Consider the following 115,343-nt stretch of genomic DNA (forward strand, 5'->3'; position numbering starts at 1 on the left):
GCGACCCTGCGAGCGTGGGAGCCGTCCGAGAGGTTCGAAGAGATCAGTCAGGCCCACCTCCTCCTTGGACGACGACCGAGCGCCCGCGGCGGGCGGTGACCTTGACGAGGCTCAGCTGGGAAGGTCTGGCCGACCCCGGGCACCTCCCCCGTGGGCTGCGGGCGCTGGCGGTCGGCGGGGACCGGCTCGCGCCCGCGGAGGTGGCGGACCTGCTGGCCGCGTGGCCGTCCGCGGAGCTGTACCTGACCTACGGGCTCACCGAGGCCGGGCCCCGCGTGTCGACACCGGCCGCGCACGCCGAGCCCGCGCACCGGTACGGCTCGATCGGCCGCCCGCTGCCCGGGGTGCGCGCGTCGCTGCGCGAGGTACGGGACGAGGTGGGCGAGGTACGGGACGAGGTGGGCGAGCTGCTGGTCGAATCCGGCACCGTACTGCTGCGACGGGTCGGGCAGCACAGCGAGCGCGTCCTGCCGGGACCGCGGACCATCGCCACCGGGGACGCCTTCTCGATCGACGACGGCTATCTGACCTTCCACGGACGGCTGTCGGACCTCGTGGTGCTGCGCGGCGAGAAGGTCTCGCTGAACACCGTCCGGCAGGCCGCACACGCCATCCCGGGGGTGGTGCACTGCGTGCCCAAGGTGGTGGACGAGGGCGGCACCCAGGTCCTCGACGTCCATCTGTCGGTCACCGACTCCCTGCCCGGCGGGGAGAAAGCGGTACGCCGCCTCCTCAACTCCCAGCTGCTGCCCGCCGAACGCCCGCGCGCGGTCTTCATCTCCGCCGCCGACCCGGAGAGCTTCCGCAAATGACCCTCCGCCTCGGCTGGACCGTTCCGACGACCCTGACACCCGCCGGACTCCGCGAGTTCGCGGTCACCGCGGAGAACCTCGGGTACCACCACCTGTCCGTCCCGGAGCACCTGGTGTCCAGCGCCCCCGCCTACGAGAGCCTGACGCTGGTGGCGTTCCTGGCCGCGGTCACCACCCGCATCGAGCTGGCCACCGCGATGACGATCCTGCCGCACCGCCCGGTGGTGCTCGCCGCCAAGCAGGCAGCCCAACTGGCCCATCTCAGCGGCGACCGGCTGCGGCTGGGCGTCGCCGTCGGATCCGATCCCGCCGAGTCCACCGCCCTCGGCGTCGCCCCGGGCGCCCGCACGGCACTGTTCGAGGAACAGATCCACGCACTGCGCCTGCTGTGGACGCGGCCGCAAGCGGATTTCGCCGGCGCGCACCTCGCGTTCTCCGGCGTCACCCTCACCCCCCGGCCGCGCCCGATCCCCCTCTGGCTGGGCGGCGGCACCCCGCGCACCGGAGGCAGACCGCGCTCACTGCACCGGATCGCCACCCTCGCCGACGGCTTCACCATGTCCGGCCTGCTCGCCAACCGGGTCAACCGCGGCGGCGCACTCATCGCCGATCTGCACACGGCGGTAACCGAAGCCGGCCGCGACTGAACCACCTTCGGCATCGAAGCCCGCCTCCACCCCACCCCCGGCCAACCGGCCACCTGGCGCACCCTCGCCCACTCCTGGCACTCCGCCGGCACCACCCACCTCACCGTCACCACCGACGACATCGCCCTGCTGGCTCCGGTACATGCGGCGGTGAGGGGGTAGGGGGGCGTTGCTGGGGGCGGGAGGCCACGGCGATCGGAGCGCCGGCCAGGAACCCGGCGAATCCAGGAGGCGAGGGCCGCCACGGCGAAGCTGGAGGCGAGTCCCCTCCGCCGCAGAGCACGGAGCGGGCGAAGGCGGTGAAGGTTTCGCCGGGTGCCGCCTGCCGCGGCTCTGTGCGGTCTCCGTGATCCGACCCCTTGGACGGCTCACTCCGCGAAACGCGCACGAGCCCGCGCCGCCTCACTTCCCGTCAGGGGCAGGCGATGACCTGTGCCGCGTAGCTGAGGCCCGCACCGAAGCCCATCAGCAGGATCGCGTCCCCGGGCCGGACCTGGCCGAGGTCGATCAGCCGGGACAGCGCCAACGGCACGGAGGCCGCCGAGGTGTTGCCGGTCTCCACGATGTCCCGGGCCACGGCGGCGTTCGTGGCGCCGAGGCTCGTCGCCAGGCGTTCGATCATCCGCAGGTTCGCCTGGTGCGTCACGAAGCCCTTGAGGTCGGCCGGGGCGATCCCGGCGCGTGCGCAGGCCGCTGCCGCCACCGCGGCCAGCTCCGAGGTCACCCAGCGGTAGACGGCCTGGCCCTGCATGGTCACGCTGCCGTGCCGGTCGGGGATGGCGACCAGCCCGGCCTTGTCGCCGTCCCCGCCCCACTCCACCGGATGGATCCCCGCCCGCTCCGCGGCGACGACGACCGCGGCACCGGCCCCGTCGGCGAAGACGGTGGCGGTGTCCACGTCTCCCTGGTCCACCCAGTCGGTCATCCGCTCGGCCCCGATGACCAGGGCACGGCGGCTGGTGCGGGAGCGGATGAGGCCGTCGGCGACGCCGAGGGCGTAACAGAAGCCCGCGCAGGCCGCGTTGACGTCGAAGGCCGCGATGCGCGGGACACCGAGGAGCGCCGCGACGGACGCCGCGCCGCTCGGCATGGGCGACGGCATGGAGCAGGTGGCCAGGACCAGCAGATCGATGTCGGCGGGAGCGAGACCCGCCGTCGAGAGCGCTTTGGCCGCCGCGCCGGCCGCCATCCCCGTGACGGTCTCCTCCGCTCCGGCGAACCGCCGCTCGCGGACGCCCACCCGTCGCTCGATCCACTCGGCCGTGACGCCGAGGCCCCTGCCCAGCTCTTCGTTGCCGACGACCCGTTCGGGGCGGACGCCGGCGACGGCCGCGATCCGGGAACCAGCCGCGGCGCCGAAACCGGTCAGAGCGGATGAATTGGACGACATACGGTCACCTCTAGCTGTCTGCGACGGCGGATGGTCCGTCGGGCATCAAAAATTCGACCCTCCGGGACCCTGAATACGGGCGGCTTTTTGCACGGAGCCGTCAATTCCACTTGACGGAGAGATTCCCTTACCCGCATCCGACTCCGCACACGGCCGCGAACCAGAGGAGGGAGGACTGATTGAAGGGCCGGATTGCGGTGCGGATTGCCTTTCGCCACCCCTGCGGAGAATTCCGCACGAGGACCGAAAGGCGCGCGTCCGCCCCTCGGTGACCACCACCGCGGGGCCGGACCGAGCCACCCGCCACGGCGAACCCGCATGTCAGCAGTGGCAGTTGAGCGCTTGACCAATTATGATGGCGACCACCGAATTCATCGGAGAAGGCTTGAACGGAGCACCACCTCGCCTTACGCTCCCTGGACGCACCGACGCGCATGTGCGTGGAATCCAGTTCCGACTGGCGGCCCTCACCGTGGGGGTACAGTGGAGTGATGCACGTCACAACAGCGGCCGGCCGGTTCGGGTGCTGTCTTATTTCCTGTCGGGTCGAAGGGGGAATAGCGGTTGTGTGCAATAGATCGGTCCCGTTCCTCCCGCGGTGACGACTTCCTCAAGGAGTTGGAGAACGCATGCACGGGGAGAGGCTTCAGGTCGGCGGGGGCATCGGTAGGCGAATAGGGGGCGGTGGCGGCCGCCCGGCATCGGGGGAAGGGTCCGTCCTGCAGGTGCTGACGCCACGGGAACTCGAAGTGTTCAGCGTGCTGCCGGACGGTGAGGGGAACCGGGAGCTCGCCCGCCGGCTCGGCATCGCAGAGCGGACCGTCAAGGCCCATCTGACCAGCATCACGAGGAAGCTGGGGCTGCGGTCCCGGGTGGAGGCCGCACTCCTCTCCGCGGAGTGGTCGGACGACCTCCGGCCCGATCCGAAGGACCTCGACAGGCCGTAGTGGCACCTTCATGACTGAGTCCCTTCCGGCAGGGGCGGCAGGCGGGCCGCCCGGACCTCACGACACCGACACGGACGATCCGCTCGGCACGGCGGACAGGACCGACGCGGTCGACGTGTGGACGCTGTGGATTCCGGACCACGCCGCGGCAGCCGCCGCGCGCTCCGGGATCCTCGACACCGAAGAGGCGGAGCGTGCCGCCGGGTTCCAGGACCCAGCGGCGCGCAGGCGCTTCGTCACCTCCCACGTGGGGCTGCGCGTGCTGCTCGGCGTCCGTCTCGGCACCGCGCCACAGGACGTCACCCTCGTCCGCGAGCGGTGCGGGATGCCCGGCTGCGAGAAGCCGCACGGGCGTCCCGCCGTCGCCGGTCACTCCGGGGTGCACTTCTCGCTCTCGCACGCCGGGGACATCGCGCTCTACGCGCTGGCCGCCTCGCCGGTCGGGGCCGACATCGAGTCCCTGGAACTGGTCGGCGGCGGCCTCGAACGGATGGCCCGGCGCCTGCATCCCGACGAGCGGCGCGCCCTCGACACCCTGCATCCGACGGCGCGTCAGGAGGCGCTGCTGGGTTGCTGGGTGCGCAAGGAAGCCTTCCTCAAAGGGATGGGCACCGGACTGCCCGGCGGGGTCGGCGCCCACCACGTCGGCCTCGCCGCGGCACTGGCCCCACCCTGGGCACCGCCCGGGCCCGACGGTTGGGCCCTTCTCGACGTGCCCGCGCCCGACGGCTGTCACGCGGCCGTCGCCCTGCGTCTCCAGGGTCCCGCGGGACGGGGACGGATCCCCACCATACGTACCTCCCGACTGCTGATGGAATGACTGGGGCGAGGGGCACACGGCTCACGTCCGGACGACTGGCCGGCGTGGGAGACGTGGCCGCGGAGCCCGGCAGAGGTGGACGGGATGAACAGCGTGCCGGGCAGGACACCTTCGAGTCGGCCGCTCTACCGCTCCGCCGCCGACTTGACCACTTTGTTCAACCGGTGCATCCGGGTCGCCAGGCTCATCCGGCCCTCCAGGCGGAACGCCGGCGGCTGCCGTCCGTCCACGTCGGCAAAGCCGTACTCGACCGCCAGGTCACCGGTGCTGAGCACCTTGCCCGTGCGCTCCACCACCTCGGGGTCCGCAAGCAGGGCCGCGATCGCCCGCCCCACGTACTCCGGGGAGTGCACCACCGACGCGGGGCCGTCGCCCATCGCCTCCCAGGCCGCCTCCACCCGCTCCGTACGGACGAAGCCCGGGTGCAGGGAGAGCGCCGCGACGCCCTTCTTGCGCAGGTCGGCGGCGAAGCCCCGGCACAGGCGGTCGGACGCCGATTTGAAGACGTCGTAGCCGGCCTGGCCGAGGTAGATGTCGCCGTCGGAGAAGCTGATGCCGACGATCAGGCCGCTCCGCTGCGGCAGCATCAGCGGGACGAGCCTGCGAGTGACGTCGTACTGCGCGCGCAGCGACGTCTCGAAAAGTTCGTAGCGCCACATCGGCTGGTCCCAGAAGGGCGCGTCGAAGCGGACCTCGGAGGAACGTTCGTAGCCTCCCCAGGCGTTGTTGACCAGCAGGTCCAGCTTGCCGTGGTCGGCCTGGACACGGGCGGCGAGCGCCTCGTTGTCCGCGGCCGCTCCGTGATCGCAGCGCACAGCGATGCCCTTGCCGCCGCGCCCGGTGACCTCCTCGGCGGTGTCGTCCACCGTGCCGGGCAGTCCTTCGGTGCGCGCGCCGTCCCGAGTGCTGCAGCCCGTGACGTACACGGTGGCGCCCGCAGCGCCGAGCGCGAGCGCGATGCCGCGGCCCACGCCACGGCTGGCGCCGGTGACCACGGCCACCTTGCCGCGCAGGTCAGGCGAGTTCCAGTCCTCGTTCACAGCATGTCCTTCCGTTCGTCCGGCCGCTTGGACCGGCCGCTCACTCCGGCCGCGTGACCCGGCCGTCCGGTCTAGCCGAGGTGCTCCGCCGCGTACTCCAAGCTCTTCAAATAAGCCGCCCTGTCGTCGACTTGTGGAATGCCATAGCGCTCGCGCAGCTCGGGCATGGAGGTGGGCAGCACACCGCCGCTGCACCGGGTGACCTCGCTGACGTCGCGCAGGACGGACAGGTAGGAGCGGGTCCGCGGGGCGGTGTTCCCGATGGCGTCCGGGGCGAGCTCGTCGGCGTTCACCACCGGCGGCGGCAGCAGCGAACGCCCACGCCCGGCGGCGTGCTCGGCCAGCACCCGCAGGCAGGACTCCAGGTCCATGGCCTCCGGACCGTACGTCACCCAGAACTCGCCTGCGTCGTCGCTCAGTTCGATGGCGCGCAGGACCGCCTTGGACAGCAGGTCCTGCGGGACGAAGTCCATCCGGATGCCCGGGTGCACGGGGACGAAGGGCGCCCTGCCGCGGCCCAGCCAGTCCGACATCAGCTGCACGATCTGGCCCTGCGAGGTCCAGCCCGTGGTGGAGTCGCCGATGAGGTTGGTGGGACGGAAGACGGTGTGCCTCACCCCGCTGTCGCGCAGGACGCGCTCCGCCTCCCGCTTGGAGCTGATGTAGTTGCGGCAGACGTTGTCCGCGCCGAGCGGCACGGGCGCGGTGTCCGCGAGCGCGGCGACGAACGCCGTGCTGATGAAGTGGACGGTGGCGTCCGCCCGTTCGGCGAACTCCGCAACCCGTCGGGTGCCCTCGATGTTGATCGGGCGGTAGTCCTCGGCGGGCAGGCCCCACTCCGTCAGGCCCGCGGAGTGGATGACGACATCGACCTCGGCGACGAGGGCGGCGTAGCTGTCCTCGCAGAGGCCGAAGCGCTCCGCGGTCATGTCCAGGCGCACCGACCGCGCGTCCCCGGCCTCGGGCACCGGCGTGCTGTGGGTGGCGACGACGAACCGCGGGCCGTCCGGCTCCCGCAGGAGGGAGCGTCCGACGACCCCGGACGCGCCGGTCAGGAGGACGGTGGGGCGAGCTTCCGCGCCGCTCACGGTACGGCTCATGCGCGGGAGTCCTTCCAGTCCATCAGCCGTGCCACGGCACGGGCGCCGGCGAACAGGACCGGGTCGGGCGGGAAGGCGGCGGGCGGCTTACGCCGCTCGTCGTCCACGAAGAGCAGCCGCGAGAAGTCCGTGTCCTTGCCGAGCGTGAGGTCGCGAAGGACCTTGCCCCCGGTGTGGGTGGCCGCGATGCCGTTGCCGCAATAACCGTATCCGTACAGGATGTTGCCGCCGCCGAGCCTGCCGAAGTGCGGGGCGAAGTCGCGGACGACATCGGCGGTCCCGCCGTACGCGTAGCTGAACTCCACGTCGCCCCACATCGGGAAGAACCGCAAGAACTCCCGGTGGATCTCCCGGTAGACCTCGGGCCGGTTCATGTTCCGCTGCCGCTTGTCCCTGCCGTAGTAGTACGGGGTCGGGCCGCCGGCGAACATGATGCGGTTGCCGTGCGTGAAGCGGGCGCAGGTCAGCAGTGACTTGGCCTCGACCAGGCCCTCGCGCCCCTCCCAGTTCACGCGTCCCAGCTGCGCGTCGGAGAGCGGCTCGCTCACCATCGCGTACGTCCAGATCGGGATGACCTTCCTGCGGAACGGCGGGAAGGCGTCCATGTGGACGTTGGTGGCCAGGACGACCTTGTCGGCCTTGACCTGCCCGCCGGCGGTCACGACAGTCGGCCGCACTCCCGGTTCCACGCGCAGGCAGGGCGAGTTGTCGTAGATCGTCACGCCCTTCTCCCGCACCACGCGGGCGATGCCGCGGGAGAGTTTGAAGGGGTTCACGAGCGCGCCGCCGGTGCGCATGCTGCCGAGCACCGCGGGTGAGCCGATGACGGCCCGGGACTCCTCGCGCGGGAGGATCTCCGCCTGGGCGGCGCCCATCCGCTCGGCGAGAGCGCGGTCGTGTTCCAGCCGCTTGAGCTGGGCGGCGTCGGTGGCCACCATCAGGTAGTCGTTGGCCTCGTACTCCGCGTCGACGCGGTTCTTGCGGGCAAACCGGCCGATTTCCAGGATCGAGCGGCCGACCGCCTGTGATGCCTCAAGCGCGCGCTGGAGCCCGAATTCTTTCACCAAAGCTTGGATGTCTTTGCCGATGGTTGGCGTGACGAATCCGTCGGCGCGGCCCGAGGCGCCGTAGCCGGAGTGGTTCGCCTCGACGATGCGGATGTCGAGCGCGGGCTCGGCCTCTTTGAGGAAGTAGGCGGTCCAGAGTCCCGTGAAACCGCCGCCGACAATACAGACGTCGCAGTCGACGCGTTCCCGGAGAGGAGCCTCGATGGTGACTTTTTCGGTGTCGTGCCAATAGACGACGTGCTTGTACGCGTTCAAATGAGTGCTCCTCAAGAGGACCCGCCGGTGGAGCTGTCGGTCACACGGCTTCGAGGACGATCCTCGACAGGCCCAGATGACGGTTCCTGAAGTGGCCGACCGTGGAACTCAGATATCGCTCGTAGTTGGCGACGTTTTCCTCGCCGGCCACCTTCACGGCCTGATCGCGGTTGGCCCGCAACCGGTCGAACCATTCCTGGCAGGTGCGGCTGTAGTGATCCGGGTCGTTGCGCAGATGGACGACGTCAAAGCGCTTCTCGCTCGATTCGAGAACCTCGGAGAGCGCCGGAATCTCGGACTCCGGGAAAATGATGTCGACAATGAAAAGCAGGTCCCGCACGGTCTGCTTGTCCATCTGGACGTTGTTTCCCTTGATGTTCGTCTGCAGCGCGATCCTGCCGCCCTTGGGCAGCCAGGCGCGGCAGCGCTCGAAGAACTCGCGGTACGCGGCGACCCGTTCGGCACGGGACAGGCCGGTGCGCGCGAAGTGCTCGAAGGCGCCGATGGAGATGATCGCGTCGTACCGCTCGGCGGGCTCGTGGTCGAGCCAGTTCTCCACCCGCACCTCGGTGCGCTCAAGTGCCAGCTCACGCAGGCGTTCCGCCTGGCTGTCGCTGAGGGTGAGGCCGACGGCCTGCTGCACGCCGTGCGTGCGGACCAGCCGTTCGAGCAGGCTTCCCCAGCCGCAGCCGACGTCGAGGACGCGGCGCGCGCCGGCCGCCCGCGCACCGTCGATGAGGTAATCGAGCTTGCGCTTCTGGGCGCTTTCGAGCGTGTCGCCCTCGTCCCACAGCGCACATGTGTACGTGAGGTCCGTGTCCAGCCACAGCGCGAAGAAGTCGTTGGAGACGTCGTAATGATGCTTGATGGACTCCGCGGTGGCGCCCTGGTAATCGATGGCCGTCACGCGGCGGCGCTGCCCTGCTGGGTTTCCTCGGCGAGCTTCACCAGGTCCGCAACCGTCTTCACGCTCGCGGCCTTGCTCTCGTCGAATTCGATCTCCAGGTCGTCCTCGATGGTGTAGACGATGTCGGCGATCTGCAGGCTCGACAGGCCCACGGAGTCGAACGCGGTGTCCTCGTTGAGGGTGTACGAATTCGCCTTGCTGCCGAGCTTCTTGGCAATGCGGACGCACACTTCTTCAGCAGTGATCACGGAACAGCCTTTCCGGTGTACGGTGATGGGATGACCGGGGTTCTGTAAGCCCACGATCCGGCTGATGCGCCAGGAGTTCGAGGGCGAGATTCCGGAGTAATGACCTCTGAGGCGCGGGCTGAAGCCGCACGGCGTATCTCGTCCGTGCACTCGTCCTTCACCTTGCGGCGGACGGCTCCGGCACGGGAGTTGCCACAGTACCCAGACGTCCGCCGGCCGACTATTGCCCTTAAGGGCAATGATCGTTCTCAGCCTGGTTGTTGCTGGCGAAAATGAGTCCGAGATGTTTTGCTTGCCCCGGCTCACCTGTCCGGCGGCTGCCGCACCGCGCAACTGGGCATCGAGTGTTGCGTCCGGTGCGAGCATCCCTTCGCGACCTCCCGAACCCGTACAGCTCCGAGGAGATGTGAAATGGCTGAGGTAGACCTTTCGGCTGGCACGGTGGAGTATCAGGACACCGGCGGTGAGGGGCCGGTCGTGGTTCTGCTGCACGGTGTCGCGATGGACGGCTCTCTGTGGCGGAACGTGGTGGCGCCTCTGCGTTCCGACTTCCGGTGCGTGGTACCGACGTTGCCGCTGGGTGGTCACCGCCGGCCGATGAAGCCGGACGCGGACCTGTCGATCGCGGGCGTGGCCCGGCTGGTCGCGGAGTTCCTCGACCGGCTCGACCTGCGCGACGTCACGCTGGTGATGAGCGACTGGGGCGGTGCGCAGGCCCTGGTCTCCGAGGGCAGGGACGAGCGGATCGGGCGCCTCGTCATCACCTCGTGCGAGGCGTTCGACAACTTCCCGCCGGGCGTACCCGGAAGCAACCTCTTCACCTCGGCGAAGCTGCCGGGCGGCATAAACCTCGCCTTCAAGCTGCTGAAGTGGAAGCCGATGCGCCGGCTGCCCATGACCTGGGGCTGGATGAGCAAGCGGCCGGTCCCGCACGAAGTGATGAACGGCTGGTTCGAACCGCTGTGGACCTCCAAGGAGGTCCGCCGCGACCTGCGCAAGTACGTGCTCGGAGTGCCGTCGAAGAGTGAACTTCTCGGCTGGGCCGAAAAGTTGCGCGACTTCGACCGGCCCGCTCTCGTGGTCTGGGCCGCCGAGGACAAGGTGATGCCGCCCGAGCACGGACGCAAGCTCGCCGAGCTGCTGCCCAAGGGCCAGCTCGTCGAGATCGAAGACAGCTACACCCTCATTCCCGAGGACCAGCCGGAACAGCTCAGCGCGCACATCCGGTCCTTCCTGCTGACGGGCAAGGCCACCTCCTCGTAGGAGGCTCCCCGGAGGAGTGCCTCCCAGCGGGAGGACGGCCTCCCACCAGGGCGGACGACGGAACTCTGTGGCCGTATCCCGTATACGGGAGCGGCGGCGAGGCGCGGGGGCGCAGGGAGACGACGTGGAGGACGGCATGGCTGACCCGATGGACGAGCGGACCCGGCGATCAGAGCCGGACCAGGACGTGCGGGCCGGGGAGTCCGGGGCTGCCGAGGGGGTGGCGGGGCGCCTGGCCGGGCTGCCGGCCGACCGCCGCTCGGCGGCCCTGCTCGACCTGGTCCGCGAGGAGACCGCGGGCCTGGCGGGCACGGACCCGCTCGGCATCGACCCGGAGATGGCCTACCGCGACTACGGCTACAACTCCCTTGCGGCCGTGGAGCTGACCAGTCGGCTGAGCCAGGCCACCGGCCTGGAACTGCCGCTCACCCTGCTCTTCGACCACCCGACGGCGGCCGCCGTGGCGGAGCACCTGCTCGGCCTGCTCGGCTTCGCGCACCCCGAGGACGACGCCCCGGCGGCGGAAGCAGCGGACGCCGGCGCGGGCCCGGACCCCGACGATGACCCCATCGCCGTCGTGGGCATGGCCTGCCGGTATCCGGGCGGCGTGGCCTCCCCCGACGACCTGTGGGACCTGGTGGCCGCCGGCCGCGACGTCGTCACGGACTTCCCCCGCGACCGGGGCTGGGACCTCGACGGCCTCTTCTCCACCGACCCCGAGCAGCCCGGCACCAGTTACGCCCGCACCGGCGGATTCCTCGACCCGGTCGCCGACTTCGACGCGGAGTTCTTCGGCATCGCGCGCCGCGAGGCCCTGGCGATGGACCCCCAGCAGCGGCTGCTCCTGCAAACCGTCTGGGAGACCCTGGAGAACGCGGGCATCGCCCCCGGCGGCCTGAAGAAATCGCGGACCGGCGTGTACGTGGGCAGCAGCGGCCAGGACTACGAGAGCGTGGCGCGGTCCGGCCCCGGCGAGTTGGAGGGCTACTGGGGCATCGGCTCCGCGGGCAGCGTCCTGTCGGGCCGGGTCGCCTACGCTTTCGGCTTCGAGGGGCCGGCTCTCACTGTCGACACGGCCTGCTCGTCGTCACTGGTGAGCGTGCACCTCGCGGTACAGGCCCTGCGCCAGGGCGAATGCACACTCGCCCTGGCCGGCGGCGCCACCGTCATGGCCACACCAAAAGTCTTCACCGAATTCAGCAGACAACGCGCACTCTCACCGGACGGCAGATGCCGCTCCTACGCCGAAGCCGCCAACGGCACCGGCTGGGCCGAAGGCATCGGAATCATCCTGCTCGAACGCCTCAGCCAAGCCCACCGCAACAACCACCGCATCCTCGCCCTCATCCCAGGCACCGCAGTCAACCAGGACGGCGCCAGCAACGGCCTCACCGCCCCCAACGGCACCTCCCAACAACGCGTCATCACCCAGGCACTCACCACCGCACGACTCCACCCCCACGACATCGACGCCGTCGAAGGACACGGCACCGGCACCACCCTCGGCGACCCCATCGAAATCGACGCCCTCACAGCCGCCTACGGCCACAACCGCCCCACCGCACAACCCCTACGACTCGGCTCACTCAAATCCAACATCGGACACACCCAAGCCGCCGCAGGCATCGGCGGACTGATCAAAATGATCCAGGCACTCCGCCACGAAACACTGCCCAAAACCCTCCACGTCGACCGGCCCACACCCAAAGCCAACTGGCCCGACAACGGCATCTCCCTCCTCACCGAAACCACCCCCTGGCCACGCAGCCAACGCATCCGCCGAGCCGGAGTATCCGCCTTCGGTATGGGCGGGACCAACGCGCACGTCCTCGTGGAGGAGGCACCCGCCGTGCAGGCGGAGACGCCGGGGTCCGGACTTCCCTCCTCCCTTGCGACGCCTCCCGTGGTGCCGTGGGTGCTCTCCGCCAAGACGCCCACCGCCCTGCGCGCCCAGGCACGCCGCCTGCACACCCACCTCACCACCACACACCCCCACGCCACCCCCACCCAGATCGGCGCCGCCCTCGCCCACACCCGCACCCACTTCGACCACCGAGCCACCCTCACCGGCACCACCCGCACCGAACTCCTCGACGCGGTCGCTGCGGTCGCCCGGGGCGAGGAGGCGGATCAGGTGACCCGGGCCCGCGCCCGCGCCGGGAAGACCGTCTTCGTCTTCCCCGGCCAGGGCTCCCAGTGGATCGGCATGGGCCGTGAACTCGCCGCTGCGCACCCGGTGTTCGCCGAGGAGTTCAGCGCCTGCGCCGACGCACTCGCGCCCTACACCGACTTCTCACTCGACCAGGTCCTGAGCGGAGCGCCCGATGCTCCCCCGCTGGACCGGGTGGACGTCGTGCAGCCCGCGTTGTTCGCGGTGATGGCGGCGCTCGCCGCGCTCTGGCGCCACCATGGCGTGCACCCGGACGCCGTGGTCGGGCACTCGCAGGGCGAGATAGCCGCCGCGTACGTCGCCGGGGGCCTCTCGCTCCAGGACGCCGCCCGCGTCGTGGCGCTGCGCAGCAAGGCCATCGCGGAGATGGCGGGGCGGGGCGGCATGGCGTCGATGACGGCGTCGCCCGAGCGGCTGCTGCCGCTCCTGGCGGACTGGGACGGACTCATATCGGTCGCCGCCGTCAACGGCCCCTCGTCCATGACGGTTTCCGGGGACTCCGACGCCCTGGACGGGCTGCTCGCCCGCTGCGCCGCCGAGGACATCTGGGCCCGGCGGGTCCCCGTGGACTACGCCTCGCACTCCCCCCAGGTCGAGTCGCTCAAGGAGCGTCTGGCCGAGGTTCTGGCACCGATCGCGCCGCGCTCCGCAGAGGTGCTCTTCCACTCCACGGTCACCGCGGGCGCGTTCGACACCAGTGGCCTCGACGCCGACTACTGGTACCGGAACCTGCGCCGGACCGTGCGGTTCGAGGAGGTCGTCCGCACGCTGCTCGACCAGGGACACACCACGTTCATCGAGGTGAGTCCGCACCCGATCCTCACCTTCGCGATGGAGCAGACGGTGGAGCGGGCGGGGGGACGGGAAGGCGGGACCGGCCGGGCCGCCGCGGCCGTCCTCGGCTCGGCCCGGCGCGGGCGGGAACATGCACAGTTCACCGCCTCGCTGGCCGCCGTGCACGCCCATGGGGCGCCCGTGGACTGGGCCGCGGTGTTCGATCCGGCCGCCGCGCGCCACGTCGAACTCCCCACGTACGCCTTTGAGCCGACGCGCTACTGGGCGGCGCCCCGGCCCGCCGCGGGCGACATCGGAGAAGCGGGACTGCACTCCACCGGACACCGGCTCCTGACCGCCGGAGCCGAACTCGCCGACGGCAGCGGGTGGGTGTTCACCGGGCGCGTCTCGCGGGGCACGCACGGCTGGCTGGACGACCACTCGGTCTACGGCACCGTACTGCTGCCGGGCACCGCCTTCGTGGACATGGCCGTCCTCGCCGCCTCGCACGTCGGCTGCGACGTGGTCGAGGAGCTGACGCTGGAGGAGCCGCTGGTGCTCCCCGACGAGGGCGCCGCCGACCTCCAGGCATCGGTCGGCGCCCCGGACGCCCGGGGACGGCGGCCGGTGGCGGTCCACTCCCGGCCGGCCGACGCGGCGGGCGGCGGCGACTGGACGCGGCACGCCGGCGGCTTCCTCGCGCCCGCCCCGGCGCACCGCGACGACTCCCCCGGTCCCGCCTCCTGGCCCCCGTCGGGCGCCGAGCCGCTGGACGTCGACGGCCTCTACGACCGGCTCGCCGACCGGGGCTTCGGATACGGGCCCGTCTTCCGCGGGCTACGCGCGGCCTGGCGGCGCGACGGTGTGCTCCTCGCCGAGGTGGACACCGCGGCGGCCGGGGGCAGCGGGAACGCCGAGGGGTACGGGGTGCACCCGGCCCTGCTCGACGCCGCGTTCCACGCCCAGCTCACCGAACTGGCCGGTACCGACGGAGCGTCCGGGCAGGCATGGCTGCCGTTCACCTGGTCCGGTGTGCGCGTCGTCCGGGCGGGCGCCACGCACCTGCGGGTGTCCCTCACCACACTCGGCGAGGGCACCGTACAGATGTCCGCGGTCGACGCGGCAGGCGCCCCGGTGGTCACCGTCGACTCGGTCACGGCCCGCCCGGTGAACCCGGCCCGCCTGGCCGGCGCGCACGGGCCGGCCGATTCCCTCTTCCGCGTGGAGTGGCAGGCGGCACCGGCCCCGGACCCCGCCCCGGCCACCGTGTCCGGACGCTGGGCGGTCCTGGCCGAGGACGGGACGACCATGGCGTGCCCAGGTGCCGTGAGCGGCTCGGACGCCCCGCACCTCCCCACCTACACCGCCCTCCCCCACCTCGTCGCTGCGCTCGACGCGGGCAGACCCGTGCCGGACACCGTCATCGCGTTCGTGCCCGCGGCGTACGGCACGCCCACCGCGGAGGCGGCTCGCGCCCGCGCCCACCACACCCTCACGCTGCTGCGCGGCTGGCTGGCCGATGAGCGGTTCGCCGACGCGCGCCTGACGCTGGTCACCCGGAACGCCGTGGCCACCGCTCCCGGCGCGGCCGTCTCCCCCGACCTCGCGCCCCTGTGGGGGCTGGTACGCAGCGCGCAGTCCGAGCATCCCGGCCGCTTCGCACTCGTCGATCTGACCGGCGACGCCTCCGACGATCCCGCGCGCGTCCTGCCCGTCGCACTGGCCGCCGAGGAGCCTCAGGTCGCCGTACGCAACGGCGTGCTCCACGTCCCCCGTGCCGTCCGTGTCCGCGGCGCCTTCGGCGGGCCGCTCCCCTTCGACCCGGACGGCACGGTCCTGATCACCGGGGGCACCGGCGGACTCGGCGCCCAGCTGGCCCGGCATCTCGCCGCCGAACGGGGCGCGCGGCATCTGCTCCTGGTCAGCCGTCGCGGCCGGGACTCCGACGGCGTGCCGGAGCTGACGGCCGAACTGGCCGGCCTCGGCGCCCAGGTCACCGTCGCGGCGTGCGACGTCACGGACCGGTCGGCGACGGCGACGCTCCTCGCATCGGTCGACGCCACGCATCCGCTGACCGCCGTCGTCCACTCCGCGGGGGCGCTCGACGACGGCCTCCTGGAGACGCTGACGCCCGAGCGGCTGGACCGCGTTCTGCGGCCCAAGGTGGACGCGGCCCTGCACCTGCACGAGCTGACCGAGTCCGTGCCGCTCGCCGCGTTCGTCCTGTTCTCCTCGGTCGCGGGCACCATCGGCGGCCCGGGGCAGGGCAACTACGCGGCGGCCAACACGTTCCTCGACGCCTTCGCGCAGTGGCGGCGCGCCCAGGGGCTGCCCGCGCTCTCGCTGGCCTGGGGCCTGTGGGAGGAGGCGAGCGACATGACCCGGCACCTCGGGGACGCCGAGGTGGCCCAGCTGGGCAGGTCGGGGCTGGCGCCGCTCGCCACCGACGAGGGGCTGCGCCTGTTCGACGCGGTGCACGGCACGGAGGACGCCCTGCTGCTGCCTGCCCGGCTCGACCTGGCCGCCCTGCGTGCCCAGGCCCGCGAGGGCTCGCTACCCGCCGTGCTGCGGGCCCTGGTGCCGGCCGCGCAGGGGCCCGCGGGCCGGGAAGGCGCGGCGCTGCCCGTCCGCCTTGCGGCCGCTCCGCCCGAGGAGCGGGACGCGCTGGTGCTGGCGGCGGTCGCCGCGGAGGTCGCCGTGGTCCTCGGGTACGAGGACGCGGGCGCGGTCGACCCGGAGCGTCCCTTCAAGGAACTGGGCCTGGACTCGCTGGGCGCGGTGCGGCTGCGCAACCGGCTGAGTCAGGTGACCGGCCTCTCTCTGCCGTCCACCCTGGTGTTCGGCCACCCGACGGTTCCCGCGCTCGCCGCGCATCTGCGCACGCTGCTCGACGAGCACGCCGCCGGGGGCCAGAAGGCGGCGCCCGGTGTGCACACGGATCTGGACCGCCTCGCCGGGCTGCTTCCGTCGGTCGCCGAGTCCGACGTGGCGGCCGTCCGCACGCGGTTGCGGTCCCTGCTCGCGGCGCTCGACGACAGGGGCGGCGGCCTGCGCAGGGAGCGTATCGACGAAGCGTCCGCCGACGACCTGTTCGACCTGATCGACAACGACTTGGGGGTGGGCTGAACCATGCCGGACGACGACAAGACACTGCGGTACCTCAAGCGTGTCACCGCCGAACTGCAGGCCACCCGTGAGCAGTTGCGGCAGGCCGAGCAGCGCGCGTACGAGCCGGTCGCGGTCGTGGGCATGGCCTGCCGGTATCCGGGCGGCGTGGCCTCCCCCGACGACCTGTGGGACCTGGTGGCCGCCGGGCGCGACGTCGTCACGGACTTCCCCCGCGACCGGGGCTGGGACCTCGACGGCCTCTTCCACGACGACCCGGACCACCCCGGCACGACATACGCCAGGGCCGGCGGGTTCCTGGAGGGGGCGACGGAGTTCGACGCGGAGTTCTTCGGCATCGGCCGCACCGAGGCCCTGGCGATGGACCCCCAGCAGCGGCTGCTCCTCCAGGTCGTCTGGGAGTCCTTGGAGGACGCAGGCATCGCCCCTGGCAGCCTGCGCGGTTCGCAGACGGGTGTGTTCGTGGGGACGACGGGCCAGGACTACGCCCAGTTGGCGCAGTCGGGTCCGGACGAGTTGGAGGGTTACTGGGGCATCGGATCGGCGGGCAGCGTGCTCTCCGGTCGCGTCTCGTACGTGCTGGGCTTCGAGGGGCCGGCTCTCACTGTCGACACGGCCTGTTCGTCGTCACTGGTGAGCGTGCACCTCGCGGTACAGGCCCTGCGCCAGGGCGAGTGCACACTCGCCCTGGCCGGCGGCGCCACCGTCATGGCCACACCAAAAGTCTTCACCGAATTCAGCAGACAACGCGCACTCTCACCGGACGGCAAATGCCGCTCCTACGCCGAAGCCGCCAACGGCACCGGCTGGGCCGAAGGCATCGGAATCGTCCTGCTCGAACGCCTCAGCCAAGCCCACCGCAACAACCACCGCATCCTCGCCCTCATCCCAGGCTCCGCAGTCAACCAGGACGGCGCCAGCAACGGCCTGACCGCCCCCAACGGCACCTCCCAACAACGCGTCATCACCCAGGCACTCACCACCGCACGACTCCACCCCCACGACATCGACGCCGTCGAAGGACACGGCACCGGCACCACCCTCGGCGACCCCATCGAAATCGACGCCCTCACAGCCGCCTACGGCCACAACCGCCCCACCGCACAACCCCTACGACTCGGCTCACTCAAATCCAACATCGGACACACCCAAGCCGCCGCAGGCATCGGCGGACTGATCAAAATGATCCAGGCACTCCGCCACGAAACACTGCCCAAAACCCTCCACGTCGACCGGCCCACACCCAAAGCCAACTGGTCCGACAACAGCATCTCCCTCCTCACCGAAACCACCCCCTGGCCACGCAGCCAACGCATCCGCCGAGCCGCAGTATCCGCCTTCGGCATCAGCGGCAGCAACGCACACGTCGTGGTGGAGGAGGCACCGCTCGACGCGTCCTCCGACACCGGGGCGGGGCTGGATCCGGAGGCCCTGCCGGTGGTGCCGTGGGTGCTGTCCGCCAAGACACCCACCGCCCTGCGCGCCCAGGCACGCCGCCTGCACACCCACCTCACCACCACACACCCCCACGCCACCCCCACCCAGATCGGCGCCGCCCTCGCCCACACCCGCACCCACTTCGACCACCGAGCCACCCTCACCGGCACCACCCGCACCGAACTCCTCACAGGGCTGGCGGCGTTCGGCGCGGGAGAACTGCCGGGCAACGCCTTCCTGGGAGTGGCGGCGCGGGCGCGGAAGACCGCTTTCCTCTTCTCCGGGCAGGGGTCCCAGCAGGCCGGCATGGGCAGCGGACTCGCCGCCGCCCACCCGGTGTTCGCCGACGCCCTGGATGCGGCCTGCGCCGAACTCGACCGGCATCTGGAGCTGCCCCTGCGCCAGGTGATGGACGCTCCCGAAAGCACCCCGGACGCGGAGCTGCTGCATCGCACGGGCTGGACGCAGCCGGCGCTGTTCGCCCTTGAGGTGGCCCTCTACCGCCTCGTCGAGTCCTGGGGTCTCACGCCGGACTTCCTGATGGGCCACTCGATCGGCGAACTGTCCGCCGCGCATATCGCCGGGGTGCTGTCCCTGGCCGACGCGAGCGCCCTGGTCGCCGCGCGCGGCAGGCTCATGCAGGCCCTGCCGGAGGGCGGCGCGATGGTCGCCGTGGAGGCGACGGAGGAGGAGGTCCTGGAGCGTCTGGGCGGCGACGGCCGGCTGGCCGTCGCCGCCGTGAACGGGCCCCGCTCGGTCGTCGTGTCGGGCGCCGCCGACCCCCTCGCGGCCTGGCTGCGACCGTGGCAGGAAGAGGGCCGCCGCACCCGCCGGCTGCACGTCAGCCATGCCTTCCACTCGCCCCTGATGCGGCCCGTGCTCGGCGAACTCGCGGCCGTGGCGAGCGGCTTGAGCTACCACGCGCCGACCGTGCCGATCGTCTCGAACGTGACGGGGGCCTTCGCCGACGCGGCCACTCTGGCCACGCCCGATTACTGGGTCCGCCACGCCGAGCGCCCCGTCCGCTTCCACGACGGGGTACGCCGCCTGGAGGGCGCGGGGGCGACGGCGTTCCTGGAGCTCGGGCCGAGCGGTGTGCTGACCTCGATGACCCGGCACTGCCTGCGCGACCCGGGGTCCGCGGTGCTCGTTCCCGCCCTCGACGGGCGCGCGCCCGAGCCCGCCGCGCTCACGACCGCGCTCGCCGAGCTGCACACGCACGGCGCGTGCGGCGACCTGGCGGCCCTCCTGCCCCGGGACGCGGCGCGCCAGGTGCCCCTTCCCACGTACGCCTTCCAACCGCGCCGCCACTGGATCGACGTGCCGCAGACCGTACGGAGCACGGATCCCGGCCCGTCCGCGGACCAGGCGGCTGCGGCACCGGCCGCGCAGGAACAGCCGGACCGGGACGAGCCGGAGCGGGCGGACCAGGAGCAGGACGTACTCGGGCTGGTCCGCACCCAGGCGGCCTTCGTCCTCGGTTACGAGGACGGTGCGCGGATCGACCCGGACCTGACGCTGCTGGAGCTCGGCATCGACTCGCTCGGCGCCGTCCGCTTCCAGCGGCGCCTGGCCTCGGTCACCGGCCTCGACCTTCCTGCCACCCTCCTGGTCGACCACCCCACCCCGGCGGCCCTCGCGGAGCACCTGCGGCCGCTGCTCGCCCCGAGCACCCCGAGCGGCCCCGCCGACCTGCTCAGGGACCTGCACCGGCGAGGACAACTCGGTGACGCCGTACCGCTGCTGCGGGCGGCCGCCGCGGGCCGGCCCGCCTTCTCCACGGACGAACGGCCCGTGGGCCCGTCGGAGTCCGTGCTGGTCTCCGACGGGCCCGCCACGCCCGCCGTGGTCTGTGTGCCGTCCTTCCTGGCCGGGTCGGGCCCGCACCAGTTCGCGCGGTTCGCCGCCGGATTCACCCACCGGCCACGGATGTCCGCGCTCACCCTGCCCGGCCTCGGCACCTCGCCGCTGCTGCCCGGCTCGTGGCGGACGGCGGTCGACAGCCTGGCCGCCGCCGCGCTGCACACCGCGGGCGGTGCCCCGCTGGTCCTCGCGGGGCACTCCATCGGCGGCGCCCTCGCGCACGCCGCCGCCGCATCGCTGGAGCGCGCCGGGCACCGCGTCGAAGGGGTCGTGCTGATCGACACGTACGAGCCCGAACCCGCCCAGCAGCAAGCGGTGTTCGCCTGGGCGATGGGCCGCATCCTCGCCCGGGACGGCGCGCCCGCCGACGTCGACGACGACGGTGTACTGGCCATGGGCGGCTATCTGCGGCTCTTCGACGACTGGGCGGCCGACCCGCTGACGGCGCCCGCGCTGCTCCTGACCGCGAAGCAGGGGCCCGACGCGCCCGACGGCGCGGCCTGGCGGCTCTGGCAGGCCGCGGACACCGTCACGCCCGTCACCGGCGACCACTTCTCGCTCCTTGAGGAGCACGCCGCTCACACGGCACGCACCGTCGAGGACTGGCTTCGAAAGGAACTGTCATGCAGCCCGTCGGCATAGTCGACTTCGGGAGCTATCTGCCCGAGAACGTGGTGGGACCCGAGTTCTTCCTGGACGGGAGCGCCCCGGTGGACCCGCTCGCCAACACCCCGCTGTTCCGTGTGCCCCCGGCCCGGCACCACGTCGCCCCCGGCGAGCGGGCCGCCGACATGATCGCCAAGGCAGCCCGGCCGGTCTTCGAGCGCCTCGGCAAGGAGCCCGCGGGCCAGGTCGACGTGCTGCTGACGAACGTGCTGCTGCCGGACGAACCGTTCATGGGCGTCGGCGCCCAGGCCGCGCACGCCCTAGGCATCGATCCCGAATGGATCGTGGACCTGCACAACGGCGGCTGCGCCTCATTCCCGTACATGCTCTCGCTGGCCCGGAAGATCATGGCCGACGGAGCGGCGCGCACCGCGCTGATCGCCAACGTGCAGAACACCGCGGGCCAGATGTTCGCCCAGTCCGAGGTGCGCAAGCTGTCGCACGCGCCGATCCCCGGCGACGGCTGCGGTGTGGCCTACCTGGAGGCCGGCGCGGGCTCGCCGCTCCTCGGGGTACGGACCCGTAGCATCCCCGCGTACTCCGTGGACCTCGGTATCAAGACCCCGGACGGGCGCAGGTACTGGGAGCCGGGCGAAGGCCAGATGGACATCGGCTTCGACGCCGACAAGACGACGGAGATCCTCCAGCGCGGCAACACCCTCGTCCCCGAGCTCGTCGGGAAGCTCTGCTCCGACCTCGGGGAGCAGCCGTCCGACATCGACGTGCTCGTCACCAACCAGCCGAACCGGATCTTCCTGAAGAACTGGCGCCAGGCCCTGAAGCTGGACGAGGCACGGCACTTGGACACCTTCGACCGCTACGGAAACCTGTACGGCGCCGCCGTACCCGTCACTCTCGACCGGGCTGCCCGCGCCGGAGACCTGCGCGACGGCGACCTCGTGGTGATGTCGGGGTTCGCGCACGCCGGTGACTTCGCGGCCGCCGCGGCGGTGCGCTGGAACGGCGCCTCATGAGCCGGCCGTCCCGGCAAGCCGGGCAGTCCGGCGGGACCGAGCGGCCCGACGCGGCAGAGCGGTCCGGTACGGCGGAACACCCCGGCGGAAACGAGGAGTTCGACGTCATCGTCGTCGGCGCCCGCTGCGCCGGGGCCACGCTCGGCGCGCTCCTCGCCCGCCGCGGTCTGCGAGTCGCCGTGCTCGACCAGGCCACCGAGATCCGCTCGACCCTCTCCTCGAACATCCTCCAGGCCGACTCCCTGGCGTTTCTGAACCGCCTCGGCGTGATGGAGCAGCTGCGTGCGGCCGGGGCCACCACCATGAGCCATGTCGACATGCGCCTGGAGGAGTTCCGCTGCCGGGCCGCGTTCCCGCAGGAGGCCGGCGACGTGGGCGGCGCGGCGTGCATCCGCCGCGAGGTCCTCGACCCGGTCCTGGTGGACGCCGCCCGCACGTCCGGCGCCGAAGTGCGGCTGGGCACCCGGGTCGTCGGGATGATCCGTGAGAGCGGCCGCGTCACGGGGGTCCGGGCGGTGTCGGGCGGCGTCGAGACACAGCTGCGGGCCCGCCTGGTGGTCGGCGCGGACGGACGCAACTCGAAGGTCGCCGAGGCGTGCGGGTCCCGCATGTACCACGTGAGTTCCGGCGAACGCAGCTACTACTGGACGTACTTCGAGGGCGCGGACACCGGTCCGCGGCCGACCTTCGTCTTCCACCGCTGGGGCGACCGGCACATGCTGGGCGGCCCTGCCGACAACGGCCTCTACATCGTGGGCGTCTCCCCGCAGCGGCACGAGCGGGAGAGCTTCCGCGCCGACCTCGACGGCTCCGTGCGCGCCCACGCGATGCGCTGCGCGCCGATCGCCGAGGCCCTCTCGGGCGCCACCAGAGCGAGCCGGATCTACGGCATCCGGCGCTTCTTCGGCTACTTCCGCGAGGCGGCAGGCGCCGGCTGGGTGCTGCTCGGCGACGCCGGGCACTTCAAGGACCCGGCGGGCGGGCGCGGCATCGGCGACGCCTTCCACCAGGCGGAACGGCTCGCCGACGCGGTCGGCGACGCCATCGGGTCGGGCGTCCGGCTCGACCGCGCCGTCGCGGAGTTCGGCCGCTGGCGGGACCGCACGTACGCCGAGTACTACGGCCTGGCCGCAGACCTCGGTGTGGCCGGACCCATCGCGGGCGTCGTCCCGCGGGTCGTGCGCGGGCTGCACGCGCGCGGCAAGGTCGACGGCGTCCTGAACCTGCTGAGCCACCGGTCCTCCGTCCTGGAGGTCCTCACCCCGGCGCGGGTGCTCGGCGCCACGGGAGGGCACCTGCTGGGCGCCCCCGGCCAACGCCGCGCCACGCTCCGCGAGCTGGGGCGGCTCGCGGCCACCGAGATCCGGCGCAGGAACGCGATGCGCAAGCCCGTCTTCCAGAGCGGCCCGGCGCCGCGCCCCGTGCAGCAGGACACGCCCGAACCGGAGCTGAGCCGATGACCAGCACGATCCCGAGCACCGCCGCGCGCGGCCACCTTCCGCCTCCGGGCGTGGAGCTGGCCTTCGAGCAGACGGTGCCCCGCTCCCTCGCCCATCGCAGGCAGATCGGCGAGGTGTTCGTCACCGACTCCGCGCAGGGGTCCGACGACGACTTCCACCTCTCCTTCCAGATCCCCCGCGCCCACAGCCTGTGGTCGGACCAACGACCCGGATTCCACGATCCGTTCGCGTCCGCGGAGGCCGCGCGGCAGTCCATCTTCGTGCTGCTGCACCGCCATTTGGGGGTTCCCCTCGGGCTGCCCTTCAGCCTCCAGCGGATCACGCTGCGGGTGACGGACCCGCAGGCGTACGCCCACGACGGGACGTCGGCGCTCCAGGGTTACGTGCATTACCGGGTCGTCGAACGCCGGAGCAAGGGCTCCGACGTGGTGGGCATGGTCCTCGAAGGCGCCATGGAGATCGGCGGGCGCCCGGCCATGACCCTGAGTGCGGTGCTCGCCTTCATGTCGCAGGAGGACTACGACATCTTCCGGGCCTTCCAACGGGCACAGAAGCCGGTGGCCGACGCCCGCCTGACTCCGGCACGGCGGCTCGACGCCGGCCTGGTGGGGCGCGAGAACCCGCGGAACGTCGTCATCGGCCTGCCGGGACCGGAGGCGCGGACGGACGGCGGGCCCGGCGACGGCGCGTTCCGCTGCCTGCTGGCGGCTGATCCGCACCACCCCGCCTTCTTCGACCACGAGTACGACCATGTGCCGGGCCCGCTGATGGTCGAGGGCATGCGGCAGGCCGCCGTGGCCGCGGCCTGCCGGGCCGGGGCGATGGCCACCCCGCACGCCCTCACCGTCGGCTGCGAGGCAGCCTTCCTGGACTTCGCCGAGTTCGAGGCCGACCTGGTCCACGAGGCGGAGGCCGGCGCCCCCGGCGCGGACGGCCGCGTCCCGGTGGCCGTGGTCCTGCGGCAGTTCGGCAAACCGATCGTCGAGGGCCGCATCGACCTGCTTCCCGACGCGGCCCCGCTTCCCCCATCGACCGCGCGAGCGCACGGAGTCTGATCCATGGCAGTTGCACACACAGGTGACAGCGCACGAAACCGGCGGCGCGTGGCGGTCGTGGGGGCGGGCATCTCCGGCCTCACCGCGGCACTCCGCCTCGATCTCCTCGGGTACGAGGTCGAGCTCATCGAGGCGGCCGGGATCCTCGGCGGCCGCTTCGGCCTCGACAAGCTCGGCGACCGGCAGGTCATGACGGGCGGGAAGAACATCGGCCGCCGCTACCACACGTTCCGCTGGTTCACCTCGGAGCTCGGCGCGGACGCGTACGAGTCCTTCGGCTACAACGCGTCCCGCATCAAGGACGGCCAGATCCTCACCCTCGACAGCGAGCGGCGGAGCCAGACCCTGAAGAACATCCGGCGGATGGGCTCGGCCCGCGACTTCGCGCGGATGGCGGCGATGGCGGCGCGGATCCGCGCCGACGAGCGCAACCGCTTCCTGGGTTCGCGCTACTTCAGCGGCGTCTCGCGGCGCCACGACCACGCCCCGCTCAGCTCGTTCTTCGGACGCGAGATGACTGACATGCTGGTCAGGCCCATGGTCATCCGCAACAACGGGGCCGAGCCCGACGAGGTCTACCCCGGCACGTTCGGCACCAACCTGGCGATGCTGATGGACCATTACGATCAGCTGGCCGGTGGCATCCAGCCGGTCCTGGACGCGTTCGCCAAGCGGGTCCCGGTGCGGCTCGGCGCCACCGTGGAGGGCCTGGAGGTCCGCGACGGCAGGGTCACCGGACTGCGCGTCTCCGAGGACGGGGCGCCCGCGCGGACCAGCGACTACGACGGCGTGGTGCTGGCCACCCCGGCCTACGCGACAGCCGAGATCGTCCGCTCCGCGCGGCCCGCGCTCGCCCGGCGGCTGTCGGACGTGAACTACTTCCCGTCCACCGTGGTGCTCGTCGAGTACGACCGGCCCGTCTTCGGCCACGACGTGCGCGCGCTCGCCATGGACGACGGGCCGTGCAGCAACGCCGGTTCGTACGGCATGGAGGAGCGGCACATCGTCCGCTACACCTACAGCGGGCGCGAGGGGCGTCTGACCGACCTCAGCCCGGAGAACATCGGCCGGCTGACCGGTGAGGCCGAGGAGCGCCTGGTGAAGTACCTGGGGGCACCGCGTGCCGAGCGCGTCAACCTCCTGGTCAAGCACTGGAAAGCGGCCTACAGCGGCTACCTTCCGCACCATGCCGGCTTCCTCGCCGAGGTGCGGGAGAGCGTCGCGGGCGTGGCGGGCCTGGAGCTCGCGGGCGACTACATCCAGGGCGTGTCCATCGAGGCGTGCGCCCGGACGGGCCGTGCCGCGGCCGGCCGGCTCGCCGCACACCTCACGTCGCCCTCGGCGTCCGCGCGGGCGGCGGTGTGAGCGGCCCGGCCGACTGGGCGGTGGTCACCGGCGCCTCCTCCGGCATCGGCGAGCACCTCGCCCGGGGCCTGGCCGCGCGGGGGTACGGGCTGTGGCTCGTCGCCCGCTCCACCGACGCCCTCGAACTGCTCGCCAAGGAGTTGCGCGACCGGCACGGCGTGCCGGTGCGCGTGCGGAGCTGCGACCTCGCGGACCCGGCCGCGCGGCGGGCACTCGGAGAGGAGCTGGCCGGGCAGCCCGTCTCCGTGCTCTGCGCCAACGCGGGCTTTCCCGCCTGCGGGCCGTTCAGCGAGAACGATCCCGCCAAGGAGAGCGCCTCGGTCCAGGTCAACGTCGTCTCGCTGCACGCGCTGACGCAGGCGCTGCTGCCGGGCATGCTGGCCCGGCGGCGGGGCGGGATCCTGGTCACCGGTTCGACCGCGGGCTGCCAGCCCGTGCCGACCGCGGCCACCTACTCGGCCGGCAAGGCGTTCGCCAACACCTTCGCCGAGTCGCTGCACGCCGAACTGCGCGGCACCGGGGTGAGCTGCACCCTGCTCGCCCCCGGGCCGGTGCGCACCAACTTCTACGCGGTGGGCGGCATGTCACGGCTCCAGGAGCGGAAGTTCCTGGCCTGGCTGACGCCCGAGCGGGTCGCCGAGGCGGGCCTGCGCGGCCTGGCGCAGGGGCGCCGCGTGGTGGTCCCGGGGCCGGTCGCCAAGGCCCAGTACCTCGCGGGCCGCCACACGCCGCGTGCCCTGCTCTTTCCCGTGCTGCGCGCGGCGGTGCTGCCCGTCTTCCGCAATGCGCGGAGCGGCTCCCGCACCCGCCCGTCAGTCGGTATTCCCCACTTCCGCAAGTGAGAGGCACAGGTACATGGACGGCAGAAAGCACCGTTGGTTCATCCTCGGGGCGTCGCTGATACCGCTGATCGCGGTGTTCGGCGCCATGGCCCTGCTGTGGAACGAGATCTTCGGCTGGTCGGACGTGGTAGTCCTGGTCATCATGTACGCGGTCTCCGGTTTCGGTATCTCGGCCGGCTACCACCGGATGCTCACCCACCGCTCGTTCGAAACGCACAAGCCCATCCGCGTCGCCCTGGCCACCGCGGGGGTGATGGCCGGGCAGGGTCCGCCGCTGATCTGGGCGGCCCACCACCGCAAGCACCACCGCGTCGCCGACAAGCCCGGTGACCCGCACAGCCCCCACCTGGACTTCGAGCCGGGCTTCCAGGGCACGATGGCCGGTCTCTGGCACGCCCACCTGGGCTGGCTCTTCGACGTCAACCTCACCTCCGACCCGATGCGCTACTGCCCGGATCTGGTGCGCGAGAAGCCGCTGCGCTGGCTCAGCGAGAACCTCCTGCTGGTCACCGCCTCCAGCGTCGTGCTGCCCGGCCTCATCGCCTACGCCATCACCGGCGGCGACTGGCAGGCCGGCCTGACCGGCATGCTCTGGGGCGGACTGGTCCGCATCTTCCTGATCAATCACATGACCTACGCGGTCAACTCCGTCGGGCATGTCTTCGGCCGCCGCCGCTACGAGACCACCGACCAGTCGCGCAACGTCGCCTGGCTCTCCATCCCCTCCTTCGGCGAGGCATGGCACAACAACCACCACGCCTTCCCGCGCTCCGCCCGCCACGGCATGAAGTGGTACGAGATCGACCTCTCCGCGATCCTCATCTGGAGCCTGGAGAAGACCCACCTCGCCTGGAAGGTCGTGCGCATCGACCCCGAGCGCATGGAGATGCGCGAGGCGGGCGTCAGCCGCGTCAACGCGGCCTCCCTGGACAAGAGGGAACTCCTGGAGACCCAGCAGAACATCGCGCCCATGGCGGAGCGCCACCGCGAGGCCCGGGAGGCCGACGCCTCGCTGGTGGACGTGGAATAGCCCGGCCACCGGACGAGCGGACAAGTAGACGGGGATCACGTACATGGAGTTCTTCCACGCCCTGACCAACGGGGCTTCGCACGGCGTGCTGCACGAGTGGACGGGCGAGGGATTCGAGCACACCCCCTGGCGCGATGTCGTCAGGGACGCCCACGGCATGGCCGCCGAGCTCCGCGCCCTCGGCGTCGGGCCGGGCACCCGGGTCGCCGCCATTCTCACCAACACACCCGACACGGTCCGCGGCCTGCTGGCGGTCTGGCTGGCCGGCGGCGCGGTGGCCTCGCTGCCGCTGCCGACCCGCGGCCAGAGCCAGGAGGCGTACGGCGAGCAGCTGGTGGCGCTCTCGGCCCGGCTGGACCCGACGCTGCTCCTGGTCGACGACTGGCTGACCGCCATGGTCCCCGCGGAGCTCGGCAAGGAGCTGCCGGTCCACGGCTGGTCGGCGCTGCGCGGCGGGGGACGCATCGAGCCGAGCCCACCGGGCCGGGACGACCTGGCCTTCATCCAGTACTCGTCCGGTTCCACCAGTACCCCCAAGGGCTGCGCGCTGACCACCCGCGCCATCGAGCAGCAGTTGCAGATCATCCTGCATCTGACCGGCGGCCGCCCCGGCGCCGACACCGTCGCCTCCTGGCTGCCGCTCTCGCACGACATGGGCATGTTCGGCTGCCTGCTGTACTCGTGGGCATACGACTTCGACTTCGTGCTGTCGTCGCCCGACCGGTTCGGGATGGCGCCGCGTACGTGGTTCCGGGACATGTCGGAGTACGGGGCGACGATGACCGCGGGCACGAGCACCGCCGTGTACCTCGCGGCGCGGGCGCAGGGCCGGGGGGCACTGCCCAAGGAGCTGAAGCTGCGGGCGGCCGTGATCGGGGCGGAGCGCGTCGACTGGGACACGCTGGCGGCGGCGACGGAGAAGTTCCGGCCGTTCGGCCTGTCCGACACCGCGTTCCAGCCCGCGTACGGCATGGCCGAGGCGACGCTCGCCGTGACCGGGAAGCCGTGGGCCCAGGCACCCAGGGCCCTCGCCTTCGACGGTCCCGCGCTCGTCGAGGGCTCGGTGATCGAGGTGGCACCCGACCATCCGAAGGCGGCCCGGCTGGTCTCCAACGGAGTGACGCTGCCCGGGGTATCGGTCCGTGCGGGGAGCGGCGGCGGCATCTCCGAGATCCTGGTGTCGTCGCCGAGCCTGGCCGGCGGCTACTACGCGGACCCCGGGCGCACCGCCGCACGGTTCCAGGACGGCTGGCTGCGCACCGGCGACCTCGGCTTCGTACGCGACGACGAGCTGTATGTCCTCGGCCGGGCCGACGACATGCTCTCGGTGGGCGGCCGGAAGGTCTACGCCTCCGAGATCGAGTCGGCGGTCGACTCCCTGAAGAACGTCCGCAAGGGCTGCGCCGTCGTCGTCGACGCGGGCGACTCGGGCATGTCCCGTCTCGTGCTGATGGTGGAGCCCCAGGGCAACCCGAAGGACTTCCAACCGATCGCCGAGGAGGCCGCCTCGCTGGCCCTGGAGAAGGCCGGGGTCGCGCTCGCGGAGTGCCTGTTCCTGGCGCGTGGGGTGCTCCCGAAGACGCCCAGCGGGAAGATCCAGCGGTTCCGCTGCCGTGCACTGCTCGACGAGGGGCGGCTCGTGCCCGTGGCGCGGGTGACGTTCGCCTGACCGGCGGCGAGGGCCGGTCAGGGGCGTGGAGTTCCACCTCTTCGAACCCGGGAGCCGCAGGGTGACGTCCTGGCGGCCTGGCTGCTGCTGCGGCAGGCGGGAGTGACGGCCGGGCGCCTGGCAGACCCCGCAGCCGGGGCGCAGCGGGCCCCACGCTCCTTCTGCCGCGGGAAGGCGGCGACGGCGGCGTTCTTCGCCCGGGCGGTGCTCCAGCCGGTCGCGGCTCACCGGCCGCGAGGACGATGTCCTCACGACGCTGGACGAGGACGCCTGGCGAGCCGGTGCGACGGATCCGTCAGGCGGTCGCGCGCCGCCACCCGACGGCGGCCTCCTCGCGGATGACGTCGACGAGGGGCGCACGGTCCTCGCGGAAGGAGAAGTGCCCGCCGGGCAGGGCGAGCCGGCGGGTGCTGCGGTCCAGGTGTCGGGCCCAGCGTCACCGCGAAGAAGCACACCGATCGACCGACCCACCGCGGCACAAACGCGAAGCGGGCAGGACCCCGCCTCTTCGGCGTGGGTCCTGCCCGCTTCCCTGCCGGTCAGTGTTCGGCCTAGCTCAGGTCCTCCGGCAGGAGATGCCTCGCCACCTGAAGGAGCCGCTCCAACCGCGCCGGGTTCGTCTCCACTTCCTGGAGGAGCCAGTAGGCGAAGAGGGCGCTGCCCATTGCCCTGCCGGACAGCACCTCCTCGTACAGCAGCCACGTACCGGCCCGCACCACGTCCTTGCACTCCTCGGCGAGTTCGTCGACGTTCAGATTGACGAACGACCCGAGCAGGTCCAGGAACTGGTGTCGCGCCGCCACGGAGAGACTCCGCCCCGCCAGCCCGGCCATCAGAACCCGGGCGACCGGTACGACGGTCGCCCGCGCCCAGTATTCCTGGATGACGTGCCCCTCGATCCCCCGCGGCTCGGCCTCCTCCGGTGTCCGGGCATCAGCCAGCCGCAGCAGCGCCTCGGGGACATGCTCCGCCGACTTGCAGTTCAGGCACGGGAGCCGGGACCAGTCATAGAGACCGAGTTCCAATTCCATGGCGCCCACTGCCCGCACTTCCTTTTTCTCCATTTCCTCATTGCTTCCCCATCTCCTTGGTGAAACTGCTTCCACAGAGTCCGCCAGATGCCGCCCTCTTGCGGCTCGGCACCCGGTTCGAACTGGGACGGGAACGGAAGGCCCTCCTGGCACTGACGGCAGACCGCACGTTGACTCGGTTTTCGTACTCTCGGCGGGCTTTGCGCTGTGCCGGGACCGCCGGAACACCTTGAACGCCGTCGAGGGTTGGCACCGGGGGCGTTACCCCTTGATCGTGAACACCCTGATCATAAGATCGTGAAGATCCATAGGGCAGGAGTTCCCGTTGGGGACGTCGAAGTACTCGCCTGAGTGCCGGGCCGGTGCTGTCGCTCCGTACCACGCCGGCCCGGGTGGAACGTATGCGTCGGTGGCAAAGGAGGTGGGCGTCAACCACGAGACGCTGCGCACGTGAGCCCCGGGACGCCGAGCAGGCCGCCCGCCCCGAGACTGTGAGGGCCAGCACGATGGAAAAGAGAACCGGCAGTTGCGGGCGAGGGTGAAGGACGTCGAGCTCAAGCGGGAGATCCTGCGGAGGGCCGCGAAGTATTTTGCGGCCGAGACCAGCTGGTGGGCTGCCGCTTCCAGTTCGTCGCCGACAACCGGGGCGCCTTCGGCGTGAAGCGGCTGTGCCGGATGCTAAAGGTCTCCCGCTCCGGCTTCTATTGGCACTTGGCCGGCGCGGAGGCACGGGCCGACCGGGCTCGGGCCGATGCTGAGCTCACCGAGCGGATCACCGAGATCCACCAGAAATCGGACGGCACCTATGGGGCCCCGCGCGTCACCGCCGAACTCCGAGACGGCGGCGAGCGGGTCAATCACAAGCGGAGGGGGGCACGCGTCATGAGGAAGTTCAGCATCATCGGATTCCACCTGCGCAAGAAAAGGTCTGCACCACCATCCCCGAGCCCTCGGCGACGCCCGTCCCGGACCTCTTGCAGCGCGACTTCACTGCGCCCCAGCCGAACACCCGCTATATGAGTGACATGACCTACCTTCCGATGGGCAATGGACAATTCCTTTACCTGGCGACTGTGTTGCATCTGTGCTCGAAACAGCTGGCGGGCTGGTCGATCTCCCATCACATGCGGACCTCGCTGGTCACCGATGCATTAAAGGCCGCCACTGCGGCCCGGGGTACCGGCGGCCTGCGCGGGGCAATCTTCCACAGCGACAACGGCGCGCAATACGCGTCGAAGGGGCTCACTCAGGTCTGCGGGGACCTCGGTGTGATCAGATCGCGCGGCACGGTGGGCACCAGCGCCGACAACGCCGACTACGCCGCCGCGGAATCTCTGACCGTGACCATGAACGCGAGACACTCCAGGGCAGGAAACGGTGGAACGGGGCCCGTGAGGCCCGGCTCGCAGTCGTCCGATGGGCGACTCGCTACAACACCCGACGAAGACACTCCCGCCTCGGCCAGATCAGCCCGATCACTTACGAACAGTGATCAACTACCCCGGCCACCGCCGCATGGGCATGGAATAGCGCAAAGCCGCCGCCTATCGGAGCAACCACGAGACGTTCCTCCGATCGACACCTATCAAGGATTGATTCATGCCAGGCCGCAGCTCCCTGAACCATCCGGAGAAGAAGCTCTACATCGGTGGCGTCGCCCTGATGGTCCTCTTCGTCATCCTGGCATTCGGCTGGCTGTTCGCCGTGGTCACGGCCGCCCTTCTGGCTGCCGTGTTCCTCGTCGTGACCGCCGCCCGACGGGGCGCCTCCGCTCTGCGCGCGCGGCAGAGGCGCAGAGCGTGGTTGATGCTCGCCCTGGCGACCGTGCCGGTATCGCTCCTGGCTCTGCTCATCTCCTACTGCGTCGGTGTCTTCTCCGGCGCCTTGAGCGTGCAGAAGTCCTGCCGGGTCCAACAGGAGCACTACGACGCCGCCTACCGATCGCAGCACGCGGAGGAAATGGATCGCTGGTTCCCGCTGCACAACAAGTGCAACTCAGACTTCGATCTCGTTCCTGCCTGGGTGAACCCCGCCCTTGTAATCTTCGCCGTGCTCCTGGCAGCCGGCATCATCACGGTCGCCGTCGTCGCCGTGACACATTTCAGAACGACAAGAATGAGGAGAAACACATGACTCGCAGCGCCTTTTCATGACCGTCTCAGCCGGCGTCGCCGGCGCCGTCGCACTCGGGGTCGCCGGAGCAGCCCACCCAGGGGCAGCGGCTGAGCAGGCGGACTGGTTCGGCAAACAATCCGACAACGGCCGGCCCGTACTGGACACCGCGAAGTCCTTCGACATCGAGGGGAGTGACCAGAAGGTCCCGCTCACCGACGGAGACGTGTCAACTGCCCTGACATACGTGGCCCGTCGGTTCCACTACGAGATCGACTCGCTCCGAAACGGCGACGTCCACGGCTGGACGATGAGTTGTGGGCGCTGATCGAGACGCTGCTGCCGCCCTGGCCGGAGCGGTCGCCGGGGCCGAGACCGGTGCCGGACCGACTCTGCCTCCAGGGCATCCTGTACGCCCTCTACAACGACATAACCTGGCAACTCCTGCCGCTGGAGCTGAGGCTCGGGTCAGACGTGCTGGCGGCGTCTGGACCGACGGCAGCAGGCCGGCGTCTTCAACCAGTTCCACCGCATCCTGCTCGCGGAACTGAATGCGGCGGGCGAACTCGACTGGTCGCGAGCCTGCGTGGACGGCTCCCACGTGCGCGCAAAAAAAGGGATGCCGACACCGAGCAAGCCGAGGTGTACGGCATCCCCTGAGCTCCCCTGAGCCTCACCGGCCGGCAGGCTGATCAGAGTGCGCGCCACCGCTTTCGTCAGCCGCTTCGCGGCGGTCGCAGCCGGTACTGGTAGCAGGTGCGTTGTGCGTCGACCGTGATCTCACCCGGCTTGCGGTGCGCCGTAGGAGAACTTGTACCCAGCGAAGTCGGCGACATGGACGTACCCGATGCGCTGGTAGAGGGCATTGCTGGTGGGGTTGTCCGGGTCCGTGAACAGGACGACGTCCGTCGCGCCCGCGGCCAACGCGGTCCTGCTCACCTCGACCGTCACGGCCCCCGCGTAGCCGCAGCCCCGGAGGTGGGCCGGGGTGTAGACGGGGTCCACCCGGACCATGCCGCCGACGATCGAGGTCGCGGCCGCCATCGAGACGGGGGTGCCGTCCGAGGTCTCCCAGAACGTGAAGTGCCTGTCGCCGAAACGCGAGTCGTCCCAGGAACCGGCGTCAATCAAGTCGATGGAGGTCTGCTCCCCGACGTCGACACAGAACTCACGGCACCAGCGCACGACTTGCTCACGATCCTGCCCGCCCGTGATACGACCCCGGCCCTCCGGGCGCGGCTGCGGTGGGGTGAGTGTGCCGAGACGGTAGAGATGCGTCCGCCAGAAAAGTGCCGGTGCCGCGCTCGTATGCCGCTGCCATGACGCGGCGAAAGCGCCGGCAGTGTCGTGGTCCGCGATGACGTTGGCGGGTGAGTGGCCGAGGCCGACCAGGTGAGCGGCGAGGGCGTCGGTCTGCTCGACGGAGAGGGGGGTGAGGCCCAGACGGCCGCCCGGAGTGAGATAGAAGACCGCGTGGACGACGCCTCCTGACTCCAGTCGGCCGAAGACGGGGGCTGCGGCGTCGTGTTCGTCCGCCCCGCGTATCCGCAGTTTCTCGATGTCCGTCAGCGGCGTGTTATGCAAGGCGGGGCGCGAGCGCAGGAAGTCCCCGGCTCGGGCGAGGAAGTCGTCAACGTCTTGGGTGAGGTGCCAGTCATCCGGGAGCATGCTTCATGATCCCGGATCTCCTCGACTCGGGGAACACTTGCTCCATGCCTTTCAGCCACGTGACGTAACTGCCCCGATCAGCCGCAGGCTCTTGTCGGCAAGGGAACGAATGACGACAGGCGCCGCCCGCATCCGATGAACCCGGACTTTCCGCGGCCTCGCGACGACGCCGGTCCCATCAGATCCGATGGCGGCTGATGACAGGGTTTGCTGACAGCGCCTGCGGGCTACAGGTTCCGGGAGTTCGGTGTCATCGACCAGTGCCCCGGCCGTGGCGAACTCGCGGTGCGAGTGCCCGAGGCGATGCGCGCCGGGGACGCCTGCCCAGGGGCGGAGACGTCATCGTCCTGATCCGGCCCCGCTCGCACCAAAAGGAGAGCGAACGGAGGAAAAGGCGAGCTGTCGCGCCTCCGAGTCGGCGGAGAGGCTCGTACCACCAGCAGGCCAGCAGCCTGTTGGATGCTGCACGCATGTGGTTGAGCATGACCACTTGGCACCACAGAATTCTCGGCGCTCCTGCCTCGGCCGGTCAGCCACCAGATCGACTGACCAGCGAAGCAACACAACTGACGCCCCATCAGAACAAGCGCCAATCGAGCGTCAAGATACCTCGGAGAGCATCATTCCAGCGTCAAGATTTCGCCCGCAACGCCCACACCGCACATCATGCGCACGCACAAAATCCCAGCTCAGGCGTCCTTCGTCACCCGATCCAAGATCGCCACGCACTCCACATGGTGCGTCATCGGAAAGAGATCGAACGCCCGCAGCCGACGCGGTCCGTACCCCGCCTCGCGGAAGTACTTGAGGTCGCGGGCGAGGGCGGCCGGGTCGCAGGCGACGTAGGCGATGCGGCGGGGGGTGAGGGCGGCGATCCGGTCGACGGTCTTCTTGCCGGCGCCGGCGCGCGGGGGGTCGAGGACGACGAGGTCGACGTCGGTGATGCCGGTGCGGGGCAGGACCTGTTCGACCTTGCCGTGTTCGATGCGGACCCGGTCGAGGTCCTGGAGGTTGTGGCGGGCGTCCTCGACGGCGCGCTTGCCGGATTCGATACCGAGGACCGCGCCCTTGTCGCCGACGCGTTCGGCGAGTGCGCCGGCGAAGAGGCCGACGCCGCAGTAGAGGTCCAGGGCCATATCGCCCTTCTTGGGCATCAGGCCCTGCATGACGGCCTCGACGAGGAGGTCGGCGGCCTTCGGGTGGATCTGCCAGAAGCCGCCGTCGCCGACCCGCCAGGTGCGGCCGGCGGCGCGCTCGCGGACGAACGGGCGGCCGTGCACGCGGTGCACCGCGCCGTCCTTCTCGCCGATGCGCAGCACCGAGACGGGCCGGTCGAGTTCGACGATCGGGAGCCGGCCGCCGGGCTTGGGGGTGAGGATGACCTGGCGGTCGTGGGAGCCGGTGGCGGCGATCGCCTCGACGGTGGCGATCTGCGGCCACTCGCGGCGCTCGATGCCCAGCTCGGAGACGCCGGGGGCGGCGATCATGCAGTGGTCGACGGGCTCGACGTCGTGCGAGCGGTGCTTGCGCAGCCCGGCGCGGCCCTGCTCGTCGATGGCGTACTGGACGCGGGTGCGCCAGGCCGGTACCTCGCCCTTGGCGACCTTGTCGCCCGGCGCGGGTTCGACGGTGCCGTCCCAGCGGGCCTCCTCCGGCGAGAGGCCGGCCAGCCGCGCCAGCTGCTCGGCGATGACGGCGCCCTTGAAGCGGCGCTGGGCGCCGGGCGCGGCGTGCTGCCAGTCGCAGCCGCCGCATTTGCCGGGGCCGGAGAACGGGCAGGGCGCCGGGACCCGGTCCTTGGCGGGGGTGTGGATCTCGACGGCGTCGGCCCGCAGGAAGCGGGCGCCCTCCTCGCCGTCGGTGACGCGGGCGGTGATCCGCTCGCCGGGCAGGGCGTGCCGGACGAAGAGGACCTGGCCCTCGTCCGTGCGGGCGATGCAGTGGCCGCCGTGTGCGACGGGGCCGACCTCGACCTCGTACTCCTCGCCGACCAGCGACTTCTTCGGTTCTGTCTGCATGGCGGCGGGGCTCCTGGGGTGGGGTGGCGCGGCGGGGCCGCGACCGGGGTACGGCCGGACAACAGCCTTCAAGTCTACGTGCCGGGGTGCGGTGCCCGGTGCCGGGCGGGGCGGCACCGGGCCGTGGCCGCTACTTCTTCGTAGCGGACTTCTCCTTCTTCGGCGGGGTGACCGGTCCGCGGCGGACCGAGCCCGGAGCGTTCCATTCCGCGCGTTTGCGGGCGCGCTTCTTGGCGGCCTCGGAGGAGTCCAGCTGCCAGGGCACGGAGGTGACCATGACGCCGGGGGTGAACAGCAGCCGGCCCTTGAGGCGCAGCGCGCTCTGGTTGTGCAGCAGGTGCTCGTACCAGTGGCCGACGACGTACTCGGGGATGTAGACGGAGACCGCGTCGCGGGGGCTCTCCCGGCGCAGCGACTTGACGTGGTCGATGATCGGCCGGGTGATCTCGCGGTACGGGGAGGCGAGGACCTTGAGGGGGACCTCGATGCCGCGGCGTTCCCACTCGGCCCGCAGGGCCTTGGTCTCGGCGGGGTCCACGTCCACGCTGACCGCTTCGAGGGTGTCCGAGCGCATCAGCTTGGCGTAGTTCAGCGCGCGCAGGGTGGGCTTGTGGACCTTGGAGACCAGGACGAGGGAGTGCACCCGGGAGGGCCGGACGACGTCGTCGTCGGGGGTGTCCTCGGCGGCGATCTCGTCGGCGACCCGGTCGTAGTGGCGGCGGATCGCGGACATCGTGACGAAGAAGATGACCATGCCCAGCAGCGCCACCCAGGCGCCGTGGGTGAACTTCGTCAGCAGGACGACGACGAGGACCAGGCCGGTGAGGGAGGCGCCGAAGGCGTTGATGGCGCGCGAGCGGTGCATGCGGCGGCGCTTGGCGGTGTCCTTCTCGGTCAGCAGGTGGCGGTTCCAGTGCCGGACCATGCCGATCTGGCTGAGCGTGAAGGAGACGAAGACGCCCACGATGTAGAGCTGGATCAGCCGGGTGGAGTCCGCGCCGTAGACGTAGACCAGGACGGCGGCGGCGCCGGCCAGCAGCACGATGCCGTTGGAGAAGGCCAGCCGGTCACCGCGGGTGTGCAGCTGGCGGGGCAGGTAGCGGTCCTGGGCGAGGATCGAGCCGAGCAGCGGGAAGCCGTTGTAGGCGGTGTTGGCGGCCAGGAAGAGGACCAGCGCGGTGGCGGCGGCGAGCACCACGAACAGGACCGAGCCGTTGCCGAAGACCGCTTCGGCGACCTGCGAGATGACCGGGTTCTGGGTGTAGCCCGCGCCGACCGGGGTGCCGTTGTGCAGCAGGTCCCTGGCCGGGGATTCCGCCATCTTGACGTTGGTGGCCATGGCCAGCGCGATGATGCCGCAGAACATGGTGACGGCCAGGCCGCCCATGAGCGCGAGGGTGCTCGCGGCGTTCTTCGACTTCGGCTTGCGGAAGGCGGGGACGCCGTTGCTGATCGCCTCGACGCCGGTGAGCGCGGCGCAGCCGGAGGAGAACGCGCGCAACAGCAGGAAGATCAGCGCGAAGCCGGCCAGTCCGCCCTGTTCGGCGTGGATGGTGAAGTCGGCGGTGGGGGCCTTCATGGTGTCGCCGAGCACCAGGCCGCGGAACGCGCCCCAGACGATCATGATGAAGACGCCGGCCACGAAGATGTACGTCGGGATCGCGAAGAGCTTGCCCGATTCCTTGACGCCGCGCAGGTTCATCAGCGTCAGCAGCACGATGATCCCGATGGCGCAGAGCGTCTTGTGCTCGACGACGAACGGGATCGCGGAGCCCAGGTTCTCCACTCCGGAGGCGATGGAGACCGCGACGGTCAGCACGTAGTCGACCAGCAGGGCACTGGCGACGGTCAGCCCGGCCTTGGGCCCGAGGTTGGTGGTGGCGACCTCGTAGTCGCCGCCGCCGCTCGGGTAGGCGTGCACGTTCTGCCGGTACGACGCCACGACGGTGAACATCAGCACCACGACCGCGAGGGCGATCCAGGGGCTGAAGTGGTAGGCCGACACACCCGCGACGGACAGGACGAGCAGCACCTCGCCGGGCGCGTAGGCCACGGAGGAGAGCGGGTCGGAGGCGAAGACGGGGAGTGCGATGCGCTTGGGGAGAAGCGTTTCCCCCAGCTTGTCGCTGCGCAGCGCGCGCCCGATCAGGATCCGTTTGGGCACGTCGGTCAGTTTGGACACGGAGAGGATGCTAAGCCTTCGTCAAGGCCCCCGCCCACCCGCCACCCGGCCGGAATGCCGGCGGGGGTGCGGCGCCGCACCCCCGCCGGGTGGCGGGTACCTGTCCCGGGCCCCCGCCCCGCCGGGGCTCAGCGCTCCCGCCACCCCGCCTTCACCTGGTGCCAACGGCGGGCCTGTTCCCCGGTGAGGCGGCCGCGCAGCTCCGCGAGCTTGAGGAGGTTGGCCTCGGCGCCGCTCGTCAGGGTCTGTGCCTCGCCGCGGTAGTGGTCGTCGATCAGCGCCTCGACTTCCGTGGCGTTCATCACGGGGACGATGCGGGCGGCGAGCTTGTTGGTGTTGCGGTACGAGCCCTGGAGGAGGAACGGCGGCTCGGTGCGGGTGGCGTCCGCCTGCGCGGCGGAGTCGATATAGGCGCGGTTGACGGCCAGCACGGTCTCCTGGACGTGCAGCAGCTTGGCCAGCACGGCCAGGATCTGGTCGAGCTCGGCCGGGGTGTAGGGGTGGGCGAGCCGGTCGGCGCGGGCCGTCGCATCGCCGCGGGCGAGCCGTACCAGCAGGTCGGTGTCGGCGCGGTCGCGGGCGACGAGCGGGGCCAGGACCGGGTTGGCGGTCAGCGCGTTCTCGATGTGCGAGAGCGCGAAGAGCGCCTCCTTGCCGGCGAGGACATCGCCGAGGTTCCAGACGTCGGCCCGGTTGGCGAGCATGTCCGGCAGCCGGAAGCGCCGCCCGGACTCGGTGTACGGGTTGCCCGCCATGCAGACCGCGAACCGCTTGCCGCGCAGGTCGTAGCTGCGGGCCTCGCCGTCCCACACGCCCTCCATCCGCCGCGTCGCGTCGCAGAGCGGGATGAATTTCTGGAGCAGCTCGGGCGAGGTGTGCTGGATGTCGTCCAGGTAGAGCAGCACGTTGCTGCCCATCTCCAGGGCGAAGGAGATCTTCGCCACCTCGCGGCGGGCGGCGGCGTCGGGGGCCGCGGCCGGGTCGAGGGAGGTGGTGCCGTGGCCGAGCGCCGGGCCGTCGACCTTGACCAGGACCAGGCCGAGCCGGGCGGCGACGTACTCCATCAGCGTCGTCTTGCCGTATCCGGGCGGGGACAGGAGCAGCAGCAGTCCCTGGCTGTCGGTGCGCCGCGCCTCCCCCGCGGCGCCCAGCTGCTTGGCGAGGTTGTCGCCGATGAGGGGCAGGTAGACCTCGTCGATCAGACGGTTGCGGACGAAGGCCGGCATGACCTCGGGGCGGTAGCGCTCCAGCTGGAGGCGGCGGCGCTCGGCCGCCAGCAGTTCGGTGCGCCGGCGGGTGTAGGCGCGGTGGGCGGGGACGCGGGTGGTGCGGAAGTCGTCGGTCCGGGCGAGCAGCTCGTCGATGCGGACCGGCAGCGTGCCGTCGGCCGCGATCCGCGGATGGCTGCCGAGCAGTCCTTCGACGGCGCAGCCGACCGGGTCGTCGATCTCGCGCCGGGCGAGTCCGGGGCCGCACACCTCGATCGCGACGGCCTCGGCGAGGTCCTCGCGGGCGTCGGCGTACGCGCCGAGCCAGCCGGTCACCAGCTGGTGGCGGGCGGCGAGGTGCTCGGCGCCGGGGAGCCCGTCGGCGCCCAGTGCCCGCAGGTCCTCGGCGAACTCCTTGACCGCGGGCGCCTCGGGGCCGCCCAGGGCGCGGTGGAAGCCGGCGAGCAGCGCGCGGGCGGCGGCGCCGGTGGCGAAGCGGGGGCTGCCGGTGGCCAGCTCCTCGAAGAGGTAGCCGCCGACGGCCGGCAGCCCGGTGGCGGTCCCGGCGCCGTCCGCCGTGGTCCCGGCGCCGTCCGGGAGCAGTCCGGCGGCCGCCAGGAAGCCGGCCGCCGCGTCGGACAGCTCGGCGGCGAGGTCGCCGGCCGCGGCGGTGCGGCCGAAGTGGGCGCGGGCGCGGGCCAGGGAGTGCGCGCGGGTGGTCCACCGGGTGCGGGTGGCGGGGTCGGTGCCGTGCTGCCAGAAGAGCTGGGCGGCGGCGCGGGTGCGGGGGGTGAAGCGCAGCAGTCCGGCCGCCGCGCGCAGCCGCAGCAGCGCGGTGAGCACGGCGGTGGCGTCGTGGTCGTGGACACCGCGGTCGTAGCCCTCGTCGTAGCGGGCCTCGGCGGCCTGCCGGACGAGGGTGTGCAGGGTGCCGTCGGCGGCCGCGGTGTGCAGCGCGTCCACGGTGAGCGCGTCCTCGCCGGCCTCGGCGCGCGCCAGGAGGAGGGCGGCGAGGCGCTCGGCCCGGTAGACGGCGGGCGATTCGGAGACCAGCGGCTGGTCCCAGAACGCGCGGTCGGCGGTGAGCCGCTCGTCGCGGGCCACGGCGCGGTAGTCGGTGCCGGTGACGGCGAAGGCGAGCTGCCCCTCGTACGGGACGAGGGTGAGATCGACGGGCTGGGTGTTGACGGCGAAGCGGTGCCGGCCCAGGCGGATGGTGCCGGTCTCGTCGTAGAGATCGGCGCGGTCGCGGAGCGCGCGGGCGGCTTCCTGGCGGGCGGACTTCAGGCGGCCGTCCAGCTCGTCGGCGCGCACCGGGTCGGCGAGCGTGCGCAGTTCGCCGGCGGTGGCGTGGACCTTGGCGACCAGCGGGTCGGCGGCGAAGTAGGCGTTGACCTCGTCGAGGGTGCCGAGCGCGCGGGCCCGCCGGGTGACGGTGGCCAGGACGCGCCGGGCGGACTCGACGAGCCGGTCGGTGTGCCGGGCGCGGGCGTCGAGCTGGGCCTGTTTGCGGGCGGCGAACGCCTCGTAGATCTCCTCGCGCTGGGCGGCGATGCGCTCCAGCCGGTCGTCCTGGGCGGGCGGGGCGCCGCCGTGCTCCGGGGCTCCGGGGCTCTCCAGGCCGCCGAAGCGCGCTTCGAGATTCTCGACCTGGAGGAGCAGCCGGCCGAGCTGTTCGTCGCACTCCTCGGGGGTGGCCGCGGCGGCCAGACCGCCCGCCACCGCCTGCCCGAGCAGCGCGAACTGGGCGGCGAACTCCTCCTGGCCCTCGGCGTCGGCGAGCGTGCGGCGGCGGGCGTCGAGGGTGGCGCGGGCCCGGTTGACGGCGCCCAGTACGTCCCCGACGCGGGCCAGGATGGAGGTCCGTACGGTCGTGTCGGCCAGGTCGAGGGTGCCGACGACCTCGGTGACGATGCGCAGTCCGTCGGCCTGGGCGTCGATCCGCTCCGCCAGGGGCGCGGCCTCGGCCACGGTGGGCACGGCGGCGGCCTCGGCGGTGAGTTCGGCGACCGTGCGGTGGGTGGTGGTGAAGGCGTCGTCGCCGCTGAGGAAGGCGACGGCGCGGCGGCCGGTGGCGGCCAGGTCGTCGGTGAGCGCCGCGGACAGCGCGTCGATCCGGTCCAGGTCGATGTGGCGGATCTCCCGCAGGGTCGCCAAGTGGCCCTGGGCGTGGCGCAGTTCGGCGAGGTTGCGGACCCAGGCGTCGGCGGTGTCCGGCTGGTCGCCACGGACCCGGCGGACCAGGGCGGTGGTGCGGGTGTCGGCCTCCGCGAGCTGCTGGGCGGCCCGCGCGCGGAGTTCGGTGACCCGCTCGAATTCGTCGATGACCTGCGCGGCGGTGGCCCGGACCGCCTCCAACGGCTCGGCCAGTGCGCCGAGTTCGGCCTCGCCGAGCCAGTGGTGGCCGTCGGCGGCGCGGGTCGCGGCGGCCTCGATGGCCGTGAAGACGGCGCCGGCCGGTGCCATCTCGGCGGCCATCCGGGCCACCGCGAGCGCGTCGGAGATCCCGCGGACGAGTTCGGCGTTGCCGACCCTGGCGAGCGGCCCGTCGCCCTCGGGCTGCGCGGCGGCGTACGCGTCGGAGGTGAAGGGGGTGCGCCAGACCTGGACGGGGTGGACACGGGCCGGTTCGGCGCCCTGGGCGCGCAGCACGGCCATGGTGCCGTCGTCGAAGAGGGCGTAGCCGTGGGCGGTGAGCGGGGCGGCGGCCTCCTCGCGGATCACGTTGTAGGGCAGCAGCAGGGTGCGGCCCGCGGCGCGGGCGTGGAAGACGTAGAGGAAGTCCTCGCCGTTCGGGGAGGGCACCGCCCTCTCGAATTCGAGGTCCGTGGTGTCGGTGTCGAAGGTCTTGGTGGTGCCGGTGGTGAGGTAGTAGCCGCCGGGGAAGACGATGCCCTGGTCCTCGGGGAGCGCCCGGCACGCCTGCCCGATGCCGTCGAGGCGGCACGCCTGGCGGGTGCGGGTGTTGAAGACGAGGTAGCGGTGGGCGTTCTCGTTGTACGGGCGGATCCGCAGCAGGATCAGCGGCCCGACCCGGGCGTGCGCGACCTCGGCGTCGGCCAGCGACTGCAACGGCTCGTCGACGGGTTCGGAGTGGATGCCGTCGGCGGTGCCGGTGTCGTCCTCGGCCTTGAGGGTGAGCGCCCCGCCGGAGGTGGAGACGTAGACGGCGCCCTGAACGGCGATGTGCGGGTGGCGGCCGGGGACGTGGTCCTCGCGGGTGGCCGGGGTCCAGGTGAGGTCGTGCGCGGGCGGGAAGGTGTGGTCCCGTTCGCCCTTGGCGTCGAGGTAGCCGGGGGTGCCGTCGGCGGCGAGCCGCCAGCGCAGCACCCGGATGTCGGTGAGCCGTTCGCCGGTGCGGAAGACGGCGAGCAGCAGGGCGCCGGTGCGGCGCAGCTGGAGCAGCCGGGCCTGGCGGTAGTAGCGGTGCAGTTCGTCGAAGTCGCGGACGAAGCGCGGGTCGTCCAGCAGGCCGGGCAGCGCGTCGGGGCCGGCCGCCTCGAAGCGGTCGCCGGTGCGGTGGTACAGCGCGAAGACATCGGCGACGGCGGTCGGCTCCCCCGCCGTCGCGGGCGGGTGGTGGCCGAACAGCAGCACCCCGCCGACCTGCACCACATCGCGGGGTACGCAGGCGTCGCCGGTGCGCAGCCGGTCGGCGGCCAGCAGCGCCAGCTCGGTGCCGCCGAACGTCTGGAGACGGCGGTCGTTGAGCGCCTGGGCGCGGGCGGTGAGTTCCCCGGCGGCCGCGGCCAGCCGGTCCCGCAGCACCTCGTAGGTGCCGGCCTCCAGCCCGCCGCCGGGCGTGGCCGTGCCCGGGGTCTCGTCCGGCGTGCGCGGTGCGCTGTCGGCGTTCACGTTCCCCATCTCCCTGCTCCTGCTCCCTGCCGATGTGCGGCGGGCGGGGCCGGCGGTGCGTGGAACCCCCCGGTCACCACGCACCACCTGCCCCACGCCTCGCTCCCCCTGCGGCGGTCCGGCCGCCGCTCCCCGTTTCCCCCGCCCACCACTCCCTGTTTCCCCCTCCCACCACTCCCTGTTCCCCCCGCCCGCCACTCCCCGTTCCCCCCGCGGCGGTCGCCACCGTGCCCCCGTACCGCCGCTCCCCCGTCCTCGGGCCGGGCCTACTTGCCGGGAGCCCCGGCGCCGGGCACCGCGGTCCCGTTCACCCCGGCGCCGCCCGCCTGCGCCGGCAGCGCGCCGGCCAGGTCCGCGAGCCGGGTCTCGGCCAGCCCGCTCGCCCGTACGGACTCCAGCAGGCCCTGCAACGGACCGGCCTGCGGACCGCCGTCCGCGATCAGCCGGCCGAGCGCACCGGCCAGCGTCAGGTCCCGCAGCCCGGCCGCCCCCAGGCCGCCGACCATGGCGCCGAGGTCCTTGGTGAAGGTGGAGTGCTCCTTGTCGAGCCAGGGGCCCGCGACGGTGCGCACCGTCTCGGAACGGTCGACCAGCGCGTCCAGGCCCTTGGCGGCGCCGATGGAGCCGACCAGCTTGTCGAAGAAGGTGCTCTCGCCGCCGACGATGTCGATCCGGGCGTTCTCCAGGCCGGTGGCCAGCACCGTCGCCTGTGCCTCGGCCACCTGGCGCCGGACGTCGATGTCCGCCAGCCGGATCTCCTTCTCGGCCGCCAGCCGCAGCCGGTACTCCTCGTGCTCGCGGCTCGCCGCGTCCAGCGCGGCCATCGCCGCGGCCTTCTCGGTGAGCCCGGCCGCCTCGGCCTTGAGCTTCTCGCCGATGGCGACGGCGTCCGCGAGCGCCTGGGCCTTGGTGCCCTCGGCGTCCGCCAGCGCCTTGGCGCGGGCGCCCTCGGCCTCGGCCCGGAGCAGTGCGCCGGCCGCCTCGGCCTCGGCGAGCCCGGACTTCTCGATGGCCTGGGCGTTCATCTCCCGGACCCGGACGTCGGCCAGACCGGCCGCGGCCGCCTCCGCCTGCACGCCCTCGGCGAGGCGGATCTTGGCCTGGGCGTCCAGCTCCGCGGTCTTGTGGCGGGTCTCGGCGAGGGTCATCTCCTCGGCGGCGCGGTGGGTGGCCGCCTGCTCGGCGGCCTCGGCCGCCTTGATGTCCTTGACCAGCCGCTGCTGGGCCTCCGCCTCGGCGCGGATGATCAGCGACTGGCGCTCCCGCTCGGCCTCCTCGACCGTGCGCAGCTTCTTGATCTCCTCCTCCTGGGCGGCGACGGTCTTCTCGACCGCGATCCGCTCCCGGATCACATCGGCGATCTCCCGCTTCTCCGCCTCGACCTCCTTGTCCGCGGCGATCCGCGACAGCTGCGTCTCGCGCTCGCGGGCGATGACCTCGAGCAGCCGGTCCTTCTCGATGCGCTCGCTCTCGATGGCGATGACCCGCTCGCGGTTCTTGACCGCCACCGCGATCTCCCGCTCGCGGTTCTCGTTCTGGATGCCGAGCGATTCCTCGGTCTTGAGGTGCGCGGAGTGCGAGCGCAGCCGCTCCTCGGCCTGGACGCGCGCCGTCTCGGCCTCTTCCCTGGCCCGTACGGTCTCGATCTCGCGCTGCTGCTTGATCTCCGCGTCGGCCTGCCGGCGCTCCAGCTCCAGGACGGCCTCCCGGGCGTCGACGTTCTGCCGGGTGATCTCCTTCTCCTCGTTGCGCTGGTACTCGTTGGTGCGGACGTGCTCGATCGCGGTCAGCTCGGTGATCTTGCGGATGCCCTGGGCATCGAGGATGTTGGAACTGTCGAGCTGGACGAGCGGGGTCTGCTCCAGATAGTCGATGGCCGCGTCTTCGAGGCTGTAGCCGTTCAGATCGGTGCCGATGACGGCGATGATGCGGTCCCGGAACTCGTCCCGCATCGTGTAGAGGTCCTGGAAGTCCAGCTGCTTGCCGACGGTCTTGAGCGCCTCGGAGAACTTCGCGTTGAACAGTTCCTGGAGGGTGCTGTCGTGGCTGGCGCGCTCGGTGCCGATCGCCTGGGCCACCTTCACCACGTCCTCCTTGGTCTTGTTGACCCGGACGAAGAACGCGATGCGGATATCGGCGCGGATGTTGTCCTTGCAGATCAGGCCCTCGCGGCCGGTGCGGCCGATCTCGATGGTCTTCACCGCGATGTCCATCACCTCGGCCTTGTGCAGCACGGGCAGCACGACGGCGCCGGTGAAGGTGACATCGACCTTGCGGTACTTGGAGACGATCAGCGCCTGGCCCTGGTTGACCTTGCGGTAGAGGCGGGTGACGGCGAACACCGCCACCAGCACGATGAGCACGACGACGGCGACGGTCACGCCGATTCCTACGGTGATGGCATCCATCGGTGAATCCCTGTGTCGGTTCGGGAAGTTGACGGCGCGTACGGAGCGCGCGGGGCGGAGCCGCGGCGGGCGGGGCGGCGGAGCGGGTGTCCGGTGCCGCCGGCGGGCCTGCGGTGCCGGGCGGTTCCTCAGCCGGCGGACCGGTGCGGGTCGAGCGCGCTGTCGTAGGGCGCGACCCGGAAGAACTCGCCGTCGGCGTCGTAGTCGAAGATGAGGGCGCTGCTGCCCGCGGTCAGTCCGGTCTCCTCGCAGCGCACCTGCACGATCGCGGTGGAGCCGTCCTCGGCTCGTACCTCGGCCTGGCCGAAGTCGTGGGCGACCCGGCCGGTGCGGATGACGCACAATCGGCCGACGAAGTCGTCCCGGGAGGCGACCCGTTCAGGGGGCAGCATCCGCCGGGCCAGGCGGACGGCGAGCCGGGTACCGGCCCAGGCGGCGGCCAGCGCCACGGCCAGTGTGACGGCGCGCAGCGGCGTACTGCCGGTCAGCGCGGCGCCGGCCAGGCTGACGAGCCAGGCGATGAGGATCCCCAGGGACAGGGTCACCGTCACCGGCAGCCCGGCCGTCTCGGCGGTGTCGCCGTGCGCACCCTCACCCCCGTCGAGGATGTGCACGCCGGCGCCGCCGATCAGCACCAGGAGCCAGTACCCGGCGATCACCAGCAGCGCGAAGCTGAACAGCGCCGCGGGAAAGGTGAGCGCGGCGCGCAGAAATTCACCCATGATCGTGCCCCCGTTGCGGTGCCGCTGACGTGCTGCTGTCGATGGAAGGATCCTCACATCACAGGGGCCTTGAGCACATTGCCGGAACCCGGCAATCTTTATGCGTTCTTGATGGCCTGCTATCGCCCTACGGCGTGCGCCGGGGCGTACGGGGCCGCGGCAGAACCCCGCACCGGCCCCGTGTTCCCCCGGCGCGGCCCGCCGCACGCCCGGCTACAGGGGCTTGTCGGGCCATCCCAGCAGGCGGGCGCCCATCGCCGCGGTCTCCAGCGAGTACCGCTGCAGACCATCCGACGGGTCGTAGCCCGTCAGGAACTTGATGCGGTCCAGCCGGTAGGACAGGGTGCGCACGCTCACCTGGAGCCGGCGGGCGGCCTCGGCGTTGACATAGCCCGCCGCGGCACACGCCGCGAGCGTCTCCAGCAGCGGCCCGGCCCCGCCGCGGGCCTGCGTCAGCGGCCCCAGCACGGTGCGGACGAGATCGGCCATGGCCGCCCGGTCACGCAGCAGCACGGGAAAGACCAGCAGCTCCGCGGCGCGCAGCACCGGTTCGGCCAGCTCCAGCTGCACGGCCAGGTCCAGGGCGCTCAGCGCCTCCTCGTAGGAGCGCACCACACCGCCCGCACCGGCGTGCGGCCGGCCGATGGCCACCCGGCGGGCGGCCGGCTGGCCGGCGTCCGGCCGGCGCGCGCAGGCGGCGAAAGCATCCAGGACGGCGCGTTCGCTGCTGGCACCGACACAGATCAGCCGGCCCTCCTTGGTGGTGATCAGCACATCGCGGTCGCCGAAGCGGCCGACCAGTTCGCGCTCCACCCGGCGGGCGACGGGGTGCACATCGTCGAAGGGCTCCTCGCCCTCGGCGACCGCGACCGCGTGTTCATGGGCCAGCCGCAGCCCGAACCGCTCGGCGCGCTCGGCCAGCCGCCCCAGGTCGCTGCGCCCGTACAGCAGATCGTCGACGAACTCCCGGCGGGCGGCCTCCTCCTGGCGCACGGAGAGCCGCTGGGCGCGCTCATGGCCCTCACCGAGCGCGGCGATCGCCGCGTCGACGGCGCCCAGCACCGCGTCGCCGGTCCTGACGCGTTCGGCGGCACCGGCCGCCCGCGCCACGCCGGGGAGGGTGCCCCAGACCCGGCGGGTCTCCCCCAGGAAGAGGCCGACGAGTTCACGCAGCCCGTGCCCGGCCTCGGCGGCCCGCTCCCCCAGGTCGCGCATCGCGTCCAGTTCGGGGCGGCGGGGCAGCCGCCCGGTCGCGGAGACCTCCCTGAGGAGAGTGGCGTAGCCGTCCAGGAAGTCGGCGGATATGGCGGCCGGGGAGGTGCCGGCACGGGTCATCGGGCACCGCCGCGCGCAGCCGCCGCGCCGCCCGCTCCGGTGGGCCGCAACCGGTCCGGCACCGGCCGTCCACCCCCACACACACCCACCACGTCACGTACTCCTCACGCCTTGGTTGCCAGGTCCCGGACATCGGGACCGCCCCAATCCTGCCGGATCCCGGCAGTGCGCCGGCACCGGGCCACCGGATCGCCCGGTCCCGGCGGGTGGCGGGCGGCGTACGGGCGCGGTGCGTATCCGGTGGGCGGCCCCGTGGAAGACCTGCGGAAGGGGGCTGGACGTGTGCTGCGGGACGCGTGATGCGCGGTACGCGGGGGGCACCGTACGAGTCCCGGGGCCGGTGGGAGACACCGCGCGGCGGGCCCCACGGGCGCGCACCGGCGCACCGCCGCGACGGCGCCGGGCCCGCCCGCATCCGGCGGGGCCGACCGCGCCCCCTGCCGGACGCGGCAATACGGCTACGGTTGTACCGGACCGCCGTGCGCCCGACACCGTCGTCGACGCGCCAGGTCCCCGTCGCGAGCCGTAGCTCCGTGTTGCCGGTAGTTGGAGAAAAGAGTAGTGAGCAGGGTGTTTGTGCAGGTCAACGCGCTAGTCCGAAGCACGGGGTAATCAGCATGCACATCGTCATCATGGGGTGTGGGCGCGTGGGCTCCGCCCTCGCGCAGACCCTGGAGAGCCAGGGGCACACCATCGCGGTGGTCGATCAGGACCCCACCGCGTTCCGCCGCCTGGGCTCCGCCTTCGGCGGCCGCCGGGTGACCGGCGTCGGCTTCGACCAGGACACGCTGCGCGAAGCCGGTATCGAGGAGGCGGGCGCCTTCGCCGCCGTCTCCAGCGGTGACAACTCCAACATCATCGCCGCCCGGGTGGCCCGCGAGATGTTCGGCATCGAGAACGTCGCGGCCCGGATCTACGACCCGCGGCGCGCCGAGGTCTACCAGCGCCTGGGCATCCCCACCGTCGCCACCGTCCGCTGGACGGCGGACCAGATGCTGCGCCGGCTGCTGCCCTCGGGCGCCGAGCCGCTGTGGCGGGATCCCAGCGGCGCCGTCCAGCTCGCCGAGGTGCACACCTCCGCGTCCTGGGTCGGCCACAAGATCAGCACGCTCCAGGAGGAGACCGGCGTCCGCGTCGCCTTCCTCACCCGGCTGGGCGAGGCGATGCTGCCGACGTCTCAGACGGTGCTCCAGGAAGGCGATCTGGTGCATGTGATGATGCGCGCCGACGACGTCGAGAAGGTCGAAGCGGCATTCGCCGAAGGTCCCGAGGAGGCGCACGCATGAGGGTCGCGATCGCGGGCGCGGGCGCGGTGGGCCGTTCCATCGCCGGTGAGCTGCTGGAGAACGGTCACGAGATCCTGCTCATCGACAAGGCGCCGACCGCCATCTCGGTCGAGCGGGTGCCCCTCGCGGAGTGGCTGCTGGCCGACGCCTGCGAGATCACCTCGCTGGACGAGGCGGCGCTCCAGCGCTGCAACGTCGTCATCGCGGCGACCGGCGACGACAAGGTCAACCTCGTCGTCTCGCTGCTCGCCAAGACCGAGTACGGCGTGCCCCGGGTCGTCGCCCGGGTCAACAACCCGAAGAACGAGTGGCTCTTCAACGAGGCGTGGGGCGTCGATGTCGCCGTCTCCACGCCGCGCCTGATGTCGGCGCTGGTCGAGGAGGCGGTGAGCGTCGGCGATCTCGTCCGGCTGCTGCGCTTCAGCCACGGCGACGCCAACCTCGTCGAACTGACGCTGCCCCCGGAGGCCGCGCTGGCCGGTACCCGGGTCGGCGACGTCGCCTGGCCCGAGGACACCTCCCTGGTGACGATCATCCGCGGCACGCGGGTGCTCACCCCCAACAAGGAGGACGCGCTGGAAGCCGGCGACGAGCTGCTGTTCGTCGCGGCCCAGTCCCGCGAGGAGCAGCTGGAGGACCTGCTGTCGGTCCGCCGCGAGGACACCACCGGCTGAGACACCGCGGACGCCGGAGGGCCCCGGGACCGATGTGGTCCCGGGGCCCTCCTGTGTACGGGGCGCGGGCGCGGCGTACGGAGCGCGGCGCCCGCCGGTCCGTACGGCCCGCACCGTCAGCGGCGGTGGCGCGGCCCTGGCGAGGGCGGCCCGTCGGCGACCGCCTCGGCCGCGGCACCCGCCGCCGGACCGTCCCCGGCCGCACGCTCCTCGGCCGCCTTCTCCGCCGCCTCCATCTCCGCGAAGACATCGATCGGCGGCGGCGCCTTCGCCAGGAAGACCCAGGTGAGATAGACCGCGAGCAGGAACGGCGGGATCTTCAGCACGATCAGCACCCAGCCCAGCTGGGCGGTGTCGGCCCACCAGTACAGCGGGAAGAGGATCGCGCACTTGGCGAACAGGATCAGCCCCCAGGCCCAGCTGGCCTTGGTGTACGCCTTCTTCCGGCCCGGGTTACGGGTGCGCCAGGAGAGGTTCTCCTTGAACACCGGACCCAGGATCAGGCCGATCAGCGGCACCCCCGCCACCGACGTGACGATGTAGGCGACACTCAGCCCGAGGGTGTAGAGCATCCCCGGCAGATAGAAGTCCTTGGCGTTGCCGGTCATCATCGCGAAGACGACGCCGAAGGCCACCCCGAAGACGCCGCCGAAGGCGTGCTTGACGGTGTCCTTGCGGACCAGGCGGACGGCCGCCAGCACCAGCGAGACGGCCAGTGCGGCGATCGCCGAGACGTGCAGATCCTTGTTGACCGTGAAGATCGTGACGAACAGCAGGCCGGGCAGCACGGTCTCCACCATGCCGCGCACGCCGCCGAACGCCTCGAACAGGGCCGCCTCGGTGACGTCCCTGCCGTCGGCGTCCTTGCCCGTACCCGCGCCGGTGCGCGAGGGGTCGGCGGAAGTGTCGGTCTGCTGGGCGGTGTCGGTGGTCGGTCGGTCGTAAGACGTCACCGGCTACTCCTGTCCGAGCGGTCGCAGTTCGTACTTCGGATTGAAGAGCACCCGGCGTCCGTGGCTCATGGAGACCCGGCCCGAGGCGATGAGCTTACGGCCCGGCTCGATCCCGACGATGGAGCGGCGGCCGAGCCACACCACGTCGAGAGCCGCGGAGCCGTCGAACAGCTCCGCCTCCAGCGCGGGCACTCCGGCGCGCGGCCGCAGCGTCACATGCCGCAGGGTGCCGGTGACCTGCACTATCTGGCGGTCGGCACAGTCGCAGATGCGGGTGCAGCCCGTCGCCTGCGTGTCCTGCCGCAGCTCGGCGGACTGCAACTCCTCCTCGGAGGAGGACAGCCTGTCGAGCATCCGGCGGAAACGACCGGCCGGCTTCTCGGATCGGATCCCAGCACTCATAAACCCAGCGTACCGGTGCGGCCGGTCCCCGATCACGGCCCGCGCACACGCCCGTATCCGGCCCGTGGCGCCCCCGCCGGCCGCCCGCCCCGGCGGCTCACTGCTCGAAGCGGTACCCCATCCCCGGCTCCGTGATGAAATGCCGCGGATGCGAGGGATCGCTCTCCAGCTTGCGGCGCAGCTGGGCCATGTAGACCCGCAGATAGTTGGTCTCGGTGCCGTACGACGGGCCCCAGACCTCCTGGAGCAGCTGCTTCTGGCTGACCAGCCGGCCCGCGTTGCGGACCAGGACCTCCAGCAGATGCCACTCGGTCGGGGTCAGCCGGATGTCCCGGCCCTCGCGGTTGACCTTCTTCGCCGCGAGATCGACGGTGAACCCGCCGGTCTCCACGATCACCTCGTCATCGGCCGGCCCGGTCGGCTCGGCTCTTCGCACCGCGGCCCGCAATCTGGCCAGCAACTCGTCCATCCCGAACGGCTTGGTGACGTAGTCGTCCGCGCCCGCGTCCAGCGCCTCCACCTTCTCGTCGGAGGTCTGCCGGGCGGAGAGCACCAGGATCGGCACCCGCGTCCACCCCCGCAGCCCCTTGATCACCTCGACGCCGTCCATATCGGGCAGCCCCAGGTCCAGGACGATGACGTCGGGGTGGCGGGCCGCGGCCAGCTTGAGGGCGGTGGCCCCGTCCGGAGCGGCGTCCACCTCGTACTTGCGCGCCTTCAGGTTGATCACGAGTGCGCGGACGATCTGCGGCTCGTCATCGACCACAAGCACCCGGTTCACTGGCGTTCTCCTCGTGGTGTCGGTCTCCGCCGGGCACGGCCCGCGGGACGGTCGGTGGGTGTGGCCCGGATGGCCCGGTTCATGTCGTGGCCTGGGCCGGAAGATCGGGTCTGGCCGGCGGCCGGCCGGCCGCGGCCCGGAGCGTGAGCACCATCGTCATCCCCCCTCCGGGGGTGTCCTCGGCGGCGAGCGTGCCGCCCATCGCCTCCGCGAATCCCCGCGCCACGGCCAGCCCGAGGCCCACACCGGCGCCGCGCGGGGCGTCACCATAGCGCTGGAACGGCTCGAAAATCCGGTCCTTGGCACTGTCCGGGACACCGGGTCCGCGGTCCGCGATCCGCAGCTCCACCCGGTCGCCGAGCGCACTGGCCGCGACCAGCACCGTCTCGCCGTCCGGGCTGTACTTCACCGCGTTCTCGACGAGATTGGCCACCGAACGCTCCAGCAGCCCCGGATCGACGGCGACGATCGGCAGCTCCTCGGGGATGTCGAGGGTGACACTGCCCTCCGGCACCCCGCCGAGCGCCATCGGCACCACCTCGTCGAGGTCGATCTCCCGGATCAGCGGGGTGACCGTGCCGGTCTGGAGCCGGGACATGTCCAGCAGATTGCCGACCAGATGGTCCAGCCGGTCCGCGCCCGCCTCGATACCGGCCAGCAGCTCCGCCTCGTCCTCCTCGGACCAGGCCACGTCATCGGAGCGCAGGGACGTCACCGACGCCTTGATACTGGCGAGCGGCGTCCGCAGGTCGTGACTGACCGCGGCCAGCAGCGCCGTCCGGATCCGGTTGCCCTCGGCCAGCTCCTGGGCCCGCTCCGCCTCGCCCACCAGCCGCTGCCGGTCCAGGACGACGGCGGCCTGGGCGGCGAACGCGGCCAGCACCCGCCGGTCCTCCGCGGGCAGCACCCGGCCGGTCAGCGCCAGCGCCATGTGGTCACCGACCGGCATGTCGACATCCGCGTCCTCGGGGCGCACCGGCGCACTCTGCTCCGTCCCCCCCGCCCGGCCCGCACACGTCCACGGATCGACGTCACTGCGCCGCTCCAGCAGCGCCACCGTCTCCATCTTGAACGTCTCCCGCACCCGTTCCAGCAGCGCGTCCAGCGTCTGCTCACCGCGCAGCACACTGCCCGCGAGGAACGACAGGATCTCCGACTCGGCGCGCAGCCTGGCGGCCTGATGGGTACGGCGCGCGGCGAGGTCCACCACCGAGGCGACCGACACCGCCACCGAGAAGAAGATCACTATGGCGAAGAGGTTGTGCGGGTCGCTGACGGTGAGGGTGTGGGTGGGCGGCGTGAAGTAGAAGTTGAGCAGCAGCGAACCGACGGCCGCCGACGCCAGCGCGGGCAGCTGCCCGCCGAGCAGCGCCGCGGCCACCGTCAGGAAGAGGAAGAGCAGCACGTCGTTGGCGAGGCCCGGACCGTGCGCGAGGCGGGTGAGCCCCAGCGACAACAGGGCCGGCGCGGCGACACCCACCAGCCAGCCGGCGATGATCCGGGCCCGGCCCAGCCGCGCACCGCGCGCCACCGGCAGCCCCCGGCCCTTCGCGACCTCGTCGTGCGTGACGATGTGCACATCCAGGTCCGGCCCGGACTCCCGGGCGACGAGCGCCCCCACCCCGGGCCCGAACATGTACTGCCATGCCTTGCGGCGGCTGGAGCCCAGCACGATCTGGGTGGCGTTCACCCCCCGCGCGAACTCCAGCAGCGCACTGGGGATGTCGTCGCCGATGACGTGATGGAACGTACCGCCCAGGTCCTCCACCAGGGTGCGCTGGACGGCGAGTTCCTTGGGCGAGGCGGACGTCAGCCCGTCGCTGCGCGCTATGTAGACGGCGAGCACCTCGCTGCCCGACCCCTTGGCGGCCATCCGGGCGGCGCGGCGGATCAGCGTACGTCCCTCCGGGCCGCCGGTGAGGCCGACGACTATGCGTTCGCGGGCCTGCCAGGTGGAGCGGATGGAGTGCTCGGCGCGGTACTGCTGCAAGTATTCGTCGACGCGGTCGGCGACCCACAGCAGCGCCAGTTCGCGCAGTGCCGTGAGGTTGCCCGGCCGGAAGTAGTTGGACAGGGCGGCGTCCACCTTGTCGGGCTGGTAGATGTTGCCGTGCGCCATCCGGCGGCGGATCGCCTGTGGCGACATGTCGACCAGTTCGATCTGGTCGGCGCGGCGGACGATTTCGTCGGGCACGGTCTCCCGCTGACGGACCCCCGTTATCGACTCGACGACATCCCCGAGCGATTCCAGATGCTGGATGTTGACCGTCGAGATCACATCGATCCCGGCTTCCAGCAGCTCCTCGATGTCCTGCCATCGCTTGGCGTTGCGCGAGCCGGGGACGTTGGTGTGCGCCAGCTCGTCCACCAGCGCCACGGCGGGCCGGCGCGCCAGGACCGCGTCCACGTCCATCTCGGTGAACACCGTCCCGCGGTACTCCAGCTCCTGGCGCTGGATCTGCTCCAGCCCGTGCAGCATGACCTCGGTGCGGGGCCTGCCGTGGTGCTCGACGAACGCCACGACGGCATCCGTCCCCCGCTCCACCCGGCGGTGCGCCTCGGACAGCATCGAGTACGTCTTGCCGACGCCCGGTGCCGCGCCGAGATATATCCGTAGCTTGCCGCGTGCCATGGCCTCATTGTCTTACGTGAAGGCCGCCCCCACCGGGCTGAACCTGTTTCGACCCTACCGACCGAACGCCGGGACAAAAGCCGCAGGTGGCGGCTGCGACCCCGGTCTTTACGCGACTCTGATACGGGGATCTGCAGGGGCCGCGGAACGGGGGACGAACCGCGCGAACACGGCGGCCGGGGCGGGAGCCGGGGGCGGGCGGAACGGAAGCCGGGGGCGGGCGGCGGGTGGAAAGCGGGGAGGGCGGGGACCGGAGCGGCGGCCGGGCGGCAGCACACCGAAATTCCGTCGCCCCGGCACATACCGGCTGCGAGGATGCCCCGCATGACCGAGGTACGCATCGCCCACACCGCCGACCTGGACACCGCCACGCGCAACGCGGCCCGCAGCCTGCTGTACGACGTCTTCGACGACATGACCGCGGAGGACTGGGAGCACGCACTCGGCGGCCTGCACGCACTGATCCACGAGGACGGCGAACTCATCGGGCACGCGTCGGTGGTCCAGCGCCAGCTGCTGCACGGCGGCCGGGCGCTGCGCTGCGGCTACGTGGAAGGCGTGGGAGTCCGCGCGGACCGGCGCGGCCGGGGGCACGGCCGGGCCCTGATGGAAGCCCTGGAGCGGGTGGTGCGCGACGCGTACGACCTCGGCGCGCTGGGCGCCGCCGACGAGGCAGCGGCCTTCTACGCGGCCCGCGGCTGGCGACTGTGGCGCGGCCGCTCCTGGGCACTCACCCCGGAAGGCGTCCACCGCACCGCCGACGAGGACGGCTGCCTCTACGTCCTGCCGACGACCGTCCCCCTCGACCTCGACGCGGACCTCACCTGCGACTGGCGCAACGGGGATCTCTGGTAGCGGGCACTGGTGACGGCCGGCCGGGGGGGCTCCCCTCCCCCGCCCCCACCCACCCCGCTCCTCCCCGCCCCTCGCCCCTCCTCCGCCCGGCCCGCGACCGCCCGGTCTCCGTGGTCGTCCTCCCGTGGTCAGCCCTCCTCCGTGATCACTCCGTCGCTCAGCTCCATGACACGGTCGGCGAGGCCGAGGAGGTTCGCGTCGTGGGTGGCCACCAGGGCGGTGACGCCTTCGCTCCGGACGACGGCGCGCAGCAGTTCCATCACCTCCAGGCCGGTCTCCGCGTCCAGTTGACCGGTGGGTTCGTCCGCGATGAGCAGGGCCGGGCGGTTGGCCAGGGCGCGGGCGATGGCGACGCGTTGCTGCTGGCCGCCGGAGAGTTCGCCGGGCCGCTGCTCGGCATGGTCGGCGAGGCCGACCAGCGACAGCAGCAGCTGGACGCGTTCCTCACGTTCGCGCGGCGGCACCTTGCGCAGCCGCAGCGGCACGCCGACGTTCTCGGCGGCGCTGAGGATCGGTATCAGCCCGAAGGACTGGAAGACGAAACCTATGCGCTCGCGGCGCATCGCGAGCATTCCGCTCTCGTCGAGGTCGGCCAGCGCCGTGCCGTCAACGGTGATCCGGCCGGAGTCGGGGGTGTCCAGGCCGCCGACGAGGTTGAGGAGTGTGGTCTTGCCGGAGCCGGAGCGGCCGCGCAGGGCGACGAGTTCACCGCGCGGGACCCGGCAGGAGACTCCGCGCAGGGCGTGTACGGCGCCGGCGGCGGTGCCGTAGCTGCGGTGCAGGTCCTCGACAAGGACCATCGCCCCCGGCGGCGCCTCGGCGACGGCCGTACCCGCCCCGCCCGCGGGACGCCGTCCGTCGCCCGCGCCATCGGCCCCGCCACCGGCCGCCCCGTGCCGGGCGTCGTACGCGTCATGCGCACCGCCCTGTGCCGCGCCACGGCTCCGGTCCTGGCCCGGCGCGTTGTGTTCACCGCTCATGATCCGCTCCCCCACTCTCGTGCTCGCTCCCGCACGCCGTCCCGTCACCGCTGCGGGATCCGGCGACCGTCACAGCTGCCGCAACGGTCGCTGCGTCCGGCCGCGTTGGCCGCCGGACCGGCGCCTCGTTCGCCGGTTGCGTCAGTATGCGTACGGCGCGGTCCGGCAGGCAACGCCTGTGGATAAGTGGTGGATCAGCGTGAAGTCGCCGCGCGGGGCGAGGGCTCCCGGCCGCCCGCCGGGCCGGTGTGCGGGACGTCGTCGGCAGCGGGGTCCCGGTCCTGTTGCCGGCTTCCGGTTCGTGCGTCACCTGGGCCCGGCACCGGCAGCAGGCAGTTCGCGGGGGGGGGGCGCCCGGCCGGTCGCCGCACAGTGCACCCGCCCGGCCGGCCTGCCACCGGACGAACAGGTACCCCGGGGATCCTCTCCCCGGGGTCACCCGCCCACTGCGCGCCCCGCCGCGGCCCCGGCACCCGCCCCGCCGCCGCGGCCCCGCCCGGCTCTCGCACCGGGTGCCGGGCGCCGTCCCCTGCCCAGCGCTACCTCTTCCCCTGCGTCAGCTCCCGCAGTGCCGTGTTCAGCTCCAGGACGTTGACCCGGGGTTCACCCATGAAGCCCAGGATGCGCCCGTCGGTGTGGTCCTTGACCAGCTGTGCCACCTTGGCCGCGTCGAGGTGGTTCTCCTTGGCGACCCGGTCGGTCTGGAGCCGGGCGTACTCAGGGGAGATGTCCGGGTCGAGGCCGGAGCCCGACGAGGTCACGGCGTCCGCCGGGACCTTCGACTCCGGAATCCCGTACGTCTCGGAGACCCACTTCTTGCGCTCCTTCACCGCCTTGATCAGGTCGGTGTTGGTGGCGCCCTGGTTGGAGGCGCCGGAGATCTGGAGGTCGTACTGGGTGTTGACGCCGTTGGCCTGGTTGCTGCCCAGGCCCGCCGAGGGGCGCGGCTGGAAGTACCTCAGGTCCGGGATGGGGTTGCCGTCCTTGTCCTTGCCCTTGTCGTAGCGCTGGCCGAGCAGCGACGAGCCGACCACCTTGCCCCCGGAGCTGATCTCCGACCCGTTGGCCTTGGCGGGGAAGGCCGCCTGTGCCACTCCCGTGACCACCAGGGGGTAGATCACCCCGCAGACCACGGTCAGGACGAGCAGGGCGCGCAGCCCCGCCGCCATCAACCGGGCGCTGTTGCGTACGGAGTTGTTCATGGCAGTCACCCGATTCCGGGGATCAGAGAGATGAGCAGGTCGATGATCTTGATGCCGATGAACGGCGCGATGAGTCCGCCCAGTCCGTAGACGGCGAGGTTGCGCCGGAGCATCTTGTCGGCGCTCACCGGCCGGTAGCGGACGCCCTTCAGGGCCAGCGGCACCAGCGCGATGATGATCAGCGCGTTGAAGATGATCGCGGACAGGATCGCGGAGTTGGGGCTGGAGAGTCGCATGATGTTGAGGGTGTCCAGGCCCGGGTAGGCCACCGCGAACATGGCCGGGATGATCGCGAAGTACTTCGCGACGTCGTTGGCGATGGAGAACGTCGTCAGCGCGCCCCGGGTGATCAGGAGCTGCTTGCCGATCTCGACGATCTCGATGAGCTTGGTGGGGTTGGAGTCGAGGTCCACCATGTTCCCGGCCTCCTTGGCGGCCGAGGTGCCCGTGTTCATCGCCACGCCGACGTCCGCCTGGGCCAGCGCCGGGGCGTCGTTGGTACCGTCACCGGTCATCGCGACCAGCTTGCCGCCCGCCTGCTCCCGTTTGATGAGCGCCATCTTGTCCTCGGGGGTGGCCTCCGCGAGGAAGTCGTCCACGCCCGCCTCGTCGGCGATGGCCTTGGCCGTCAGCGGGTTGTCGCCCGTGATCATGACGGTCTTGATGCCCATCTTGCGGAGCTCGACGAACCGTTCGCGCATGCCCTCCTTGACGACGTCCTTGAGGTGGATGACGCCGAGGACCCGGGGACCGCTCTCGTCCTCCATGGCGACCAGCAGCGGCGTGCCGCCGGCCTGCGAGATCGTGTCGGTGAGCTGCTGGGCGTCCTCGGCGACGCTGCCGCCGCGCTCCTTGACCCAGTTGATGACCGAACCGGTCGCGCCCTTGCGGACCTTGCGCCCGTCGACGTCCACGCCCGACATCCGGGTCTGGGCGGTGAAGGGCACCCAGTCGGCGTCCGTCAGTTCGCCCTGGTGCCGCTCGCGCAGCCCGTACTTCTCCTTGGCGAGGACCACGATGGAACGGCCCTCGGGCGTCTCGTCGGCCAGCGAGGACAACTGGGCGGCGTCCGCGACCTCCGCCTCGGTGGTGCCGCGTACGGGGACGAACTCGGCGGCCTGGCGATTGCCGAGGGTGATGGTGCCGGTCTTGTCGAGCAGCAGGGTGGAGACGTCACCGGCGGCTTCCACCGCGCGTCCGGACATCGCCAGGACGTTGCGCTGGACGAGCCGGTCCATACCGGCGATGCCGATGGCCGAGAGCAGGGCGCCGATCGTGGTGGGGATCAGGCAGACCAGCAGCGCGAGCAGCACGATCATGGGCTGTTCGGCGCCCGCGTAGATCGCGAACGGCTGGAGGGTGACGACCGCGAGCAGGAAGACGATGGTCAGCGACGCGAGGAGGATGTTCAGCGCGATCTCGTTGGGCGTCTTCTGCCGTGCGGCGCCCTCGACGAGGTTGATCATCCGGTCGATGAAGGTCTCGCCGGGCTTCGTCGTGATCTTGATGACGATGCGGTCGGAGAGCACCTTCGTACCGCCGGTGACCGCCGACCGGTCGCCGCCGGATTCGCGGATGACCGGTGCGGACTCCCCGGTGATGGCGGATTCGTCGACGGAGGCGACGCCTTCGACGACATCGCCGTCTCCGGGGATGATGTCGCCCGCCTCGCAGACGACGAGGTCGCCGATGCGCAGACCGGTGCCCGGCACCTGTTCCTCGGTGGAGCCGCCCGCTATCAGGCGGCGCGCGACGGTGTCCGTCTTGGCCTTGCGCAGGGTGTCGGCCTGCGCCTTGCCGCGGCCCTCGGCGACCGCCTCGGCGAGGTTCGCGAAGATGACGGTCAGCCAGAGCCAGGCGGCGATGGCCCAGCCGAACCAGTCCGCGGGGGACATGACGGCGAAGAGGGTGGTCAGTACGGAGCCGACCTCGACGACGAACATGACGGGGGACTTGACCATCACCCGCGGGTCGAGCTTGCGTATCGCGTCCGGCAGCGAGGTGACCAGTTGCTTGGGGTCGAAGAGACCGCCGCCCACACGGCCGTCGCCGGGCTTGTGCCCGCTGGGGACGTCCTGGTGCGGAGCGCGAGTCGGAGTGGCGGTGGACATGGAGCCGGGCTCCTCAGGTTTCACGGGGGCGGTCATGACAGTCCCTCCGCCAGCGGGCCGAGGGCCAGCGCGGGGAAGTAGGTCAGACCGGTGATGATCAGGATCGTGCCGACGAGCAGCCCGGTGAAGAGCGGCTTCTCGGTGCGCAGGGTGCCCGCGGTCTCGGGGACCGGATTCTGCTCGGCGAGCGAGCCGGCCAGGGCGAGGACGAACACCATCGGCAGGAAGCGGCCGAGCAGCATCGCCAGCCCGATCGTGGTGTTGTACCAGGGGGTGTTGGCGTTCAGCCCGGCGAATGCGGAGCCGTTGTTGTTGGCACCGGAGGTGAAGGCGTAGAGCACTTCGGAGAAGCCGTGCGAACCGGCGTTCAGCGCCTTGGTGTTGAGCATCGACGAGAGGGCGTCGGGCAGCACCATCGAGGCGGCGCTGAAGCCGAGCACCAGGGTCGGGGTGATCAGGATGTAGCAGGCGGCGAGTTTGATCTGGCGGGTGCCGATCTTCTTGCCGAGGTACTCGGGGGTGCGGCCCACCATCAGGCCGGCGATGAACACCGCGATGATCGCCATGACGAGCATGCCGTAGAGGCCGGATCCGACGCCGCCCGGCGCGATCTCGCCGAGCATCATGCCGAGCAGCTGGAGTCCGCCGCCGAAGGCCGTGTACGAGGAGTGGAAGGAGTCGACGGCTCCGGTGGAGGTGAGGGTGGTGGCCACCGAGAAGATCGCGGAGCCGCCGACGCCGAAGCGGTTCTCCTTGCCTTCCATGGCGGCGCCCGCGGCCTGCAACGCCGGGCCGCCGTGGGCGAACTCGGTCCACATCATCAGGGCGGTGAAACCGAGCCAGATGACGCCCATCGTGGCCAGGATGGCGTAGCCCTGCTTCACGTTCCCGGTGAGCCTGCCGAAGGTGCGGGTCAGCGAGAACGGGATGACGAGGATCAGGAAGACCTCGAAGAGGTTGGTGAACGCGTTGGGGTTCTCGAAGGGGTGCGCGGAGTTGGCGTTGAAGTAGCCGCCGCCGTTGGTCCCCAGTTCCTTGATGACCTCCTGGGAGGCCACCGCGCCGCCGTTGGTCTGCTGGGTGCCGCCCATGAACTGCCCGACCTCGTGGATGCCGGAGAAGTTCTGGATGACGCCGCAGGCGACCAGCACGATCGCGCCGAGGACGGCGATCGGGACGAGTACCCGTACGGTGCCGCGCACCAGGTCGGCCCAGAAGTTGCCGAGGTCACCGGTGCGGGAGCGGGCGAAGCCGCGGACGAGGGCGATGGCGACGGCCATGCCGGTGGCGGCGGAGACGAAGTTCTGCACCGCGAGGCCGGCGGTCTGCACGACGTGGCCCATGGCCTGTTCGCCGCTGTAGGACTGCCAGTTGGTGTTGGCGACGAACGACGCCGCGGTGTTGAACGCCTGGTCCGGGCTGATCGACGCGAAGCCGAGGGAGAGCGGCAGGCCGCCCTGGAGGCGCTGGAGCAGGTAGAGGAAGAGCAGCCCCGCCAGGGAGAAGGCGAGGATGCCGCGGAGATAGGCCGGCCAGCGCATCTGGGTGTCCGCGTTGGCACCGATGCAGCGGTAGATGACCTTCTCGATGCGCAGGTGCCGGGGGGAGCTGTAGACGGCGGCCATGTAGTCGCCGAAGGGGCGGTACGCCAGGGCCAGCGCCGCGATGAGCGCTATCAGCTGGAGCACGCCTGCGAGAACGGGGCTCATGGTGGCGCTCAGAACCTCTCCGGGAAGACGAGGGCGAGGACCAGGTAGCCGAGCAGGGCGACGGCGACTATCAGGCCGACGATGTTTTCGACGGTCACAGCTTCGTCACCCCCTTGGCGACGAGAGCCACCAGCGCGAAGACCGCGATCATGATGACGACGAAGGCCACGTCGGCCATCGTGTGCTCCTAGGTGGATGGGGCGGAACGGACTCCTAGAGCAAACCGTCCTTCCGACCACACCCGACCGTTGTTGACGCCTCTCTTACGGCCATTAGCGCCCCGTTGACGATTTTCATACGCTTCTTGCCCTGACCTGCACAAACAACGAGGGGCCGTACTCCCTGTACGGGAGTACGGCCCCTTGTGACCGTCACTATTGAGCCGCCGGGCGGACGCCTGGCGTCCGCTCCGGCCGCACGGCGGATCAGCGGATCTCGGTGATCTCCGGTCCGCGCTCCAGCCGCTCCACGCCGCCGCCGAAGCGCGACCCGGCGGCCGACTCCTGCTGCACACCGTCCGGCACCATCTGGGCGTCGTCCGGCAGCTTCAGGACGATCGGGTCGCGCGGCGCCATCGGCGCGTCACCGCGGACGACGACGGAGTCGAGGAAGATCTGCTCCAGCACCCCGGCGGCCTGCGGCTGTACCGCGCCCTGGCCGGAGATCACCCCGCGCAGGAACCAGCGCGGCCCGTCGACGCCGACGAAGCGCACGACCTGCACGCCGTTCGTCCCGTCCGGCAGCTGTACGGGCACCTGGGCGCGCAGCTCCCAGCCCAGCGGGCCCTCGACCTCGTCGATGACACCGCCCTGCTGGGTGATGCCCGCGGCGATCTCCTCGCGGACCTCGCCCCAGATCCCCTCGTTCTTGGGGGCGGCGAACGCCTGGAGCTGCACGGCGCTGTCCTGGAGCACCACGGTCGCGGCGACGATCGCGTCACCGGCGACCTCCACCCGCAGTTCCATGCCCTCGACACCGGGCACGAACAGACCGCCCAGATCCACCCGGCCCTCGCCGGGCTCGCCGACCTCCGACGCGTCCCAGGGGCCGTCGGGCCGCGGCGCGGGCGGGAGGTTGAGCCGCTGCTCCGTCGCCTCGTCCCCGTCGCCGTCGCTCACCGCTGCGTCCTCGGCGACCGCCGAGACATCCGCCTGCTCTTGTGGAGCCTCGTTCTTCTTGCGACGTCCGAACACGTCACTGTCCTTCCCGGTCGGCACCGACCGCTGCGTATCCATTCCCGCCCGTGGGACCGCCCACCGCCGCATGACCGCCGGTGGACCCGAATCCCCCCTCGGCCCGCGCCGAGCCGGGAAGTTCCGCCACCTCGTGGAAGCGCACCTTCTCGACCTGCTGGACGACCAATTGGGCGATCCGGTCGAACCTCTCGAACCGCACGCTCTCGCGCGGATCCAGATTGACCACGATCACCTTGATCTCTCCACGGTACCCGGCATCCACCGTCCCGGGGGCATTGACCAGCGCCAGTCCGCAGCGGGCTGCCAGGCCCGACCGCGGGTGCACAAATGCCGCATAACCGTCGGGCAGCGCGATCGACACCCCCGTGGGGAGCACCGTCCGCTCCCCCGGCGCGAGCTCGGCGGCCACAGTGGTCACCAGGTCCACCCCCGCGTCGCCCGGGTGCCCGTACGACGGGACGGGCACCTCCGGGTCCAGCCGCCGCAGCAGTACATCCACCGGATTGCGTCCCTGACTCACGGGTTCACCTCAAACGCACGCGCACGCCTGACCTGGTCCGGGTCGGCCATCGCCGCCTGGATCTCCTCGGTCCTTCCATTGTCGATGAAGTGGTCGACCTTCACCTCGATGAAGACCGCCTGGGCACGCACCGCGACCGGGCCGTCCGGGCTCCCTATCCGCCCCACCGCCGTGGAGTAGATCTTCCGCCCGTGCACCGCGGTGATCCGCGCGTCCAGGTGCAGCACCGTGCCCAGCGGCACCGGCCGGACGTAGTCGGTCTCCAGCCGGCCGGTCACCGCGATCACCCGCAGCAGCCAGTTCAGCGAGCCGAGCGTCTCGTCCAGCGCCGTGGCCAGCACCCCGCCGTGCGCCAGGCCGGGTGCGCCCTGGTGGGCCTCCTTGACGGTGAACTCCGCCCGCACACTGACGCCGTCACCGGCCCGCGCCTCCAGGTGCAGCCCGTGCGGCTGCCCCGTGCCACAGCCGAAGCACCGGTCATAGTGCGCGCCGAGGAGTTCTCCGGGCGCCGGCGCGTCGGGGTGCCGGACGGGCGCGACGGCGTCCTGCGGTGGCGTCGTCAGCGCCCTGGGTTCGTCAGTTCCACTCACGAGTGGAGACCCTACCCGCGCGCGTAAGGGGCCCGCGCCGCCGTGCCAAGCTGGATCCATGCAGTCGTATGAAGAACGCCTCACCGCGCCCCGTTCCTGGTGGGTGATCGCCGCCCTGACAGGCGTCGCCTGCGCCCTGATGCTGCTCCCCCTGGGGACGCTCCCGATGCTCGGCGGGCTGATCGGCGGCGCGGCGCTGGCCGCGGTGGCGGTGAGCGCGTACGGCTCGGTGCGGATCCGGGTGGTCGGCGACGCGCTGATCGCGGGCGACGCGAAGATCCCGGCGGCGGCACTGGGCGAGGCGTGGGTGCTGGACAGGGATGAGGCGGTGGCCTGGCGTACGCACAAGGCGGATGTCCGCGCGTTCATGCTGCTGCGCAGCTACATCGGCACCGCGGTGCGGGTGGAGATCACGGATCCGGCGGACCCGACACCGTACGCGTATCTGTCGACACGGGAGCCGGAGCGGCTGGTGGCGGCCCTGGAGGCCGTACGCACCTGACGGCAACCAGGCCCAGGAGTACTCAGCCGCCGGGCGCCGGGCGGGCCCGCCCGGCGCCCGGCGGCGCGGCCGGCGCGGACTCGGGGCGGGCGTCCCAGGGAATCTGCCGGGTGCGCAGGTCCCGGCGGATCTTGTCGGCGAGTCTGCGGGTGTCGCGGCGGTTCACGAACGCGCCGACGGCCGCGCCGACCAGGAACGGGGTGAGGTTGGGGAGGTTGCGCAGGGTGCGCTTCATGACCTGCCGGCGCAGTTCGCGCCGCATCTGCCCGCCCAGCGCGAAGTTCAGCGAGGCCGGCTGGGTGACCTCGATGCCCCGCTCGTCGGTCCAGGACATCAGGTAGGCCACCGCCCGGTGCCGGCCGGTCCCCGGGGGCCGCAGGCCGTAGACCTCGTGCAGCTCGGCGATGAGTTTGATCTCGACCGAGGCGATGCCGGCGACCTCGGCGGCCAGCTCGGCCGGCATGGCGGGCGGTACGGGCAGCATCGCCGCCGCACCGATGCCCGCTCCGACGGTGGCGGTGCCCCGGGAGGCGCCCGCGACGAGCTTGTCGGCGAGTTCCTCGGGGGTCAGGCCGGGGAACTGCGCGCGCAGCGCGGCGAGGTCGCGCACCGGGATCCGCGGGGCGGTCTCGATGATCCGGTCGGCGATGGCGGCGAGCCCGGCCCGCGCGTTCATACCGCCGTTTCTGGCGCCGCGGCGGACCGTCGCCGCGAGCGAGGCCGTGCGGCCCCGCTCCTGCGGTGTACCGGTCGTCCGCTCCGCGGGGAGGGCGGTCGGGTCGGCGGGCACGGGCGCGGTTTCCTCGCGTGATCGTGCGCCTGCCGCCGGGCCTTTCACGCCCTTGGGGCCCTTACGGAACGGGTTCACGCCTGCCACGGCGCAGGCCCGTCCTCAGGCCGCGCAGTCGCGGCAGATGGGCTGGCCGTTCTTGTCCTCCGCCGCGAGCTGGCTGCGGTGGTGCACCAGGTAGCAGCGCATGCAGGTGAACTCGTCCTGCTGCTTGGGCAGGACGCGGACGGCGAGCTCTTCGTTCGAGAGGTCGGCGCCGGGCAGTTCCAGGCCCTCGGCCTGCTCGAACTCGTCGACGTCGACGGCCGAGGCGGACTTGTCGTTCCGCCGCGACTTCAGTTCCTCGATGCTGTCCTCGTTGAGGTCGTCATCCGTCTTACGTGGGGTGTCGTAATCCGTAGCCATGTCGTTCTCCCCCTCTGGGTGTCTGCGGTGTCTCAAGCGCTCGTAACGCGTGAGAGGCCGGACTTGTGCCCGACCTGAGGCGGAGATTTTGCCTCACATCAAGGTCTGTTACTCAATCGACACCCAACCGCACCCCTGATGAGGCGATCGGTTTGGATGGCGATCAGGACCGTACACGGTCCGAATGTCGCACCTCGCGCACGCCATCCCGTGTACTTCCCGTGATCGGGGTACCCGGAAACCCGGATTTTCCCGGCTTTCCACCGGGTGTTTTGATCACGGAGCGTAGATGGCCGGAAATTTGCATCTGTGAGGGATCACACATGTGCAAGGTGGCGGGCGGACCCGCCGAATTCCGCGCAAAGCGAACTCGGCGAGAATGCTCGGGCACCCCCCTTCCCGTCAAACCGGGCGGCGAGGCGGTGTACGGCCGCCCGGCGGGCGGCCGTACATACGGGTATCCGCTGGGACCGCCACGGGCCCCGCGGCGGTCCCAGCGGCCGTACAGGCCCGTCAGAGGGGCAGGATGACCCGCATCACGAGCCCGCCGCCCTCGCGCGGCTCCGCCATGATGCTGCCGTCGTGCGCCCGCACCACGGAACGCACGATGGACAGCCCCAGCCCGACGCCCTTGTCGCTGCCGGTGCGCTCGGTGCGCAGCCGCCGGAACGGCTCGAAGAGGTTCTCCACCTCGTAGGCGGGGACCACCGGGCCGGTGTTGGCGACCACCAGCACCGCACAGCCGGGCTGCGGCTCGGTGGTGACCTCGACCCAGCCCTCCTCGGGGACGTTGTAGCGCACCGCGTTCTGGACGAGATTGAGCGCGATCCGCTCCAGCAGCACACCGTTGCCCTGCACGAAGACCTGCTGGCGCACCCCGCGCAGCTCCACGCCCTTGGTCTGCGCCTCGGTGCGGGTCTGGTCGACGGCCTGGGAGGCGACCTCGGCCAGATCGACCGGTTTCTTGTCCACGACCTTGTTCTCGCTGCGGGCGAGCAGCAGCAGGCCCTCCACCAGCTGCTCGCTCCGCTCGTTGGTCGCCAGCAGCGTCTTCCCCAGCTGCGTCAGATCGGGCGACGCATCAGGGTCGGCGAGCTGGACCTCCAGCAGGGTGCGATTGATCGCCAGAGGTGTCCGGAGCTCGTGCGAGGCATTGGCGACGAAGCGCCGCTGCGACTCGAACGCCCGGTCCAGCCGGTCCAGCATCTCGTCGAAGGTGTCGGCCAGCTCCTTGAGCTCGTCGTCCGGGCCGCCCAGCTCGATCCGGCGGTGCAGATCCGAGCCCGCCACCCGCTGCGCCGTCCGCGTGATCCGGCCCAGCGGCGACAGCACCCGCCCCGCCATCGCATAACCGAAGGCGAAGGCCACGATGGTCAGGCCGAGCAGCGCCAGCAGGGAACGGTTGAGGAGGGTGTTGAGGGCGACCGCACGCTGATGCTGGAGGCAGCGGTCGACCGCCTCCTGGAGGATCTGCCCGGAGGTCTCGGTGGGCAGCGAACAGATGTCACTGGTGGCCTGGAACTTACCGCCGAGGATCTTCAGCGGCAGCGTGCTGCCGTCGTGCAGCGCGGCCGCGGCCAGCATGTAGATGATCGTCAGCAGCACGATGCCGGCCATCAGGAACATGCCGCCGTACAGCAGCGTCAGCCGTATCCGGATGGTGGGGCGCAGCCAGGGAAAGGGCCGGGGGCTGACCGGTTTGGGATCCCAGGTGGGCTTGGGCGGGGTACCGGGAGGCGGGGTGGGCGACGCCTTGGAGAACGAGGGCAACGAGGGCATCGCCGGTCAGATCCGGTAACCCGAGCCCGGGACCGTGACGATCACCGCGGGTTCACCGAGTTTGCGGCGCAGCGTCATGACCGTGACCCGGACGACGTTGGTGAAGGGGTCGGTGTTCTCGTCCCATGCCTTCTCCAGGAGCTGCTCGGCCGAGACGACCGTGCCCTCGCTGCGCATCAGGACCTCCAGCACCGCGAACTCCTTCGGCGCGAGCTGGACCTCCTTGCCGTCGCGGAAGACCTCGCGGCGGTTGGGGTCGAGCTTGATGCCGGCCCGCTCCAGGACGGGCGGCAGGGCGACGGTCGTACGGCGTCCCAGGGCGCGCACCCGGGCCGTCAGCTCGGTGAAGGCGAACGGCTTGGGGAGATAGTCGTCCGCGCCGATCTCCAGACCCGCCACCCGGTCGCTGACGTCGCCGGAGGCGGTGAGCATCAGGACGCGGGTCGGCAGTCCCAGTTCGATGAGCTTGCGGCAGACGTCGTCGCCGTGCACGAGCGGCAGGTCGCGGTCCAGGACGACCACGTCGTAGTCGTTGACCTCGATCCGCTCCAGGGCGGCAGCGCCGTCGTAGACCACGTCGACGGCCATGGCCTCCCGGCGCAGTCCGGTGGCCACCGCATCGGCGAGCAGCTGCTCGTCCTCGACGACGAGAACACGCACGTCGCTAGTCCTTCCTCAGGGCCCTCAGAGCAGGGCACAACAATGTCTCAAAGCCCCTCCATCCTGCCCCGAAGAGCCATAAACCGGCGGTAAGAGGGGGTGCCGAGGGGTCTGGGCGGGGGTGCAAGGCCCGGCCGGCGGGATTCCCGGGCCGGTTGAGGTTTCCCTGAGGTTGCCCGCGGGGAGGACGACTGCACACCCGCGATCACGCCCTGTACGGAGTATTGCCACGATCCGATCCATGGCAGGGACCACGCCGTGATCGATCCGCCCTTCGGCACACCCCCGTGCCACCGACCCACGACGAGGGGGCGCACCATGGACGCGTTCACCACAGGCATTTTGCAGCGCATACAGAACACCGAAGCCGATCTGGACCAGGCCCGCGCGTCGGGCGACGACTTCCTCGCGGAGGTCGAGCAGGCAGAGCTCGAGGATCTGCGGCGGCTGGCCACCGAGCACGGCGTGCACATCGGCGCCGGCAGCACCGCCTGATCCCCCGGCCAGGTACGACGACAGCGCCCCGGCACCCGATGGACGGTGCCGGGGCGCTGTGCTGCCCGCCGGTGGGCGGCGCCGCTAGTCGTGCCAGGCGCCCAGCTCGTCCAGGAGCGGCTGGAGCTGCTCGAAGAGGGCCGGGGACGCGGCGAGGGTCAGCTCGCCGGAGGCCGGCTCGCCGGGGCGTCCCCCGGTGAGCGCGCCGGCCTCGCGGGCGATCAGCTCGCCGGCCGCCAGGTCCCACGGGTTCAGGCCGCGCTCGTAGTAGGCGTCGAGCCGGCCGCAGGCCACATCGCACAGGTCGATCGCGGCCGAGCCGCCGCGCCGGATGTCCCGGACCCGCGGCAGCAGGGTGCGCACCACCTCGGCCTGCCCGGCCCGGCGCTCGGTGAGATAGCCGAAGCCGGTGGCGACCAGCGCCTGGGAGAGCGGCGGTGCGGGCCGGTGGTGCAGGCGCTCGCCGTCGCGGTACGCGCCGCCGCCGCGGACGGCCCGGTAGGTCTCGCCGCGCATCGGGGCGGCGACCACCCCGACGACCGTCTCGCCGTCCTTCTCGGCGGCGATGGACACGGCCCAGGAGGGCAGCCCGTAAAGGTAGTTGACGGTGCCGTCGACCGGGTCGATCACCCAGCGCACCCCGCTGCTGCCCGCCACACTGGCGCCCTCCTCCCCCAGGAACCCGTCGTCGGGGCGGTGCTCCGCGAGGAAGCCGGTGATCAGCTTCTCGGAGGCGATGTCCATCTCGGTGACGACATCGATGGGGCTGGTCTTGGTCGCGGCGACTCCGAGGTCGGCGGGCCGGCCCTCACGCAGCAGCGTCCCGGCGCGGCGGGCGGCCTCCAGGGCCAGTTCGAGGAGTTCGTCGTTCAGCGGGTCGGACACGGGGCTCCTTGCTCGGGCGAGCGGTCGTGGGACGTTCCGGGGGTGTGGCGCGGGGGCGGCTACGCCAGGGTGGCGGCCGGGCCCGTCCAGTCCGCGCCGGCGGCGGCCGGGCGCGGACTCCGCGCGGGGCAGCAGCCGGCCGGGCAGAGGTCGTGGCCGGCGCCGAGGGCGCCCAGCGCGCAGCGCCCCGGGGCGCCGCCGCGCTCGGCCTCCGCGCGCTCCAGGACGAGGTCGCGGACGGCCGCGGCGAACCGCGGATCGGCGCCGACGGTGGCCGACCGGGCGACCGGCAGCCCGAGTTCGGCGGCCTTGGCGGTGGCTTCCGTGTCGAGGTCGTAGCGGACCTCCATGTGGTCGGAGACGAATCCGATGGGGGCCATGACGACGGCGGGGACGCCCGCGGCGTGCCGCTCCTCCAGGTGGTCGCAGATGTCCGGTTCCAGCCAGGGGATGTGCGGGGCGCCGCTGCGGGACTGGTACACGAGCCGCCAGGGGTGGTCCACGCCGGTCTCGGCGCGTACCGCGTCCGCGATCACCCGGGCCACGTCCAGGTGCTGGGCGACGTACGCGCCGCCCGCGCCGTCGTGGGTGTGGTCCGTGGGGGTGCCGGAGGTGTCGGCGGCCGCGGTGGGGATCGAGTGCGTGGTGAAGGCGATATGGGCGCCGGCCCGGGTCTCGGGGGGCAGGGCGGCGAGCGAGGCCAGCACCCCGTCGATCATCGGGCGGACGAAGCCGGGGTGGTTGAAGTAGTGCCGGAGCTTGTCGACCTGCGGTACGGGCAGTCCCTCGGCCTGGAGGGTGCCGAGCGCGTCGGCGAGGTTCTCGCGGTACTGCCGGCAGCCCGAGTACGAGGCGTAGGCGCTGGTCGCCAGGACGGCGATGCGGCGGTGGCCGTCGCGGACCATCGTGCGCAGGGTCTCGGTCAGATACGGCGCCCAGTTGCGGTTGCCCCAGTAGACCGGCAGGTCCAGGCCGTGCTCGGCGAAGTCCTTGCGCAGCGCGTCCAGCAGCGCCCGGTTCTGGGCGTTGATGGGGCTGACCCCGTCGAACAGGAAGTAGTGCCGCCCCACTTCCTTGAGGCGCTCGCGGGGGATGCCGCGACCGCGGGTGACGTTCTCCAGGAACGGGACGACGTCGTCGGGGCCTTCGGGACCGCCGAAGGAGAGCAGCAGCAGGGCGTCGTAAGGACGGGGGTCGCCCCCACCGGAGCGAGAGGCGCAATCGCACTGTTCGGGCATGCCGTCGATCCTGCCACCCTTCCCGCGGAGGCGGCGGGCGGACCCCTGCCCGGCGGCTCCCGTGCCGGGGCCGGTTCCGGCGCGGCCCCGTAGCCGCGTGCGCGGGCCCCGTGCGGGCCTCGGAGCGTTCGTAGGAAAACCCGGAGGCGGGCGGGTCCCGCCGGCCGTAACCTGTACCCGCCTCAGTCAATCCTTACCGAACCGGTTCTTCGGTCCTCACCCGGCGGAGCATCCCCGTTGCCCAGTCCCTACCGCGCCCTCTTCGGCCATCCCGGCACCAAAGCCTTCTCCACCGCCGGGCTGCTGGGCAGGATGCCGCTGTCGATGATGGGCATCGGCATCGTCACGATGGTCTCCCAGCTGACCGGCCGCTACGGCCTGGCCGGGGCGCTGTCCGCGACGATCGCGCTCTCCGTCGCCGTGCTGGGCCCGCAGATCTCCCGGCTGGTGGACCGGCACGGGCAGCGCCGGGTGCTGCGCCCGGCCACCCTCGCCTCGCTCGCCGCGGTCGCCGGGCTCCTGCTGAGCGCGCAGCAGCGCTGGGCGGACTGGACGCTCTTCGTCTTCGCGGCCTGCGTGGGCTGTGTGCCGAGCGTCGGCTCGATGATCCGGGCGCGCTGGGCGGAGATCCACCGGGGTTCCCCGCGCGAGCTGCACACCGCGTACGCGTGGGAGTCGATCGTCGACGAGACGTGTTTCATCTTCGGCCCGATCCTCTCCATCGGGCTGTCGACGGCGTGGTTCCCGGAGGCGGGGCCGCTGCTGGCCGCCGGTTTCCTGGCCGTCGGCGTCTTCTGGCTGACCGCGCAGCGCGCGACGGAGCCGGTGCCGCAGCCGCGGGAGCAGCACGCCAAGGGGTCGGCGCTGCGCTCGCGGGGGCTGCAAGTGCTGGTCGTGACGTTCGTGGCCACCGGCGCGATCTTCGGTGCGATCGATGTGGTGACCGTCGCGTTCGCCGAGGAGGAGGGCCACAAGGCGGCCGCCAGTCTGGTGCTGGCGGTCTACGCGCTCGGCTCGTGCGTGGCCGGTGCCGTCTTCGGGCTGCTGCATCTGAAGGGGCACGCGTCCCGCCGCTGGGTGGTGGGGGTCTGTGCGATGGCCGTGAGCATGGTGCCGCTCCAGCTGGCGGGGTCGCTGCCGGTGCTGGCGGTGGCGCTGTTCATCGCGGGACTGTCGATAGCCCCGACGATGGTGACCACCATGGCGCTGGTCGAGGAGCATGTGCCGCGCACACAGCTGACCGAGGGCATGACCTGGACGAGCACCGGGCTCGCGGTGGGCGTCGCGCTCGGTTCGTCGGCGGCCGGCTGGGTCGTGGACGCCTTCGGGGCGGGCCGCGGCTATCTGGTGCCGATGGTGGCGGGCGCGCTCGCCGCGGTGGTGGCGTTCGCCGGTTACCGCAGGCTCCGGCCGCGGCCCACGGCACCGGGCGCGCCGCCGGTCGCCGGGCACCACGGGCGCGGCGGGCGGGCCGCGCCGGCCGAGAAGCAGGACGAGGGGTCGGCCGCGTAGGCGGGGCGTCCGCGCGCCGGGGCCGTCCGCGGGCTCCGTGCGTTACCGGCGGTACGAGTTGTCCGGGAGCCGGGCGATTCCGGCCGATTCCCCGCTCATGTGATTCGCGTCACTCCGCCTGGACGGCGTCCCGGTGACTGGCATCATGCGCTCACACCACGGCGGCCGGACCCGGCCGGACCGCGCGGAGCGGAGGGACGTCACCATGGCAGTCAGCGCCGTCGGCGGCTCGAACGGACGGACCGGCCCCCGCCCGGCGGGACCGTGGCGCAACTGGGCGGGCAATGTCACCGCCCGCCCCGCCCGGTCCGTCGCCCCCGCCACCACCGAGGAACTGGCCGCCGCCGTCCGCGCGGCCGCCGCGGACGGCCTGACCGTCAAGGCGGCCGGCACCGGCCACTCCTTCACCCCCGCGGCGGTCACCGACGGCCTGCTGATCCGCCCCGAGCGGCTGACCGGCGTCCGGAAGGTGGACCGCGCGGCCGGGACGGTGACCGTGGCGGCCGGGACGCCCCTCAAGCTGCTCAACGAGACGCTGGCCGCGCACGGGCTGTCGCTGACCAACATGGGCGACATCATGGAGCAGACCGTCTCCGGCGCCACCAGTACCGGCACCCACGGCACCGGCCGCGACTCCGCCTCGATCGCCGCCCAGATCACCGGCCTCGAACTGGTCACCGCCGACGGCTCGGTGCTCACCTGCGCCGCGGACCGGCACCCGGACGTCTTCGCGGCGGCCCGGCTGGGCCTGGGCGCGCTCGGTGTACTCACCGAGCTGACCTTCGCCGTCGAGCCGCAGTTCCTGCTGACCGCCCGCGAGGAACCGATGGCCTTCGACGAGGTGACGGACCGGTTCGACGAGCTGGTCGCCGAGAACGAGCACTTCGAGTTCTACTGGTTCCCGCACACCGGCAACTGCAACACCAAGCGCAACAACCGCAGCCAGGGCCCGGCGACGCCGCCCGGCCGGGTCAGCGGCTGGGTCGACGACGAGCTGCTGTCCAACGGCGTCTTCGGGGCCGTCTGCGCCGTCGGCCGGGCCGTGCCCGCGGCGATACCGGGCATCGCCAAGATCTCCAGCCGCGCGCTGTCGGCCCGTACGTACACCGACATCCCGCACAAGGTCTTCACCTCGCCGCGCCGGGTGCGGTTCGTGGAGATGGAGTACGCGGTGCCGCGGGAGGCCGCCGTCGAGGCGCTACGGGAGCTGAAGGCGATGGTGGAGCGCTCGGGGCTGCGGGTCAGCTTCCCGGTGGAGGTGCGCACCGCGCCGGCCGACGACATCCCGCTGTCCACCGCCGCGGGCCGGGACACCACCTATATCGCGGTGCACATGTACCGCGGGACGCCGCACGAGGCGTATTTCGCGGCCACCGAGCGGATCATGACGGCACACGGCGGCCGCCCGCACTGGGGAAAGCTGCACACCCGCGACGCCGGTTACCTCGCCGCCGCCTATCCGCGCTTCGCCGAGTTCACCGCGCTGCGCGACCGGCTGGACCCGGAGCGCAGGTTCGCCAACGGCTATCTGCGGCGGGTCCTGGGCGACTGACGCGCGACGGCCACGACCCGGCGCCCCGTCTCGGGGCGCCGGGTCGCGGCCGTCGACGGTCCGCGCCCTCTTACGGGGCGTTCGGGTCCGGTGCCTGCTGCTGCCCACCGGAGTTCCTCTGCTCGTCCTGGCCCTGGCCGCCGGTGGCTCCGGTGCCGCCGCTGTTGGCACCGCCGGTGCCGCTCTCGCCGCCGGTGCCGCTGGAGTGGCTCGGGGACGGGGCGGGGGACGGGGACGTGTCGGGGCCGGGCGAGGTCTTGCCGCCGTCGCTCGGGGTGGGGGCCGGGGACTGCTTTCCGCGGTCCTTGCCGGTGCCGGTGGAGCCGGTGGTACCGGGGTCGGGTGACGCGCCGTCGGCGCCATGGCCGCCGGTGCCGTGGTCCGTCGAGTGGCCGGGGTCGGGCGACCGGGGCGCGCTGGGCTGGTGCCGGCCGTTGCCACTGGTGTTGGTGATGTTGCTCAGCGTGGTACCCGGTGCGCCGCTCGGCGTCTCGCCGGAGATCATCTCGATACCGGTGACCACCCCCATGGCGAGAACGAAGACCGCGAGCGCGCCGAGCGCCGGCCGCTTCCAGCCACGCATGCGGGTGCCGTACATCGCGGTGCTGACCTCTTCCGTCCCGTGCGGTGCGGTGGCCCCGGCCGGGCGGGGCGCCGACTGTCCCAGCACCATGGTCCGGTCGTCGAGGCGCGGTACCAGCTGCGTCTTGTCGGTGGGCCGCCCCTGGCCGGCGGCGTCCACCGGCCGCAGCGCGCGGGTCGCGTCGGGGTCGGCGGGTCGCAGCATCCGCGTCGCGTCGTCGGCCTCCGGCCCGGGGTGCGCACCGGCCGGGTCGCGCAGCTGCGCATGACCGGCCTGCGGCATCAGCTGCGTACGGTCCGTGTCGGGGCCGCCGGTCCGGACGGTGGTGCCGTCCGTGGCATGGGGTGTGCCGACGGCGGGCTGCACCCCTGTCGGATCGGTGTGCGGCGCCGGTGCCGCGGCGGAGCGGTTGCGGATGACGGAGGAGCGGCGCGGCTTCGGCCGGGTGGTGACCGTCGCTTCCTTGAGCTGCTCACCGGTCCGCCGGAACAGATGCTGGAATACCGAGCCGCCGGTGGTGGCCACCACACTGACCACGCCCGCGCCGATGATGGTTCCGTACACGCCGAGCTGGCCCGCAAGATAGGCGGCGACGGCCGCCGCGAGAGCACTGCCCGCGACCTGAGCGACGCTCAGGTCGATCCGTTTCTCCTTCTTCTCGGTGTCGGTTTCGGTTTTTTCGTCCATCTCCAGCCTCTGATCGACCCTTCGATCCATCTTGCACTGAGAAGGGACCATTCGGCGGAGTCGATAGTTCCGAATCTGGGCAATGTGTGAACCTCACCACCTGTAACCCCGGTAGAGAGATCGACAAGGCGACTCACCCCCACCGCGCCCCGGAAGTTCGGCGGCGCGGCGGTCCACCTCAGTGGCCCGAATGGAGTACTGTGGCGAGCCCTGGCCCCGGTTCCCGTCCGGCTGCCCGGACCCGCGGGGAAGGGCCCTGAAGGCGGCACTCTCCCTGGGGCGCCGCCGCTCGGCACGGGTGACCGGAGACAGGACAGGCGGCATGGTCACTGAGCGTTGCGAACTGGTAACCGTGTCATAACGGCGTTTCTGGGCCAAGCCCCGACACGCCGGGCAACTCGGCAATGTTGTGGCAGGCTGCACCCGGGCAGGCCACACTCGACTAGCGGAAGCAGCGACGCACGTGACGTCGGCAGGCACCACCCGGGAGGTCCCCATGCCCGAACTGCGTGTCGTGGCCGTCTCCAACGACGGCACACGGCTGGTGCTCAAAGCTGCGGACAGCACCGAGTACACGCTTCCGATCGATGAGCGGCTGCGCGCCGCCGTCCGCAATGACCGTGCGCGGCTCGGCCAGATCGAGATCGAGGTCGAGAGCCATCTGCGCCCACGGGACATCCAGGCGCGGATAAGAGCAGGGTCCTCCGCGGAAGAGGTGGCCCAGCTCGCCGGTATCCCCGTCGACCGCGTCCGCCGTTTCGAGGGCCCGGTGCTCGCGGAGCGCGCGTTCATGGCCGAGCGGGCCCGCAAGACCCCGGTGCGGCGGCCCGGCGAGAACACCGGTCCGCAGCTCGGCGAGGCGGTCGCGGAGCGGCTGCTGCTGCGCGGCGCCGACAAGGAAAGCGCCCAGTGGGACTCCTGGCGCCGGGACGACGGCACCTGGGAAGTCCTGCTGGTCTACCGCGTCGCGGCCGAACCGCGCTCGGCGACGTGGACGTACGACCCGCCCCGGCGGCTCGTCCAGGCCGTGGACGACGAGGCGCGGGCGCTGATCGGTGAGGCCGATGACACCCCCGAGCCGAGTTTCCCGTTCGTGCCCCGGATCGCGCGGCTGCCGCGCGACCGGCCGCTGGACCGTGCCCTGGACCGGCAGATGCCGGACCGTGGTGAGCGCTCGGCGCCGGGCTCGGGCGACGAGGCCGAGCCCGAGGAGGCCATCGGTGAGCGCGAGCGGGATTCGCTGACCAGCCTGCTGGAGGCGGTGCCGAGTTTCCGCGGCGACATGATCGTGCCGGAGAGCGCGAAGGCGCCGCACGGCGACGAGGCGATGGAGGACGAGGTCGAGGAGCCGCCCGCCCCGGCGGCGAGCGCCGGCGCGGGTTCCGCGTACGCCGATGTCCTGATGCCCCGGGCGGTGGCCGGCCACCGCGACCGGCTGACCGGGACGACCGACCGGCAGGCCGAGGCGGACGGCGTACGGCCCGGACGCCGGGCCGCCGTACCGAGCTGGGACGAGATCGTCTTCGGCACCCGCCGCAAGAAGCCGGAGTAACCGGCGCACCGGCCGTCCTCCGCGCCGGGTGACCGCCGTCATGACGTCGCTGAGCCCACCCCCTGGCGACAGGGGGCGGGCTCAGCACGTTGTACGGGTCCGGCGGCGGGTCAGCCCGGCTCGGGGCCGGTGGCCACCGGGCGGGACGGGTCGGCCGACCATTCGCTCCAGGAACCGACGTACAGCGCGGCGGGGACGCCCGCGACCGCGAGGGCGAGCACCTCGTGGGCGGCGGAGACACCCGAGCCGCAGTAGACACCGACCTCCGCGTCGGCCGTGGCGCCCAGCGAGGCGAACCGCCGGGCCAGCTCGGCGGCGGTACGGAAGGTGGTGCCGCCCTCGGTGACGTTCTCGCCGGTCGGTGCGGACACCGCGCCCGGGATGTGGCCGCCGACGCGGTCGATCGGCTCCACCTCACCGCGGTAGCGCTCGGCGGCCCGCGCGTCCAGGAGGACACTGCGGCGGGCCAGTGCGGCGGCGTCGTCCGCGGTCAGCAGCGGCAGGTTCCCGGGCACGGGGGTGAAATCACCGGGCTCCGGGGCGGGCGGCGCGTCGGTCAGGGTGCCGCCGGCCGCCCGCCAGGCGGCCAGGCCGCCGTCCAGGACCCGGACATCGGGGTGACCCGTCCAGCGCAGCAGCCACCAGGCGCGGGCGGCGGCCCAACCCTGGCCGCCGTCGAGAACGACCACGGGGCGGTCCGCGCGAACGCCGGCCGCCCGCATGGCCGCCCCGAAGACGGTGAGATCCGGGAGCGGGTGCCGGCCGGCCGGGCCGGCGGCTCCGGCCAGTTCGCCGTCGAGGTCCGTAAAGACGGCGCCGGGCAGATGCCCGGCCTCGTACTCCTGGCGGCCGGGCGGGCCGCCGAGCTGCCAGCGGACGTCCAGAAGCACCGGTGCGGCGGGCCCCGCCAACTCGCTCGCGAGTTCGGTAGCGGTGATGATGACATTCATGGGACTCATCCTTGCGTAGCGATGGCTACGTACAGAAGGGGTGTACCCACCCTCCGTATGGCGGAGTTGCGTCCCCAGGCAACGCCGCCGAAACGGACGCGAAATACCAAAATGGACATTCTCTCCCGGGAACGTGACGCCGACGGCGCGGCCGGGGCACACAGCAGGTCAGAGGGTGCGAGCATCTGCTCGGAACCGGCACCCACCCCCACACCGCCACCACTTCGATGGTCCGAGGAGAGAGTGACAATGACGACCGAGGCAGCGACCCGGCGGATGCCCGGCGCGCCCTGCTGGGTGAGCCTCCTGGCGCACGGCATGACCGCGACCCAGGAGTTCTACGGCGCGCTCTTCGGCTGGGAGTACCGCCCGGGGCCACAGCACTTCGGTCCGTACGCCCGCGCGTACCTCGACGGCCGGGAGGTGGCCGGGCTCGGCGGGCTGCCGCCCGACCGCCGGCTGCCGGTCGCCTGGACCACCTATCTGGCCAGCGACGACGCGGACACGACCGCCGAGCAGATCCGTTCCTGCGGCGGGACGGTGGGCGTCGGGCCGCTGGACGCCGACGACGCGGGGCGGATGGCGATCGGCTCCGACCCGCAGGGCGCGATCTTCGGCATCTGGCAGGGCAGGTCGATGACCGGCACCGCGGTCACCGGGGTACCGGGCACCCCGGTGTGGAACGAGCTGGTCACCCGGGAGACGAGCACCGTCGGGGCGTTCTACGAGCATGTTTTCGGCTACGAGTCGGAGGCGGTGGTCTCGGCCGACTTCGACTATCTGACGCTGTACCTCAAGGGACGGCCGGTGGCGGGCATCCACGGCGTGGGCAACGCCCTGCCCCGCGACCGGGGGCCGCACTGGATGACGTACTTCGCCGTCTCGGACACCGACGCCGCGGCGCGCCGGGTCGCCGAACTGGGCGGGCATGTCCTGCGGCCGCCGCAGGACTCCGCGCACGGGCGGCTGGCCACGGTCGCCGACAGCGAGGGCGCCGCCTTCCGGATCATCCAGCAGAGCTGACCGCCGACGGCTCGGGGGAGGGAGGCGGTCCGCCGGTCCCCCGGCCGCGCTACCGCGGGGTGTCGACGGGCAGGACATCCGGGGAGAGGGCGGCCGCGTGGGCGGTGGCGGAGGTCTGCCGGCGGCGGTGATGGCGTCGGCACAGCACCTCGTAACCGACGTCCGCGGGCCCGCCGTCCACGTCACCGACGACATCGCCGACGACGACCTGGGCGCCCTCGACGACCATCCGGCCGTCGACGGTGCGGGCGTTGTGCGTGGCCTTGGCGCCGCACCAGCACAGCGCTTCGACCTGGAGGACCTCTATCCGGTCGGCGAGTTCGACCAGGCGCTGGGAGCCGGGGAAGAGCTTGCTGCGGAAGTCGGTGGTGATGCCGAACGCGAAGACGTCCAGGCCGAGGTCGTCGACGATACGGGCGAGCTGGTCGACCTGGTCGGGGGCGAGGAACTGCGCCTCGTCGGCGATGACGTAGTCGACCCGGCCGCCGGCGGTGAGCCGGCCGACGACATGGGTGTAGAAGTCCATGTCGTCCGCCGCCTCGACGGCCTCGGTGACCAGGCCGAGGCGGGAGGAGAGCTTGCCGCGGCCGGCCCGGTCGTTACGGCTGTAGATCATGCCTTGCAGACCGCGGGCCGACCGGTTGTGCTCGATCTGCAGCGCGAGCGTCGACTTCCCGCAGTCCATCGTTCCGGAGAAGAACACCAGCTCGGGCATGGGGTGTCGCGGGCCTTTCGGGCTCGTACGGAGGGGGTGGGGACGGCGCGCGGGGCGGGTCAGGTACGGACTTCCAGGAGGGGCACCAGCTGCTCCACCGGGGTCATCGAACCGTGCATGCCGACCATCTCCGATTCGCGGGGCTCGCGTTCGGTCGCGATGATCACCATGTCGGCGTGCGCGGCCGCCACCACATCACCGATACGGCCGCGGACCCGGTCGTCGACGTGCGGGCCGAACCATCCGGCGGCGATGGCCTCTTCGCGGCTCGCGACCCACATCTGGTCACCGACCACCTCGCGCCATACGGCGAGCACATCGGCGGCCGCCCCCGGGTGGGCGTAGACGTGCCGGGCCCGGCCCTCGCCGCCCAACAGGCGCACGCCGGCGCGCAGTTCCCAGTCCTCGTCGAAGTCGATCCGGGAGTCGGGGCCGAAGGGAATGTCGATCATGCCGTGGTCGGCGGTGATGTAGAGGGCGGAGCGCGGCGGGAGCTGCTCGGCCAGCCGCTGCGCGAGGCGGTCGACGTACATCAGCTGGCCGCGCCAGGCATCGGAGTCGACGCCGTAGCGGTGCCCGTTGCCGTCGACCTCGGCGTAGTACGTGTAGACCAGCGCACGGTCGCCGGCGGCGAGCTGCTCGGCGGCGAGATCCATCCGGTCCTCGCCGGAGAGCCGGCCGTGGAAGGTGCCACCGCTGAGCGCGATCTTGGTGAGCGGGGTCTGCTGGAAGTGCGGCGCGGAGACCTGGCAGGTGTGGATGCCGGCGGCGTCTGCCAGCTGGAAGACCGTCGGATAGGGCTGCCAGGCATGCGGATCGGTCCACGGCTGCCAGCGCAGCTGGTTCATCAGCGCGCCGGTGTCCGGGTCCTCGCAGGTGTATCCGGGCAGGCCGTGGGCGCCCGGCGGCAGACCGGTGCCGACCGAGGCGAGCGAGGTGGCGGTGGTGGCGGGGAAGCCCGCGGTGAGCGGGCGGCCACTGCCGTTGCACGAGGTGCCCAGGAGGGAGGTGAGGAACGGTGCCTCGTCGGGGTGGGCGCGCAGCAGTTCCCAGCCGAGTCCGTCGATCAGGAAGACACAGGCGCGGTCGGCGGGGGCCAGCTCCATCGGTGCGCTCAGGTCCGTGAGCCCCTGGCCCGCGGCGATGGCGGGCAGCAGATCGGCGAGCGAGCCGCTGCCGTAGCGCGGCACCGGTGCGGTGAGCGGGTCGAGCGGTTCGGGTTCCGGCCAGGCGGGGGCGGCGGTGTGCACCATCAGCGGGCGCTGGTGGTGGCCGCGGTGGCCTCGGAGAGTGCCTGGGCGAAGGTCAGCGTCTCGCGGACCGAGTCCGGCCCGTCGCCCGCCTCGCTGACCCGCAGCGAGAGGTCGTCGGCGGTGGAGGAGCCCGTGTAGCCGTGGTCCGCCTCGCAGTTGGGGTCGCCGCAGCTGGCGGGCTCCAGATCCAGACGGGCGACGGCGCCCCAGCCGATGGTGAGGACGACCTCGCGGGGCAGCTGCCCGGGGGTGTACGACTCGGGGTTGGCGACCACCCGGCTGAGCACCACGGAGGAGATCCGGCCGAGCTTGACGGACTCGGTGGAGGTCGTGGCGTACGGCGACGGGGAAGTGGCGTCGGCGGCCTGCTCGTCGGTGTGGCTGACGATGAAGCGGGTGCCGGTCAGGACGAGGACCGTGACATGTCGGCGGACCTCGTTGGCGTCGAAGGTCGTCTCCTGGTGCACCAGGTACGACACGACCGGCTCGCCGCCGACCGCGGCCTGCACCGCCTCGGCCACGAGGGCCGGGTAATAGCCGCTGCGCTCGATCGCCGCGCGCAGCCCCTGGGTCGTCGTACCGGTCTTCGCCATGACATCCATCTTACGGGGCGTACCGCGCCGGGCGAGCCTCAGTAGACAGGTAGCCGACGGGGGCCCAGGTCGGTGGTGGCGGGGGCCCGCGCCAGACGGACGGCGGCCCCCAGGACGGAGAGGCCGTGCGGGGCGACGACGGCCGGTTCGAGGTCGACGCCGACCACCTCGGGGTGGTCGTCGACGAGCCGGGAGACGCGCAGCAGCAGCTCCGCGAGGGCGCCGGTGTCCACGGGCTGCGAGCCGCGCCAGCCGAAGAGGAGCGGGGCGGCGCGGATCGACCGGATCTGGTCGGCGACATCGCGGTCGGTGGCGGGGATGAGGCGGTGGGCGATGTCGCCGAGCAGCTGGGAGGGGGCGCCGGCCAGGCCGAAGGAGAGGACGGCGCCGACGGCCGGGTCGATGGCGGCGCGGATGACGGTGTCGACGCCGCGCGGCGCCATCGCCTGGACGACCGGGCGCAGCTCTTCCGGCGAGCCGAGGGAGTCGGTCAGTTCGGCGTAGGTGCGCCGGAGTTCGGTCTCGTTCGCCACGTCGAGGCGGACGCCGCCGAGGTCGGCGCGGTGGCGCAGGTGGGGGGCGGTGGTCTTGAGGGCGACGGGGTAGCCGAGGCGGGCGGCGGCGCGGACCGCGGTGTCCGGGTCGGGGGCGGGGAGGGCGGGGAGGATGTGGATGCCGTAGCGGGCGAGGAGGGATGCGGCGTCGTCCGGCGGCAGCGGGACGGAGCGGCCGGTGTCCGCGCCGGGGGTGAGCCGGTCGAGCAGCCGCGCGATGTCGGCGCCGGCCGCCGCCTCCTGGATGTCGTCGTACTCGGGCACCCGGCCCGGTTCGGCGGCCGCCCGGCGCCAGGCGGCGTAGCGCACCGCTTCGGCGAGCGAGCGCACGGCCCGCTCGGCGGCGGGGTAGGCGGGGATGTGAGCGGGGGCGGCGGGGGCTTCCGTGGCCTGTGCGGAGTCCGGGGCACCGGGCGTGGTCGGGGCGGGGGCCGCGGGCCGGGGGTGAGGGGACGTTGCCGCCTCGTCCGCCGTAACCGTCGGATGCGCTGTGCGGGTCTCGTGCGTCGTGTGTGCTTCGTACGCGGTGTGGGGTCCGTGTGCCGTGGGTGCCGTGGGGTCCGGTGACGGTTCCGGCGGCGGCCCCGGCGGTGCCGCGAGCGCCTCGGCCAGGGAGTCCATCGCGAGGTGGACGACGGCCACCGGCTTCGCCGGGCCGGTGGCGGCCCCGGTGCGGAGCGCGGCGGCGAGCGCGGCGACCTCCCGTTCGCTCGCGGAGACGGCGCTCCCCTCCCCCACCCAGGGCACGGCCGTGACGACGACGGCGTCGCAGTCGTCGCGCGCCAGCGCCTCGGCGAGCGCCACGCGGAAGTCGTCCGGTGTCGCCGACGAGGCCAGCACCCGGGGGCGCAGCGGGCGCAGCCCCTCGGTCAGACAGGCGTCGTAGGCGAGCAGGGCGAGCGCCTCTGCGTTGCCGAGAATGGCGATCCGCGGGCCGGCCGGCAGCGGCTGGGAGGCCAGCAGCAGCCCGGCGTCGATCAGTTCGGTGACGGTGTCGACCCGGATCACGCCGGCCTGGCGCAGCAGGGCGGCGACGGTGCTGTCCGGGATGCGGACGGTGGGGACGGCGTGGCCGGGCGGTGCGGTGCCGCTGTGCCGGGCGCCCTTGGCGACCACGACCGGCTTGACGGCGGCGGTGCGGCGGGCGAGCCGGGTGAACTTGCGCGGGTTGCCGATGGACTCCAGATAGAGGATCGCGACGTCCGTCTCCGGGTCGTCGTACCAGTACTGGAGGAGGTCGTTGCCGGAGACGTCGGCGCGGTTGCCGGCGGAGACGAAGGTGGAGATGCCGGCGATACCACCGTCGCCGGGGCCGCGTGCGTGCAGCCCGCTGAGCAGGGCGATGCCGATCGCGCCGGACTGGGTGAACAGGCCGATCCGGCCGGCCGCGGGCATCCGTGGGGCGAACGAGGCGTTCAGCCGGACGGCGGGGGCGGTGTTGATCAGGCCGAAGGCGTTGGGCCCGATGAGCCGCATGCCGTAGGAGCGGGCCTGGCGGAGCACCGCGCGCTGCCGCTCGCGGCCTTCCGGACCGGACTCGGCGTAACCGGAGGACAGGATCAGGACGCCCTGGACACCGTGTTCGCCGCAGTCGCGGACCACGTCGGGGACCCGGTCGGCGGGGACGGCGATGACGGCGAGGTCGACCGGGCCAGGGATCTCACGCAGCGCGCGTACGGCCGGCACACCCTCGGGATCCAGCCGGTCCAGCTCCGGGGGGAAGGCGTGGTTGACGGCGTGGGTGCGGCCGGTGAAGCCGGAGTCGAGGAGGTTGCGCAGGGCGGCGCGGCCGACGCCGCCGGGGGCGCGGCCCGTGCCGATGACGGCGACCGAGCCGGGGGCGAGCAGCCGCTGGACGGAGCGGGCCTCGGCGCGCTGTTCGCGGGCGCGCATCACGGCCAGGGACTGCTCGGTGGGTTCGAGGTCGAATTCCAGGCGGACGACGCCGTCTTCGAAGGTGCGCTGCTGGGTGTAGCCGGCGTCCGTGAACACCTTGATCATCTTGGTGTTCGCGGGGAGCACCTCGGCGGCGAACCGGCGGATGCCCCGCTCGCGGGCGACGGCGGCGATGTGCTCCAGGAGGGCGGAGGCGACGCCGCGGCCCTGATGGGCGTCCTGGACGAGGAAGGCGACCTCGGCCTGGTCGTCGCCGGGGTCCTTGGCGGGCAGGCCCTGCTCGTTGATGCGGTCGTAGCGGACGGTGGCGATGAACTCGCCGCCCACGGTGGCGGCCAGGCCGACGCGGTCGACGTAGTCGTGGTGGGTGAAGCGGTGCACATCGCGGTCGGACAGCCGGGGGTAGGGCGCGAAGAAACGGTAGTACTTCGACTCGTCCGAGACCTGTTCGTAGAAGGAGACCAGCCGCTGGGCGTCGTCGGGGGCGATGGGACGGATGCGTGCGGTGCCGCCGTCGCGCAGCACCACGTCGGCTTCCCAGTGGGTCGGGTACGCGGGGTCCGGCGGCGTCTGCATGCGGCCAGGGTACGGCCGGGCACCGACAACCGGCCCGGTATGTACGCTCGGGGGCGGAGCAGTCCGCGGGTGGCGTGCGGACGGGTGCGGGTGCCGGCCGGGCCCGCGGGAACCCGCCCGGGACGAATGGCGGGAAGGTCGGGACGAAAGGCCGCCCGAGCACTCCGGACAGCGTGAGAGACTGGTCTAGACAACAGTCACGACTTGAAGGGCAACACCATGGCTGAGCGCCGCGTCAATGTCGGGTGGGCCGAGGGCCTGCACGCCCGCCCCGCCTCGATCTTCGTCCGTGCGGCCACGGCGGCCGGCGTCCCGATGACGATCGCCAAGGCCGACGGCAACCCGGTCAACGCGGCCTCCATGCTCGCGGTCCTGGGCCTCGGCGCGCAGGGCGGCGAGGAGATCGTGCTGGCCTCCGACGCCGAGGGCGCCGACGCCGCGCTCGACCGCCTGGCGAAGCTCGTCTCCGAGGGCCTCGACGAGCTCCCCGAGACCGTCTGAGTCCGTCGGGACCTCCGCATCCGCGGCCCCGTCGCGGCGACCGGTACCCGGGCGCCGCGACGGGGCCGTTGCGCACTGTCCGCCTGGCGGGACGCCGGGCGGACCCCCGAACCGGACTTCGGGCGCGCTTTCTTCCGCGGGCGCGCTTTCTCCGTCACGGAACGGATTCTCCGCTTTTCTTGGCTTTCCGTGGATTTCCGTGCGGACATGAATTTTCCGCGCGGGCACGGACCAGCCACACGGACGAGAATCCCCGGTACGGGAATTCAGCCGGCACCGGACACATCCGGAAATCGACGGCCCCGAATATGCGGAGCGCCGAACAACCGGTGCCCGATTCCCGTATCAGCGAGTAACCGCACCACCATGAACAGCCGCATTGCCGCGTCGCCGCATGCGAGCGCGCCGCATACGTGGTGCCCTCGCCCGCCGCTCCCGCGCGCCTCCCCCACTGTCTACGCGGTGATTGTTAAGGCCGGGCACGCGCCGTGTTGACGGGCTGTTTCACTTCCCTCACCGCCACCGCGGCGGGGCGTCGCAGCCGGTGTACCGGGCGGCCGCGCTCGATATGAGCGGCCATCAGGGCACGAGCCCGTTCGGCGTCACCCCGGGCCACCGCGTCCAGCACCGCGCCGTGTTCGTCCCACGACTCCGCGGCCCGCAGCGGGAGTTCCACCGCGTACATCCACTCGATCTTCCGCCGCAACTGGGTCAGCAGCGCCGCCAGACCGGGGCTGTCGGCCGCCCGGCCGAGCGTCTCGTGGAACCAGTCGTCCAGTTGGCACAGCTCAGCGGCATGGCCGTGCCGGGCCCGCTCACGCCCCAGCCGCACCAGGCCGCGCAGCACCTTGAGGTGGGCCGGACTGCGGCGGGCGGCCGCGCGGGCCGCGCCCAGCGGCTCCAGCAGGGCGTGCACGTCCAGGAGGTCGGCGGCCTCCTGGTCGGTCGGCTCGGCGACGCAGGAACCCGCGTGGCGGCGGGTGGTGACGAAACCCTCGGACTGGAGGGTGCGCAGCGCTTCCCTCACCGGAACCCGGGAGACGCCGTAGCGGGCCGCCAGGAATTCCTCGACCAGCCGGCTCCCCGGCGCCAGCGCACCGGAGACGATGTCCTCGCGAATCGCCGTACACACCGCATGCGCGGAAATCTGGCCTCGCATCGTCCGTGCCTCCGCCGTAATCACCTGGAAATTCCGCCGAGCGGCTTTTCCGTGACTCTATTCGACCGGGACGGCTTTCCGGCAGGGTCCGGGTATTCATGGATATTTTTTGGCCACGGGTGCGGACCGGGCGGGCCGTCGGGGGCCGGATACGCCGCGAGCCCCGGCCGTCGGGGCCAGGGCTCGGGGAGGGGACGAGGGCGGGTCAGACGTTGACGCCGTGCGCGCGGAGGTAGGCGATCGGGTCGATGTCCGAGCCGTAGTCGGGCGATGTGCGGGCCTCGAAGTGGAGGTGCGGCCCGGTGACGTTGCCGGTGGCGCCGGAGAGGCCGATCTGCTGGCCCCTGGTGACGGTCTGGCCGACCGAGACCGCGAAGGACGACAGGTGGCCGTACTGGGTGTACGTACCGTCGGCCATCTTGATCACGATGTTGTTGCCGTACGCGCCGCCCGAGCCCGCCTCGACGACGGTGCCCGCGCCGACGGCGTGGACGGACGTGCCGGTGCCGGCGTGGAAGTCGATACCGGTGTGGCTGCCGGAGGACCACAGGCTGCTGGACGCCTTGTACCCGGTGGAGACGTAGGAACCGTCCACGGGGGCGACGAAGGTGTTGAGGCGCTTGCGCTCCTCCTCGCGGGCGGCGCGCTCCTTGGCCTCGCGCTCCTCCTTGGCCTTCGCCTCGGCCTTCTTCTTGGCCTCCTCGGCCCGCTGCTTGGCCTGTTCGGCCAGCTTCGCCGCCTCGGCCTCGGCCTTCACCTGCGCGGCGGCGGCCTCGGCGACCGCCTCCTGCGCGTCGGCCTGCGCCTCGACGTGGTCGGCGATTTCGTCACCCATCACGACGGCCTGCCGCAGGGCACCGTCGTGGGCACGCGCCCCGTCCGTGGCGGCCATCGCGGGCGAGGCCACGGAGGCGACGACGCCGCCCGCCGCGAGGGTCGCTATACCGGCGAGGTTGCGGGTCGTACGGGCGCTGCGGCTCGCACGGCGGTGCTTCCCGGTGGCACGGGTGAACGCCATCTGCTGGCTTGTCCTTTCCTTCCTTCTCGCCTACCGGGTTAGCTGACGGGTTCGGAGCAGGAAGGTCTCCTACGAACTCCTCCGGAGAGGGGCCCGATTCACCCCAGGGACATATGGGTCCCCGGCTCCCCTGGCTCGCGCCGTACGGGGACTCGGCGATCGCTGTCCGGTGCTGCGGTTGCGGCGTACGTCTGGCGGACAGCGGGACCGACGCTAGAGGGGGCAACTTTCAATCGGCAAACAGAACCGGCAGTTTGTGCGGTACGCCACACCCACGCCGTACAACCAGCCACAATAATCTGGACATAAAGGGGATCCCGCGGCGGACGAACGCCACGGGATCCCCTTGTGCGATACGGACTTCGCCTGCGCGGCGGCGGCCCGGCCGGTCAGCCGGTGACGACCGTCACCTCGCCGATACCCAGCTCCTTGACCGGCTCGACGATCTCCGCCGCGTCACCGACCAGAATCGTCACCAGCCGGTCCACGGGGAAGGCGTTGACGGCCGCGGCGGTCGCCTCGACCGTGCCGGTCTCCACGAGCCGGGCGTACAACTGCGCCTGGAAGTCGTCCGGGAGGTGCTGCTCCACCTGGTCGGCGAGGGTGCCCGCGACGGCCGCCGCGGTCTCGTACTTCAACGGTGCGACGCCGACGAGGTTCTGCACGGCGACATCGCGCTCGGCGTCCGTGAGCCCCTCGGCCGCCAGGGTGCGCAGCACCCGCCACAGGTCGTCCAGCGCCGGACCGGTGGAGGCGGTGTCCACCGACCCGCTGATGGCGAGCATCGCGGCGCCGGTGCCGTCCGCGTCGGAGCGCAGCACCTGGCCGAAGGCGCGCACCCCGTAGGTGTAGCCCTTCTCCTCGCGCAGCACGCGGTCCAGCCGGGAGGTGAGGGTGCCGCCCAGGCAGTACGTCCCGAGGACCTGCGCGGGCCAGACGCGGTCGTGCCGGTCGGCGCCGATGCGGCCGATGAGCAGCTGCGTCTGGACGGCGCCGGGGCGGTCCACGATCAGCACGCGGCCGGTGTCGTCGGCGGTGATCGGCGCGGCGGACACCGGTTCGCCGGCGGTGCCGGTCCAGACGCCGAGGGTGCCGGCGAGCGCCGCGTCCAGGTCGATACCGGTGAAGTCACCGACGATGACGGCGGTGGCCGTGGCGGGCCGCACATGGGCGTCGTAGAAGGCCCGGACGGCCGCCGCGTCGATCCGCCCGACGGTCTCCTCGGTGCCCTGTCGGGGCCGGGACATCCGGGACGTGGCCGGGAAGAGCTCCTTCGACAGCGCCATCGCGGCGCGCCGGGCGGGGTTGGCGAGCTCGTGCGGGATCTCGTCGAGGCGGTTGCGGACCAGCCGCTCGATCTCGCCGTCCGGGAAGGCGGGGGCGCGCAGCGCGTCGGCGAGCAGGCCGAGCGCACGGGTCAGCCGGGAGGCCGGCACCTCCAGGGAGACCCGCAGACCGGGGTGGTCGGCGTGCGCGTCCAGGGTGGCGCCGCAGCGCTCCAGCTCGGCGGCGAACTCCTCCGCGTCGTGCTTGTCGGTGCCCTCGGACAGGCCGCGCGCCATGATCGTGGCGACGCCGTCCAGCCCCTCGGGCTCGGCCGCCAGGGGCGCGACGAGGTTCATCTCGACGGCGACGACCTGCTGGCCGGGGCGGTGGCTGCGCAGGACGGTGAGGCCATTGGCCAGCCGGCCGCGCTCAGGGGCCGGGAAGGCCCACGGCTTGGGTGCGCCGCTCTGCGGCTGCGGGTGGAAGTCCATGGTGCTCTCGGTGGAATCTGCGCTGGTAACGGCGTCGCTCACCGGGCCGCCTCCTCTTCCTCGTTGTCGGTGGCGCTGTCGGTGGCGTTGTCGGCAGCCTCGTCGGCGGGCTCGGTGGGCTCGTACACGAGCACCGCGCGGTTGTCGGGGCGCAGCCGGGCCTGGGCGACCGCCTGCACCTCCTGCGGGGTGATCTCCAGGACCCGCCGCACGGCCGTCAGGGCGAGCTGCGGATCGCCGAACAGGACGGCGAACCGGCAGAGTTCGTCGGCCCGGCCGCTGACCGTCGCGAGCCGGTCCAGCCACTCGCGCTCCAACTGGGCCTGCGCACGCTCCATCTCCTCCGGGGTGGGCCCCTCGGCGGCGAAGCGGGCCAGCTCCTCGTCGATGGCGCTCTCGATGCCCGGGACCTCCACGCCGCCGGACGTCTTGACGTCCAGCCAGCCGAGGGACGGCGCGCCGGCCAGCCGCAGCAGGCCGAAGCCGGCCGCGACGGCGCTGCGGTCGCGGCGCACCAGCCGGTTGTAGAGGCGGGAGGACTCGCCGCCGCCCAGGACGGTCAGTGCGAGGTCCGCGGCGTCCGCCTCGCGAGTGCCGTCGTGCGGCAGGCGGTAGGCCGCCATCAGGGCGCGGGAGGGGACCTCCTCCTGGACGACCTCGCGCAGTTCGCCGCCGATGATCTCGGGCAGCGTGCCGTCCCGCGGCGGCCGCTTGCCGTCGTGCGAGGGGATCGAGCCGAAGTACTTCTCCACCCAGGCGAGCGTCTGCCCGGGGTCGATGTCGCCGACGATCGACAGGACGGCGTTGTTGGGCGCGTAGTACGTACGGAAGAACGCCCGCGCGTCCTCCAGGGAGGCCGCGTCGAGGTCGGCCATCGACCCGATGGGCGTGTGGTGGTACGGATGGCCCTCCGGGTAGGCCATAGCCGTCAGGCGCTCGAAGGCCGTGCCGTAGGGGACGTTGTCGTAGCGCTGGCGGCGCTCGTTCTTGACGACGTCACGCTGGTTCTCCATGGACTCGTCGTCGAGCGCGGTCAGCAGGGAGCCCATCCGGTCCGCCTCCAGCCAGAGCGCGAGCTCCAGCTCATGGGCGGGCATGGTCTCGAAGTAGTTGGTGCGCTCGAAGCTCGTGGTGCCGTTCAGCGAACCGCCGGCGCCCTGGACGAGCTCGAAGTGGCCGTTGCCCTTCACCTGGGCGGAGCCCTGGAACATGAGGTGCTCGAAGAGGTGAGCCAGGCCCGTACGGCCCTTGACCTCGTGGCGGGAGCCGACGTCGTACCAGAGGCAGACCGCGGCGACCGGGGTCAGGTGGTCCTCGGAGAGCACCACGCGCAGGCCGTTGGCCAGCCGGTGCTCGGTTGCTGTCAGGCCGCCGGAGCCGGCTTGTTCTGTGGCCGTGTGACCCATGGGCATGTACGTCCCTTCGATCCGCTTGCGAGAAAGTTCTGTCACTGTATGCAAGCGCGTCGGCATCTGGCGAAGTTCCCGTACGAGCGGCCCCGTACGAGGGGTTACGGGCCCGTCGGCGGTGACCCGAAGGGGGAGTCGCGGTCAGCGTTGTCAGTGGGGCGGTCCACAATGGTCCGGATCAGACTCAGGCAGACCGCCGGCTGATCCCCGGCCGGCTCCCCGGCCGGACGGTCCAGCACCGTTGACCCGACATCGGCAGTAGACGCAGCAGAAGGAGCCGCAGCCGCGATGGCCCGCCGCAGCACGAAGACCCCGCCGCCGGACGACTTCGAGGAGAGGATCCTCGACATCGACGTCGTCGACGAGATGCAGGGTTCCTTCCTCGAGTACGCGTATTCGGTCATCTACTCCCGCGCCCTGCCGGACGCCCGCGACGGCCTCAAGCCCGTGCACCGCCGCATCCTGTACCAGATGAACGAGATGGGCCTGCGGCCCGAGCGCGGTTACGTCAAGTGCGCCCGGGTCGTCGGCGAGGTGATGGGCAAGCTCCACCCGCACGGCGACGCGTCGATCTACGACGCCCTGGTGCGCATGGCGCAGCCGTTCTCGATGCGGCTGCCGCTGGTGGACGGCCACGGCAACTTCGGCTCGCTGGGCAATGACGACCCGCCCGCCGCGATGCGGTACACCGAATGCCGGATGGCGTCGGCGACGTCCCTGATGACGGAGTCCATCGACGAGGACACCGTCGACTTCACACCGAACTACGACGGCCAGGAGCAGGAGCCGGTCGCCCTCCCCGCCGCGTATCCCAACCTCCTCGTCAACGGCGCGTCCGGCATCGCGGTCGGTATGGCGACGAACATGCCGCCGCACAACCTGGGCGAGGTCATCGCCGCGGCCCGCCATCTGATCAAGCACCCGAACGCCGATCTCGACACCCTGATGCGTTTCGTGCCGGGTCCGGATTTGCCGACGGGTGGCCGGATCGTGGGCCTGGGCGGCGTGCGGGACGCGTACGAGAAGGGCCGCGGCACGTTCAAGATCCGTGCGACGGTCACGGTCGAGAACGTCACGGCCCGCCGCAAGGGCCTGGTCGTCACCGAACTCCCCTTCTCCGTCGGTCCCGAGAAGGTCATCTCCAAGATCAAGGACCTGGTCGGCGCGAAGCGGCTCCAGGGCATCGCCGATGTCAAGGACCTCACCGACCGCGAACACGGCCTGCGGCTGGTGATCGAGGTCAAGAACGGTTTCCACCCCGAGGCCGTCCTGGAGCAGCTCTACAAGCTCACGCCGATGGAGGAGTCCTTCGGCATCAACAACGTCGCGCTGGTGGACGGCCAGCCGCTGACCCTGGGCCTCAAGGAACTGCTGGAGGTCTATGTCGACCACCGCTTCGAGGTGGTGCGCCGGCGCAGCGAGTTCCGGCGCGGCAAGCGGCGCGACCGCCTCCACCTGGTGGAGGGGCTGCTGACCGCGCTCGTCGACATCGACGAGGTCATCCGGCTCATCCGCTCCAGTGAGAACAGCGCGCAGGCCAAGGAGCGGCTGATCGAGCGCTTCTCGCTGAGCGACATCCAGACGCAGTACATCCTCGACACCCCGCTGCGCCGGCTGACCAAGTTCGACCGCATCGAGCTGGAGTCGGAGCGCGACCGGCTGCGGGCCGAGATCGAGGAGCTGACCCGGATCCTGGATTCGGACACCGAGCTGCGCAAGCTGGTCTCCGGCGAACTGGCCGCGGTGGCGAAGAAGTACGGCACGGAGCGGCGGACGGTGCTGCTGGAGTCGGCGGGCGCCCCGGTCGCGTCGGTGCCGCTGGAGGTCTCCGACGACCCGTGCCGGGTGCTGCTGTCCTCGACGGGGCTGCTGGCACGTACGGCCACCGGCGAGGTGCCGTTCGACGCCGACGCCAAGCGCGTCAAGCACGACGTGATCGTCTCCGCGGTGCCGGCGACGACCCGCGGTGAGGTGGGCGCGGTGACGTCCGCGGGGCGGCTGCTGCGGATCTCGGTGATCGATCTGCCGCAGCTCCCGGACACCGCCGCGGCGCCCAGCCTCTCCGGTGGCGCGCCGCTGTCGGAGTTCCTGTCGTTGCGGGACGGCGAGCTGCTGGTGTGTCTGATGACGCTGGACGAGTCGTCGCCGGGCCTGGCGCTCGGCACGGAGCAGGGTGTCGTCAAGCGGGTGGTGCCCGACTATCCGTCCAACAAGGACGAGCTGGAGGTCATCACCCTCAAGGACGGTGACCGGATCGTCGGCGCGGCCGAGCTGCGCACGGGCGAGGAGGACCTCGTCTTCATCACCAACGAGGCGCAGCTGCTGCGCTACCAGGCGTCGCAGGTACGGCCGCAGGGCCGACCGGCGGGCGGTATGGCGGGCATCAAGCTGGGCGACGGCGCGAAGGTGATCGCCTTCGCCGCGGTCGATCCGGCGGCCGACGCGATGGTGTTCACGGTCGCCGGATCGCACGGCACGCTGGACGACTCGGCGGCGACGGCCAAGCTCACACCGTTCGACCAGTATCCGCGCAAGGGCCGGGCGACCGGCGGGGTGCGCTGCCAGCGGTTCCTGAAGGGCGAGGACTGCCTGACACTGGCCTGGGCCGGCGCCGCGCCGGCACGGGCGGCGGACGCCAAGGGCGCTCCCGTGGAGCTGCCGGAGGCCGACCCGCGGCGAGACGGCTCGGGGATGCCGCTGCTCAAGCCGGTGACCGCGCTGGCAGGACCGGTGTAGACGAGGGGCAGGGGATCACGTTCCGGCCCGGGGGGGGGATCTCTCGGGCCGGAGTCGTTTCTTCCTTTTCTGTTCCTTTTCTGTTCCCTCTTCCCTCACTCCGTGCGGGCGGCGACATAGCGCAGGACGCCCCACATGCTGTGCTCGGAAGTCTCCCGTGGCGGGGTGTCGCGGCAGTTCATGAGTTCCTTGTGCAGTGCCTGCGCGTCGATGCCGCTGCCGATCAGGACGAGTTGGGTGAGGCGTTCCGCACCGCGTTCCCAAGGTGAGACGTAGAAACGCAGGAAGTCGCCCACCGCGTGCAGGGTGAACTTCTGACGGCTGCCGGGGACGTCGAAGTGGACGAAGCCCTTGATGCGGTAGAGGCCGGTGGGACGGCTGTCGAGAAATTCCATCAGCCAGCGCGGGTTCATCGGCTCATGGGAGGTGAACTCGACGCTCCGGTAGGCGGCGTGGAGGTGGGTGCAGGACTCGCCGGGGCCGTGGTCGTGCCCCTCATGCCCCTCATGCCCGTCGTGGCTGCCGCAGTCGCCGTCACGGTCGTTGGCCCAGTCGTTGGTGCAGTCGTTGGTGCGGCCTGCGGTGCAGTCGCCGGTGTGGTCTCCGGCCCGGTCGCCGGTCCGGGTGTCCAGGGCGCGGCGGCCGGGGGCACCGGTACGGTCCGCGGCGGTCTCGCGCAGCAGGTCCTCGAAGGACAGCTGGCGGATGGCCGCGTCGCGGTCCTCACCCGGTCCGCGGTCGAAGAACAGCTCCGGGTCGATCCGCCCGTAGGCCGTGCAGAGCACCGGCCTGCCGGGAGCGAGGTCCGCGAGGGTGTCCATGAGCTCCTGGCGCGCCGCGTCCGAGATGCGGTCGGCCTTGTTGAGCACGACGAGATCGGCGATGGCCACGTGCCGGTCCAGTTCGGGGTGCCGGGCACGAGTGGCGGCGAACTCGGCGGCGTCGATGACCTCGGTCAGCCCGCCGTAGACGATCCGGTCGTTCTCACTGGCGAGGATCATCCGGATGAGCTCCTGGGGCTCGGCCAGGCCGCTGGCCTCGATGACGATCACGTCGATGCGGGCGGCGGGGCGGGAGAGTCGCTCCAGGTAGGTGTCGAGTTCGCTGGTGTCGACGGCACAGCACAGGCAGCCGTTGCCGAGCGAGACCATCGAGTCCACCTGTCCGGCGACGGTCATCGCGTCGATCTCGATGCTGCCGAAATCGTTGACGATCGCACCGATACGGGTGCCGTCGCCGGTGCCGAGCAGGTGGTTGAGGAGGGTGGTCTTGCCCGACCCGAGGAAACCCGCGAGGACGACGACGGGGATCTGTTGCGGGGCCAAGGGAGCGCCTCCATGGTGCGGGTGGCGGGCCGCGCGGACCGGCCGCGGACGGGCTGCCGATCGTAACGGACCACCGCCGGCACGGGCCGTGCCCGGCCGCCCTGCGTCCCGCCCACCGGTCCCGGCCCGCCCCGTCCGGCGCCTGCCGTCCACGCCACCCGCCGCACACCGTCGGGCGCTCGCGGCCCGGGGGCCGGGGGCGGGGCCAGGGCCAGGGGCCGGCGTACGTGCGGTCCGTCAGCGCACGATGGCGGGCAGCGGCTGGGGCGTGGGCGGGCCGACATACCGGGCCGCCGGACGGATGATCTTCGAGTCCTCGGCCTGCTCCAGGATGTTGGCGCTCCAGCCGACGACGCGGGCGGCGCAGAAGGTGGGGGTGAACATCTCGCGCGGCAGGCCGCACAGCTCCATGACGACGCCCGCGTAGAACTCCACATTGGTGTGCAGCTCGCGGCCGGGTTTGAGCTCGGCCAGCAGCGCCTCGACCCGCGCCTCCACCTGGACGGCGAATTCCACCAGCGGACCGCCGAACTCCTCGGCGATACCGCGCAGCATCCGGGAGCGCGGGTCCTCAGTGCGGTAGACGGGGTGCCCGAAGCCCATGATCCGGTCGCCCCGCAGCACCCGCTCGCGGATCCAGGGGTCGATGCGCTCCGGTGTGCCGATGGCGTCGAGAGTGTCCAGGGCGCGGCTGGGCGCGCCACCGTGCAGCGGCCCGGAGAGCGCGCCGACGGCACCGACGAGGCAGGCCGCGAGATCGGCACCGGTGGAGGTGATGACGCGGGCGGTGAAGGTCGAGGCGTTGAAGCCGTGGTCGATGGTGGAGATCAGATACGTCTCGATCGCCCGGACCCGGTGCGGCTCCGGCTCACGGCCGGTGAGCATGTAGAGGTAGTTGGCGGCGTAGGACAGATCCGTGCGCGGCTCGATCGGCTGGTGTCCCTGGCCGAGTCGGTGGAGGGCGGTCAGCAGCGTCGGTACGGCGGCGCAGGCGGTGAGCGCGTCCGCGCGGCGGCGGTCGGGGCCGATGTCGTACAGCGGCCGGAAGCCGGCCGTCGCGCCGAGCAGTGAGAACGCGGTGCGCAGCCCGGCGAGCGGGCCGGAGAGAGCGCTTGCGTGGGCGATGGCGGGCAGTGCGTCGCGTACGGCGGCGGGCAGAGAGCGCAGTGCGGCGGTGTCGGCCGTAAAGGCCGCCAGCTGCGCCGCGTCCGGCAACTCGCCGTGGAACATCAGGTACCAGACGTCCTCGAAGGTACGGGCCGTGGCCAGCTCGACGGCGGAGTACTGGCGGTAGTGGTAAAAGCCCTCAAGACCCCGGACATCGCCCAGTTCGGTCTCGGTGACGATGACGCCCGCGAGCCCGCGGGGTGCGTCCATCGGTGCGTTCGCCTCAGCGATCGGCATAGCGGATCTCCTTGCTCTCCGTCCCCCAGATATTGATCTGACTGTCTATGCTTGACGCATTGGGTGTCAATATTGATTGCATCAATATCAATGTGGGTGGATACGGTGACCCCATGGCGGATCAGGACACGGATCACGGCACGTCTCACGACACGGCTGGGCAGCGGCTGAGCACCCGGGAGGCAGCCGACCGGCTGGGCGTGAAGCCCGAGACGGTGTACGCGTACGTCAGCCGCGGTCAGCTGACCAGCCGCCGCGAGCCGGGCGGCCGCGGCAGCACCTTCGACGTGAAGGAGGTCGACGCACTCTCACGGCGTGGCAGACGCCGCGAGCCCTCGGCCTCCGGAGGCGAGTTGGCGGTCCGTACGAGCATCACCCTCATCGACCGCGACCACTGCTACTTCCGCGGTGTCGACACCTCCGAGCTCGCCGCTCAGTACGGCTACGAGGAAGTCGCCGAGTGGCTGTGGACCGGTGCGCTGCGCCACGGGATCCGTTTCACCGCACCGCCCGACGCCCTGGCCGCGGCCCGCCGAGCGGTACAGGCACTGCCTGCACACAGCGGGCCGATGGACCGGCTGCGGGTCGCCCTGATCGCCGCGGCGGCCGCCGACCCGCTGCGCTTCGATCTGTCCGAGACCGCCGTGCTCGACACCGCCCGCAGCCTGATCCCGACCCTGGTCGACGCCCTGCCGCTACAGGCCCCCGGCCAGTGCGACGCGCAGTCGCTCGCCCCGCGGCTGTGGTCGCGGCTGACCTCAGCACCGGCCGGCGCGGCGTCGCTGCGCGTCCTGGATGCTGCGCTGGTGCTGCTCATCGACCACGATCTCGCCGCATCGACACTGGCCGTCAGGGTCGCCGCCTCAGCGCGCGCCCATCCGTACGCAATCGTCTCTGCCGGGTTCGGAGCACTGGATGGCGCCGTGCACGGCGCGGCGAGCGGGCTCGCGCACCGGATGCTGCTGGAGGTGCTGGAGCGGGGCAGCGCGGCCGCAGTCGTCGCCGATCATCTGCGGGCCGGGCGCCGGGTACCGGGCCTGGGGCACCGCCTCTACCCCGGTGAGGATCCCCGGGCCCGCACCCTCTTCGGGCTGCTAGAGGACGTACCGCAGGCGCGGCCGGCATTGCAGGCGGCGCGCGAAGTGATCACCACCACGGCCCGGCACACCGAGCTGCACGCCAACATCGACCTCGCGCTCGCCGTACTGACGGTGTCGGCGGGGATGCCTGCCGAAGCAGGTGAAACGGTCTTCGCCATCGCCCGTACGGCCGGCTGGATCGCGCACGCACTGGAGGAGTACGCCGAGCGCCCCCTGCGGATGCGCCCCAGCGGGCAGTACACCGGCCCTCGCCCGCCGTGCCCGCTGCCCTCCTGAAGTCCCCGTTCCATGATCGCGGTCTGCCTGTAGGTGACGCCGTCACCATCGCCCGCCTCTTGGCCGATCTCCTCGATGGCTCACACCACCCGCGGAGAACTGCCGCGCTCAGGGGAGTCGCAGGCCCACGCCAAGGTGACAACAGTCCGTTCACCGGCGCCAGGCGCTGCATGGTCATCGCCTCGATCCCTGCCGACAAGTCGCGGAGCGGGTGGGTACACGCAGCTGACGCGGACACTGCCCTGCCTCACGAAGCGCCGCAGGGGCAGGCAGATCGTCCCCTGCACCGCCATGGAATTCGAACCGTGCGAGGCGACCGCGCGGAGCTCACGGACGTTGTCGACGCCTGCGGTCAGTCTTTGGCCGCCTGCCCGGATTCCGCTTCCGTCGCGGCAGGTTAGGCTCACCTTTGTGAGCACCTGCGCTACTGCCTCCCGCGAATCGGCCGAGCCCGTGTCCGGCACCGCGGCTACCGCCCGGACCTGGCTGCTTGTCGAGCAGACCGGCCCGTGGGGCGCCCAGGCGCTGACCGACAGCCATCTCGATCCACGCACCGGACGCGCCCTGGAGGCGGCCGTGGACGGCACAGACGTACGCGTCGCGCTCATCCGCCGCCCCGGCCGGCACCCCGACTGCCACAGTCTCCCCCGCCGCCGCGTCTACCTCGCCCATACCGCCCCCGGCCGGACCTGGGTCCGTACGACGACCGTCACCGACCCGAACGCGCTTCTCCGCCTCGACTTCGCAGCGCTGGGGACCGGTGAGCACGGCGGTGTCTGGGAGCCGTACGACGGCGAGCCACTGGTCCTCGTCTGCACCAACGGCAAGCGAGACCGGTGCTGCGCCCTTCTCGGCCGGCCGCTGGCCGCCGAACTCGCCGCCGACGGAGCCGAGGTGTGGGAGGTCACCCACATCGGCGGACACCGCTTCTCCCCCACACTCTTCGTCCTGCCCTACGGCTACGCCTACGGACGGGCCACCACGGACCTGGTCAAGGACGCCGTCGAGGCCGCCCACGACGGCCGGATCAGCCTGGACCACTGCCGCGGCCGCTCCACCTGGGACCGCCCCGCCCAGGCCGCCGACCTCGCGGTCCGCGAGCTGATCCGGGAGGAGCGGGCGGACGCACTCGACGTCATACGGACCGACGCGGTGCGGGCCGAACCGGTGCGGGCCGACGGCCCGGCGGCTGGTAGCCGGACGCTCACGGGAAACTGTCCCAGCTGGACTGTTTCGGTCGCGCATTCCGACGGCCGTACCTGGCGGGTCACGGTGGAGCAGCGGGCCGACGGTGCTCCGGCGCCCGCCAGCTGTGGTGCGCCGCTCGGTCCACCGGCGCGTATGACGGTCACCTCCATCACCGCTGTCACGGGCGCCACCCTGCCGACGTGGCCCTCCTCGCCCTTCCATACGCTCGTCTGAAGCCGACGACCGGCGCCGCTCGCCCGTTTCTTCCCATCCCTTCCGGCACGCCTGACCTTGCGGCGCCTCGCACATTCGCCGGCACCGCGCCAGCGCCACGCCCATCGTCAGCCCCAGCGTCACAACAAGCCCCAGGCCAAGCGCAGTCCCCACCGCCTGCCACGCCGAAATCGGGCTCCCGCCGCCCCGCGCTGCCATGCCCCATCCCCTGTCCGCTCGGACCTCCATCGGCCTCATGGCCGCCCCCTCCTGCCGTTCCTTGCACACCACGCTCCGCGCTCAGCCATACCTCGGCCGGTGCCCAACCCTTGACGCCGCTTCGACGCCGAGCTCGCCACGGACTCGGCACCAGGCAGACGTCGGCAGCACGTTCACCCACGGCACAGCGGCCAGCCTTCACTCTGCGAGAGTAAGCGCACACAATCTGCGGCCGAAATGCCTGTGGATAACTCCGCGGGGCTTCCTCTGTCCTCCACCGCCCCGTCAGAAGGCGTGCCCCATCGCCCTCCGGAACCGGCGCAGCACAAACTCCGCCCTGGCCCTCGCCGCATCTACTGCTCGTTCATATGGGCGAGAAGGAAGAACCGGTTTCACGGCCGAGCGCCGTAGAGCCGTCGGGGCCCGCACCATCTCTTGCTGAACCGCCGCATTCTGATGCCCCTACAGATAGGCCAAGCGCTGCCGACACACCCGGCCCCATCCGGTCGGCCGGCGACGGCCCGCCCTCGGCCGACGGTCGGCTGGCATTTCCCGGGCTGCCCCTGTCCCGACTCCGCCTGGCTGGCCGCGCCGGGTCTTCGCACAGGTCCTGATGGTGCAACTGGCCATCGCCACCGGTGTCACCGCACTCGTGACCGGCCTGTTTTTCTCGCCCCGCTCAGCGCCGAACCCGATGGTTTTCCTGAGCCGCGCGAAGCGCCAGCTCGCCACACAACACCCACGGACGCCAGCGCCACCGTGAGTCCCGACGGCACCGAAGGTGCCCGTCGATCCGGAGATGCCACGGGAACCGGCCGGTGATCAACGTGCTGGTCGTGGACGACGACGTGCAGGTGGCGCAGATCAAGGCAGCGTATATCGCGAAGGTCACGGGATTCCGCGTCACGTGTCTCGCCCACACGGCCGCCGAGGCTCATGCGGCCCGCGACATCGCGACCGCACAGGCCGCCGTATGGCAGGGTGCAATGCACTATCTGGTCAAGCCGTTCACCTTTGCGGGCCTGCGCTCCAAGTTGGAGGGATACGCGGCGCAGCACCGCACCTTCGAAGGCGGTGGCCAGGCGGAGCAGTCCGAAGTCGACCGGACCTTCGGGGCGTTGGCCCGCCACGGCCGGCCCTGCCGAGCTCCCCAAGGGGCATTCCCCTGCCCCACCGCCGATCGCGTCCGCTCCGTACTACGGTCCGCCGACGCTCCGTTGTCCGCCCAGAGCGTCACCCTTCAGGCGGGATTGAGCCGACAGGCCGCCCAGCGCTACCTCAAGTTCCTCGAACGCGCCGACCAGGTCCGCCTCACCCTCAGGTACGGCGAAACCGGCCGCCCCGAGCACCATTGCGAGTGGGAACCGTGCCTGCGCCCACTGTTCCCGCCGGTGAATCCGAGCGTTATGGCTACGAAAGCCTTGAACAGGACTGACGCCAGAGTCCGGTGGTCGCCGAACACCGATTACCGTCCTGGGAGTCGGCGCTTCGCCGCACCGCACAGCTCATGGCTCACCCGCCGCACAGCCCTGTCCCGCCCGTCCCACCCGTTCACAGAACGCTCCCTGCTGCACAGTCCCGTTGACTCGGCGCGTCAAAGATGGGCATAGGGGAGGAAAGACCCCGGACGACCATTGCATTCGGATCCCTCCGAATCCGAATCCATATGTAGACCCTGCCGAACCCTTCCGCATCCTCCACGTCCTCAGGTGGGGGGCCGTCCCGGCGGCTCTGCGAGGCCGTGGCGGTACGCGTAATGGATCGCCTGGGCCCGGTCCCGCAGCCCCGCTTTGGCGAAGAGATTGTTGATGTGGGTCTTGACCGTCGCGGTGGAGACATGCAAGGTGCGTGCGATCTCCGGATTCGACTGCCCCTCGGCGACGAGCCGCAGCACCTCCACCTCGCGGGCGGTCAGCCCGTCCGGGGGCTCGTCCGACGGCTCGGGCAGGGTCCGTACGGGCTCCGCGAGGCGCTCCAGCAGCCTGCGCTGGATCTTCGGTGACAGTCCGGCGTCTCCCGACAGCACATCGTCGATGGCGCGGACGATTTCTTCGCCGTCCGCGTCCTTGGTGAGGTAGCCGCGGGCGCCGGCCCGGAGCGCGGGGAAGAGCGAATCGTCGTCGGCGTAGGTCGTGAGCACCACGACCTGGGTGCCCGGGTGCTCCGCGCGGATGCGGCGGGTCGCCTCGACGCCGTCGCAGCGCGGCATCCGCAGGTCCATCAGGACGACGTCGGGAGTCAGTTCGGCAACGATACGGACCGCCTCCTCGCCATCCGCGGCTGATCCGACGACCGCGATGCCCGGCAGCAGCCCCAGAAGCATCACGATCCCCTCACGCACCACCGTCTGGTCGTCGGCGACCACGACGCGTGCCACCGTGCGCGCCGTCATGCCGGCACCCGCAATCGCACCACGAAACCCTCCTCATCGGGGCCGGACTCCAACGTTCCGCCGAGGAGTTCCGCCCGCTCCCGCATGCCCAGCAGACCGTACCCGGAACCGCTTCGGGCGAGTTCACCAGGCTTCCCACGCCCGCCCGAGTCACGTACCACAAGGCCCACATTCCCCTCGGTGTACTCCAGCCGCACGCTCACCCGGGCGCCCGGCGCGTGCTTGCGCACGTTCGTCAGGGCTTCCTGGGCCACCCTGCGGACCGCGAGGGCGGCCTCCGGCGCGAGCGCACGGTGTTTCCCGGCCACATCCAGCCGCGCACCCTCAGCGGCGGTCAGTTCGCGAAGGAAGTCCTCGACCGGGACCATCTCACCCCGGAGCGCCGAAAGGGCCTCACGGGTGCCGTCCAGCCCTTCCCTGGCCATCCCCCGGCACGCCACCACCCGTTCCAGGAGCTTTGCACGGTCCGCCTCCAGGTCGGTGCTGTGCTGGATCAGCAGCCGGGCCGCCTCCAGGTGCACGAGCTGGGCGCTCAGGCTGTGTGCGAGGACGTCGTGGATCTCGCGGGCGATCCGCCCCCGTTCGGCGAGCGCCGCGGTTTCGGCTTCGGCCTTACGCGCGGCCCGTTCCTGTGCCAGCAGCCGATGGGCGTTACCGCGCGCTTCCGCGTCCAGCCGCACTACGTAGCCCACCAGCGCCATTCCCACGGTGGTCGCCGTGGTCGCCGGCCAGCTGTCGGTGTTCAGTGCGGCGTACACGCCCAGGGCGGCCGCGGCGCACGGCAGGGCGGCGCTCAGCGGCAGTCGTTCCATCGCGGTGATCGCGCAGACACACCACAGGACGATGGCGGGCAGCCGTGCTCCGTACGCGTGACAGGCGAACGCGGTGACCGCCGGTACCAGGAGCAGTCCGACGGACGGCCACAGGCGGCGTCGGAGGGTCATCCGGAAGAAGCCTACGAAGGCGAGCATGCTCAGCGCGAGCCCGGCGATCCCCGCGACCAGGCCCCAGCCGCGGAAGACCCGTTCCGCCAAGGTGCCCCACAGCAGACCTGCCAGTACGAGGATGCGCAGGCCCCGGCCGATCCACAGCCGGGCCCCGTTGCGGTCCTCACGGGAGAGGGCTTCCCGCAAGGGCCAGCTCGTCCAGGCGTTCAGCGGCACAGTCGTCCTTCCTGCGGGCGGCGACGGGGCTCAGCCCGCGGCAGGGACACGGTACGCCGGACGCAGGGACTGGGCCCTCCAGGTGGTGACGCCGGTACGGGTCAGCAGCATGGCGGCGATGGAGAGCATCGTGGCCGGGCCGCCCAGGTGGATGCCGAGGGGGGCGCCGACCGCGAAGAGACCGATACGCAGTGCCATACTGCCGATCCAGACCCCCGCGGTCGCCCAGCCGCCCTTCGTCCAGACGGCGCCTTCGCCGTCCGTCCACATGCGTGTGGTCCAGGCCCAGGCGGCGCCGCCGGCCAGTCCGATCATGAGTTGCGCGGCGAGCAGCACCGCGGCCGCCGTGTGGTGCGAGGGGTCCAGGAGCCCGGGTTCCCGGAGCGCCACGACGGCGAGTACGACGGGCAGTACCCACCACCTCTTGTTGTCCGTGGTGATGCGTCGCTCCTTGAACTGCCTGGCGAAAACGATCGCGACAACCGCGACGATCACGAGGATGTTCATCAGGCCACTCATGTCCTGAGCCTCCGGGGACTGGTCTCTTCGATGACATCCACGACGCTACGGAGCGGCGCCACCGGCCGGATCGGAGCCAGGGTGGGGCGGAGGTGGACATCGCGACGGGCGCCTCTCCACCCGTGGGTGGACAGACGCCCGTAGGGACCTGCGGCCGGTTCCCGTAAGACCCGCGGCCGGCTCAGGTGTCGATGCGCGAACGGTCCAGGGTGGACGCGGAGTTGGTGATGAACTCCTTGCGGGGAGCGACCTCGTTGCCCATCAGGAGGTCGAACGCCTTCTCCGCCGCCTCGAGATCGCTGATGTTGATGCGACGCAGCGTGCGGTGGCGCGGGTCCATGGTGGTCTCGGCCAGCTGGTCGGCATCCATTTCGCCCAGTCCCTTGTAGCGCTGGATGCTGTCCTTGTAGCGGACGTTCTTGCGCTGGAGTTCCAGCAGGGTCTGGCGCAGCTCGTTGTCCGAGTAGGTGTAGACGTACTTTTCCTGGCCCTTTTTGGGGTTGATCAGTTCGACGCGGTGCAGCGGCGGAACGGCGGAGAAGACCCGGCCCTGTTCGACCATCGGACGCATGTAGCGCTGGAAGAGGGTCAGCAGCAGACAGCGGATGTGCGCGCCGTCGACATCCGCGTCGGCGAGGAAGATGACCTTGCCGTAGCGGGCCGTGTCGATGTCGAAGGTGCGGCCGGACCCGGCTCCTATGACCTGGATGATGGATCCGCACTCGGCGTTCTTGAGCATGTCCGAGACCGATGACTTCTGGACGTTGAGGATCTTGCCGCGGATCGGCAGCAGCGCCTGGAACTCCGAATTGCGCGCCAGTTTCGCGGTGCCCAGCGCCGAGTCGCCCTCGACGATGAACAGTTCGCTGCGGTCGACGTCGTCGCTGCGGCAGTCGGCGAGCTTGGCCGGCAGCGAGGAGGACTCCAGCGCCGTCTTCCGCCGCTGGGCCTCCTTGTGCTGACGGGCGGCGATGCGAGTACGGGCCGCGGCCACCACCTTCTCCAGGACGGACCGGGCCTGCTGCTTGGCGTCCCGTTTCGTGGAGGTCAGGAACGCCTTGAGCTCCTTGCTCACCACCTGGGCGACGATCCGGGAGGCGGCGGAGGTGCCGAGCACCTCCTTGGTCTGGCCTTCGAACTGTGGCTCCGCCAGCCGTACGGTCACGACGGCGGTGAGACCCTCCATGGCGTCGTCCTTGACGACGTCGTCCTCGGCGACGCGCAGCATCTTGCTCGCCCGCAGCGCCTCGTTGACGGTCTTGGCGACCGACCGCTCGAACCCGGAGACGTGGGTACCGCCCTTGGGCGTCGCGATGATGTTGACGAACGACCGGACGGTCGAGTCGTAGCCGGTCCCCCAGCGCAGCGCGATGTCGACGCCCAGTTCGCGGGTGACCTCGGTCGGTGTCATGTGGCCGCGGTCGTCGAGGACCGGCACGGTCTCCTTGAAGGTGCCCTGTCCGGTCAGCCGCAGGACGTCACAGACGGCCCTGTCCTGCGCGAGGTACTCGCAGAACTCGCTGATGCCGCCGTCGTAGCGGAAAGTCTCTTCGGACTTGCCGGCGCCGTCGATACCGCGCTCGTCACGGACGACGAGGGTCAGTCCCGGCACCAGGAACGCCGTCTGGCGGGCTCGGGCGTAGAGGGTCTCGAGGGAGAGCTTCGCGTCCTTGAGGAAGATCTGCCGGTCCGCCCAGTAGCGCACCCTGGTGCCGGTCCTCGCCTTGGTGACCCGCTTGCCCTTCAGCAGGCCGTTGCCCGGGTCGAACGGGGCGTCCGGGCCCGATTCGGTGAAGATGCCGGGGACGCCGCGGCGGAAGCTGATCGAGTGCGTTCTGCTGTTGCGGTCCACCTCGACGTCGAGCCGCGCGGAGAGCGCGTTGACGACCGAGGCACCGACGCCGTGCAGACCGCCGGAGGCGGCGTACGAGCCGCCGCCGAACTTTCCGCCGGCGTGCAGCTTGGTCATCACGACCTCGACGCCGCTGAGCCCGGTCTTGGGCTCGACGTCGACGGGGATGCCGCGGCCGTTGTCGCGGACCTCCACCGAGGAGTCGTCGTGGAGGATCACCTCGATGTGGTCGCAGTAGCCGCCCAGCGCCTCGTCGACGGAATTGTCGATGATCTCCCAGAGGCAGTGCATCAGGCCACGGCTGTCCGTCGAGCCGATGTACATACCGGGGCGCTTGCGGACTGCTTCCAGCCCCTCCAGGACGAGCAGGTGCCGCGCGGTGTAGTTGGAACCGTCCCGGTCTGCCCCGGTCAGCACTGCGGTGGACGGCACGGACATCTCGGCGGTCACGCGGTTCGCTCCTCGCTGAATTTCTGGCAGTCCGCATTCCGCGGACTCGGTTGTGGCGGTGTCGCCGGTGAGAGGGTACCGAGGCCCAGTAGAGCCGATGTGACGCCACCCGTACGCATGCTCATGGTAGTAGAATTTCGCTCGTACGTTCGATCCCTCGATGGGGTGACGTCCGAGTGACGTGCACATCACGTTCCCTTCGAGGCATGAACCATTTAGGCTCCGGGCACGTCCTCATCAACAACCGGCAAGCCGGCCGGGAGGACACACCCCAGCAACCAACGTGAATCAGACCACCACGCAATACGGCTCATTCGCCGCCACCCGGCAGCACCCGGCCCGCTCGGAGAAAATTTTCGAGGAAAAGGCGCAAGCGGGAACGTTTTCGGCCTGGTTGGATGTTGACCCTGGTACGACAGCTCGTCGAGCTAGAGAAGAGGCGACGTGACTACTGTTCTGACACCCGCGAGCCCGCTGACGGCCGCTGACCGCTGCGACCGCTGCGGCGCCCAGGCATACCTGCGCGTCGTCCTGATGTCCGGCGGAGAATTGCTCTTCTGCGCCCACCACGGTCGCAAGTTCGAGCCAGAACTCAAGAAGATCGCCGCGGAAATACAGGACGAGACGGAGCGGCTGACCGCCTCTCCGGCGTCGGCGACCGAAGAGGATCGCTGACACATCGCATCCACGACGAGCGAGTAGCGGCCCAGGCCGTGCGACGGGCGGTTTCCCCGGCACCATCGGGGAGGCCGCCCGCACTCGTGCGCTCCGGCGCGCTGCACCGCCCCGTGCTCCTCAGTCCGCACCGTGGTCGGCCACCGCCGGGAGGAGCGCCGACGCGCGCGTATAGACCCCGGGGCTGCCTGCCTGGCCGCAGCCCGTCCCCCATGACACCAGCCCCACCAGCCGCCCGTGCGCCACCAGCGGCCCGCCGCTGTCGCCCTGGCAGGCGTCCTGCCCGCCTCTGGGCACTCCCGCACACAGCATCGACGCGGCCCGGTAGGTGCGGTCCGGGCTCTTCCCCGGGTAGGCCCGCCCACAGACCGGATCCGCCAACACCTTCACCCGGGCCGAACGCAGCCGCGATGCGTAGCTCCCCTCGCCGGTGGTGTCCCCCCAGCCGTAGACCGTGGCGACCGTGCCCGGGAGATAGGCATCATCGTCGCGCTCGGCTATCGGGATCGGACGGTCGGTGACCGGTCTCTCCAGTGTGAGGACGGCCATATCGCCCTCGTTCGTCCAGCTGCTGTAGCGGGGGTTCACCCACACTTTCGTGGCCTTGAGCTCCTGGCCACCGCTGCTTGCGAGGTTGTCGCGTCCGACGATGATCCGCAGGTCACTCACCTGCTGCCAGGGCACACCGAGCACCTCTTTGGTCAGGCAGTGCGCGGCCGTGACCACCGTGGAGCGGCCCACCAGCACGCCCCCGCAGAACTGTCCGGAGCGCTCGCCACCGAAACGCTGGCGGGAGGCGAGGGCCACCGCCCAGGGGCTCTGTGACAGCCGTACGGCGCTGCCGCCCACCACTGATTCGTCCGCGGCGGCCGGTATCGGTATGGCGAGGACCAGCGCGAGGGCTCCCAGGACAGCGCGGGCGGACGGACGCATCGGAACTCCTGACTCCAGGACAGTGATCGCCTACCCAGGGTGAGTCAACCGGCCGCGCCTCGCACCCGGACGGCCGCGGGCCCGGCCCCTCCGTGAAGGAAGGGGCCGGGCCCGCGGCGTTGTCCGTACCGGTTCGGCTAGTCGAGGTAGTCGCGCAGCACCTGCGAGCGCGACGGGTGACGCAGCTTCGACATGGTCTTGGACTCGATCTGACGGATCCGCTCACGCGTGACGCCGTAGACCTTGCCGATCTCGTCCAGCGTCTTGGGCTGGCCGTCGGTGAGGCCGAAGCGCATGGACACCACGCCGGCCTCGCGCTCGGAGAGGGTGTCCAGCACCGAGTGCAGCTGCTCCTGGAGAAGGGTGAAGCTGACCGCGTCGGCCGGGACGACCGCCTCGGAGTCCTCGATGAGGTCACCGAACTCGCTGTCGCCGTCCTCGCCCAGCGGAGTGTGCAGCGAGATCGGCTCGCGGCCGTACTTCTGGACCTCGATGACCTTCTCGGGGGTCATGTCGAGTTCCTTGGCCAGCTCCTCCGGGGTGGGCTCGCGGCCCAGGTCCTGGAGCATCTGGCGCTGGACGCGCGCGAGCTTGTTGATCACCTCGACCATGTGGACGGGGATACGGATCGTACGGGCCTGGTCGGCCATGGCGCGGGTGATGGCCTGGCGGATCCACCACGTCGCGTAGGTCGAGAACTTGTAGCCCTTGGTGTAGTCGAACTTCTCGACCGCGCGGATCAGACCGAGGTTGCCCTCCTGGATCAGGTCCAGGAAGAGCATGCCGCGGCCGGTGTAGCGCTTGGCCAGGGAGACGACCAGCCGGAGGTTGGCCTCCAGGAGGTGGTTCTTGGCCCGGCGGCCGTCCTCGGCGATGATCTCCAGCTCACGCTTGAGCTTCGGCGCGAGCTTGTCGGAGTTCGCCAGCTTGTCCTCGGCGAACAGGCCCGCTTCGATGCGCTTGGCGAGCTCGACCTCCTGCTCTGCGTTGAGGAGCGGGACCTTGCCGATCTGCTTGAGGTAGTCCTTGACCGGGTCGGCGGTGGCGCCGGCCGCGGCGACCTGCTGCGCGGGGGCGTCGTCCTCGTCGTCGTCCGACAGGACGAAGCCGGCGCTCTCGGCGCCCTCGGCGGCCTCGGCCGCCTCGCCCTTGCCGGGGGCCTGGGTCTCGTCGGTCGCGTCGTCGTCGAGCAGATCGTCGACGTCCTTCTTGGACCCGGTCTTCTTGGCGGTGGTCTTCTTGGCCGTGGCCTTCTTCGCCACGGTCTTCTTGGCTGCGGTCTTCTTCGCCGCTGCCTTCTTGGCAGGCGTGGCCTCGGACTCACCGGCCGATGCGTCCGCCATGGAGGCGGAGGCCGCGGTGGTGGTCTTCCTCACCGTGGCGGTCTTCGCCGCGACGGTCTTGGTGGCGGTGCGCTTTGCCGGGCTCTTCGCTGCGACGCTCTTGCGGGTGCGCTTGGGCGCCTCTGCGGCACTGACCATCAGCGTCACACCCTCCTCGTCGAGGATCTGGTTGAGGCTGCGCAGAACGTTCTTCCACTGGGTTGGCGGAATCTGGTCAGCCTCGAAGGCCCGACGCACGTCATCGCCGGCGATCTGCCCATCAGCCTTTCCCCGCTCGATGAGCGCCATCACAGACTCGGACTCGGCGATCTCCGGCGGGAGCGTACGGGATGTGCTGGCCGACACGAACAACCTCTCGGAACGATGGAAACGGCTTCCGGCCCCGGTCACTGCGGACCGGAACCGACGACCGCCGGTGGGGATGGACCGACGGCGCGGGCGCAACCGGGGAGTTGAACAGCGTCACGAACGCCGTCCGTATTCCCTCCTCGGCTATCACCTCTTAAGTCATCGCGCTTCCCCGAAGAGCGTTACGCCCAATCTGCGTGGCCCGAGTCACACCCCATTACGACCCATTCCCTGTCATATGACATGCAATCCTCCCAAGACCATCGCCGGATCCGGGCGACGCCCCGGATCCGGCGGTCTTGTACGTCCTCGACGCGTACGGAACGCCCCGTCCGCAGGGGTGTGCGGGGCACCCGGCCCCGCGGTGCCTACGGCCCGTACACGCTCGGATGCGGGCCTTCAGTGCTCGCGGGGCGCGGGGACGACGTGGTCCACGGGCGTCCCGGGGCCCTGGCCGCCGGCCTCGCCGTGTGCGGCGAGGAGCTGGCGCATCGCCGATTCGGCCGCCGTGGCGTCGCCGGCACCGATGGCGTCGACGATCCGCATGTGCTGGCCCACGGACGTCTCGACCGGGCGCTCGCAGCCACCGGCCGGGCCGCCGGAGACGTGCAGGGCCGCGGAGACGATGCCCGAGAGGTGCTCCAGCATGCGATTGCCGGCGAGTTGCAGCAGCAGCGAGTGGAACTCGGCGTCGGCGCGGGCGAAGGTCAGGGTGTCGCCCTGGGCGGCGGAGTGCCCCATGATCTCGACCATGTCGGCGAGCCGCTGCTGGACCTCCTCGCGGCCGTGGCCGGCGGCGAGCCTGGCGGCGAGCGGTTCGATCGTCCAGCGCAGCTCGCACAGCTCCCGGCGCTGGTCGTCGCGCTGGGGTCCGTAGGCCCGCCATTCGATGATGTCGGGGTCGAGGAGGTTCCAGTCGCTGACCGGGCGCACCCGGGTGCCGACGTTCGGGCGGGCGCTGACCAGGCCCTTGGCCTCCAGGACGCGCAGCGACTCACGGACGACGGTGCGGGAGACCTCGAAGCGCTGGCCGATCTCCTCGGGGACGAGCGGGCGGTCGGCGCCGAGGTCGCCGGAGACGATCATCTGGCCGAGTTGCTGGACGAGTTGGCCGTGCAGGCCGCGGCCGCGGCTGCCGGCCGCGCGGCGGCCGGCCCGGCCCATGTCTGCTTCGGTGCCGTCCCACACCGGCGGGACGCGCTCGGCACGGTCCGCGCCGGTGGCGCCGGCTCCGTTGCCGGCGCTGCCTGTGCTGGCGGCATTGCCGTAGGGGTAGCGGTCGAGCTCGCCCGGACCTGCGAGGCCGGTGTCGGCGGGGCGAGCCGCGGTCATCATGGTGTGCGCAAGGGTACTCACGCATCCTTTGTCGGCGACACCCTGAACGGCCTTGAGGTCTTTGGTGAAAAGCACACGAAAGGGTGATCGCCCGTCATCTCGCAATTGACGCTTTATCAGAAAGAAATGGGCTTTTTACGGCGAGTTGTGGGCAGCGAGCGCACCATCACGTTCGCGAAACGGGCACCGGGCGAGGTCAGCGCATCCGACTGCGTCGCATCGTGAGGGTATATGCGCAGACCAGGGCGGCGAGCGACAACGTCAGTGCGCTGCCGACAGGTTGGGTCGCCAGTCGCATCACGACCAGTACTCCCTGGTCGATTCCGGACGGCCACTGAACCAGAGCCGACGACCTCAGTCGCGCGGGCAGCCCCGCCAGTGAACGGGCGGCCGGCTCGGCCACCAGGCGCTGCACGAGCGGGACGACGAGGACCGGTACGGCGAGCACCGCCGCCAACCCCATTGCGGTGGACCGGAATACGCCGGCGGCCAGTACGCCCGCCCAGGCGCAGCCGACCAGCAGTCCCAGCCAACCAGCGGTGAGGACGGGCCGTTCGGCGATGCCGGTGACGGCGTCCGGCCCGAACAGGGTGCGGGCCGTCGCTTCGTCGGCGGCCAGTACGCACCCGCCGAGCGCCAGCGCGGCGGCGCCGCTGACGAGGAGTTTGGCGAGGAGCAGCCCGAGCCGACGGGGGACGGAACCGCGTTCGGGGGCCAGCGCCGGATAGCGGAACTCCTGACCGAAAGCGAGCGCTCCGATGAGTCCGGCACCGAGTGCGGCCGGAGGGAAGGGAAGTTGACGGGGCCAGCCGGTGAGTACGCGGGACATCGGGGCGCCTCCGTGACGGGCCAGCAACAGCGCCAGGACCACGGAGACGAGGACGGATGCCGCGGCGACGAGCAGGCCGGCACGGTCGCCGGCGGTGCGGCGCAGTTCGTAGCGCAGTGGCCGGGCCGGGCCGGGCGCGGGCAGCCGCGGGATGGCGAGACGTCCGCCTAAGGGGACCGGAGCGGGCAGCATCGGGCGGGGAGCGGGTGCGGTGGCTTCGACGACCGGGAGGGCGAGGGTGTCGGACATCGTGTCGCCGGCGGGGCCCGGAGGGCGGCCGTCGGCACGGTGGAGCGGGACGACCGGGCCGGTGTCGCCGGCCTCGTCGGCGAGCCGGTGCACGAGGATGCCGTGCCGGAACGCGGCTTCCCCCACGGCGGCGCAGTTGCTCCCGTACACGGAGATGCGGGTGCCGCTCTCCCGGACGACTTCGACGGCCCGGCCGACGGCGGGGTCCGAGGAACGGTCGGCGCGTTGGGACTCGTCGATGAGCAGGGCCGCGAGGCGGTCGGCGTGCGGGGAGCGGACGGCGACCCGGGGGCGCAGGCGGGTGCGCCGGAAGTCGGCGGCTTCCTGGTCGGCGATGAGGCGGCCGTCCTCGAGGGTGACGACACGGTCGGCGATCCGTGCCGCTTCTTTGGCGTTGCGGGAGGTGGTGAGGACGGCTCCGCCCTGCGCGGCGTAGCCGCGCAGCAGGCCGTGCAGCCAGGCCGCCTCGCGCGGTGAGACCCCTTCGGCAGGTTCGTCGAGGACGAGGGTGTGCGGGTCGCCGAGCAGCGCTGCAGCCAGGCCGAGCCTGCGGTCCATGCCACGGGAGAATCCGCCCAGCCGCTGGTCGGCCAGGCCGCTGAGGCCGACGAGGTCGAGCATGTCGTCGGCGCGGTCCGCCGGGACACCGGCCGCGGCGCCGAGTATGCGCAGATGCCCGCGGGCCGTGCGGGCGGGGTGTGCGGGGACGTCGCCGAGGATGACGCCGAGCTCGCGGGCGGGGTGGGGGACGCGGTGCAGCGGGCGGCCGCGGAAGAGGGCGACGCCGCGGCCGTACTCGAGTTGGAGCATCAGCCGCAGGGCGGTGGTCTTGCCCGCGGCGGCCGGGCCGAGCAGGACGGTGATCCGGCCCGGCAGCGCTTCGAAGGTGAGGTCGTCGACGGCGGGCGGCAGTTCACCGCGGGGTTCGCTGGTCAGTCCGATGGCCTGGATCATCGCGTCCCTCGGCGGGTGTGCGTCCGTGCGGAAGCAGCGGGGGGTACGAGAGGGCTCACCCGGCCAAGGTAGCGCGATATGTCCTATTTACTCGTAATTAACGATTTTAGGCAGTCCGCCGTGTCCCCCGCGGACGCACACCGGTTCCGGCGCCGTCCCGGTGTATGGCAGCCCCTCAGATCTCCGGGCGCAGCATCGGCGGGTTGAGCAGTGTCGCTCCGCCGGCCCTGAAGAGCTGGGCGGGGCGGCCGCCCTGACGGGTCGTCGTACCGCCGGTCGGCACCAGGAAGCCGGGGGTGCCGGTCACCTTGCGGTGGAAGTTGCGGGGGTCGAGGGCGACGCCCCAGACCGCCTCGTACACCCTCCGCAGCTCGCCGACGGTGAATTCCTGGGGGCAGAAGGCGGTGGCGAGCGAGGAGTATTCGATCTTCGAGCGGGCGCGCTCCACGCCGTCCGCGAGGATCCGTGCGTGGTCGAAGGCGAGCGGGGCCGCGAGGTCACCATCGCGGCCGTGCACGGCCTCCTGGTCCAGGAGTGTCTCCACCGGGGCCCAGCGCGCGCTGTGGGCGTCACCGCCGGCCCGGGGGGCGGGCAGGTCGGGGGCGAGCACGAGGTGCGCGACACTGACGACCCGCATCCGGGGGTCGCGTCCGGGGTCGCCGTAGGTGGCCAGCTGTTCGAGGTGCGCGCCGTAGGCCGGCGGCGGGCCCGCCGGGAGGTGGGCGTGCAGGCCGGTCTCCTCCGCGAGTTCACGGGCGGCCGCCTCCTCCAGGTCCTCGTCGGCCCGGACGAATCCGCCGGGCAGCGCCCAGCGGCCCTGGAACGGCGGCTCGCCGCGGCGCACGGCCAGTGCGCACAGGGCGTGGCGGCGCACGGTGAGCACGACCAGGTCGACGGTGACGGCGAAGGGCGGGAAGGCCGACGGGTCGTAGGGAGGCATGGCGCGATCATAGTCGTCCGCCTGACGATAAACAGGCCGCGGAGCGCCTCAGGAGCTCAGTTGCAGACCGTCCGCCGCCGCCTCCACCATCCCCATGCCGAGCCTGGTGATCCGTACCGCGAACGGCTGCTCGGCGACGCTCAGGCCGGTGAACTGCATCGCGCCGAGCGGGGCGCTGCCCGGTGGGCGCACGGCAACCGTCCCGCCGGGGACGTCCGGCCGCAGGCCGGTGAAAGCGAGCAGCATCTGCACCGCCCCGGCGGCTGCCGGCGCCGCGGGCCGGCAGGCCGCCGGGTGCGGGACCGGGGCACTGCCGGTGGTGCGCTGCTCCCCCGCGTACATCTCCGGGAGGCGGTGGCCGAAGGTCTCCGCCGCGTCGAGGACGCCCCGGGCCAGGGCACCTGCCTCCTTCTCGTGGCCCGCCGCGGCCAGGCCGGCCACGGCGATCGCCGTCTCGTGGACGCGGACCGCGCCGCTGCGGTGGCCGAACGGGTTGTATCCGCTCTCCTTCGCGCCCAGCCCGCGCAGGCCCCAGCCGGAGTCCAGGGCGGGGCCGCCCAGCAGCCGGGCCAGTCGGCCGGTCCGCGCCGCGTCCAGCAGGCCCGGTGCGAGGGCGCCGCCGCCGAGCAGGCCGGTGTCGAGGAGATGGGCGGCGGTGGAGCCGAGGTGCGGCAGCGGCCGGCCGTCGCGGGTGCGCAGGGCGGCGGGACGGCCCCCGGCGCCGTCCTCCAGCCAGAAGTCCCTCCGGAACCGGGCACGCAGGTCCGCGGCCCACTCGCGCAGCGCCGCCGCGTCGGGGGCCCCGAAGGCGTCGAGGAGGTCGGCGCCCAGGAGTGCGGCGCGGTGGGCGTGGGCCTGTGTCTCGCAGCGGTACGGTCCGCCGGGCGCAGGGTCGGGGACGTATCCGCCGTGGTGGCCGGCGCCGGGCGGCTCGGTCGCGGCGCGCAGCCATCGCAGACAGCGCTGCGCGGCGGGCAGCAGTCGTTCGGTCTCCTGCTCCGGCAGGCCCCAGCGGTGTGCCTCGGCAAGGACGGTGGGGAAGAGCAGGGTGGCCTCGACGCCCGTGCAGCTGGGCGGTGCGTGCGGCCCGGCGTCCCGGAGGGCGCCGGGAATTCGGCCGAAATCCGCCCCTGGTGCGGCTTGTTGCGTACGGGCGAGTGCGCGCAGCGTGCCGGCGGCGAGCCGGGTGCCCAGTGGCAGCAGCATCCTGGCGGTCCACAGTGCCTCGGCCGGTGCCAGGCCGCAGCGCCAGGGGAACCCGCCCGCGACGTACACGTCCGTGGGCGTGCCGGCGTCGCGCGTCAGCAGGCCGTACAGATCGTCGAGGCTGCCCGCCAGGAGGGCGTCGGCCCGGTGGTCGTCGCAGTCCAGCCGTGCGGCCGGCCAGGGGCGCGGGGGCCGGTCGGCGCGGGGCCTGGGGAGGGCGGGCCGGGGGCCGGGGATCCGCGGCTCCCCCGGGCGGCTTCCGCTGGCCGGCCGCCGGTGGTCGGCCGGGGCGCCGTCGGCGGTGAGTTCGAGTGCGGCGCGGAGTTCGATGGTGCGCCGGCCGCCGGGCGGCAGGTCCAGTTCCCAGCGCAGCAGGCCCGCCGAGGCCAGGGCCTCGGCGGGCGCCGGGGACGCGGACACCACCGCCTGCGCTCCGGGCCCCGGCCAGCGCAGTCCGCAGCCGTGGACCACGGCCCGCAGTTCCGGACCCGGCAGGCCGACGGCGACGGCGCCCAGCTCCGCGAGGTCGGTACCGAGCCGGATCTCCACGGGGAGCCGGACCGGCCGTACGGAGCTGCTGCGGAAGGTGATCCGCTCGCTGCCGTCGGCGGACCGCAGCCGCTCCATGCTGATCTCCGGGTCCGGTCCGCGCTCCCCCGCTCTGCGGACCGTCCCGATGAACCGGGCGCGGTCCGCGGCGACCAGCCGTCCCTGGACGACGACTGGTTCACCGCCCGCCGCGCGCAGTTCGCAGCGGGAGAGGATCCGCCTGCCGTCGCGGTAGTAGCCGTCCAGTCCCTGGCCGGTGAGCTGCCCGGAGGCGGGCGAGACCGCGAGGGCCGGCAGGGCCACGCAGATCAGCGCGGCGTGGACGGGCTGCGGCTGCGGCGCCCGGGGCGGCGCGGCGCGCCGTTCACCGGGTGGTCGGGAGGCCGGCTGAGTGGTGGGGACGATGCCTGGCACGCTCTGTGCTCCTGGTGAGGTCGGGGCTCCGTACGGCCTGCGCCACTCACCTGAACGGCGCAACCGGCGCCCAGGTCACGCCGGCCCCCCGCCCGGCGGTACGGTCACCCCCTGCTCCGGTCGGTGTCCCGGCCGGCCCGGCGCCTGCTCCGTTCGTCGGTCGTACGGGAGCCGGGGCCCGTACCGCCTCGCTGCCGTCGGGGGCGGTCGGTGGGGCGTGGCCGGCCCGGCCGTCCGGCGGCCCGCGGTGCCTCATCGGCAGGTGTCGCGGGCGCGGTGCCAAGACCGTCCGGCCCGTCGTCGTGTTCGGTGTGCTCGTCGCGCAGGCAGCGGCGCAGCGGCTCCGGATCGAGGCCGTCGTTGATGGCGCGGTGCAGGAGCTGGGCGAAGAGGTAGTCGGGGTCGATGCTCAGGGCGCGGCCGAGGGCGACCCGGGCCGATGGGCCGTCCTCGGTGGCCCAGGAGACCCATCCGGTGAGGGTGAGCGGTGCCACCGCGTGCTCGGCGAAGCCGCCGGGGCAACGGCGGGCGAGGGCTCGCCAGAGCCGGAGGGCCGGTGCAGCGGCGGGCCCTTCCATCCACTGCGCCGCCCGGTCCCGGGTGGTGCGGTCCTGGAGCCCGAGGATGAGTTCGGCGGCCTCGGCGTCGGTGATCAGTGCGTCGTCGCAGGCGTCCCTGGCCCGGTTGCTGCCGGTGGGCGTGTCCTGCCGGAACCGGTGGATCATGGTGCCGGCCAGGTCGAGGGTGTTGCGGCGGACGACGTCCGCGCCGTCCCGTCGGAGCATCCGCGGGACGAGCGCGGCGGCCGCTGCGTCCAGGGCTTTTTCCTGCTCGGCGGCGCGCGGCCCGGTGCGGGGGGTCAGCCGTGCCTCCATCTCCTTGAGGGAGCCGCGCACCTGCATTCCCGCGTACGCGGCGGCCGCGGCCATCACGGACGTGCCGGGCATGACCAGGGGGGTGCCCTCGACCGGGCAGCAGCGGAAGTCCGGGCAGCAGTAGGACCAGTAGCGGCCGTTGGAGAGGCAGAGCGCTTCGAGTACGGGGACGTCCAGTGCGCCGCAGGCGGTGCGCAGCCGCTGGGCGAGGGGGCGGAGGCGGTCCTTCACGTCCTTTCCGCTCTCGCCCGGTGCGGGTTCCTGGCAGAGGAAGACGAGGATGCCCGCGGGCCGGGTGCCACGGTCCTGGCAGGCCGTGACCAGACAGTCGGCCAGTTGGTCGGAAACGTCGGGCCACTGCGTCGTGTCCGTCGGAATCCCGAGCCTGACCCGGCCGCCGAAGCGCCCGCGTTCGCCGTGCAGGGCCACCAGGACGATGCTGTCGTCCGGATAGA

General features: G+C 71.8%; 87 protein-coding genes, 2 pseudogenes and 1 riboswitch (1 of these 90 running past the window's edge). Of the genes and pseudogenes, 34 read left to right on the forward strand and 55 right to left on the reverse strand.

Annotated elements, in window-relative coordinates; all coding sequences use genetic code 11:
* Positions 1-101 precede the first annotated feature (101 nt).
* On the forward strand, positions 102-812 hold the full coding sequence (locus ACLJWH_RS30470; RefSeq protein ID WP_411145002.1) for an AMP-binding protein: 711 nt from the start codon (positions 102-104) through the stop codon (positions 810-812).
* Positions 809-1,459: an LLM class flavin-dependent oxidoreductase gene (locus tag ACLJWH_RS30475; protein WP_411145003.1), complete on the forward strand. Its 651-nt coding sequence runs from the start codon at positions 809-811 to the stop codon at positions 1,457-1,459. The genes ACLJWH_RS30470 and ACLJWH_RS30475 overlap by 4 nt, the downstream gene beginning before the upstream one ends.
* Before the next feature lie 412 nt (positions 1,460-1,871).
* Here ACLJWH_RS30475 and ACLJWH_RS30480 read toward each other — a convergent pair whose 3' ends face one another.
* On the reverse strand, positions 1,872-2,849 hold the full coding sequence (locus tag ACLJWH_RS30480) for a beta-ketoacyl-ACP synthase 3 (RefSeq protein WP_131125208.1): 978 nt from the start codon (positions 2,847-2,849) through the stop codon (positions 1,872-1,874).
* A 629-nt stretch (positions 2,850-3,478) separates the two neighbouring features.
* Here ACLJWH_RS30480 and ACLJWH_RS30485 point away from each other — a divergent pair.
* The gene (locus tag ACLJWH_RS30485; RefSeq protein ID WP_411145004.1) at positions 3,479-3,796 is read left to right on the forward strand and encodes a helix-turn-helix domain-containing protein; all 318 of its coding nucleotides are present in this window, start codon (positions 3,479-3,481) and stop codon (positions 3,794-3,796) included.
* Positions 3,797-3,806: 10 nt separating this feature from the next.
* Positions 3,807-4,616, forward strand: coding sequence for a 4'-phosphopantetheinyl transferase family protein (locus tag ACLJWH_RS30490; RefSeq protein ID WP_411145005.1), 810 nt, complete (start codon positions 3,807-3,809; stop codon positions 4,614-4,616).
* Positions 4,617-4,741: 125 nt separating this feature from the next.
* Here the strand turns inward: ACLJWH_RS30490 and ACLJWH_RS30495 are convergent, their stop codons facing one another.
* From ACLJWH_RS30495 to ACLJWH_RS30515, 5 genes are all read right to left on the reverse strand, one after another.
* Positions 4,742-5,656: an SDR family NAD(P)-dependent oxidoreductase gene (locus tag ACLJWH_RS30495; RefSeq protein WP_411145006.1), complete on the reverse strand. Its 915-nt coding sequence runs from the start codon at positions 5,654-5,656 to the stop codon at positions 4,742-4,744.
* A gap of 71 nt (positions 5,657-5,727) precedes the next feature.
* Entirely contained in the window at positions 5,728-6,756 is a 1,029-nt protein-coding gene (locus tag ACLJWH_RS30500; protein ID WP_411145007.1) for an SDR family oxidoreductase, read from the reverse strand.
* A complete protein-coding gene (locus ACLJWH_RS30505; RefSeq protein WP_381711256.1) occupies positions 6,753-8,078 on the reverse strand; it encodes an NAD(P)/FAD-dependent oxidoreductase in 1,326 nt (441 codons plus the stop codon). Before ACLJWH_RS30505 ends, ACLJWH_RS30500 begins: the two co-directional genes overlap by 4 nt.
* 40 nt (positions 8,079-8,118) lie before the next feature.
* Complete coding sequence (locus ACLJWH_RS30510; RefSeq protein WP_411145008.1) at positions 8,119-8,985, reverse strand: class I SAM-dependent methyltransferase; 867 nt, start codon at positions 8,983-8,985, stop codon at positions 8,119-8,121.
* Positions 8,982-9,233 carry an acyl carrier protein gene (locus ACLJWH_RS30515; protein ID WP_052860299.1) on the reverse strand — a complete coding sequence of 84 codons (252 nt, stop codon included), beginning with the start codon at positions 9,231-9,233 and terminating at the stop codon, positions 8,982-8,984. Before ACLJWH_RS30515 ends, ACLJWH_RS30510 begins: the two co-directional genes overlap by 4 nt.
* Positions 9,234-9,644: 411 nt before the next feature.
* Between ACLJWH_RS30515 and ACLJWH_RS30520 the strand changes: the two genes are divergently transcribed.
* The 11 genes from ACLJWH_RS30520 (at position 9,645) to ACLJWH_RS30570 (ending at position 29,269) form a co-directional block, all read left to right on the forward strand.
* Complete coding sequence (locus tag ACLJWH_RS30520; RefSeq protein ID WP_094792096.1) at positions 9,645-10,496, forward strand: alpha/beta fold hydrolase; 852 nt, start codon at positions 9,645-9,647, stop codon at positions 10,494-10,496.
* A gap of 136 nt (positions 10,497-10,632) precedes the next feature.
* Complete coding sequence (locus ACLJWH_RS30525) at positions 10,633-16,566, forward strand: SDR family NAD(P)-dependent oxidoreductase (protein WP_411145009.1); 5,934 nt, start codon at positions 10,633-10,635, stop codon at positions 16,564-16,566.
* A 3-nt stretch (positions 16,567-16,569) separates the two neighbouring features.
* Positions 16,570-20,508 (forward strand): type I polyketide synthase, encoded by a 3,939-nt coding sequence (locus ACLJWH_RS30530; RefSeq protein WP_411145010.1) that lies wholly within the window; start codon positions 16,570-16,572, stop codon positions 20,506-20,508.
* Positions 20,490-21,506: a 3-oxoacyl-ACP synthase III family protein gene (locus ACLJWH_RS30535; RefSeq protein WP_411145011.1), complete on the forward strand. Its 1,017-nt coding sequence runs from the start codon at positions 20,490-20,492 to the stop codon at positions 21,504-21,506. The genes ACLJWH_RS30530 and ACLJWH_RS30535 overlap by 19 nt, the downstream gene beginning before the upstream one ends.
* On the forward strand, positions 21,503-22,966 hold the full coding sequence (locus tag ACLJWH_RS30540; RefSeq protein WP_411145012.1) for an NAD(P)/FAD-dependent oxidoreductase: 1,464 nt from the start codon (positions 21,503-21,505) through the stop codon (positions 22,964-22,966). Before ACLJWH_RS30535 ends, ACLJWH_RS30540 begins: the two co-directional genes overlap by 4 nt.
* Positions 22,963-24,021, forward strand: a complete 1,059-nt coding sequence (locus tag ACLJWH_RS30545) for an AfsA-related hotdog domain-containing protein (RefSeq protein WP_411145013.1) — start codon at positions 22,963-22,965, stop codon at positions 24,019-24,021. The genes ACLJWH_RS30540 and ACLJWH_RS30545 overlap by 4 nt, the downstream gene beginning before the upstream one ends.
* A 3-nt stretch (positions 24,022-24,024) precedes the next feature.
* On the forward strand, positions 24,025-25,386 hold the full coding sequence (locus tag ACLJWH_RS30550) for a protoporphyrinogen/coproporphyrinogen oxidase (RefSeq protein WP_411145014.1): 1,362 nt from the start codon (positions 24,025-24,027) through the stop codon (positions 25,384-25,386).
* Complete coding sequence (locus ACLJWH_RS30555) at positions 25,383-26,228, forward strand: SDR family NAD(P)-dependent oxidoreductase (protein ID WP_131124353.1); 846 nt, start codon at positions 25,383-25,385, stop codon at positions 26,226-26,228. The genes ACLJWH_RS30550 and ACLJWH_RS30555 overlap by 4 nt, the downstream gene beginning before the upstream one ends.
* Positions 26,229-26,241: 13 nt before the next feature.
* Positions 26,242-27,258 carry an acyl-CoA desaturase gene (locus tag ACLJWH_RS30560; RefSeq protein WP_052861137.1) on the forward strand — a complete coding sequence of 339 codons (1,017 nt, stop codon included), beginning with the start codon at positions 26,242-26,244 and terminating at the stop codon, positions 27,256-27,258.
* A 43-nt stretch (positions 27,259-27,301) separates the two neighbouring features.
* The gene (locus ACLJWH_RS30565) at positions 27,302-28,927 is read left to right on the forward strand and encodes an AMP-binding protein (RefSeq protein WP_411145015.1); all 1,626 of its coding nucleotides are present in this window, start codon (positions 27,302-27,304) and stop codon (positions 28,925-28,927) included.
* 69 nt (positions 28,928-28,996) lie between these two features.
* A complete protein-coding gene (locus ACLJWH_RS30570) occupies positions 28,997-29,269 on the forward strand; it encodes an acyl-CoA dehydrogenase C-terminal domain-containing protein (protein ID WP_411145134.1) in 273 nt (90 codons plus the stop codon).
* Positions 29,270-29,478: 209 nt separating this feature from the next.
* On the opposite strand, the gene ACLJWH_RS30575 is transcribed toward ACLJWH_RS30570, so the two are convergent.
* Positions 29,479-29,991, reverse strand: a complete 513-nt coding sequence (locus tag ACLJWH_RS30575) for a hypothetical protein (RefSeq protein WP_411145016.1) — start codon at positions 29,989-29,991, stop codon at positions 29,479-29,481.
* A gap of 292 nt (positions 29,992-30,283) precedes the next feature.
* On the opposite strand from ACLJWH_RS30575, the pseudogene ACLJWH_RS30580 reads away from it, so the two are divergent.
* From ACLJWH_RS30580 to ACLJWH_RS30595, 4 genes and pseudogenes are all read left to right on the forward strand, one after another.
* A pseudogene (locus tag ACLJWH_RS30580) lies at positions 30,284-31,450 on the forward strand (IS3 family transposase).
* Positions 31,451-31,557: 107 nt separating this feature from the next.
* Positions 31,558-32,091 (forward strand): hypothetical protein, encoded by a 534-nt coding sequence (locus ACLJWH_RS30585; RefSeq protein WP_411145017.1) that lies wholly within the window; start codon positions 31,558-31,560, stop codon positions 32,089-32,091.
* Positions 32,092-32,107: 16 nt separating this feature from the next.
* Positions 32,108-32,398, forward strand: a complete 291-nt coding sequence (locus ACLJWH_RS30590) for a hypothetical protein (RefSeq protein ID WP_411145018.1) — start codon at positions 32,108-32,110, stop codon at positions 32,396-32,398.
* A complete protein-coding gene (locus ACLJWH_RS30595) occupies positions 32,386-32,730 on the forward strand; it encodes a transposase (RefSeq protein ID WP_411145019.1) in 345 nt (114 codons plus the stop codon). The genes ACLJWH_RS30590 and ACLJWH_RS30595 overlap by 13 nt, the downstream gene beginning before the upstream one ends.
* Positions 32,731-32,850: 120 nt before the next feature.
* Here ACLJWH_RS30595 and ACLJWH_RS30600 read toward each other — a convergent pair whose 3' ends face one another.
* The 7 genes from ACLJWH_RS30600 to ACLJWH_RS30630 all read right to left on the reverse strand — a co-directional run bounded on the left by ACLJWH_RS30600 (position 32,851) and on the right by ACLJWH_RS30630 (position 47,466).
* Positions 32,851-33,738: a GNAT family N-acetyltransferase gene (locus ACLJWH_RS30600; RefSeq protein WP_411145020.1), complete on the reverse strand. Its 888-nt coding sequence runs from the start codon at positions 33,736-33,738 to the stop codon at positions 32,851-32,853.
* A 689-nt stretch (positions 33,739-34,427) separates the two neighbouring features.
* Positions 34,428-35,756 carry a class I SAM-dependent RNA methyltransferase gene (locus tag ACLJWH_RS30605; protein WP_411145021.1) on the reverse strand — a complete coding sequence of 443 codons (1,329 nt, stop codon included), beginning with the start codon at positions 35,754-35,756 and terminating at the stop codon, positions 34,428-34,430.
* Positions 35,757-35,886: 130 nt separating this feature from the next.
* Complete coding sequence (locus ACLJWH_RS30610; RefSeq protein ID WP_411145022.1) at positions 35,887-37,938, reverse strand: APC family permease; 2,052 nt, start codon at positions 37,936-37,938, stop codon at positions 35,887-35,889.
* Between the two features lie 128 nt (positions 37,939-38,066).
* Entirely contained in the window at positions 38,067-43,010 is a 4,944-nt protein-coding gene (locus tag ACLJWH_RS30615) for a DNA repair ATPase (RefSeq protein ID WP_411145023.1), read from the reverse strand.
* A gap of 257 nt (positions 43,011-43,267) precedes the next feature.
* Entirely contained in the window at positions 43,268-45,409 is a 2,142-nt protein-coding gene (locus ACLJWH_RS30620) for a flotillin family protein (protein WP_411145024.1), read from the reverse strand.
* A gap of 128 nt (positions 45,410-45,537) precedes the next feature.
* Positions 45,538-46,131 carry a hypothetical protein gene (locus tag ACLJWH_RS30625; RefSeq protein ID WP_411145025.1) on the reverse strand — a complete coding sequence of 198 codons (594 nt, stop codon included), beginning with the start codon at positions 46,129-46,131 and terminating at the stop codon, positions 45,538-45,540.
* Between the two features lie 213 nt (positions 46,132-46,344).
* A complete protein-coding gene (locus ACLJWH_RS30630) occupies positions 46,345-47,466 on the reverse strand; it encodes a PucR family transcriptional regulator (RefSeq protein WP_411145026.1) in 1,122 nt (373 codons plus the stop codon).
* Positions 47,467-48,083: 617 nt separating this feature from the next.
* Between ACLJWH_RS30630 and ACLJWH_RS30635 the strand changes: the two genes are divergently transcribed.
* On the forward strand, positions 48,084-48,752 hold the full coding sequence (locus ACLJWH_RS30635) for a potassium channel family protein (RefSeq protein WP_052861128.1): 669 nt from the start codon (positions 48,084-48,086) through the stop codon (positions 48,750-48,752).
* Positions 48,749-49,426: a potassium channel family protein gene (locus tag ACLJWH_RS30640; RefSeq protein WP_052861127.1), complete on the forward strand. Its 678-nt coding sequence runs from the start codon at positions 48,749-48,751 to the stop codon at positions 49,424-49,426. Before ACLJWH_RS30635 ends, ACLJWH_RS30640 begins: the two co-directional genes overlap by 4 nt.
* A 116-nt stretch (positions 49,427-49,542) precedes the next feature.
* Here ACLJWH_RS30640 and ACLJWH_RS30645 read toward each other — a convergent pair whose 3' ends face one another.
* From ACLJWH_RS30645 to ACLJWH_RS30660, 4 genes are all read right to left on the reverse strand, one after another.
* On the reverse strand, positions 49,543-50,379 hold the full coding sequence (locus ACLJWH_RS30645) for a DUF3159 domain-containing protein (protein WP_411145027.1): 837 nt from the start codon (positions 50,377-50,379) through the stop codon (positions 49,543-49,545).
* A 3-nt stretch (positions 50,380-50,382) separates the two neighbouring features.
* Positions 50,383-50,781, reverse strand: coding sequence for an OB-fold nucleic acid binding domain-containing protein (locus tag ACLJWH_RS30650; RefSeq protein WP_411145028.1), 399 nt, complete (start codon positions 50,779-50,781; stop codon positions 50,383-50,385).
* Between the two features lie 97 nt (positions 50,782-50,878).
* Positions 50,879-51,562 carry a response regulator gene (locus ACLJWH_RS30655; protein WP_052861124.1) on the reverse strand — a complete coding sequence of 228 codons (684 nt, stop codon included), beginning with the start codon at positions 51,560-51,562 and terminating at the stop codon, positions 50,879-50,881.
* Between the two features lie 79 nt (positions 51,563-51,641).
* Positions 51,642-54,194, reverse strand: a complete 2,553-nt coding sequence (locus ACLJWH_RS30660; protein WP_411145029.1) for an ATP-binding protein — start codon at positions 54,192-54,194, stop codon at positions 51,642-51,644.
* A gap of 315 nt (positions 54,195-54,509) precedes the next feature.
* Here ACLJWH_RS30660 and ACLJWH_RS30665 point away from each other — a divergent pair, with 315 nt between their 5' ends.
* A complete protein-coding gene (locus ACLJWH_RS30665; protein WP_411145030.1) occupies positions 54,510-55,049 on the forward strand; it encodes a GNAT family N-acetyltransferase in 540 nt (179 codons plus the stop codon).
* Positions 55,050-55,177: 128 nt separating this feature from the next.
* Here ACLJWH_RS30665 and ACLJWH_RS30670 read toward each other — a convergent pair whose 3' ends face one another.
* The 8 genes from ACLJWH_RS30670 to ACLJWH_RS30705 all read right to left on the reverse strand — a co-directional run bounded on the left by ACLJWH_RS30670 (position 55,178) and on the right by ACLJWH_RS30705 (position 63,357).
* Complete coding sequence (locus ACLJWH_RS30670) at positions 55,178-55,849, reverse strand: ABC transporter ATP-binding protein (RefSeq protein WP_411145135.1); 672 nt, start codon at positions 55,847-55,849, stop codon at positions 55,178-55,180.
* Between the two features lie 719 nt (positions 55,850-56,568).
* Positions 56,569-57,231 (reverse strand): potassium-transporting ATPase subunit KdpC, encoded by a 663-nt coding sequence (kdpC, locus tag ACLJWH_RS30675; RefSeq protein WP_411145031.1) that lies wholly within the window; start codon positions 57,229-57,231, stop codon positions 56,569-56,571.
* 5 nt (positions 57,232-57,236) lie between these two features.
* On the reverse strand, positions 57,237-59,342 hold the full coding sequence (gene kdpB / locus ACLJWH_RS30680; RefSeq protein WP_411145032.1) for a potassium-transporting ATPase subunit KdpB: 2,106 nt from the start codon (positions 59,340-59,342) through the stop codon (positions 57,237-57,239).
* Positions 59,343-59,374: 32 nt separating this feature from the next.
* Positions 59,375-61,051, reverse strand: coding sequence for a potassium-transporting ATPase subunit KdpA (gene kdpA / locus ACLJWH_RS30685; protein WP_411145033.1), 1,677 nt, complete (start codon positions 61,049-61,051; stop codon positions 59,375-59,377).
* Positions 61,052-61,059: 8 nt separating this feature from the next.
* Positions 61,060-61,149 carry a K(+)-transporting ATPase subunit F gene (gene kdpF / locus ACLJWH_RS30690; protein ID WP_046925563.1) on the reverse strand — a complete coding sequence of 30 codons (90 nt, stop codon included), beginning with the start codon at positions 61,147-61,149 and terminating at the stop codon, positions 61,060-61,062.
* 327 nt (positions 61,150-61,476) lie between these two features.
* Positions 61,477-62,244 (reverse strand): DUF3710 domain-containing protein, encoded by a 768-nt coding sequence (locus ACLJWH_RS30695; RefSeq protein WP_411145034.1) that lies wholly within the window; start codon positions 62,242-62,244, stop codon positions 61,477-61,479.
* A gap of 1 nt (position 62,245) precedes the next feature.
* Positions 62,246-62,767: a dUTP diphosphatase gene (dut, locus tag ACLJWH_RS30700; RefSeq protein ID WP_052861870.1), complete on the reverse strand. Its 522-nt coding sequence runs from the start codon at positions 62,765-62,767 to the stop codon at positions 62,246-62,248.
* Positions 62,764-63,357, reverse strand: a complete 594-nt coding sequence (locus ACLJWH_RS30705; protein WP_411145035.1) for a PaaI family thioesterase — start codon at positions 63,355-63,357, stop codon at positions 62,764-62,766. The genes dut and ACLJWH_RS30705 overlap by 4 nt, the downstream gene beginning before the upstream one ends.
* 58 nt (positions 63,358-63,415) lie before the next feature.
* Here ACLJWH_RS30705 and ACLJWH_RS30710 point away from each other — a divergent pair, with 58 nt between their 5' ends.
* Positions 63,416-63,859 (forward strand): DUF3093 domain-containing protein, encoded by a 444-nt coding sequence (locus ACLJWH_RS30710; RefSeq protein ID WP_411145036.1) that lies wholly within the window; start codon positions 63,416-63,418, stop codon positions 63,857-63,859.
* A 22-nt stretch (positions 63,860-63,881) separates the two neighbouring features.
* On the opposite strand, the gene ACLJWH_RS30715 is transcribed toward ACLJWH_RS30710, so the two are convergent.
* From ACLJWH_RS30715 to ACLJWH_RS30730, 4 genes are all read right to left on the reverse strand, one after another.
* Entirely contained in the window at positions 63,882-64,736 is an 855-nt protein-coding gene (locus ACLJWH_RS30715) for a hypothetical protein (RefSeq protein ID WP_411145037.1), read from the reverse strand.
* 15 nt (positions 64,737-64,751) lie between these two features.
* Positions 64,752-65,054 carry a DUF4193 domain-containing protein gene (locus ACLJWH_RS30720; protein ID WP_052861866.1) on the reverse strand — a complete coding sequence of 101 codons (303 nt, stop codon included), beginning with the start codon at positions 65,052-65,054 and terminating at the stop codon, positions 64,752-64,754.
* Between the two features lie 513 nt (positions 65,055-65,567).
* Positions 65,568-66,833 carry a sensor histidine kinase gene (locus ACLJWH_RS30725; protein WP_411145038.1) on the reverse strand — a complete coding sequence of 422 codons (1,266 nt, stop codon included), beginning with the start codon at positions 66,831-66,833 and terminating at the stop codon, positions 65,568-65,570.
* Positions 66,834-66,839: 6 nt separating this feature from the next.
* The gene (locus tag ACLJWH_RS30730; protein WP_411145039.1) at positions 66,840-67,493 is read right to left on the reverse strand and encodes a response regulator transcription factor; all 654 of its coding nucleotides are present in this window, start codon (positions 67,491-67,493) and stop codon (positions 66,840-66,842) included.
* A gap of 318 nt (positions 67,494-67,811) precedes the next feature.
* Between ACLJWH_RS30730 and ACLJWH_RS30735 the strand changes: the two genes are divergently transcribed.
* Positions 67,812-67,988 carry a hypothetical protein gene (locus ACLJWH_RS30735; protein WP_165485014.1) on the forward strand — a complete coding sequence of 59 codons (177 nt, stop codon included), beginning with the start codon at positions 67,812-67,814 and terminating at the stop codon, positions 67,986-67,988.
* Between the two features lie 84 nt (positions 67,989-68,072).
* Here the strand turns inward: ACLJWH_RS30735 and ACLJWH_RS30740 are convergent, their stop codons facing one another.
* On the reverse strand, positions 68,073-68,873 hold the full coding sequence (locus tag ACLJWH_RS30740) for an inositol monophosphatase family protein (RefSeq protein ID WP_411145040.1): 801 nt from the start codon (positions 68,871-68,873) through the stop codon (positions 68,073-68,075).
* 59 nt (positions 68,874-68,932) lie between these two features.
* Positions 68,933-70,111: a ferrochelatase gene (locus ACLJWH_RS30745; RefSeq protein WP_411145041.1), complete on the reverse strand. Its 1,179-nt coding sequence runs from the start codon at positions 70,109-70,111 to the stop codon at positions 68,933-68,935.
* Positions 70,112-70,348: 237 nt separating this feature from the next.
* Here ACLJWH_RS30745 and ACLJWH_RS30750 point away from each other — a divergent pair, with 237 nt between their 5' ends.
* Positions 70,349-71,623: an MFS transporter gene (locus tag ACLJWH_RS30750; protein ID WP_411145042.1), complete on the forward strand. Its 1,275-nt coding sequence runs from the start codon at positions 70,349-70,351 to the stop codon at positions 71,621-71,623.
* Positions 71,624-71,828: 205 nt separating this feature from the next.
* A complete protein-coding gene (locus tag ACLJWH_RS30755) occupies positions 71,829-73,175 on the forward strand; it encodes a D-arabinono-1,4-lactone oxidase (RefSeq protein ID WP_411145043.1) in 1,347 nt (448 codons plus the stop codon).
* Between the two features lie 70 nt (positions 73,176-73,245).
* On the opposite strand, the gene ACLJWH_RS30760 is transcribed toward ACLJWH_RS30755, so the two are convergent.
* Positions 73,246-74,445 carry a hypothetical protein gene (locus ACLJWH_RS30760; protein ID WP_411145044.1) on the reverse strand — a complete coding sequence of 400 codons (1,200 nt, stop codon included), beginning with the start codon at positions 74,443-74,445 and terminating at the stop codon, positions 73,246-73,248.
* Positions 74,446-74,941: 496 nt separating this feature from the next.
* On the opposite strand from ACLJWH_RS30760, the gene sepH reads away from it, so the two are divergent.
* Positions 74,942-75,997 carry a septation protein SepH gene (gene sepH, locus ACLJWH_RS30765; RefSeq protein ID WP_411145045.1) on the forward strand — a complete coding sequence of 352 codons (1,056 nt, stop codon included), beginning with the start codon at positions 74,942-74,944 and terminating at the stop codon, positions 75,995-75,997.
* Between the two features lie 110 nt (positions 75,998-76,107).
* On the opposite strand, the gene ACLJWH_RS30770 is transcribed toward sepH, so the two are convergent.
* A complete protein-coding gene (locus ACLJWH_RS30770) occupies positions 76,108-76,947 on the reverse strand; it encodes a sulfurtransferase (protein WP_411145046.1) in 840 nt (279 codons plus the stop codon).
* Between the two features lie 249 nt (positions 76,948-77,196).
* On the opposite strand from ACLJWH_RS30770, the gene ACLJWH_RS30775 reads away from it, so the two are divergent.
* Complete coding sequence (locus ACLJWH_RS30775) at positions 77,197-77,970, forward strand: VOC family protein (RefSeq protein WP_411145047.1); 774 nt, start codon at positions 77,197-77,199, stop codon at positions 77,968-77,970.
* A gap of 49 nt (positions 77,971-78,019) precedes the next feature.
* Here ACLJWH_RS30775 and ACLJWH_RS30780 read toward each other — a convergent pair whose 3' ends face one another.
* From ACLJWH_RS30780 to ACLJWH_RS30795, 4 genes are read right to left on the reverse strand one after another with little or no spacing between them, the layout of a single operon-like run.
* Positions 78,020-78,685: a thymidine kinase gene (locus ACLJWH_RS30780; RefSeq protein WP_411145048.1), complete on the reverse strand. Its 666-nt coding sequence runs from the start codon at positions 78,683-78,685 to the stop codon at positions 78,020-78,022.
* 59 nt (positions 78,686-78,744) lie between these two features.
* Entirely contained in the window at positions 78,745-79,938 is a 1,194-nt protein-coding gene (locus tag ACLJWH_RS30785; protein ID WP_411145049.1) for an alkaline phosphatase family protein, read from the reverse strand.
* Positions 79,938-80,531, reverse strand: a complete 594-nt coding sequence (locus tag ACLJWH_RS30790; RefSeq protein WP_052859451.1) for a DUF5998 family protein — start codon at positions 80,529-80,531, stop codon at positions 79,938-79,940. The genes ACLJWH_RS30785 and ACLJWH_RS30790 overlap by 1 nt, the downstream gene beginning before the upstream one ends.
* 38 nt (positions 80,532-80,569) lie before the next feature.
* Entirely contained in the window at positions 80,570-83,557 is a 2,988-nt protein-coding gene (locus ACLJWH_RS30795; RefSeq protein WP_411145050.1) for a GNAT family N-acetyltransferase, read from the reverse strand.
* Positions 83,558-83,776: 219 nt separating this feature from the next.
* Here ACLJWH_RS30795 and ACLJWH_RS30800 point away from each other — a divergent pair, with 219 nt between their 5' ends.
* Positions 83,777-84,058, forward strand: a complete 282-nt coding sequence (locus ACLJWH_RS30800; protein ID WP_052859452.1) for an HPr family phosphocarrier protein — start codon at positions 83,777-83,779, stop codon at positions 84,056-84,058.
* A 469-nt stretch (positions 84,059-84,527) separates the two neighbouring features.
* On the opposite strand, the gene ACLJWH_RS30805 is transcribed toward ACLJWH_RS30800, so the two are convergent.
* The 4 genes from ACLJWH_RS30805 to ACLJWH_RS30820 form a co-directional block, all read right to left on the reverse strand.
* Positions 84,528-85,217, reverse strand: a complete 690-nt coding sequence (locus tag ACLJWH_RS30805; protein WP_411145051.1) for a GntR family transcriptional regulator — start codon at positions 85,215-85,217, stop codon at positions 84,528-84,530.
* A 205-nt stretch (positions 85,218-85,422) separates the two neighbouring features.
* Complete coding sequence (locus tag ACLJWH_RS30810; protein WP_411145052.1) at positions 85,423-86,235, reverse strand: M23 family metallopeptidase; 813 nt, start codon at positions 86,233-86,235, stop codon at positions 85,423-85,425.
* 12 nt (positions 86,236-86,247) lie between these two features.
* Positions 86,248-86,403, reverse strand: a riboswitch (cyclic di-AMP (ydaO/yuaA leader).
* 221 nt (positions 86,404-86,624) lie between these two features.
* Positions 86,625-87,992, reverse strand: a complete 1,368-nt coding sequence (locus tag ACLJWH_RS30815) for a M16 family metallopeptidase (RefSeq protein ID WP_411145136.1) — start codon at positions 87,990-87,992, stop codon at positions 86,625-86,627.
* Positions 87,993-88,030: 38 nt separating this feature from the next.
* A complete protein-coding gene (locus ACLJWH_RS30820) occupies positions 88,031-89,404 on the reverse strand; it encodes a M16 family metallopeptidase (protein WP_411145053.1) in 1,374 nt (457 codons plus the stop codon).
* A 285-nt stretch (positions 89,405-89,689) separates the two neighbouring features.
* Between ACLJWH_RS30820 and ACLJWH_RS30825 the strand changes: the two genes are divergently transcribed.
* Positions 89,690-92,137, forward strand: coding sequence for a DNA topoisomerase (ATP-hydrolyzing) subunit A (locus ACLJWH_RS30825; protein WP_411145054.1), 2,448 nt, complete (start codon positions 89,690-89,692; stop codon positions 92,135-92,137).
* Between the two features lie 95 nt (positions 92,138-92,232).
* On the opposite strand, the gene ACLJWH_RS30830 is transcribed toward ACLJWH_RS30825, so the two are convergent.
* Positions 92,233-93,462 (reverse strand): CobW family GTP-binding protein, encoded by a 1,230-nt coding sequence (locus tag ACLJWH_RS30830; protein WP_411145055.1) that lies wholly within the window; start codon positions 93,460-93,462, stop codon positions 92,233-92,235.
* A 237-nt stretch (positions 93,463-93,699) separates the two neighbouring features.
* Positions 93,700-94,866 carry a citrate synthase/methylcitrate synthase gene (locus ACLJWH_RS30835; protein ID WP_411145056.1) on the reverse strand — a complete coding sequence of 389 codons (1,167 nt, stop codon included), beginning with the start codon at positions 94,864-94,866 and terminating at the stop codon, positions 93,700-93,702.
* A gap of 113 nt (positions 94,867-94,979) precedes the next feature.
* On the opposite strand from ACLJWH_RS30835, the gene ACLJWH_RS30840 reads away from it, so the two are divergent.
* The 3 genes and pseudogenes from ACLJWH_RS30840 to ACLJWH_RS30850 all read left to right on the forward strand — a co-directional run.
* A complete protein-coding gene (locus tag ACLJWH_RS30840) occupies positions 94,980-96,242 on the forward strand; it encodes a citrate/2-methylcitrate synthase (RefSeq protein ID WP_411145057.1) in 1,263 nt (420 codons plus the stop codon).
* 411 nt (positions 96,243-96,653) lie between these two features.
* Positions 96,654-97,664, forward strand: a complete 1,011-nt coding sequence (locus ACLJWH_RS30845; protein WP_411145058.1) for a sucrase ferredoxin — start codon at positions 96,654-96,656, stop codon at positions 97,662-97,664.
* A gap of 1,016 nt (positions 97,665-98,680) precedes the next feature.
* Positions 98,681-99,223, forward strand: a pseudogene (locus ACLJWH_RS30850) (two-component system response regulator); the annotation flags it as partial.
* 344 nt (positions 99,224-99,567) lie between these two features.
* On the opposite strand, the gene ACLJWH_RS30855 reads toward ACLJWH_RS30850, so the two are convergent.
* The 4 genes from ACLJWH_RS30855 to ACLJWH_RS30870 all read right to left on the reverse strand — a co-directional run bounded on the left by ACLJWH_RS30855 (position 99,568) and on the right by ACLJWH_RS30870 (position 104,238).
* Entirely contained in the window at positions 99,568-100,254 is a 687-nt protein-coding gene (locus ACLJWH_RS30855; RefSeq protein WP_411145059.1) for a response regulator, read from the reverse strand.
* Complete coding sequence (locus tag ACLJWH_RS30860; RefSeq protein ID WP_411145060.1) at positions 100,251-101,417, reverse strand: sensor histidine kinase; 1,167 nt, start codon at positions 101,415-101,417, stop codon at positions 100,251-100,253. Before ACLJWH_RS30860 ends, ACLJWH_RS30855 begins: the two co-directional genes overlap by 4 nt.
* Positions 101,418-101,447: 30 nt before the next feature.
* Positions 101,448-101,936: a DUF1453 domain-containing protein gene (locus tag ACLJWH_RS30865; RefSeq protein WP_411145061.1), complete on the reverse strand. Its 489-nt coding sequence runs from the start codon at positions 101,934-101,936 to the stop codon at positions 101,448-101,450.
* A gap of 181 nt (positions 101,937-102,117) precedes the next feature.
* The gene (locus ACLJWH_RS30870) at positions 102,118-104,238 is read right to left on the reverse strand and encodes a type IIA DNA topoisomerase subunit B (RefSeq protein ID WP_411145062.1); all 2,121 of its coding nucleotides are present in this window, start codon (positions 104,236-104,238) and stop codon (positions 102,118-102,120) included.
* Between the two features lie 444 nt (positions 104,239-104,682).
* Here ACLJWH_RS30870 and ACLJWH_RS30875 point away from each other — a divergent pair, with 444 nt between their 5' ends.
* Positions 104,683-104,913, forward strand: a complete 231-nt coding sequence (locus tag ACLJWH_RS30875) for a hypothetical protein (RefSeq protein ID WP_052859426.1) — start codon at positions 104,683-104,685, stop codon at positions 104,911-104,913.
* Positions 104,914-105,033: 120 nt separating this feature from the next.
* On the opposite strand, the gene ACLJWH_RS30880 is transcribed toward ACLJWH_RS30875, so the two are convergent.
* The 7 genes from ACLJWH_RS30880 to ACLJWH_RS30910 all read right to left on the reverse strand — a co-directional run.
* Complete coding sequence (locus tag ACLJWH_RS30880; RefSeq protein WP_411145063.1) at positions 105,034-105,846, reverse strand: S1 family peptidase; 813 nt, start codon at positions 105,844-105,846, stop codon at positions 105,034-105,036.
* Positions 105,847-105,983: 137 nt separating this feature from the next.
* Positions 105,984-107,534, reverse strand: coding sequence for an RNA polymerase sigma factor (locus tag ACLJWH_RS30885; protein ID WP_411145064.1), 1,551 nt, complete (start codon positions 107,532-107,534; stop codon positions 105,984-105,986).
* Between the two features lie 402 nt (positions 107,535-107,936).
* On the reverse strand, positions 107,937-108,893 hold the full coding sequence (locus ACLJWH_RS30890) for a FadR/GntR family transcriptional regulator (RefSeq protein ID WP_411145065.1): 957 nt from the start codon (positions 108,891-108,893) through the stop codon (positions 107,937-107,939).
* A gap of 175 nt (positions 108,894-109,068) precedes the next feature.
* A complete protein-coding gene (locus ACLJWH_RS30895; protein WP_411145066.1) occupies positions 109,069-110,904 on the reverse strand; it encodes an ATP-binding cassette domain-containing protein in 1,836 nt (611 codons plus the stop codon).
* Positions 110,905-111,079: 175 nt separating this feature from the next.
* The gene (locus ACLJWH_RS30900) at positions 111,080-111,844 is read right to left on the reverse strand and encodes an NUDIX hydrolase (protein WP_411145067.1); all 765 of its coding nucleotides are present in this window, start codon (positions 111,842-111,844) and stop codon (positions 111,080-111,082) included.
* A 48-nt stretch (positions 111,845-111,892) separates the two neighbouring features.
* Entirely contained in the window at positions 111,893-113,902 is a 2,010-nt protein-coding gene (locus ACLJWH_RS30905; protein ID WP_411145137.1) for a glycogen debranching N-terminal domain-containing protein, read from the reverse strand.
* A 215-nt stretch (positions 113,903-114,117) separates the two neighbouring features.
* Positions 114,118-115,343: the 3' portion of a DUF4192 domain-containing protein gene (locus ACLJWH_RS30910; protein WP_411145068.1), read on the reverse strand. It continues 298 nt past the right edge of the window; only the last 1,226 of its 1,524 coding nucleotides appear in the window; its start codon lies beyond the right edge, outside the window; the stop codon is at positions 114,118-114,120.

The sequence above is a fragment of the Streptomyces sp. x-80 genome (assembly GCF_046549095.1).
In the GTDB taxonomy this organism is placed as follows: domain Bacteria; phylum Actinomycetota; class Actinomycetes; order Streptomycetales; family Streptomycetaceae; genus Streptomyces; species Streptomyces celluloflavus.

Excerpts from the sequence above, each read along its gene's own strand:
- ACLJWH_RS30475 (WP_411145003.1), top strand. The coding sequence starts at position 809 with ATGACCCTCCGCCTCGGCTGGACCGTTCCGACGACCCTGACACCCGCC.
- ACLJWH_RS30480 (WP_131125208.1), bottom strand. The coding sequence starts at position 2,849 with ATGTCGTCCAATTCATCCGCTCTGACCGGTTTCGGCGCCGCGGCTGGT.
- ACLJWH_RS30485 (WP_411145004.1), top strand. The coding sequence starts at position 3,479 with ATGCACGGGGAGAGGCTTCAGGTCGGCGGGGGCATCGGTAGGCGAATA.
- ACLJWH_RS30490 (WP_411145005.1), top strand. The coding sequence starts at position 3,807 with ATGACTGAGTCCCTTCCGGCAGGGGCGGCAGGCGGGCCGCCCGGACCT.
- ACLJWH_RS30500 (WP_411145007.1), bottom strand. The coding sequence starts at position 6,756 with ATGAGCCGTACCGTGAGCGGCGCGGAAGCTCGCCCCACCGTCCTCCTG.
- ACLJWH_RS30520 (WP_094792096.1), top strand. The coding sequence starts at position 9,645 with ATGGCTGAGGTAGACCTTTCGGCTGGCACGGTGGAGTATCAGGACACC.
- ACLJWH_RS30525 (WP_411145009.1), top strand. The coding sequence starts at position 10,633 with ATGGCTGACCCGATGGACGAGCGGACCCGGCGATCAGAGCCGGACCAG.
- ACLJWH_RS30530 (WP_411145010.1), top strand. The coding sequence starts at position 16,570 with ATGCCGGACGACGACAAGACACTGCGGTACCTCAAGCGTGTCACCGCC.
- ACLJWH_RS30535 (WP_411145011.1), top strand. The coding sequence starts at position 20,490 with ATGCAGCCCGTCGGCATAGTCGACTTCGGGAGCTATCTGCCCGAGAAC.
- ACLJWH_RS30540 (WP_411145012.1), top strand. The coding sequence starts at position 21,503 with ATGAGCCGGCCGTCCCGGCAAGCCGGGCAGTCCGGCGGGACCGAGCGG.
- ACLJWH_RS30545 (WP_411145013.1), top strand. The coding sequence starts at position 22,963 with ATGACCAGCACGATCCCGAGCACCGCCGCGCGCGGCCACCTTCCGCCT.
- ACLJWH_RS30550 (WP_411145014.1), top strand. The coding sequence starts at position 24,025 with ATGGCAGTTGCACACACAGGTGACAGCGCACGAAACCGGCGGCGCGTG.
- ACLJWH_RS30560 (WP_052861137.1), top strand. The coding sequence starts at position 26,242 with ATGGACGGCAGAAAGCACCGTTGGTTCATCCTCGGGGCGTCGCTGATA.
- ACLJWH_RS30565 (WP_411145015.1), top strand. The coding sequence starts at position 27,302 with ATGGAGTTCTTCCACGCCCTGACCAACGGGGCTTCGCACGGCGTGCTG.
- ACLJWH_RS30575 (WP_411145016.1), bottom strand. The coding sequence starts at position 29,991 with ATGGAGAAAAAGGAAGTGCGGGCAGTGGGCGCCATGGAATTGGAACTC.
- ACLJWH_RS30585 (WP_411145017.1), top strand. The coding sequence starts at position 31,558 with ATGCCAGGCCGCAGCTCCCTGAACCATCCGGAGAAGAAGCTCTACATC.
- ACLJWH_RS30590 (WP_411145018.1), top strand. The coding sequence starts at position 32,108 with ATGACCGTCTCAGCCGGCGTCGCCGGCGCCGTCGCACTCGGGGTCGCC.
- ACLJWH_RS30600 (WP_411145020.1), bottom strand. The coding sequence starts at position 33,738 with ATGCTCCCGGATGACTGGCACCTCACCCAAGACGTTGACGACTTCCTC.
- ACLJWH_RS30605 (WP_411145021.1), bottom strand. The coding sequence starts at position 35,756 with ATGCAGACAGAACCGAAGAAGTCGCTGGTCGGCGAGGAGTACGAGGTC.
- ACLJWH_RS30615 (WP_411145023.1), bottom strand. The coding sequence starts at position 43,010 with ATGGGGAACGTGAACGCCGACAGCGCACCGCGCACGCCGGACGAGACC.
- ACLJWH_RS30620 (WP_411145024.1), bottom strand. The coding sequence starts at position 45,409 with ATGGATGCCATCACCGTAGGAATCGGCGTGACCGTCGCCGTCGTCGTG.
- ACLJWH_RS30625 (WP_411145025.1), bottom strand. The coding sequence starts at position 46,131 with ATGGGTGAATTTCTGCGCGCCGCGCTCACCTTTCCCGCGGCGCTGTTC.
- ACLJWH_RS30630 (WP_411145026.1), bottom strand. The coding sequence starts at position 47,466 with ATGACCCGTGCCGGCACCTCCCCGGCCGCCATATCCGCCGACTTCCTG.
- ACLJWH_RS30635 (WP_052861128.1), top strand. The coding sequence starts at position 48,084 with ATGCACATCGTCATCATGGGGTGTGGGCGCGTGGGCTCCGCCCTCGCG.
- ACLJWH_RS30640 (WP_052861127.1), top strand. The coding sequence starts at position 48,749 with ATGAGGGTCGCGATCGCGGGCGCGGGCGCGGTGGGCCGTTCCATCGCC.
- ACLJWH_RS30650 (WP_411145028.1), bottom strand. The coding sequence starts at position 50,781 with ATGAGTGCTGGGATCCGATCCGAGAAGCCGGCCGGTCGTTTCCGCCGG.
- ACLJWH_RS30660 (WP_411145029.1), bottom strand. The coding sequence starts at position 54,194 with ATGGCACGCGGCAAGCTACGGATATATCTCGGCGCGGCACCGGGCGTC.
- ACLJWH_RS30665 (WP_411145030.1), top strand. The coding sequence starts at position 54,510 with ATGCCCCGCATGACCGAGGTACGCATCGCCCACACCGCCGACCTGGAC.
- ACLJWH_RS30670 (WP_411145135.1), bottom strand. The coding sequence starts at position 55,849 with ATGGTCCTTGTCGAGGACCTGCACCGCAGCTACGGCACCGCCGCCGGC.
- kdpC (WP_411145031.1), bottom strand. The coding sequence starts at position 57,231 with ATGAACAACTCCGTACGCAACAGCGCCCGGTTGATGGCGGCGGGGCTG.
- kdpB (WP_411145032.1), bottom strand. The coding sequence starts at position 59,342 with ATGTCCACCGCCACTCCGACTCGCGCTCCGCACCAGGACGTCCCCAGC.
- kdpA (WP_411145033.1), bottom strand. The coding sequence starts at position 61,051 with ATGAGCCCCGTTCTCGCAGGCGTGCTCCAGCTGATAGCGCTCATCGCG.
- ACLJWH_RS30710 (WP_411145036.1), top strand. The coding sequence starts at position 63,416 with ATGCAGTCGTATGAAGAACGCCTCACCGCGCCCCGTTCCTGGTGGGTG.
- ACLJWH_RS30720 (WP_052861866.1), bottom strand. The coding sequence starts at position 65,054 with ATGGCTACGGATTACGACACCCCACGTAAGACGGATGACGACCTCAAC.
- ACLJWH_RS30725 (WP_411145038.1), bottom strand. The coding sequence starts at position 66,833 with ATGCCCTCGTTGCCCTCGTTCTCCAAGGCGTCGCCCACCCCGCCTCCC.
- ACLJWH_RS30735 (WP_165485014.1), top strand. The coding sequence starts at position 67,812 with ATGGACGCGTTCACCACAGGCATTTTGCAGCGCATACAGAACACCGAA.
- ACLJWH_RS30745 (WP_411145041.1), bottom strand. The coding sequence starts at position 70,111 with ATGCCCGAACAGTGCGATTGCGCCTCTCGCTCCGGTGGGGGCGACCCC.
- ACLJWH_RS30755 (WP_411145043.1), top strand. The coding sequence starts at position 71,829 with ATGGCAGTCAGCGCCGTCGGCGGCTCGAACGGACGGACCGGCCCCCGC.
- ACLJWH_RS30760 (WP_411145044.1), bottom strand. The coding sequence starts at position 74,445 with ATGGACGAAAAAACCGAAACCGACACCGAGAAGAAGGAGAAACGGATC.
- sepH (WP_411145045.1), top strand. The coding sequence starts at position 74,942 with ATGCCCGAACTGCGTGTCGTGGCCGTCTCCAACGACGGCACACGGCTG.
- ACLJWH_RS30770 (WP_411145046.1), bottom strand. The coding sequence starts at position 76,947 with ATGAATGTCATCATCACCGCTACCGAACTCGCGAGCGAGTTGGCGGGG.
- ACLJWH_RS30775 (WP_411145047.1), top strand. The coding sequence starts at position 77,197 with ATGACGACCGAGGCAGCGACCCGGCGGATGCCCGGCGCGCCCTGCTGG.
- ACLJWH_RS30780 (WP_411145048.1), bottom strand. The coding sequence starts at position 78,685 with ATGCCCGAGCTGGTGTTCTTCTCCGGAACGATGGACTGCGGGAAGTCG.
- ACLJWH_RS30785 (WP_411145049.1), bottom strand. The coding sequence starts at position 79,938 with ATGGTGCACACCGCCGCCCCCGCCTGGCCGGAACCCGAACCGCTCGAC.
- ACLJWH_RS30790 (WP_052859451.1), bottom strand. The coding sequence starts at position 80,531 with ATGGCGAAGACCGGTACGACGACCCAGGGGCTGCGCGCGGCGATCGAG.
- ACLJWH_RS30795 (WP_411145050.1), bottom strand. The coding sequence starts at position 83,557 with ATGCAGACGCCGCCGGACCCCGCGTACCCGACCCACTGGGAAGCCGAC.
- ACLJWH_RS30800 (WP_052859452.1), top strand. The coding sequence starts at position 83,777 with ATGGCTGAGCGCCGCGTCAATGTCGGGTGGGCCGAGGGCCTGCACGCC.
- ACLJWH_RS30805 (WP_411145051.1), bottom strand. The coding sequence starts at position 85,217 with ATGCGAGGCCAGATTTCCGCGCATGCGGTGTGTACGGCGATTCGCGAG.
- ACLJWH_RS30810 (WP_411145052.1), bottom strand. The coding sequence starts at position 86,235 with ATGGCGTTCACCCGTGCCACCGGGAAGCACCGCCGTGCGAGCCGCAGC.
- ACLJWH_RS30815 (WP_411145136.1), bottom strand. The coding sequence starts at position 87,992 with ATGGACTTCCACCCGCAGCCGCAGAGCGGCGCACCCAAGCCGTGGGCC.
- ACLJWH_RS30820 (WP_411145053.1), bottom strand. The coding sequence starts at position 89,404 with ATGCCCATGGGTCACACGGCCACAGAACAAGCCGGCTCCGGCGGCCTG.
- ACLJWH_RS30825 (WP_411145054.1), top strand. The coding sequence starts at position 89,690 with ATGGCCCGCCGCAGCACGAAGACCCCGCCGCCGGACGACTTCGAGGAG.
- ACLJWH_RS30835 (WP_411145056.1), bottom strand. The coding sequence starts at position 94,866 with ATGCCGATCGCTGAGGCGAACGCACCGATGGACGCACCCCGCGGGCTC.
- ACLJWH_RS30840 (WP_411145057.1), top strand. The coding sequence starts at position 94,980 with ATGGCGGATCAGGACACGGATCACGGCACGTCTCACGACACGGCTGGG.
- ACLJWH_RS30855 (WP_411145059.1), bottom strand. The coding sequence starts at position 100,254 with ATGACGGCGCGCACGGTGGCACGCGTCGTGGTCGCCGACGACCAGACG.
- ACLJWH_RS30865 (WP_411145061.1), bottom strand. The coding sequence starts at position 101,936 with ATGAGTGGCCTGATGAACATCCTCGTGATCGTCGCGGTTGTCGCGATC.
- ACLJWH_RS30880 (WP_411145063.1), bottom strand. The coding sequence starts at position 105,846 with ATGCGTCCGTCCGCCCGCGCTGTCCTGGGAGCCCTCGCGCTGGTCCTC.
- ACLJWH_RS30895 (WP_411145066.1), bottom strand. The coding sequence starts at position 110,904 with ATGATCCAGGCCATCGGACTGACCAGCGAACCCCGCGGTGAACTGCCG.
- ACLJWH_RS30900 (WP_411145067.1), bottom strand. The coding sequence starts at position 111,844 with ATGCCTCCCTACGACCCGTCGGCCTTCCCGCCCTTCGCCGTCACCGTC.